At 71.3% G+C, this 113377-nt stretch carries 109 protein-coding genes and 2 pseudogenes (1 of these 111 cut by a window edge); 72 read left to right on the top strand and 39 right to left on the bottom strand.

Annotated elements, in window-relative coordinates:
• The 4 genes from AB0J02_RS21410 to AB0J02_RS21395 all read right to left on the bottom strand — a co-directional run.
• Positions 1–305: the 5' portion of a hypothetical protein gene (locus AB0J02_RS21410; RefSeq protein WP_363195308.1), read on the bottom strand. The gene continues 259 nt to the left of window position 1, outside the view; only the first 305 of its 564 coding nucleotides appear in the window; its start codon is at positions 303–305; its stop codon lies beyond the left edge, outside the window.
• On the bottom strand, positions 305–1294 hold the full coding sequence (locus AB0J02_RS21405) for a DUF6286 domain-containing protein (RefSeq protein ID WP_363195307.1): 990 nt from the start codon (positions 1292–1294) through the stop codon (positions 305–307). The genes AB0J02_RS21410 and AB0J02_RS21405 overlap by 1 nt, the downstream gene beginning before the upstream one ends.
• A complete protein-coding gene (locus AB0J02_RS21400) occupies positions 1291–1482 on the bottom strand; it encodes a hypothetical protein (protein ID WP_363195465.1) in 192 nt (63 codons plus the stop codon). The genes AB0J02_RS21405 and AB0J02_RS21400 overlap by 4 nt, the downstream gene beginning before the upstream one ends.
• A gap of 73 nt (positions 1483–1555) precedes the next feature.
• Positions 1556–2062, bottom strand: a complete 507-nt coding sequence (locus AB0J02_RS21395) for an Asp23/Gls24 family envelope stress response protein (RefSeq protein ID WP_363195306.1) — start codon at positions 2060–2062, stop codon at positions 1556–1558.
• A gap of 256 nt (positions 2063–2318) precedes the next feature.
• Between AB0J02_RS21395 and AB0J02_RS21390 the strand changes: the two genes are divergently transcribed.
• The 4 genes from AB0J02_RS21390 to AB0J02_RS21375 are packed head-to-tail and all read left to right on the top strand — an operon-like array spanning position 2319 to position 4373.
• Positions 2319–2903 carry an RNA polymerase sigma factor gene (locus tag AB0J02_RS21390; protein ID WP_363195305.1) on the top strand — a complete coding sequence of 195 codons (585 nt, stop codon included), beginning with the start codon at positions 2319–2321 and terminating at the stop codon, positions 2901–2903.
• Positions 2900–3526, top strand: coding sequence for an Asp23/Gls24 family envelope stress response protein (locus AB0J02_RS21385; RefSeq protein WP_363195304.1), 627 nt, complete (start codon positions 2900–2902; stop codon positions 3524–3526). The genes AB0J02_RS21390 and AB0J02_RS21385 overlap by 4 nt, the downstream gene beginning before the upstream one ends.
• The gene (locus AB0J02_RS21380; protein WP_363195303.1) at positions 3523–3876 is read left to right on the top strand and encodes a hypothetical protein; all 354 of its coding nucleotides are present in this window, start codon (positions 3523–3525) and stop codon (positions 3874–3876) included. Before AB0J02_RS21385 ends, AB0J02_RS21380 begins: the two co-directional genes overlap by 4 nt.
• Before the next feature lie 35 nt (positions 3877–3911).
• On the top strand, positions 3912–4373 hold the full coding sequence (locus AB0J02_RS21375) for a polyketide cyclase (RefSeq protein WP_363195302.1): 462 nt from the start codon (positions 3912–3914) through the stop codon (positions 4371–4373).
• Positions 4374–4382: 9 nt separating this feature from the next.
• Here the strand turns inward: AB0J02_RS21375 and AB0J02_RS21370 are convergent, their stop codons facing one another.
• The gene (locus AB0J02_RS21370; RefSeq protein ID WP_363195301.1) at positions 4383–5027 is read right to left on the bottom strand and encodes a hypothetical protein; all 645 of its coding nucleotides are present in this window, start codon (positions 5025–5027) and stop codon (positions 4383–4385) included.
• A gap of 148 nt (positions 5028–5175) precedes the next feature.
• Here AB0J02_RS21370 and AB0J02_RS21365 point away from each other — a divergent pair, with 148 nt between their 5' ends.
• From AB0J02_RS21365 to AB0J02_RS21325, 9 genes are all read left to right on the top strand, one after another.
• Positions 5176–5547 carry a hypothetical protein gene (locus AB0J02_RS21365; RefSeq protein ID WP_363195300.1) on the top strand — a complete coding sequence of 124 codons (372 nt, stop codon included), beginning with the start codon at positions 5176–5178 and terminating at the stop codon, positions 5545–5547.
• 11 nt (positions 5548–5558) lie between these two features.
• Complete coding sequence (locus AB0J02_RS21360; protein ID WP_363195299.1) at positions 5559–7142, top strand: peptidoglycan-binding protein; 1584 nt, start codon at positions 5559–5561, stop codon at positions 7140–7142.
• Positions 7143–7155: 13 nt separating this feature from the next.
• Positions 7156–7635: a protease inhibitor I42 family protein gene (locus AB0J02_RS21355; RefSeq protein ID WP_363195298.1), complete on the top strand. Its 480-nt coding sequence runs from the start codon at positions 7156–7158 to the stop codon at positions 7633–7635.
• A 40-nt stretch (positions 7636–7675) separates the two neighbouring features.
• On the top strand, positions 7676–8086 hold the full coding sequence (locus AB0J02_RS21350) for a hypothetical protein (protein WP_363195297.1): 411 nt from the start codon (positions 7676–7678) through the stop codon (positions 8084–8086).
• A gap of 149 nt (positions 8087–8235) precedes the next feature.
• A complete protein-coding gene (gene panD, locus AB0J02_RS21345) occupies positions 8236–8664 on the top strand; it encodes an aspartate 1-decarboxylase (protein ID WP_363195296.1) in 429 nt (142 codons plus the stop codon).
• Positions 8665–8682: 18 nt separating this feature from the next.
• Positions 8683–9036: a GNAT family N-acetyltransferase gene (locus tag AB0J02_RS21340; protein WP_363195295.1), complete on the top strand. Its 354-nt coding sequence runs from the start codon at positions 8683–8685 to the stop codon at positions 9034–9036.
• Between the two features lie 33 nt (positions 9037–9069).
• The gene (locus AB0J02_RS21335; RefSeq protein ID WP_363195294.1) at positions 9070–9720 is read left to right on the top strand and encodes an aspartate/glutamate racemase family protein; all 651 of its coding nucleotides are present in this window, start codon (positions 9070–9072) and stop codon (positions 9718–9720) included.
• Between the two features lie 80 nt (positions 9721–9800).
• Entirely contained in the window at positions 9801–10238 is a 438-nt protein-coding gene (locus AB0J02_RS21330) for a nitroreductase family deazaflavin-dependent oxidoreductase (protein ID WP_363195293.1), read from the top strand.
• Between the two features lie 96 nt (positions 10239–10334).
• Positions 10335–10544, top strand: coding sequence for a hypothetical protein (locus AB0J02_RS21325; RefSeq protein ID WP_363195292.1), 210 nt, complete (start codon positions 10335–10337; stop codon positions 10542–10544).
• A gap of 22 nt (positions 10545–10566) precedes the next feature.
• On the opposite strand, the gene gndA is transcribed toward AB0J02_RS21325, so the two are convergent.
• Entirely contained in the window at positions 10567–12006 is a 1440-nt protein-coding gene (gene gndA / locus AB0J02_RS21320) for an NADP-dependent phosphogluconate dehydrogenase (protein WP_363195291.1), read from the bottom strand.
• A 122-nt stretch (positions 12007–12128) separates the two neighbouring features.
• Here gndA and AB0J02_RS21315 point away from each other — a divergent pair, with 122 nt between their 5' ends.
• Positions 12129–13100, top strand: coding sequence for an acetylxylan esterase (locus AB0J02_RS21315; RefSeq protein WP_363195290.1), 972 nt, complete (start codon positions 12129–12131; stop codon positions 13098–13100).
• A gap of 108 nt (positions 13101–13208) precedes the next feature.
• Positions 13209–14420 carry a transglycosylase family protein gene (locus AB0J02_RS21310; protein WP_363195289.1) on the top strand — a complete coding sequence of 404 codons (1212 nt, stop codon included), beginning with the start codon at positions 13209–13211 and terminating at the stop codon, positions 14418–14420.
• Here the strand turns inward: AB0J02_RS21310 and AB0J02_RS21305 are convergent.
• Entirely contained in the window at positions 14410–15381 is a 972-nt protein-coding gene (locus AB0J02_RS21305; RefSeq protein ID WP_363195288.1) for a DMT family transporter, read from the bottom strand. The genes AB0J02_RS21310 and AB0J02_RS21305 overlap by 11 nt on opposite strands.
• A 283-nt stretch (positions 15382–15664) precedes the next feature.
• Here AB0J02_RS21305 and glgA point away from each other — a divergent pair, with 283 nt between their 5' ends.
• Positions 15665–16822 (top strand): glycogen synthase, encoded by a 1158-nt coding sequence (gene glgA / locus AB0J02_RS21300; protein ID WP_363195455.1) that lies wholly within the window; start codon positions 15665–15667, stop codon positions 16820–16822.
• A gap of 26 nt (positions 16823–16848) precedes the next feature.
• A complete protein-coding gene (gene glgC / locus AB0J02_RS21295) occupies positions 16849–18066 on the top strand; it encodes a glucose-1-phosphate adenylyltransferase (RefSeq protein WP_363195287.1) in 1218 nt (405 codons plus the stop codon).
• 61 nt (positions 18067–18127) lie between these two features.
• Here the strand turns inward: glgC and AB0J02_RS21290 are convergent, their stop codons facing one another.
• The 5 genes from AB0J02_RS21290 to AB0J02_RS21270 all read right to left on the bottom strand — a co-directional run bounded on the left by AB0J02_RS21290 (position 18128) and on the right by AB0J02_RS21270 (position 23940).
• Positions 18128–19150: an ABC transporter permease gene (locus tag AB0J02_RS21290; RefSeq protein WP_363195286.1), complete on the bottom strand. Its 1023-nt coding sequence runs from the start codon at positions 19148–19150 to the stop codon at positions 18128–18130.
• The gene (locus tag AB0J02_RS21285; RefSeq protein ID WP_363195285.1) at positions 19147–20109 is read right to left on the bottom strand and encodes an ABC transporter permease; all 963 of its coding nucleotides are present in this window, start codon (positions 20107–20109) and stop codon (positions 19147–19149) included. The genes AB0J02_RS21290 and AB0J02_RS21285 overlap by 4 nt, the downstream gene beginning before the upstream one ends.
• Positions 20102–21640 (bottom strand): sugar ABC transporter ATP-binding protein, encoded by a 1539-nt coding sequence (locus tag AB0J02_RS21280; RefSeq protein WP_363195284.1) that lies wholly within the window; start codon positions 21638–21640, stop codon positions 20102–20104. Before AB0J02_RS21280 ends, AB0J02_RS21285 begins: the two co-directional genes overlap by 8 nt.
• A gap of 1 nt (position 21641) precedes the next feature.
• Positions 21642–22742, bottom strand: coding sequence for an ABC transporter substrate-binding protein (locus AB0J02_RS21275; RefSeq protein ID WP_363195283.1), 1101 nt, complete (start codon positions 22740–22742; stop codon positions 21642–21644).
• Between the two features lie 184 nt (positions 22743–22926).
• Positions 22927–23940 (bottom strand): LacI family DNA-binding transcriptional regulator, encoded by a 1014-nt coding sequence (locus tag AB0J02_RS21270; protein ID WP_363195282.1) that lies wholly within the window; start codon positions 23938–23940, stop codon positions 22927–22929.
• Positions 23941–24134: 194 nt separating this feature from the next.
• On the opposite strand from AB0J02_RS21270, the gene AB0J02_RS21265 reads away from it, so the two are divergent.
• From AB0J02_RS21265 to AB0J02_RS21245, 5 genes are all read left to right on the top strand, one after another.
• A complete protein-coding gene (locus AB0J02_RS21265) occupies positions 24135–26747 on the top strand; it encodes a PA14 domain-containing protein (RefSeq protein ID WP_363195281.1) in 2613 nt (870 codons plus the stop codon).
• A gap of 100 nt (positions 26748–26847) precedes the next feature.
• Complete coding sequence (locus AB0J02_RS21260) at positions 26848–29250, top strand: RICIN domain-containing protein (RefSeq protein WP_363195280.1); 2403 nt, start codon at positions 26848–26850, stop codon at positions 29248–29250.
• A gap of 107 nt (positions 29251–29357) precedes the next feature.
• Positions 29358–31700 carry a GH92 family glycosyl hydrolase gene (locus AB0J02_RS21255; RefSeq protein WP_363195279.1) on the top strand — a complete coding sequence of 781 codons (2343 nt, stop codon included), beginning with the start codon at positions 29358–29360 and terminating at the stop codon, positions 31698–31700.
• A gap of 156 nt (positions 31701–31856) precedes the next feature.
• Entirely contained in the window at positions 31857–33233 is a 1377-nt protein-coding gene (locus AB0J02_RS21250; RefSeq protein WP_363195278.1) for a wax ester/triacylglycerol synthase family O-acyltransferase, read from the top strand.
• A 105-nt stretch (positions 33234–33338) separates the two neighbouring features.
• Positions 33339–34844 (top strand): SDR family NAD(P)-dependent oxidoreductase, encoded by a 1506-nt coding sequence (locus AB0J02_RS21245; protein ID WP_363195277.1) that lies wholly within the window; start codon positions 33339–33341, stop codon positions 34842–34844.
• Here the strand turns inward: AB0J02_RS21245 and AB0J02_RS21240 are convergent.
• Positions 34823–35544, bottom strand: a pseudogene (locus tag AB0J02_RS21240) (SDR family oxidoreductase). The gene AB0J02_RS21245 and the pseudogene AB0J02_RS21240 overlap by 22 nt on opposite strands.
• A 133-nt stretch (positions 35545–35677) precedes the next feature.
• Positions 35678–36250: an inositol oxygenase family protein gene (locus tag AB0J02_RS21235; RefSeq protein WP_363195276.1), complete on the bottom strand. Its 573-nt coding sequence runs from the start codon at positions 36248–36250 to the stop codon at positions 35678–35680.
• Between the two features lie 256 nt (positions 36251–36506).
• On the opposite strand from AB0J02_RS21235, the gene AB0J02_RS21230 reads away from it, so the two are divergent.
• The 5 genes from AB0J02_RS21230 (at position 36507) to AB0J02_RS21210 (ending at position 42513) form a co-directional block, all read left to right on the top strand.
• A complete protein-coding gene (locus tag AB0J02_RS21230) occupies positions 36507–37286 on the top strand; it encodes a DUF4142 domain-containing protein (RefSeq protein ID WP_363195275.1) in 780 nt (259 codons plus the stop codon).
• Positions 37287–37637: 351 nt separating this feature from the next.
• Complete coding sequence (locus AB0J02_RS21225; RefSeq protein WP_255978286.1) at positions 37638–37811, top strand: hypothetical protein; 174 nt, start codon at positions 37638–37640, stop codon at positions 37809–37811.
• 192 nt (positions 37812–38003) lie between these two features.
• Positions 38004–39893 (top strand): family 20 glycosylhydrolase, encoded by a 1890-nt coding sequence (locus AB0J02_RS21220; protein WP_363195274.1) that lies wholly within the window; start codon positions 38004–38006, stop codon positions 39891–39893.
• Positions 39894–39914: 21 nt separating this feature from the next.
• Positions 39915–41468 (top strand): alpha-L-fucosidase, encoded by a 1554-nt coding sequence (locus tag AB0J02_RS21215; RefSeq protein WP_363195273.1) that lies wholly within the window; start codon positions 39915–39917, stop codon positions 41466–41468.
• Between the two features lie 85 nt (positions 41469–41553).
• Positions 41554–42513 (top strand): formylglycine-generating enzyme family protein, encoded by a 960-nt coding sequence (locus tag AB0J02_RS21210; protein WP_363195272.1) that lies wholly within the window; start codon positions 41554–41556, stop codon positions 42511–42513.
• Between the two features lie 102 nt (positions 42514–42615).
• On the opposite strand, the gene AB0J02_RS21205 is transcribed toward AB0J02_RS21210, so the two are convergent.
• Entirely contained in the window at positions 42616–44265 is a 1650-nt protein-coding gene (locus AB0J02_RS21205; RefSeq protein WP_363195271.1) for an amidohydrolase, read from the bottom strand.
• Positions 44266–44303: 38 nt separating this feature from the next.
• A complete protein-coding gene (locus AB0J02_RS21200) occupies positions 44304–45785 on the bottom strand; it encodes an APC family permease (RefSeq protein ID WP_363195270.1) in 1482 nt (493 codons plus the stop codon).
• Positions 45786–45911: 126 nt separating this feature from the next.
• On the opposite strand from AB0J02_RS21200, the gene AB0J02_RS21195 reads away from it, so the two are divergent.
• Positions 45912–46604, top strand: a complete 693-nt coding sequence (locus AB0J02_RS21195) for a TetR/AcrR family transcriptional regulator (RefSeq protein ID WP_363195269.1) — start codon at positions 45912–45914, stop codon at positions 46602–46604.
• Positions 46605–46835: 231 nt separating this feature from the next.
• On the opposite strand, the gene AB0J02_RS21190 is transcribed toward AB0J02_RS21195, so the two are convergent.
• Positions 46836–47537: a FadR/GntR family transcriptional regulator gene (locus AB0J02_RS21190; protein WP_363195268.1), complete on the bottom strand. Its 702-nt coding sequence runs from the start codon at positions 47535–47537 to the stop codon at positions 46836–46838.
• 300 nt (positions 47538–47837) lie between these two features.
• Here AB0J02_RS21190 and AB0J02_RS21185 point away from each other — a divergent pair, with 300 nt between their 5' ends.
• The 8 genes from AB0J02_RS21185 to AB0J02_RS21150 all read left to right on the top strand — a co-directional run bounded on the left by AB0J02_RS21185 (position 47838) and on the right by AB0J02_RS21150 (position 55858).
• Entirely contained in the window at positions 47838–48869 is a 1032-nt protein-coding gene (locus AB0J02_RS21185; RefSeq protein ID WP_363195454.1) for a sugar ABC transporter substrate-binding protein, read from the top strand.
• Entirely contained in the window at positions 48866–50395 is a 1530-nt protein-coding gene (locus AB0J02_RS21180; protein WP_363195267.1) for a sugar ABC transporter ATP-binding protein, read from the top strand. Before AB0J02_RS21185 ends, AB0J02_RS21180 begins: the two co-directional genes overlap by 4 nt.
• A gap of 25 nt (positions 50396–50420) precedes the next feature.
• Positions 50421–51458, top strand: a complete 1038-nt coding sequence (locus AB0J02_RS21175; protein WP_363195266.1) for an ABC transporter permease — start codon at positions 50421–50423, stop codon at positions 51456–51458.
• A gap of 90 nt (positions 51459–51548) precedes the next feature.
• Complete coding sequence (locus AB0J02_RS21170; protein ID WP_363195265.1) at positions 51549–52904, top strand: L-fuconate dehydratase; 1356 nt, start codon at positions 51549–51551, stop codon at positions 52902–52904.
• Positions 52901–53674, top strand: coding sequence for an SDR family oxidoreductase (locus AB0J02_RS21165; RefSeq protein WP_363195264.1), 774 nt, complete (start codon positions 52901–52903; stop codon positions 53672–53674). Before AB0J02_RS21170 ends, AB0J02_RS21165 begins: the two co-directional genes overlap by 4 nt.
• A 5-nt stretch (positions 53675–53679) precedes the next feature.
• Positions 53680–54681: an aldo/keto reductase gene (locus AB0J02_RS21160; RefSeq protein WP_363195263.1), complete on the top strand. Its 1002-nt coding sequence runs from the start codon at positions 53680–53682 to the stop codon at positions 54679–54681.
• A complete protein-coding gene (locus tag AB0J02_RS21155) occupies positions 54678–54992 on the top strand; it encodes an L-rhamnose mutarotase (RefSeq protein WP_363195262.1) in 315 nt (104 codons plus the stop codon). Before AB0J02_RS21160 ends, AB0J02_RS21155 begins: the two co-directional genes overlap by 4 nt.
• Positions 54989–55858 (top strand): amidohydrolase family protein, encoded by an 870-nt coding sequence (locus AB0J02_RS21150; RefSeq protein WP_363195261.1) that lies wholly within the window; start codon positions 54989–54991, stop codon positions 55856–55858. Before AB0J02_RS21155 ends, AB0J02_RS21150 begins: the two co-directional genes overlap by 4 nt.
• Here the strand turns inward: AB0J02_RS21150 and AB0J02_RS21145 are convergent.
• Positions 55819–56322: pseudogene (locus AB0J02_RS21145) on the bottom strand (lipase maturation factor family protein); the annotation flags it as partial. The gene AB0J02_RS21150 and the pseudogene AB0J02_RS21145 sit on opposite strands and share 40 nt — an antisense overlap.
• A 2-nt stretch (positions 56323–56324) precedes the next feature.
• Between AB0J02_RS21145 and AB0J02_RS21140 the strand changes: the two are divergent.
• From AB0J02_RS21140 to AB0J02_RS21130, 3 genes are read left to right on the top strand one after another with little or no spacing between them, the layout of a single operon-like run.
• The gene (locus AB0J02_RS21140; RefSeq protein ID WP_363195453.1) at positions 56325–56699 is read left to right on the top strand and encodes a LysR family transcriptional regulator substrate-binding protein; all 375 of its coding nucleotides are present in this window, start codon (positions 56325–56327) and stop codon (positions 56697–56699) included.
• Positions 56662–57021, top strand: a complete 360-nt coding sequence (locus AB0J02_RS21135) for a LysR family transcriptional regulator substrate-binding protein (RefSeq protein WP_363195452.1) — start codon at positions 56662–56664, stop codon at positions 57019–57021. Before AB0J02_RS21140 ends, AB0J02_RS21135 begins: the two co-directional genes overlap by 38 nt.
• Before the next feature lie 22 nt (positions 57022–57043).
• A complete protein-coding gene (locus AB0J02_RS21130; protein ID WP_363195260.1) occupies positions 57044–59155 on the top strand; it encodes a SpoIIE family protein phosphatase in 2112 nt (703 codons plus the stop codon).
• A 1-nt stretch (position 59156) separates the two neighbouring features.
• On the opposite strand, the gene AB0J02_RS21125 is transcribed toward AB0J02_RS21130, so the two are convergent.
• The gene (locus AB0J02_RS21125) at positions 59157–59369 is read right to left on the bottom strand and encodes a hypothetical protein (protein WP_363195259.1); all 213 of its coding nucleotides are present in this window, start codon (positions 59367–59369) and stop codon (positions 59157–59159) included.
• 276 nt (positions 59370–59645) lie between these two features.
• On the opposite strand from AB0J02_RS21125, the gene AB0J02_RS21120 reads away from it, so the two are divergent.
• Entirely contained in the window at positions 59646–60554 is a 909-nt protein-coding gene (locus AB0J02_RS21120; RefSeq protein WP_363195258.1) for a PRC and DUF2382 domain-containing protein, read from the top strand.
• An 85-nt stretch (positions 60555–60639) separates the two neighbouring features.
• The gene (locus AB0J02_RS21115; RefSeq protein ID WP_363195257.1) at positions 60640–61527 is read left to right on the top strand and encodes a DNA-formamidopyrimidine glycosylase family protein; all 888 of its coding nucleotides are present in this window, start codon (positions 60640–60642) and stop codon (positions 61525–61527) included.
• A gap of 22 nt (positions 61528–61549) precedes the next feature.
• Here the strand turns inward: AB0J02_RS21115 and AB0J02_RS21110 are convergent, their stop codons facing one another.
• Positions 61550–62218: a zf-HC2 domain-containing protein gene (locus tag AB0J02_RS21110; protein WP_363195256.1), complete on the bottom strand. Its 669-nt coding sequence runs from the start codon at positions 62216–62218 to the stop codon at positions 61550–61552.
• A gap of 79 nt (positions 62219–62297) precedes the next feature.
• Here AB0J02_RS21110 and AB0J02_RS21105 point away from each other — a divergent pair, with 79 nt between their 5' ends.
• From AB0J02_RS21105 to AB0J02_RS21090, 4 genes are read left to right on the top strand one after another with little or no spacing between them, the layout of a single operon-like run.
• Positions 62298–63056: a LytTR family DNA-binding domain-containing protein gene (locus tag AB0J02_RS21105; protein WP_363195255.1), complete on the top strand. Its 759-nt coding sequence runs from the start codon at positions 62298–62300 to the stop codon at positions 63054–63056.
• 46 nt (positions 63057–63102) lie between these two features.
• Entirely contained in the window at positions 63103–63471 is a 369-nt protein-coding gene (locus AB0J02_RS21100; RefSeq protein WP_363195254.1) for a hypothetical protein, read from the top strand.
• Entirely contained in the window at positions 63468–65018 is a 1551-nt protein-coding gene (locus tag AB0J02_RS21095; RefSeq protein ID WP_363195253.1) for a cation acetate symporter, read from the top strand. Before AB0J02_RS21100 ends, AB0J02_RS21095 begins: the two co-directional genes overlap by 4 nt.
• Positions 65015–66220, top strand: a complete 1206-nt coding sequence (locus AB0J02_RS21090) for a histidine kinase (RefSeq protein WP_363195252.1) — start codon at positions 65015–65017, stop codon at positions 66218–66220. Before AB0J02_RS21095 ends, AB0J02_RS21090 begins: the two co-directional genes overlap by 4 nt.
• 36 nt (positions 66221–66256) lie before the next feature.
• Here the strand turns inward: AB0J02_RS21090 and AB0J02_RS21085 are convergent, their stop codons facing one another.
• On the bottom strand, positions 66257–66760 hold the full coding sequence (locus tag AB0J02_RS21085) for a hypothetical protein (RefSeq protein WP_363195251.1): 504 nt from the start codon (positions 66758–66760) through the stop codon (positions 66257–66259).
• Positions 66761–66906: 146 nt separating this feature from the next.
• On the bottom strand, positions 66907–67443 hold the full coding sequence (locus tag AB0J02_RS21080) for a sigma-70 family RNA polymerase sigma factor (RefSeq protein WP_363195250.1): 537 nt from the start codon (positions 67441–67443) through the stop codon (positions 66907–66909).
• Positions 67444–67662: 219 nt separating this feature from the next.
• Between AB0J02_RS21080 and AB0J02_RS21075 the strand changes: the two genes are divergently transcribed.
• Positions 67663–68841: a CapA family protein gene (locus AB0J02_RS21075; RefSeq protein ID WP_363195249.1), complete on the top strand. Its 1179-nt coding sequence runs from the start codon at positions 67663–67665 to the stop codon at positions 68839–68841.
• 25 nt (positions 68842–68866) lie between these two features.
• Positions 68867–69238 (top strand): VOC family protein, encoded by a 372-nt coding sequence (locus AB0J02_RS21070; protein ID WP_363195248.1) that lies wholly within the window; start codon positions 68867–68869, stop codon positions 69236–69238.
• Here AB0J02_RS21070 and AB0J02_RS21065 read toward each other — a convergent pair.
• A complete protein-coding gene (locus AB0J02_RS21065; protein WP_363195247.1) occupies positions 69235–70671 on the bottom strand; it encodes an amino acid permease in 1437 nt (478 codons plus the stop codon). The genes AB0J02_RS21070 and AB0J02_RS21065 overlap by 4 nt on opposite strands.
• Before the next feature lie 91 nt (positions 70672–70762).
• Positions 70763–71224 carry a universal stress protein gene (locus tag AB0J02_RS21060; protein WP_363195246.1) on the bottom strand — a complete coding sequence of 154 codons (462 nt, stop codon included), beginning with the start codon at positions 71222–71224 and terminating at the stop codon, positions 70763–70765.
• Between the two features lie 119 nt (positions 71225–71343).
• Between AB0J02_RS21060 and AB0J02_RS21055 the strand changes: the two genes are divergently transcribed.
• Positions 71344–72207 (top strand): polysaccharide deacetylase family protein, encoded by an 864-nt coding sequence (locus AB0J02_RS21055; RefSeq protein ID WP_363195245.1) that lies wholly within the window; start codon positions 71344–71346, stop codon positions 72205–72207.
• Between the two features lie 39 nt (positions 72208–72246).
• Here the strand turns inward: AB0J02_RS21055 and AB0J02_RS21050 are convergent, their stop codons facing one another.
• Positions 72247–72906 carry a class F sortase gene (locus AB0J02_RS21050; RefSeq protein ID WP_363195244.1) on the bottom strand — a complete coding sequence of 220 codons (660 nt, stop codon included), beginning with the start codon at positions 72904–72906 and terminating at the stop codon, positions 72247–72249.
• A gap of 358 nt (positions 72907–73264) precedes the next feature.
• Here AB0J02_RS21050 and AB0J02_RS21045 point away from each other — a divergent pair, with 358 nt between their 5' ends.
• On the top strand, positions 73265–73759 hold the full coding sequence (locus AB0J02_RS21045; RefSeq protein ID WP_363195243.1) for a hypothetical protein: 495 nt from the start codon (positions 73265–73267) through the stop codon (positions 73757–73759).
• Between the two features lie 135 nt (positions 73760–73894).
• Here AB0J02_RS21045 and AB0J02_RS21040 read toward each other — a convergent pair whose 3' ends face one another.
• The 3 genes from AB0J02_RS21040 to AB0J02_RS21030 form a co-directional block, all read right to left on the bottom strand.
• Positions 73895–74419 (bottom strand): hypothetical protein, encoded by a 525-nt coding sequence (locus AB0J02_RS21040; RefSeq protein ID WP_363195242.1) that lies wholly within the window; start codon positions 74417–74419, stop codon positions 73895–73897.
• Between the two features lie 167 nt (positions 74420–74586).
• Complete coding sequence (locus AB0J02_RS21035) at positions 74587–75348, bottom strand: hypothetical protein (protein WP_363195241.1); 762 nt, start codon at positions 75346–75348, stop codon at positions 74587–74589.
• A gap of 18 nt (positions 75349–75366) precedes the next feature.
• Positions 75367–75933: a hypothetical protein gene (locus AB0J02_RS21030; protein ID WP_363195240.1), complete on the bottom strand. Its 567-nt coding sequence runs from the start codon at positions 75931–75933 to the stop codon at positions 75367–75369.
• A 237-nt stretch (positions 75934–76170) separates the two neighbouring features.
• On the opposite strand from AB0J02_RS21030, the gene AB0J02_RS21025 reads away from it, so the two are divergent.
• From AB0J02_RS21025 to AB0J02_RS21015, 3 genes are all read left to right on the top strand, one after another.
• On the top strand, positions 76171–77115 hold the full coding sequence (locus tag AB0J02_RS21025) for an SCO0930 family lipoprotein (RefSeq protein ID WP_363195239.1): 945 nt from the start codon (positions 76171–76173) through the stop codon (positions 77113–77115).
• Between the two features lie 297 nt (positions 77116–77412).
• On the top strand, positions 77413–78228 hold the full coding sequence (locus AB0J02_RS21020) for an SAM-dependent methyltransferase (protein ID WP_363195238.1): 816 nt from the start codon (positions 77413–77415) through the stop codon (positions 78226–78228).
• Entirely contained in the window at positions 78225–80372 is a 2148-nt protein-coding gene (locus AB0J02_RS21015) for an EAL domain-containing protein (protein ID WP_363195237.1), read from the top strand. The genes AB0J02_RS21020 and AB0J02_RS21015 overlap by 4 nt, the downstream gene beginning before the upstream one ends.
• A 154-nt stretch (positions 80373–80526) precedes the next feature.
• On the opposite strand, the gene AB0J02_RS21010 is transcribed toward AB0J02_RS21015, so the two are convergent.
• Positions 80527–81417 (bottom strand): LysR substrate-binding domain-containing protein, encoded by an 891-nt coding sequence (locus AB0J02_RS21010; protein WP_363195236.1) that lies wholly within the window; start codon positions 81415–81417, stop codon positions 80527–80529.
• Between the two features lie 96 nt (positions 81418–81513).
• On the opposite strand from AB0J02_RS21010, the gene AB0J02_RS21005 reads away from it, so the two are divergent.
• From AB0J02_RS21005 to AB0J02_RS20990, 4 genes are all read left to right on the top strand, one after another.
• Positions 81514–82221, top strand: a complete 708-nt coding sequence (locus AB0J02_RS21005; RefSeq protein WP_363195235.1) for a succinate dehydrogenase — start codon at positions 81514–81516, stop codon at positions 82219–82221.
• A 6-nt stretch (positions 82222–82227) separates the two neighbouring features.
• Positions 82228–84177: a fumarate reductase/succinate dehydrogenase flavoprotein subunit gene (locus AB0J02_RS21000; protein ID WP_363195234.1), complete on the top strand. Its 1950-nt coding sequence runs from the start codon at positions 82228–82230 to the stop codon at positions 84175–84177.
• Positions 84174–84923: a succinate dehydrogenase/fumarate reductase iron-sulfur subunit gene (locus tag AB0J02_RS20995; RefSeq protein WP_363195233.1), complete on the top strand. Its 750-nt coding sequence runs from the start codon at positions 84174–84176 to the stop codon at positions 84921–84923. The genes AB0J02_RS21000 and AB0J02_RS20995 overlap by 4 nt, the downstream gene beginning before the upstream one ends.
• 152 nt (positions 84924–85075) lie before the next feature.
• On the top strand, positions 85076–86596 hold the full coding sequence (locus AB0J02_RS20990; protein WP_363195232.1) for an acyl-CoA synthetase: 1521 nt from the start codon (positions 85076–85078) through the stop codon (positions 86594–86596).
• On the opposite strand, the gene AB0J02_RS20985 is transcribed toward AB0J02_RS20990, so the two are convergent.
• Positions 86573–88942, bottom strand: a complete 2370-nt coding sequence (locus AB0J02_RS20985; protein WP_363195231.1) for an excinuclease ABC subunit UvrA — start codon at positions 88940–88942, stop codon at positions 86573–86575. The genes AB0J02_RS20990 and AB0J02_RS20985 overlap by 24 nt on opposite strands.
• Before the next feature lie 166 nt (positions 88943–89108).
• Positions 89109–90140: an MsnO8 family LLM class oxidoreductase gene (locus AB0J02_RS20980; RefSeq protein ID WP_363195230.1), complete on the bottom strand. Its 1032-nt coding sequence runs from the start codon at positions 90138–90140 to the stop codon at positions 89109–89111.
• A 59-nt stretch (positions 90141–90199) separates the two neighbouring features.
• Between AB0J02_RS20980 and AB0J02_RS20975 the strand changes: the two genes are divergently transcribed.
• Positions 90200–90688 (top strand): hypothetical protein, encoded by a 489-nt coding sequence (locus tag AB0J02_RS20975; RefSeq protein ID WP_363195229.1) that lies wholly within the window; start codon positions 90200–90202, stop codon positions 90686–90688.
• A 21-nt stretch (positions 90689–90709) separates the two neighbouring features.
• Here AB0J02_RS20975 and AB0J02_RS20970 read toward each other — a convergent pair whose 3' ends face one another.
• Positions 90710–90922, bottom strand: a complete 213-nt coding sequence (locus tag AB0J02_RS20970) for a dodecin (protein WP_363195228.1) — start codon at positions 90920–90922, stop codon at positions 90710–90712.
• Between the two features lie 319 nt (positions 90923–91241).
• Here AB0J02_RS20970 and AB0J02_RS20965 point away from each other — a divergent pair, with 319 nt between their 5' ends.
• Positions 91242–92402 carry an extracellular solute-binding protein gene (locus AB0J02_RS20965; protein ID WP_363195227.1) on the top strand — a complete coding sequence of 387 codons (1161 nt, stop codon included), beginning with the start codon at positions 91242–91244 and terminating at the stop codon, positions 92400–92402.
• Between the two features lie 48 nt (positions 92403–92450).
• Here the strand turns inward: AB0J02_RS20965 and egtD are convergent, their stop codons facing one another.
• From egtD to AB0J02_RS20940, 5 genes are all read right to left on the bottom strand, one after another.
• Entirely contained in the window at positions 92451–93419 is a 969-nt protein-coding gene (gene egtD, locus AB0J02_RS20960) for an L-histidine N(alpha)-methyltransferase (protein WP_363195226.1), read from the bottom strand.
• A complete protein-coding gene (gene egtC / locus AB0J02_RS20955) occupies positions 93416–94171 on the bottom strand; it encodes an ergothioneine biosynthesis protein EgtC (protein ID WP_363195225.1) in 756 nt (251 codons plus the stop codon). The genes egtD and egtC overlap by 4 nt, the downstream gene beginning before the upstream one ends.
• Positions 94171–95520 (bottom strand): ergothioneine biosynthesis protein EgtB, encoded by a 1350-nt coding sequence (gene egtB, locus AB0J02_RS20950; protein ID WP_363195224.1) that lies wholly within the window; start codon positions 95518–95520, stop codon positions 94171–94173. The genes egtC and egtB overlap by 1 nt, the downstream gene beginning before the upstream one ends.
• Entirely contained in the window at positions 95517–96803 is a 1287-nt protein-coding gene (egtA, locus tag AB0J02_RS20945) for an ergothioneine biosynthesis glutamate--cysteine ligase EgtA (RefSeq protein WP_363195223.1), read from the bottom strand. Before egtA ends, egtB begins: the two co-directional genes overlap by 4 nt.
• Before the next feature lie 243 nt (positions 96804–97046).
• Positions 97047–97508, bottom strand: coding sequence for a type II toxin-antitoxin system PemK/MazF family toxin (locus tag AB0J02_RS20940; protein ID WP_363195222.1), 462 nt, complete (start codon positions 97506–97508; stop codon positions 97047–97049).
• A 71-nt stretch (positions 97509–97579) separates the two neighbouring features.
• On the opposite strand from AB0J02_RS20940, the gene AB0J02_RS20935 reads away from it, so the two are divergent.
• Positions 97580–98620 carry a glycosyl hydrolase family 18 protein gene (locus AB0J02_RS20935; protein WP_363195221.1) on the top strand — a complete coding sequence of 347 codons (1041 nt, stop codon included), beginning with the start codon at positions 97580–97582 and terminating at the stop codon, positions 98618–98620.
• Positions 98621–98696: 76 nt separating this feature from the next.
• Complete coding sequence (locus AB0J02_RS20930; protein ID WP_363195220.1) at positions 98697–99755, top strand: LacI family DNA-binding transcriptional regulator; 1059 nt, start codon at positions 98697–98699, stop codon at positions 99753–99755.
• Between the two features lie 70 nt (positions 99756–99825).
• Here AB0J02_RS20930 and trxA read toward each other — a convergent pair whose 3' ends face one another.
• Complete coding sequence (trxA, locus tag AB0J02_RS20925) at positions 99826–100221, bottom strand: thioredoxin (protein ID WP_363195219.1); 396 nt, start codon at positions 100219–100221, stop codon at positions 99826–99828.
• A 145-nt stretch (positions 100222–100366) separates the two neighbouring features.
• Between trxA and AB0J02_RS20920 the strand changes: the two genes are divergently transcribed.
• The 8 genes from AB0J02_RS20920 to AB0J02_RS20885 all read left to right on the top strand — a co-directional run bounded on the left by AB0J02_RS20920 (position 100367) and on the right by AB0J02_RS20885 (position 108455).
• A complete protein-coding gene (locus tag AB0J02_RS20920) occupies positions 100367–101791 on the top strand; it encodes an NAD(P)/FAD-dependent oxidoreductase (protein ID WP_363195218.1) in 1425 nt (474 codons plus the stop codon).
• 389 nt (positions 101792–102180) lie between these two features.
• The gene (locus AB0J02_RS20915; protein WP_363195217.1) at positions 102181–103467 is read left to right on the top strand and encodes an NAD(P)/FAD-dependent oxidoreductase; all 1287 of its coding nucleotides are present in this window, start codon (positions 102181–102183) and stop codon (positions 103465–103467) included.
• Positions 103468–103477: 10 nt separating this feature from the next.
• A complete protein-coding gene (locus AB0J02_RS20910; protein ID WP_363195216.1) occupies positions 103478–103984 on the top strand; it encodes a RidA family protein in 507 nt (168 codons plus the stop codon).
• Positions 103981–104655, top strand: a complete 675-nt coding sequence (locus AB0J02_RS20905; RefSeq protein WP_363195215.1) for a DUF1028 domain-containing protein — start codon at positions 103981–103983, stop codon at positions 104653–104655. Before AB0J02_RS20910 ends, AB0J02_RS20905 begins: the two co-directional genes overlap by 4 nt.
• Positions 104655–105818 carry a M20 family metallopeptidase gene (locus AB0J02_RS20900; RefSeq protein WP_363195214.1) on the top strand — a complete coding sequence of 388 codons (1164 nt, stop codon included), beginning with the start codon at positions 104655–104657 and terminating at the stop codon, positions 105816–105818. Before AB0J02_RS20905 ends, AB0J02_RS20900 begins: the two co-directional genes overlap by 1 nt.
• Complete coding sequence (locus AB0J02_RS20895; protein ID WP_363195213.1) at positions 105815–106054, top strand: hypothetical protein; 240 nt, start codon at positions 105815–105817, stop codon at positions 106052–106054. Before AB0J02_RS20900 ends, AB0J02_RS20895 begins: the two co-directional genes overlap by 4 nt.
• Positions 106055–106118: 64 nt before the next feature.
• Positions 106119–107471 carry an MFS transporter gene (locus tag AB0J02_RS20890; protein WP_363195212.1) on the top strand — a complete coding sequence of 451 codons (1353 nt, stop codon included), beginning with the start codon at positions 106119–106121 and terminating at the stop codon, positions 107469–107471.
• 57 nt (positions 107472–107528) lie between these two features.
• Positions 107529–108455: a LysR family transcriptional regulator gene (locus AB0J02_RS20885; protein ID WP_363195211.1), complete on the top strand. Its 927-nt coding sequence runs from the start codon at positions 107529–107531 to the stop codon at positions 108453–108455.
• 106 nt (positions 108456–108561) lie between these two features.
• Here the strand turns inward: AB0J02_RS20885 and AB0J02_RS20880 are convergent, their stop codons facing one another.
• Complete coding sequence (locus AB0J02_RS20880; protein WP_363195210.1) at positions 108562–109227, bottom strand: GntR family transcriptional regulator; 666 nt, start codon at positions 109225–109227, stop codon at positions 108562–108564.
• A gap of 271 nt (positions 109228–109498) precedes the next feature.
• Between AB0J02_RS20880 and AB0J02_RS20875 the strand changes: the two genes are divergently transcribed.
• The 4 genes from AB0J02_RS20875 to AB0J02_RS20860 form a co-directional block, all read left to right on the top strand.
• Positions 109499–110524, top strand: coding sequence for an amidohydrolase family protein (locus AB0J02_RS20875; RefSeq protein WP_363195209.1), 1026 nt, complete (start codon positions 109499–109501; stop codon positions 110522–110524).
• Positions 110525–110619: 95 nt separating this feature from the next.
• Positions 110620–111498, top strand: coding sequence for an amidohydrolase family protein (locus AB0J02_RS20870; RefSeq protein ID WP_363195208.1), 879 nt, complete (start codon positions 110620–110622; stop codon positions 111496–111498).
• Positions 111491–112387, top strand: coding sequence for a hypothetical protein (locus AB0J02_RS20865; RefSeq protein WP_363195207.1), 897 nt, complete (start codon positions 111491–111493; stop codon positions 112385–112387). The genes AB0J02_RS20870 and AB0J02_RS20865 overlap by 8 nt, the downstream gene beginning before the upstream one ends.
• A 57-nt stretch (positions 112388–112444) precedes the next feature.
• Positions 112445–113377, top strand: a 933-nt coding sequence (locus AB0J02_RS20860) for a cation:dicarboxylase symporter family transporter (protein ID WP_363195206.1), incomplete at its 3' end; no start/stop codon positions are given.

Raw genomic sequence — 113377 nt, 5'->3', positions numbered from 1 at the left:
GTTCGCAGGACGCTGCCGGGCACGGGCAGGGGCACGTGTCGGCGGGAACCGCCGCGCAGTTGCCGTGCACAGCAGAAGGCGAGCAGCAGAGTGGCGGCGACGGAGACCGTGGTGACCGTGGGCGTCCACCAGGCCTGGTCGCGGAGTGCGGCGAGTTGTTCCGGGTTCACGAGCGCCGTATGGGGGCCGGGAAGGTGCGGGGCCCCCGGCGCGCGGGAGAGGGACAGCCAGGCACCGGCCACGAGAGACACCAGGCCGGTCAGGGCCAGGGTGCTCCTGTTGAGGATCGTTCGTCCGCGGGGCATCAGTGACTCACTCCTTCAACTTCCGCTCCCTGCACGCCGGGTGCGAGCCGGCGTTGCGCCGCGTCGGCGTTCTGCGGCGGCCCCGGTTCCCAGTCGTCGCCGGGCCGGACCCTGACACGAAGCCGCGGCGTACGACGCAGGCAGCAGTCGTCCAGTGCCCGGCGTGCCGCCTCGGTCACGCACTGGCGCGCCATGTCGCCCTCGCCGAAGGCCAGTTGGGCCCGGACGGTGATGCGTCGACGGCGCACCCGCACGCGGAGCGGGCCGATCCCCTGGACGTCCCGCACCACATCGGTGATCAGGAGCGCGACCGCCCCGCGGTCCATGGCCGCCCGCACGTGTCCGGCGGGCGACGCGAGCGTGAGAAGCCCGCGCCGGCCCGGAGCGAGCGCCAGGACGATCAACAGCAGCCCGAGGACGGCGAGTACGCCGGCGGCGACACCGACAGCCGGATCGTCGGGGCCGTGGTGCGCCAGCCAGTGCAGCGAGTCGGTGCGCCAGAACGCGGCCGGGCGGTGCGTGAGACGCACGCGGATCACATCGAACGCCAAGGAGCCGCACGCCGCCGCGCCCACCAGGGTGAGCAGCGCCGTCGGCAGCCTGCGCTGCGACCACCACCGCAGCGGCACCCGCGCCACGGTGCCCGCCCGGGCCGGGGGAGCGGAGAGCGCTTCAGGCGTCGCGGTGCGGCGCGAAGCCGGCACCAGAGCGGTGACCGCGACGCGTGTCGTGCCGACATCGAGGCCCGTCAACCGGCGCGTACGGCTGGTGACATGCGTCTGGAGGTGGCGGACCGCCTCGGGCAGGGGGCCGGGGTAGGGCAGCGCGACCTCGACCCCGACAACCGCGCGGCGGCCGCGTACGGTCGCCGTGCCCTTCGCGCCCTCGTTCCGGGGCGTCGCCGCGGCCTCGGCGGCCGCCTGTTCGGCGATCTTGCGCACGGCCCTGTCCGACACGACGGTGGTGCCCCGCTGGGCGGCCGTGGTCATCGACGGCTCCGCTCGTAGGCGTCCCGCAGGTCCTGCACGCGGCCCCCGTCGTCGAACCAGCGGCCCGCCGCCCAGCCCACGGCGCCGAGGGCGGCCACGAGCAGGAACGCCCCGAAGCCTCCGAAGTATCCCGCGAAGGCCAACGCCATGCCGGCGATCATTCCGGCGAACGCCCTGCTCACTGCCACGATCTCCCCTCTCGGCCGGCACGATGACGTGCATCGGCCGGCAACCTCCTGGCGTACATGAACAGCGGACCGCTCACTCCACGCGGGAGTCCGTGGACAGCGTCTCGCTGTCGTCCTCGGGCAGCTGGACGTCGTTGATGGTGACGTTCACCTCGACCACGTCCAGGCCGGTGATGCGCTCCACCGCGGAGATCACGTTCTCCCGCACGTCGCGCGCCACATCGGTGATCGGGACGCCGTACTCCACCACCAGGTCGAGATCGATGGCCGTCTGCCGCTCGCCGACCTCGACCTTCACTCCGCGCCCGACGTTCGGACGGCCGCCCGGCACCCGGTCGCGGACGGCGCCGATGGTCCGCGAGAGGCCGCCGCCCATGTCGTACACGCCCGGGATCTCCCGTGCCGCGATGCCGGCCACCTTCACCACCACGACATCGGCGATGGAGGTTCTGCCGCGGTTCGCGGCAGGCTGGCCGGCTCCGGTGACGCCACCGGACACCGCCGTCGTCTGCACCGACTGGCCGGCCCGCCCCGAGGAGACGTCCTTGAAAGGCGTCGCGGTCTGCGTGGTCGTGCTCATGGCGCGTCCTTCTTCCTGTAGCCGCCGAGTTGCTCTCACCCCGATAGACCCGGTCCGAGGACGCCTGTTACGCACCATCTCCGAGAATCTTTCCCCCGATCTCGATCAGGTGACGTTTCGGGCGGCGGCAATCCGTGTCCCCTCCGGCCACGGATGAACACGGAGAAGGCCGTTGCCGGTCTTCCGACGAAGTGCTGCGTAACAACCGCGGCGCGGATGTGTCCAACGGTCAGGACGAGACGAGAGGAGCCGCTCCGTGGCGGGCGCCCGCAGACAGACCGAACCGCCGGACGGCCGGGGCGAAGGCGACGACGCCCTGCTGGCGATCCGGGCCGCGGAAGGCGACGAGGACGCTTTCGCGGCACTGGTGCAAGGCCATGCCCCGGCGCTGATCCGGCTGGCCACGCGTCTGCTCGGGACGCGCTCCGAGGCGGAGGACGCCGTACAGGAAGCGTTCATCAGTGCCTGGCGGCGGCTTCCGGAGTTCCATGGCCGGGCATCGTTCGGGACCTGGACGTACCGCATCGTCACCAACCGCTGCCTGAACATCCTGCGCGCCCGCAAACCCGAGGCATCCCTGGAGGCGGCGGGAGAGGTGCCCGCACCCGAGCACGCGGTCTCCCCGGCCCGGATCACCGAGGCACGCGGTGCGGTCCGCGACCTGCGGGACGCCCTTGAACAACTGTCGGCCGAACAGCGCGCATGCTGGGTGCTGCGTGAACTGGACGGCCGCTCCTACGAGTTCATCGCGGACGCGGTCGGCATCAGCCAGGAAGCCGTCCGCGGCCGCGTCTTCCGCGCACGACGCTGCCTGACACAAGCACTGGGGGCCTGGCGATGACCGCTCACACCGACCCGCCCAACACCCACGCCGATGCCGACGGCGACGAGCAACTGCCCTGCGGGAGACTGCTGTCCGAGGTCTGGGACGCGTGGGAGGCACCGGGCCACGACCCGCATATGGACACGTGCCCCCACTGCCAGGAAGCGGTGCGCGACCTGGACCAGCTTGAGGTCGCGGTGCGCGGCCTGCGGGACGAACCCGCGGAGATCACCGACAGCGACGCTTCGACGCTGACCCGGCGGGTGATGGACGTCGTACGCCTCGAACTGCGCCCCGGACGCCCGCTGCCCCTGGGAGAACCGGACGAGGACCTGTGGATCATGGAGGCGGTCGCCGCCCGGACCCTGCGGGCGGCGGCGGAGACCGTGCCCGGCGTCAGAGCCGGCTCCTGCCGCATCGAACCCATGTGGCGGAGCGGCGCGGCGACCGGTCCGGTGGAGGTCCGCCTGGAGATCCACGCGCCGTCCCACGCCTTCCTTCCCGACGTCGCGGAGGACGTCCGCACGCGGGCACGCGACGTGGCGGACCGCGAACTGGGCCTGGACATCGGTGCGGTGGAAATCAGCATCACCGACCTCGTCGACAGCGCGGCCCACGGCCAGGAAGGTGGCACCCGATGACTCAGCAACCCGCCCGCCCCACGCTCACCGCGGACATCGCCCGGGCCGTGGCGGACCTGCCCGGCGTCGCCTTCCTCAAGCCCGACCTCACCGGCCGGCTGCGCTCCGCGCTCACCCGGCAGGGACCGGGGGCGGACACGGCGCCATCACCGGCCGGGGTCCGGCTGACCAGGCCGGACGGCGACGCGGGTGCCTGGCACCTCGATGTCCGGCTCGTCGCCCTGCGACAGGCCCGCGCGCTGGATGTCGCCCGCGCCGTCCGCAGGGCCGCCGAGGAACACCTTTCGGCGGCATTTCCGGCGCAGGCGGCGGGAGCGCGGGTCACCGTGACCGTCACAGGGCTGGTATGAGACCTGGCTCCCGTGATCGTGCGAGGGTGGCCCATATGACGACCGAGCGATTCGAAGTACAGCGACAGATAGCCGCACCCCCGGAAAAGATCTTCGCGCTGTTGTGCGCCCCCGCCGGACATGTGGCCATCGACAGCTCAGGAATGCTGCAGTCCGCGGAGGGCGAATCTGTGCGCCGGGCCGGCGACGAATTCGTCGTCCACATGGACCGTGAGGCGCTCAACGACTATCCGTTGGGCAAGTACGACGTCACGGTGATCATTACGAAGTTCGAGCAGGACGCGCTTCTCGAATGGACCATCTCCGGGCAGGTGCAGCCTCCCATCCGGCACCTCTACGGTTACCGGCTCACGGCCCATGAGGGCGGCACCCTGGTCACCTCGTACTACGACTGGAGCGAGATCGAGGAGCGATACCGGGACGCGGGAATTTTCCCGGTCATCCCCGAGGCAGGACTGCGCGCTACCCTCGGAATTCTGGCGCGGAACGTGGAATAGGTCTCGCACCTACCTTTGACCGAGGTGCTCGTGGGCCAGTGCCGCAACTCGCTTTGCGAGGTTGGTGAGTTGCGGCTCGCGACGGGCTGCGGCCAGGGCCAGGCGCTCGACGTCACCGGTCCACGCACCGGTTGCCGAATCGGCCTCTCCGATACGGGCGAAACCACGGTCCACGAGCCCAAAGGCATCACCGGTGCGGTGTCTCGCCGCAGCCTTGACGGCGCCGATCGCGTTGGCCAGGGCACTGGCGGGCCGCGACCACTCTCCCTCACGGGCTCGGGCCGCCGGGTTCCCCTTGTCGTAGTCCGCCTCGTCGGCGACGGACCGCGCGCGCACCGACAAGTCCAGTCGCCAGAACAGCGGAACCTCTTCAAAACGGACGAACAGCAGACGGCGGCGGTCGGAATGCAGGAAGTCCGGATCGACGCGTACGTCCGCCACCGGTTGCACCTGACGCAGGAGCTCTCCGACCTGTGCCAGGCACGCGGCGAACCCGGCGTCGGGAACGATCCACTCGACGTCGATGTCGCTGTAGACGTCCGCGCGACCCGCCGCGAGAGAGCCCGACAGCCTCGTCCGGGCACCGGGACAGCCCCGCTCAAGTACCTCCTGCACCCCGGCCGCAAGGCTCGCGCGGTCACCTCGGAACTCCATGGCGGACAGCGTAGAACCGCCTCACGGCGGGTGATGTGGAGGAGGCGTGTACGGCGGACGATGAGTGATCGTCGTATAAACAGTGCGTGTTAGCCTGCCCGCGTTCGCGATCCGACGCACACGATCGCATGCACACGGGGGAGGCACGGTGGGCTCGGACGGCTACCAGGTCAAGGCAGGCATGACCGGGCAGGCCCGGCAGCTCGACGACGCCGGGACGGACATGGACGGCGTCAGCGCGGCCGTCAAGTCCCGCACGAGCTTCTCGTACGACAACGTCGGCGGCAACGACGCCGCGTCGGCGCTGACCGCATTCGTCAAGGCCTGGGAAGCAGAGGCCAAGACACTGGCGTCGGCGTTGCACGAGCTCGGTGGCAAGGTGCAGTTGGCCAAGAAGACCTACCGTGGCACCGACGGCCTGGTGAAGACGCACGTGGGCCGCGTCCCCAGCGGCGGCACGAGCAGCCTCACCGACACATCGACGCAGGGCGAGCGCGCCTCGGCCCTGTCGAGTTACTGAGGAACGGGCCGATGTCGTTCTTCACCTCCCCCCTCGAATCCCCCTCCTTCCGCCTCGAATGGCTGGCCGGGCTCTCCAAGAAGATGCTCGGTGCCGGAAGCAAGAACGAGCTCCTCGACCTGATCGACAATGCCCTCTCGGTGCCGGAACCGGGCGGCGACCAGGCTCTGCTGGAGGACATGGCGCAGCTCTACCGCGGCCAGCTCGATCCGGTCGGCGGCGTCTTCGACCAGGTCGACCGGGTGGGCCGCAAGGGTCTCCCGGAGGTGTGGGTCGGCGACACCAGCGTCCTCGCCTCCGACGTGGTGAACGCCGCCGGACGGTCCGCGACCCAGATGAGCGAGGCGTTCCAGGGGTGCGCGTCGGTGCTGCTGACGCTGGCCGACGCGATCGGCGCGGCACAGCGCAAGGACGAACAGGGCCGCGGACAGCTGCTGGAGCAGAAGAAGACGCTCGGCGGCAAGGACGGCTTCTTCGACGACCTGCACGAGAACGACGAGGAGGAGTGGGACCGCAAGAACGCCGCCCACTTCGGCTCCTACGCGGCCGACCTGATGCACGCCGCCGTCTCCGAGGCACAGGAAGCCACCCGCATCGCCGCCCGTGACCTGAACAAGTGGGCCGCCGAGGCACGGGCCGGAAAGATGGAGACCAGCGAACTCACCGCCGTCGACAAGCTGATGCTCGCCGACACCGGCGTCGCGGGCGCCGACACCGAGCTGAACGAGATCCTCACGGCCGGCGACCTGGAGCGCGCGTCGACGCGGATGGACCGGCTGAGCCTCGACGACGAGATGGCCATGGAGCGGATGCTGGCGACGTCGGACAGCCCGCAGGAGCGGGCCTACTTGATGAAGGCCCTGGCCTCCGGCCACAGCGTCGCCGAGATCGGGGAGTTCCAGGACAAGATCCACGGCAAGGACCCCGCCTGGCTGCGCCGGCACCTCACCCCGGTGGTCACCGCATCGGACAGCATGGACGACGAAGGCCTGGCGCCGGACGGCGCGAACAACAACAAGGACTCCGTCACCTTCGACGGCCAGGCATGGATCCAGGGCGGCGACGGCTCCGAGGGCACCTGCGTGGCCTCGTCCACCGTCACATCCCGCGCCATGGTCGACCCCCTCTACGCGCTCGACCTCACCGGCGGCCCCGACGGACAGCAGGACGACCCCGAGGCCTTCAAGCAGCGCCTGGTGGCCGAACAGCACCGGCTGCACACCCAAGGCGACGGCGGAAAGGACTGGACCGGCATGGGGCCCGAGGGGCAGGAACGGATCAACGACAGCACCGTCGGCGCCGCCACCGGCACTGACTACCAGCGCCAGGACCTGGACAGCGCCGCCGACCGCAGGGCGGCCCTCACCGAAGTGGAGAAGTCGGTGGCGCAGGGGCAGCCGGTGCCGGTCGACGTCTCGGGCAAGGAGGGCGCCCACGCCATGACCATCATCGCCCAGGAGGGTGACATGCTTCAGGTGTACAACCCCTGGGGCACGACCACCTGGGTCAGCGAGGACGACTTCATCAACGGCCACATGGGCAAGGCATCCAGCAGTGATCTCCCCAATGCGTACAGCGTCTATCTTCCGCGGTAGCAGGGGCGGCGCCGTGATCGCGGCGAGCGCGCTCCTCGCTCTCGCCACGGGCTGCGGCTCGGACACCGACGACCCGGCCGGCGGGTCCACGGGCCGCACGACGAGCCACCCGGTGAAGGACACCAGCATCACCGCCGCGCCGGGCGAGCGCTTCACGCTCACCGTCGACCAGAACGCCTCGACCCGCGAGTACTGGTACCTCGTCGACCCCAAGCCCGACAGCTCGGTCCTGGTCAGCCGCGGACACGACGCCGCGTCGGACTCCGGCGGCGAGCAGGCGCCTGGTGCCGGCAGCCGGCTCACCTTCACCTTCGAGGCCAAGGGCGAGGGAACCACCCGGTTCACGCTGCTGCACTGCACCTTCACCACCTGCCAGGGCAACACCTCCGCCCGGCCCCCCGAGACCACCGGACCCTCCGCCACCCCGACCACAGGGGCGTCGGCCCCCGCCCAGGCACCCGAGCGCACCACCTACACCGTCACCGTCGACTGAGCCGCAGCGGACCAGCCGGATGAGACGAGAAGGCCCCGCCATGAACGACACCCCGTACCCGCCGGACCGCACGGACGACGAGCTGGCCCGGCTCGACATCACCGCCCTGCTGCGCCACGGCCTCACCGCCGAGTCCGGCACCCGGCGCACCGCCCTGTCCGGCGACGGCGCCGTGGCCGCCGCCGTCATCCTCGACCGCCTCGGTACCGAGCCGCGCTCGGTCGCCTTCCTCGCCGACACCGTGCGCGCCGGCGGACTCGCCCGCGCCGCGGAACTGCCCGAGCCCCTGCCCCGCCGGGAGGCGGCCGTCTTCGTACGGGAGTGGCTGCGGGCCGGCAGCGAACTCGCCGGCGGGGTCACTGTCGACGACACGGCGGCCACCTGGTTGCACGCCGTCGCGACCATCATCGAACTGAAGCAGCTGACCCGGGCGCGGGACCGGAGCACGTGATCCGCGGAGCCGATCCGCGCCGGTTCCTGCTCGCAGAGTGAACCGGTACTCCCCGGATTCCTTGAGTCCGGAGCGTCCCGCTGTACAGTGAGAAGACGCCCTTGACCTGCAAATACGCAGGCAGGGAGCCGAGATTCGGGAGTGCCCACATGCTGCGCACCATGTTCAAGTCCAAAATTCACCGTGCCACCGTCACCCAGGCCGACCTGCACTACGTCGGCTCGGTCACCATCGACGCGGAGCTGCTCGACGCCGCCGATCTGCTGCCCGGCGAGCTCGTGCACATCGTAGACATCGACAACGGGGCCCGTCTGGAGACCTATGTCATCGAGGGCGAGCGCGGCTCCGGTGTCATCGGGATCAACGGGGCGGCCGCCCACCTCGTGCACCCGGGCGACCTCGTGATCATCATCAGTTACGCTCAGGTCGACGACGCCGAGGCGCGGTCCCTGCGGCCCAAGGTCGTGCACGTGGACCGGGACAACGCGATCGTGGCGCTCGGCGCGGACCCCTCCGAGCCCGCCCCGGGCAGCGACGCGAAGCGGAGCCCCCAGGCCGTGCCCGCCGTGCCCGCCTGAACACCCCGGGAGAGCCCCATGAGCGACATCGAGATCCACGACGACCGCGACCGGGGCCTCCTGGAAGCCCGCGCCGGCGGCGCCCGCGGCGAGGTCGTCGGTCGCATCCAGTACTTCGTGCTCGACGAACCGCGGCGCGCCCTCGTGGCGGTGCACACCGTCGTGGAGCCCGCCCACGAGGGCAAGGGCATCGCGGGCTCGCTCGCGCGCGAGCTGTACGCGATGGCCGCCCGCGAGACGGTCGCCGTCGCACCCTTGTGCTCGTTCGTCGTCACGTGGGCCGAGCGGCATCCCGGCGAGGCTCCCGCCGCACCCGCCGAACTGCTCGCCGCCGCTGAGGCAGCGCTCGCCGCCGACCCGGAGAAGTGGTGACCCGCCCTCCTCGCCATCAGTAGGGTGCCGGACATGATTCTCACGCTCCTGCACACCTCACCAGCGCATATCCCCGTCTTCGACGCACTGCGGGACGCCGGTCACCCGGAGCTCACCCTGCGCCACGTCGTGCGCGAGGACCTGTTGGTGCGGGCCGGGGAGACGGGCCCGGACTCCGTCGCCGAGGACGTGCGAGAACTCCTGGTGGCGGCGGAGCGGGACGGCGCCGACACCGTGCTGTGCACCTGCTCCAGCATCGGCGGCGTCGCGGAGGAGCTGGCGCCCGCCCTCGGCGTCCCGGTGCTCCGCGTGGACCGGCCGATGGCGGCGCTCGCCGTCGCCGCGGGGGACCGGATCGCCGTCGTCGCCACGGTGCACAGCACCTTCGCGCCGACCGTCGCCCTCGTCGAGGAGGAAGGCGCACGGGCCGGGCGGGCCGTGGACGTACGCACCGTGTTCGTCGACGGGGCCTGGGAGCGGTTCCTCGCCGGTGACCGGGACGGCTACCTCGACCGGATCGCCGCCGCCGTCGACTCCGTCGCCGACGCCGACGCGATCGTCCTCGCGCAGGCTTCCATGACCGACGCCGCCGGCCGCGCCCGCACCGCGCTCCCCGTGCTGTCCAGCCCGCGCCCCGGACTCGACGCCGCGGCCACGGAATGCGCGGCCGCCAAAAAGGCTTAGGTTGAGCAGAGTTGGCGCGCAACGCCGAGTGCATGACAGCACCGGCCCACCGCATCGAGCACCGAGTCAGAGGAGCCGACATGACCGACAGCGACATCGCCGTCAGCCCCGCCGGATGGGTGGCGAAACAGGCCCGTGTCTACGAGGAGTCCGGCGGCACCAAGGGCACCACCCTGCAGGGCGCTCCGTGCCTGCTGCTCGACTACGAGGGCCGTAAGTCGGGGCAGTGGCGGCGCACCGTCCTGATCTACGGCCGGGACGGCGACGACTACCTGATCGTGGCCTCCTACGGCGGTGCCGACGATCACCCGCTGTGGTACCTGAACCTGCAGGCCAACCCCGACGTACGGCTGCGTGTCGGCACCGAGCGGTTCACCGCGCGTGCCGAGACGCTGTCGCCCGAGGACAAGGCCCGGGTCTGGGACTCCCTGGTCGAGCTGTTCCCGCCCTACGCGGACTACCAGAAGAAGACCAGCCGGGACATTCCCGTGGTGCGTCTGAGCCGCACGGACGGCTGACGGGACGTCGCCGTACGCGTGAGCTCGGCGAGCGTGGGCACGCGACACGGGAGACAGTGGACACGACCTCCCCTCCGAACCCATGGAGGCAGTGCGATGACCCAGCCTTTCCCCGAGCCCGCCCCGCCGAGCCCGGTCCCGGGCCCCGGGCCGGACGTCCCGGAGCCGGCCCCGGTGCCGGCTCCGGACCCCTTCCCGAAGCCCGGCCCGCCCCCGGCGCCGCAGCCTCCGCCGGCCCCGGCGCCGCCGGGCCCGCTGCCGGACCCCGACCCGACGCCGCCGGAGCCCGAGCCGTCACCTGTGTGACGCAGCCGGGAGGCGGTGCCTCCTAGGCGTCGGTCTCGGAGCGGTCGCCGCCCCACAGCGTGTGGAACGAGCCCTCCCGGTCGACCCTGCGGTACGTGTGCGCGCCGAAGTAGTCCCGCTGGCCCTGCGTGAGCGCGGCCGGCAGGCGTTCGGCGCGCAGCGCGTCGTAGTACGCCAGCGCGGCGGCGAAGCCCGGCGTGGGCACGCCCTGCGTGGTCGCGGCGACCAGGACGGCACGCCAGTCGTCCTGCGCCGCCGCGATCTCGTCCGCGAAGCTCTTGTCCGAAAGGAGCGAGACCAGGCCGGGCTCTGCCTCGTACGCCGCGGTGATCCGGTCGAGGAACGCCGCCCGGATGATGCAGCCGCCGCGCCAGATGCGGGCCACCGCGCCCGAGTCGATGTTCCAGTCGTACTGCTCGCTGCCCGCGGCGATCTCGTGGAAGCCCTGGGTGTACGACACGATCTTCGAGGCGTAGAGGGCCTGCTCGACCTTGTCGGCGAAGGCCGAGGCTTCCGACTCGCTCAGCGGCGTGGCCGTCGGGCCCGCCAACTCCTTGGACGCGGCGCGCAGTCCGGCGTGCCCGGACAGCGAGCGGGCGAACACCGCTTCCGCGATGCCGGACACCGGCACGCCCAGGTCGAGCGCGATCTGCACTGTCCAGCGGCCGGTGCCCTTCTGCTCGGCCTGGTCCTCGACGACGTCCACGAACGGCTTGCCGGTGGCGGCGTCCACGTGGGAGAGGACCTCCGCCGTGATCTCGATCAGGTACGAGTCGAGGCGGCCCGTGTTCCACGTGCGGAAGATGTCCGCGATCCGCGCGGGGGAGTACCCGGCGACCTCGCGCAGCAACTGGTAGGCCTCGCCGATGAGTTGCATGTCGGCGTACTCGATGCCGTTGTGCACCATCTTGACGAAGTGGCCCGCGCCGTCCGGGCCTACGTGCGTCACGCACGGGGCGCCGTCCTTCGCCTTCGCGGAGATCTTCTCCAGCATCGGGCCGAGCGATTCGTACGACTCGACGCTGCCGCCGGGCATGATGCTCGGCCCGTGCAGCGCGCCCTCCTCGCCGCCGGAGACACCGGTGCCGACGAAGTGGATGCCCTGCTCGCGCAGCTCCTTCTCGCGGCGGCGGGTGTCGGCGAAGTGCGCGTTGCCGCCGTCGACGATCATGTCTCCGGGCTCCAGGAGGGGCGCGAACTCCTTGATCACGGCGTCTGTCGGCTCGCCCGCCTTCACCATGACGACGAGGCGCCGCGGCCGTTCGAGGGCGGCCACGAACTCCTCGGCCGACTCGACCGGGACGAAGATGCCCTCCTCGCCGAACTCCTCCACCAACTGGTGCGTCCGGGACGCGGTGCGGTTGTGGAGGGCGACCGTGTATCCGTTCCGTGCGAAGTTGCGGGCGAGGTTGCGCCCCATGACAGCGAGCCCGGTGACACCGATCTGGGCTGAAGTGCTCATGCCTGTCGCTCCTGGATTGGGAAAATGAAAGATCTTGTGCGGTTGTCGTGCGGCGGGGCGTAGCGTGGGCCTCCGCCCCCCACCCACCCTCTCGTGAACTCTCTACGATGCTGGAGCCGTGCGTGCCTCATTTCGACCTGCCGCTCGACGAACTGCGTGCATACAAGCCTGCCTTGACGGCCCTCGACGACTTCGACGCCTTCTGGGAGAAGACCCTGGCCGAGGCCAGGGACCACGACCTCGACGCGCGGTTCCAGCCGGTCGACGTCCCGCTCACCGCGGTCGACGTATTCGACGTTACGTACGCGGGCTTCGGCGGGCATCCCGTGAAGGGCTGGCTGATCCTTCCCGCGGGCACCACGGAGCCGATACCGGCCGTCGTCGAGTACATCGGCTACGGGGGCGGCCGGGGCCTGCCGCACACCCACCTCAGATGGGCCGCCGCCGGGTTCGCGCACTTCGTGATGGACACCAGGGGCCAGGGCAGCGGCGGCTCCGTGGGGGACACCCCGGACCCGGTCGGCAGCGGACCGGCGAGCCCCGGATTCATGACGCGGGGTATCCAGGATCCGCACGACTACTACTACCGGCGCGTCTACACCGACGCCGTGCGCGCCGTCGACGCGGCGCGCTCGCACCCGCTGATCGACGCCTCGCGCATCGCCGTGACCGGCGGCAGCCAGGGCGGCGGCATCACGATCGCCGTGGCCGGCCTCGTACCGGACCTGAAGGCGGCCGCGTCCGACGTGCCGTTCCTGTGCCACTTCGGCCGCGCGGCGACGCTCACGGAGCGTCACCCCTACCGGGAGATCGCCCTCTACCTCAAGGCGCACATCGGTGAGGACGAGCGCGTCTTCCGGACGCTTTCGTACTTCGACGGCATGAATTTCGCGGCCCGCGCGACCGCGCCCGGCCTGTTCTCCGCGGCCCTGGAGGACCTGACCTGCCCGCCGTCCACGGTATTCGCGGCGCACAACCACTGGGCAGGCACGGAGCGCTCCATGGAGGTGTACGCCTTCAATGACCACGAGGGCGGCGGCCCCTTCCAGCAAGCCGTACAACTGCGGTGGATTCCCGGCCACTTGAGGGGCTGAAAGCAGCCAGGGGGGCTGTCGGCACTCTTGTCACGAGTGTGGAGGAGCGGCTAATTTGCCGCTCCTACATGTGCCTGTACTGATTTCAGGTTTCAAGAGGGAGTTCCCATGGCGTTACGCGGCCGGCACCGCCGGTACCAGCCGAGCCGGGTCAACCGGGCGTCGCTGACCGTGACCGTCGGCGGCGCCGGCATGGCGATCCCGCTGATCGGCGCGGGTACCGCGCAGGCCGCGGACGTGCAGACGTGGAACAAGGTCGCCGCGTGCGAGTCCAGCAACAACTGGAGCATCAACACGGGCAACGGCTTCTACGGCGGCCTGCAGTTCACCCGCTCCACCTGGGCCGCTTACGGCGGCACGGCATACGCCTCGCGCGCCGACCTGGCCACCAAGGACCAGCAGATCGCGGTCGCCGAGAAGGTCCTGAAGGGGCAGGGGCCGGGCGCCTGGCCGGTGTGCTCGCAGCGCGCGAGCCTGTCCCGTACCCCGGAGCACACACCCCGGAGCACACCCGAGCGCCCCTCCGTCCGCACGGTCAAGGACGTGAAGCCCGAGGTGACCCCGCAGTCGACCGCGGGCCACGCCGAGATGTACACCGTGATCGGCGGCGACACGCTCTCCGGCATCGCGGAGACCCGCAAGGTGCCCGGCGGCTGGGAACACCTGTACTCGGCCAACCGCAAGACCGTCGGCGCCGACCCCGATCTGATCGTTCCGGGCCAGCGGCTCTCGATGCCCGGCGCGGACGCGAAGAAGACCGAACCCAAGAAGGCCCACAAGGCCCAGCCGCCCCAGAAGACTCAGCAGTCCCAGAAGGCCGAGCCCAAGAAGACCCAGCCGAAGAAGGCCGAGACCAAGAAGGCCGAGACCAAGAAGGCCGAGACCAAGACGGCCGCGGCGACGAAAACCGCCTCGCGCGGCGCGGTGGCCCCGGTGAGCGCCTCGATCGGCACGCCGTACCACGCGGCGGGCGCCTCCTGGTCGAAGGGCTACCACACCGGCGTGGACTTCGCGGTGCCCACCGGCACCACCGTCAAGGCCGTCGCCGCGGGCCAGGTCGTCTCGGCCGGCTGGGGCGGCTCGTACGGCTACGAGGTGGTGATCCGCCACGCGGACGGCCACTACAGCCAGTACGGGCACCTGTCGGCGCTCTCGGTGAAGAGCGGGCAGCGCGTGGTGGAGGGCCAGCGCATCGCCCGCTCCGGGTCCACCGGCAACAGCACGGGCCCGCATCTGCACTTCGAGGTGCGGACCGGGCCCGGCTTCGGCAGCGACATCGACCCGCTCGCGTATCTGCGGGCCCACGGCGTCAGGATCTGACGTTCCCCCCGACCGCTGAGCCGTCGGACGGCGGCTGCTGCCGGTTCTGCCCGGTCCGGTTCGGCATGGTGTCGAGCCCGGCCGGGCTGTCCGGCACGGTCGGGGTGTGCTGCGCGACCACCTGGGCGCCGCGGTCCCGGCCGATGCGCTCGGTGGTCAGCAGGATCAGGCCGCCCGCTGCCACCACGCCGCAGCCGAGCGCCAGGACCGTGCCGATCGTGCCGTGCCGGAACGACTCGCCGAACAGCGTGAGGCCGACGGCCGCCGCCACCACCGGGTTCACCACGGTCGCGGTCGCCAGCGGTGCCGCCAGACCCGCGCCCCGGTAGGAGGCCTGCGACAGCAGCATGCCCGTCGTGGCCAGGGCCGCGATCGCCAGCAGGGTGGTCAGCTGCTCGAAGGGATGGCCCGACCAGTCGACGGCCACCGACTTCGTGAACACCGAGGCCATGCCGAACGCGCTGCCCGCCGCTATCGCGAGCAGTACCGCGCGCACCACGGGGTGCCGGTGCGCGGCCCGGGCCGACATCATCAGGACCAGCACGCCACCGGCCGTGGTCAGCCCGACCAGCAGGCGCTCCGCCCCGTCCAGGGAGTCCTCGGAGGCCGAGCCGGTCAGCGCCAGCAGGCCCGCGAGCCCGACCGTCGCCATGATCGCCCCGCGCCAGGCGGTGGCCCCGGCCCGGCGGCGTACGAGCAGGGCCGCCATCGGCAGCGCCAGCACGATCGTCAGGGCGCCCAGCGGCTGCACCAGGCTCAGCGGACCGTACGCCAGAGCGACGACGTGCAGCAGCGCGCCCAGACCGTTCAGACACCCGGCACCCCACCAGGCAGGCCTGCGCAGCGGCGCGTACGCCGACTCCGGCGACGTCTGCGCCACCCGCTCCTGCACGATCGCCCCGCCCGCGTAGGCGATCGCCGAGACCAGGGAGAGCAGCACGGCCAGCGCAAGGGCACTCATCTGGCGCCCCCTGCGGTGCGGTGCGGCGCACGGTCGGTTTTCATACCTCCACGATCTCTCGCGCACGCGCTCCTGTCGTCCGACCTGAGCAGTCATTGGGTCCTACTGCCGATGGAGTACGCCACGTCCTGAGTCATCCCCAGGACGGGTGGCAACGGGGAGTGGAGGGGCACTTACGGTACGCACCCTTCCGCGCGGGGCGTCCATGGGTGAGCATGAGTGCGGTGCGAGCACGACCGACCTGAGCGAGTGGGGACGAGCGAACGGGGGGCCGCGCGTGCGCGTGGGACTGCTCAGCAGGGAATACCCGCCGGACGTCTACGGCGGCGCCGGAGTCCATGTCGAGTTCCTGGCAAGGGAGTTGCGCCCGCTCGTCGACCTCGACGTCCACACCTGGGGCGAGGGGACGGCCGACGGAGTGCGCCGCCACCGCGCCTGGCCGGCGCTCGACGGCGCGAACGACGCGCTGCGCACCCTCTCCGTGGACCTGTCCATGGCCGCTGCCCTCGACGGCCGCGACCTCGTCCACTCCCACACCTGGTACACCAACCTGGCAGGCCACCTGGCGGCCCTCCAGCTCGGCATCCCGCACGTGCTGACCGCGCACTCCCTGGAGCCGCTGCGCCCCTGGAAGGCCGAGCAGCTCGGCGGCGGTTACGCGCTGTCGTCCTGGGCGGAACGCACCGCGATCGAGGCGGCGCACGGAGTGATCGCGGTGTCGCGTGCGATGCGCGACGACATCCTCGCCTGCTATCCGGCGCTGGACCCCAAGTGCGTCCACGTCGTGCACAACGGCATCGACGTGTCGCTGTACCGCGCCGACCCCGGCACGGACGTGCTCACCCGCTTCGGCATCGACCCGCGGCGCCCGTACGTCGTCTTCGTCGGCCGCATCACGCGTCAGAAGGGTGTGCCCCATCTGCTGCGCGCGGCCCGCGAGCTCGCCAAGGACGTACAACTGGTGCTCTGCGCCGGGGCGCCGGACACGCCGGAGATCGGGCGCGAATTCCGGGAGCTGGTCACGGAGTTGAAGGAGACCCGCGACGCAGTGTGCTGGATCCCCTCCATGCTGCCGCGCGCCGAGGTCGTCCAACTCCTCACGCACGCGACCGTGTTCGTGTGCCCGTCGGTGTACGAGCCGCTCGGCATCGTCAACCTGGAGGCGATGGCCTGCGGCACCGCGGTCGTCGCGTCCCGGGTCGGCGGCATCCCCGAAGTGGTGACGGACGGCGAGAGCGGAGTGCTCGTGCCGTACGCGGAGGCGGACCCGGCGGCGTTCGAGGCGGGCCTCGCGCGCGCCCTGAACGAGGTGGTCGGCGACCCCGACGCGGCGCGCCGGATGGGGGAGGCCGGACGGGAGCGGGCGGCGGCGGAGTTCGGCTGGGCGGCGGTGGCCCGGCGCACGGTCGATCTGTACGAGGAGATCCTCAACGGCGCCTGAGGCGCCGATATCTGGAGGGGGCGGGCATGCGTGGTGGGCCTTCGGTGCTCGGGATCGTACTGGCGGGAGGAGAGGGGAAGCGGCTGATGCCGCTGACCGCGGACCGGGCGAAGCCCGCGGTGACGTTCGGCGGCACGTACCGCCTCGTCGACTTCGCCCTGTCGAACCTGGTGAACGGCGACATCCTGCGCATCTGCGTGCTGACGCAGTACAAGTCGCACTCGCTGGACCGGCACGTCACCACGACGTGGCGGATGTCGAGCCTGCTCGGCAACTACGTCACACCCGTCCCGGCCCAGCAGCGCCTCGGCCCGCGCTGGTACTCGGGGAGCGCCGACGCGATCCTGCAGTCCCTCAACCTCGTCCACGACGAACAGCCCGACTTCATCGCGGTGTTCGGCGCCGACCACGTGTACCGGATGGACCCACGGCAGATGCTCGCCCAGCACATCGAGTCCGGTGCGGGAGTCACCGTCGCGGGCATCCGGGTGCCGCGCGCGCAGGCCCCGTCCTTCGGCATCATCACGCCGGCCCGCGACAGCACCCGCGTCGAGGCGTTCCTGGAGAAGCCGAAGGACCCGCCGCCGCTGCCGGGCACCGCGAACCAGGTGTTCGCCTCGATGGGCAACTACCTCTTCACCACGAAGACCCTCGTCGACGCGCTGCTGCAGGACGCGGAGGACGACGACTCGGTGCACGACATGGGCGGTTCGATCCTGCCGATGCTCACCGAGCGCGGTGTCGCCCAGGTCTACGACTTCGACGCGAACCACGTCCCCGGCGAGACCGTCAGGGACCACGGCTACTGGCGCGACGTCGGCACCCTCGACACGTACTACGAGGCCCACATGGACCTCATCTCGGACGAGCCGATGTTCAACCTGGACAACCGGCGCTGGCCGATCTACACCCACTCCGGGCAGCTGCCGCCGGCCAAGTTCTGCGCGGCCGGCATCGCGAGCGAGTCGATCGTCAGCCCCGGCTGCGTCATCCACGGCCAGGTCACCGGCTCCGTCCTCTCGCCGGGAGTGACGGTCGCCGACGGCGCGGTCGTCCAGAGCTCGGTCCTGCACGACAACGTGCGGATCGGCAGGGGAGCGGTGGTGCGCGGCGCCGTCCTCGACAAGAACGTGGAGGTCCCGGCCGGGGCGACGATCGGCGTCAACCCGGTCCGGGACGCGGAGCTCTACACGGTGTCGAAGGGCGGCGTGATCGCCCTCGGCAAGGGCCAGGCGGTGCGCTGACCCGGGCGTGGCCGGCCGGTCTCCCGCCGTCCGCGCGCAGGCCCGCACCCGGACCTCGACCTCACAACACCCGGCGTCGCCGCCCCAGCCACGTCTGCGCGATCACCACGACCGCCAGGAACGCCCCGCTGACCACCTGCTGGTACGCGGAGTCCAGCGAGCCGATCTGGTTGATCACGTTCTGGATCACCTTCAGGAGGAGCACGCCCACCAGCGAACCGCTGATGAACCCGAAGCCGCCCGACAGCAGGGTGCCGCCGATGACGACCGCCGAGATCGCCTCCAGCTCCATGCCGGAGCCGAGGATCGTCACGCCCGACACCAGCCAGGCCGCGTTCAGCGCGCCGGCCAGGCCCGCGCAGAGCCCGGACAGCGTGTAGACGCCGATCTTCGTGCGGGCCACCGGCGCGCCCATCAGGGCCGCCGCGTCCTCGTTGCCGCCGACCGCGTACACGTACTGTCCGAACCGGGTGCGGCGCAGCACGAGCGCGCCGAGCACGAACAGCGCCAGGGTGATCCACACCGGGACCCCGATGCCGAACAGCTTCTCCTGGCCGAGCGACGCGAAGAAGGTGGACTTGTCGACGAGGTACGTCGTGGACCCCTCGTCGGTGACCGCGAGGAGGATGCCGCGCGCGCCGAGCATCGCGGCCAGCGTGACGATGAACGGGGCGAGCCGCGACCGGGCGATCAGCAGCCCGTTGACCAGGCCGATCAGCCCGCACACCGCCAGCGGCAGCAGCAGCGCCACCACCGTCCCGTACTGGGAGCCCCAGGCCGCCAGCACACCGCCGAGCGCGAACAGCGAACCGACCGACAGGTCGATGCCGCCCGTCACGATCACGAACGTCATGCCGAGCGCCACGATCGCGAGGAACGCGGACGACAGCGCCATGTTCTCCAGGTTGTCGCCGGTCAGGAACGTGTCGAAGGAGAGTGACGCGACGATCACCGCGATCACCAACGTGACCAGCGCGCCGTGCTGTTGGGCCAGCGCGCTCAGCCGCTCCGCGCGCGTCGCACCGAGCGGCTCCTCGTGAGCTGCCTCGGCCGGCTGTGCCGCTTCGACATCGGTCATCGTCATCGCTTCCCCCGTTCCCTGGCCGCGTAGACGGCGAGCACGATCACCACGGCCTGGGCGATCTGCGTCCACGACGGCGGCAGGTCGTGCTTGATGAGCGTGGCCGTCAGCAGCTGGATGAGGACCGCGCCGGCGACGGTGCCGCCGATGCGCACCCGGCCGCCGGTGAGCGGGGTGCCGCCGACCACGACAGCGGTGATCGCGGAGAGTTCCATCAGATTGCCGAGCGAGGTCGGGTCGCTCGCGGTCAGACGGGCGGTCGCCAGCACACCGGCCGTCGCGGCCAGCACCCCCGACACGACGTAGACGAGGATCAGGACCCGGCGCACCGGGAGCCCCGCGAGCTTCGCCGCCGGGCGGCTGTCGCCGATCGCGAGGAGCTGGCGGCCGAACGTGGTGCGCCGCACCACGAACGCGACGAGCAGCGCGAGGGCCGCCGCGATCAGCACCAGATACGGGATGCCGAGCACGTCCCCGGTGCCGAGCGAGCGCAGGCCCGGGTCGCGGACGTCCTTGAGCTGCGGCAGCAGGACGAGCGCGATGCCGCGGCCCGCGACCATCAACGCCAGGGTGGCGACGATGGGTTGGACACCGATGAACGCGATCAGCGCGCCGTTCGCGACGCCGACCAGGGCCCCGCCGATGAGCGCGGCGACCAGCGCGATCCACACCCCGTACCCGAGGTAGAGGGAGATCAGCGAGGTGGCGAGCGCCATCACCGAGCCGACCGACAGGTCGACGCCCTCGGTGCCGATCGCCAGGGCCATGCCGAGCGCCACGATGAGGACCGGCGCGACCTGTACGGCCTGGGTGCGGAAGTTCTCGGCCGAAAGGAAGTGCGGGGTGAAGGCGATGTTCGCCAGCAGCAGGACGGCGACGCCGATATAGACGCCGTACTCCTGCAGCAGGCGCAGCAGCCGGTCGCGGTCGACGCCGGCCCTGCCCAGAGAGAGGTCAGTCAACGGACGGCCCTCCAGCGGGTGTTGCGGCGATGGCACGCATCAGTCGGTCCTCCGTGACCGCGTCACCGGTGAGCTCCGCGACCACGGCGCCGTCCTTGAGGACGACGACCCGGTCCGAGCCCTCGATCAGCTCCTCCATGTCCGAGGAGATCAGCAGTACGCCGAGTCCGTCGTCCGCCAGCTCGTCGATGAGCTTCTGGACCTCGGCCTTGGCCCCGACGTCGATGCCGCGGGTCGGCTCGTCGAGCAGCAGCACCTTCGGGTTCATCGCGAGCCAGCGCGCGAGCAGCACCTTCTGCTGGTTGCCGCCGGACAGCTCGCCGACCTTCTGGTGCGGGCCCGCGGACTTGATGCGCAACCGCTGTACGAAGGTGTCGACGATGCGATCGATCCGCGCCTCGTCGACCAGACCGAAGCGGGACAGGCTCGGCAGCGCGGCGAGCGCGATGTTCTCGCGCACCGACAGCCCCGGCACGATCCCCTCCGCCTTGCGGTCCTCCGGCAGCAGGCTGATGCCGGCGCGGATCGCGGCGGGCGTCGAGCCCGTACGCACCGCGGTGCCCGCCACCGTGACCCGGCCGCTGTCCGTGGCCAGCGCGCCCGCGATCGCCTTCGCGGTCTCGCTGCGTCCCGACCCGAGGAGCCCGCCGAGACCGACGACCTCCCCGGGCCGCACGTCGATCGACACACCGTGCAACTGGTGGCGGACCGTCAACTCCTGTGCTTGCAGGATGGGTTCGGTCCCCGCGTCGTGCTCGCCGGAGAACTTGGTGAGGCCCTCGTCCTGTACGTCGCCGATGTCGCGGCCCAGCATGAGCGAGACCAGGCGCAGCCGGTCCAGGTCGGCCAGCTCGCCGGTGTGCACGACCTTGCCGTCGCGTAGCACGGTGACCGCGTCGCACACCTCGTACAGCTCGTCGAGGCGGTGGCTGACGTAGACGACGGCGATGCCGCGCTCGCGCAGCATGCGGATCACCCCGAAGAGCGTCTGCACCTCACGCGGTTCGAGCGACGACGTCGGCTCGTCCATGATGACGACCTTCGCGTCGACCGAGACCGCGCGGGCCAGGGCCACCATCTGCTGTGCGCCGATGCCGAGTTCGCGCAGCGGACGCTGCACGTCCACGCGCACGCCCAGCTCGCGCAGGGCCGCGTCCGCCTCCCGGTGCATCCGCCGGAAGTCGATCAGGCCGAGCCTGCCCCGCGGCTCGCGGCCCATGAACAGGTTGCGGGCCACGCTCATCAGGGGGACGAGATTGACCTCCTGATAGATGGTGGAGATTCCCGCGTGCTGTGCCTCAAGTGGTGTGGAGAAGTGGACCTGTTGGCCGTCGTAGGTGAGCGTGCCGCCTTCGGTCTCGGTGGCGGGGTCGGGCTGGTACACGCCGGTGAGGACCTTGATGAGCGTGGACTTGCCCGCCCCGTTCTCCCCGATGAGGGCGTGCACCTCCCCGGCGCGCGCGGTGAAGTCGACACCGTCGAGGGCGCGCACGCCGGGGAATGTCTTGCTGAGATTCTTGGCCGACAACATGTCAGAACGCCTTGTCCAGATCCGTCTTGGCGTTGTCCTCGGTGTACGCGCTGTCCTTGATGACGATGTCCTGGCCGACCTTGTCGCCCTTGGTGAAGGAGTCCAGGGTCTGGAAGGCGAGGGGACCGAAGCGCGGGTTGGACTCGATGACGCCGGAGATCCAGCCGTCGACGATGCCCTGCACCGCGTTGCGCGTACCGTCGACCGTGACGATCTTGACGGCGCCGGCCTTCTTGCCCGCGCTCTTGAGCGCGTTCACGGCGCCCAGACCCATCTCGTCGTTCTCGGCGTAGATACCGGTGATGTCGGGCTTGGACTGGATGAGCTGCTCGGTGACCTGCTGGCCCTTCTCGCGGGCGAACTCGCCGGTCTGCTTGAAGACGACCTTCAGGCCCGGCGCCTTCTCCTTGAGCCGCTCCTCGAAGCCCTTGGTGCGCTCGGTGGTCACGTTGTTGCCCGCGGCGCCGAGCAGGATGCCGATCGTGCCCTTGCCGCCGGTCGTCTCGATCATCTGGTCCGCGGCGCGCTTGCCCTGCTCGACGAAGTCCGAGCCGATGAACGACACGTAGTCCTTGCAGGCCGTCGCGTTGATCTTGCGGTCGACGGTGACGATCGGTATGTGCTTGGCGCTCGCCGCGCGCAGCACGGGCTCCCAGCCATCCGAGTTGAGCGGCGCGATGACCAGCAGGTCGGCGCCCTTGGCGATGAGGTCCTGGACGTCGCTGATCTGCTTGGAGAACTGCGACTGGGCGTTGGCGGTGAGCAGCTTGATGCCACGCTTCTCCGCTTCGGCCTTGAGGGAAGCCGTCTCCGCGATGCGGAACGGGTTGGCCTCCTTCTCGGACTGCGAGAACCCGACGGTGGCGCCCTTCAGGTCGAGCTTCTTGCCGCCGTACGCGGAGATGTCACAGGTCTCGCCGGTACCGGGAGAGGCCACCTCCTGCCCGGCGTTCTCGTTCTGCGCGCTGGAACTCGCCTTGTCGGAACTGGAGTTGTCGTCCTCGGACTTGGCGCATCCGGTGGCGAGCGCGAGGCTCGCGACGAGGCCGGCCGCGAGCAGGGCCTGGGAGGAGGAACGGCGAAAACGTGCGGTCTGCGTCATGTGGTGGTCCCCAAAACGGCACGGCCCGGCGCGTGAACGCGCTGAACGGGGTGGATGTGTTCGACCGGTCGAAACGGCGGTACAGGGGAGGTTTTTACATCGTTGGAAGGAGGCTGTAAAGGCTTTGCGCACCGACTCGTGCTCGCGCACGGAGTCCGGAGAGCCCGGTGAACCGCCCGAACGGTCAGCGGCGGCCGAGGGTGCTCTCCCGCTCGATCAGCCGGTAGGCGGCGGTCAGTTCACGTCCCGAACGATGCTCCGGATGGTCCAGGCGGCGCAGCAGGGATTCCACCGCGAGCCGGGCGATGGCCTGTTTGTCCGGGGACATCGTGGTCAGCGTGACCGCCCCGAACCGCCCCTCCGCGATGTCGTCGAAGCCGACCACCGCCACGTCCCACGGAACCCGCAGGCCCCGCTCGTGCAGCACCCGCATCGCACCGATCGCGACCAGGTCGTTGTACGCGAACACGGCGTCGGGCCGCACCCCCGAGTCCAGCATCCGCGCCATCGCCTCGGCGCCGTCCCCCCGGTCCCAGCCGCCGGTCGCCCCCACCTGCGTGTCCGGCGCCGGCAGACCCGCTTCGAGCAACTCCGCGCGCCAGCCCGCCAGTCGCAGATGCGCGGGCTGATTGGCCGAATCCGTACGCTCGCCCAGATACGCGATCCGGGTGCGGCCCCGCCCGAGCAGATGGCGCACGGCGGTGCGGGCCGCGGAGACGTTGTCGATGGCGATGTGGTCGTAGGGCAGGTCGTACTCGCGCTCGCCGAGCAGCACCAACGGCACGTCGTCGTCCCGGCCGCGCAGATCCTCGGCCTCCAGCTCCAGCGGGCTGAGGATCAGGCCGTCGATCACCCGGGCCCGGAAACCCTGGCTGACCAGGACCTCCTGCTCGCGCTCGCCCCGGGTGTGGTCGAGCAGCACCGTGACGTCGTGCTCGGCGGCCGCGTCGATCACGGCGCCCGCGAGCTCCGCGAAGTACGGGTTGCCGAGTTCCGGGACGGCGAGCGCGATGATCCCCGTACGCCCTTTGCGCAAGTTGCGTGCGGTCAGGTTCGGGCGGTAGCCGAGCTCGTCGATGGCCAGCTGGACGCGGGCCCGCATCGCCGGGGTGACGTGCTGATAGTTGTTCACCACGTTCGACACGGTCTTGATCGAGACGCCCGCGCGCTCCGCGACATCCTTGAGGCTCACCCGCACGGAATCTCCTTCGGCTCGGCGCACCCGCTCGTCGGGTGCGCTTGTCATGCCCCTGGACAGCGCGCCGGAATGCGTGCTGTCATGCCAACTGCCGTTCCTTCCAACGTTGTACAGACGAGTTGTACCGACTAGAGCGGCGAGCCGCCACCCTTCCTCGACGTGTTCCACCGGACGCGTCCAGCACTGGAGGATCCGTGCGCACCAGAACCCTCAGACGATATGGCCGACATCTGGCCCCGCTGCTCACCGCGGCACTCGGCTTCACCGCACTCACCGTGGCGCCCACCGCCACGGCCGCGGACGAGCCGGTCGTGCCGCATGGGCTCAAGGGCGAGTACTACACCCAATCCGCCCCGGGGGCCTTTGACTTCGACAAGTTGAAGGCCACCGGATTCGACCCCCAGATCGACTTCGGCAGCCTGGACTCCCGGCTCCAGTCGGCCACCGGCAGCGGCGACGACGCGAACGTGCGCTGGACCGGAAAGCTGGTGCCGGAGAAGACCGGCCTGACAACGTTTTCCATCACCGGTGACAACGGCTTCCGCCTCTGGGTCGACGACAAGCTGGTGATCGACCACTGGGTCGACGACTGGGACAAGGAACAGACCTCCCAGGGCGTCCAGTTGACAGCCGGCCAGGCGGTCAACTTCAAGGTCGAGTACTTCGAGCACTACGGCGGGTCCAACCTGCACGTGCGCTGGACCGAACCGGGCGAGAAGAAGGAAGCGATCCCCTCCTCGGCCTTCCGGGTCCCCGACGACTGGGCGTACGACGGTGCCATCGGCACCACCGTGCTCGGTGACGGCCGCACCCTCAAGCTTGACTTCGCGCAGAAGCTCGGCGCCGTGTCGGGCGACGTCAACGACCACCTGACCGCCGTGATCGGCGGCGCCAAGTGGCCGCTCAAGAGCGTCAAGGCCGACCCGAAGGACCCGCGGGCGCTGCTCGTGAACCTGACGGAGCCCGTCGTCGGGAACAAGGACGGCGACGCCCCGGGCCTCGCCGACGTGAACTACGACGGCAAGGGCGGTCTGGCCGGCGGCGACGGAACGGCCGTCGGCTCGTTCTGGTCCAGCGGCCCGAACAGGTCGACGTACCAGCTGTCCACCAAGTGGGGCGACGACGTCACGCCCAAGAACGCCCACCGTGAGTACCCGCGGCCCCAGCTGACCCGCTCGGACTGGCAGAACCTGAACGGCAGTTGGGAGTTCGCCGCCGCCAAGGACGGCGACGCGGTGCCGGTCGGCAAGAAGCTCGGCGAGAAGATCCTCGTGCCCTACCCGGTCGAGTCGCAGCTCTCCGGGATCGAGCGGCACGAGGACCGCATGTGGTACCGCCGCACCTTCACGGTCCCCAAGGACTGGAAGGTCGGTAAGGGCCAGCGCCTCCAGCTGAACTTCGGCGCCGTCGACTGGCAGTCCGAGGTCTACGTAAACGGCAAGAAGGTCGCGGACCACAAGGGCGGCTACGACAAGTTCAGCGCCGACATCACCGACGCGCTCAAGCCGGGCCGCACCCAGGAGCTGATCGTCGGCGTCTACGACCCGACGGACGCCGCGAACGGCGAGAACCCGCCGATGGGCAAGCAGCGCCTCGACCCCAGCGGCATCTGGTACACCCCGTCGTCCGGCATCTGGCAGACGGTGTGGATGGAGCCGGTCGCCACGGACCACGTCGGTGACCTGAAGCTCACGCCGAACGTCAAGGACGGCAAGCTCGCCGTCGAGACCACGGGCGTGCGCGCCGGAGTCCCGGTCACGGCCACGGCGTACGCGGGCAAGCGCAAGGTCGGCACCGTCAGCGGTGTCTCCGGCAAGCCGCTCTCGCTGAAGATCAGCAAGCCGCACCTGTGGACCCCGGACGACCCGTTCCTCTACGACCTCAAGGTGAACGTCGGCAAGGACCGCGTCGGCAGCTACTTCGGGATGCGCTCCATCGCCGTCGAGCAGGTGAACGGCACCCCGCGCACCGTCCTCAACGGCAAGCCCACCTTCATGATGGCCACGCTCGACCAGGGCTTCTGGCCGGACGGCCTGCACACCGCGCCCAGCGACGAGGCGCTCGCGTACGACCTGAAGATGCACAAGCAGATGGGCTTCAACTCCGTCCGCAAGCACATCAAGGTCGAACCCGACCGCTGGTTCTACTGGGCCGACAAGCTGGGCCTGCTCGTGTGGCAGGACATGCCCGCCATGACGGCCGGCGTCAACCCGTCCACCGCCGCCCGCGCCGAGTTCGAGCGCGAGATGAAGATCATGATCGACCAGCACTACAACCACCCGTCGGTCATCATGTGGGTCACCCTCAACGAGGGCTGGGGCCAGTACGACGAGGCACGCCTCGCCGACCAGGCCAAGTCCTGGGACCCGACCCGTCTGATCAACTCGATGTCCGGCATCAACCTGGGCCGTGACGGCGGCACCGGCGACATCCTCGACGAACACGGCTATCCGAGCCCGGCCCTGCCACCGAACCCCGACGGGAAACGGGCTCTGGTCGCGGGCGAGTACGGCGGCCTCGGCCTCGCGGTGCCTGGGCACGCGTGGTCGGTCCAGCAGTCCTACGTCGACGTGGACCCGGCGACGTACACGGACGACTACCTCACCAAGCTGGACGAGGTGCACAAGCTCGCCTGCAAGGGCGGCAACGGCGCCGTCTACACGCAGATCTCCGACGTGGAGGGTGAGCTGAACGGTCTGATCACCTACGACCGCAGGGTGGTCAAGCCGGACGTCAAGCGCGTGCACGACGCCCAGCAGTCGCTGATCAAGGACGCCTCCCAGGCGACCGTGGCCAACTGCGCCTGATCCGCATCTCCCCAGGGGTGGGCCCGACACCGGGCCCACCCCTTTCCTCTCACAGCTCCAACCACCACAGCTCCAACCACGCACGTGAAGGAGCAAGTTGATGACCGTGACACGACGTGGCGTGCTCCAGACCGGCACCGTGGCCGCCGCCGCGCTGCTCGGCGGGGCGCCCGGCATCGCGAGCGCCGGCCCGGCCGCCCGGGCCGGCGTCGCCCCCGACGCCTTCACCCGTCTCCCCGTCGGCAGCATCACCGCCCGCGGCTGGCTCGCCGGACAGCTCAGGCTGCAGCTCGCGGGGCTCTGCGGCCGCTACGAGGAGAAGTCCCACTTCCTGAACATGGACACCAGCGGCTGGGTCCGTCCGGAACTGGGCGGCTGGGAGGAACTCCCCTACTGGCTACGGGGATTCGTGCCGCTCGCGATCGCCACACGGGACACCGACGCGCTGGCCACCGGCAAGCGCTGGATCGACGCGATCCTCGCCACGCAGGAGGCGGACGGCTTCTTCGGGCCGCGCGCCCTGCGCACCTCCCTGAACGGCGGCCCCGACTTCTGGCCGTTCCTGCCGCTCCTCATGGCCCTGCGCACGTACGAGGAGTACACGCACGACGCCCGCATCGTGCCGTTCCTCACCCGCTTCCTGACCTTCATGGAGGCCCAGAGCAAGGGCGCCTTCGACACCAGCTGGGTCTCCGTGCGCTGGGGCGACGGCATCGACACCGCGCGCTGGCTGTACGAGCGCACCGGCGACACCTTCCTCGCGAGCCTCGTCGACAAGATGCACCACTACGGCGCCGACTGGACCGGCGCGCTGCCCAGCCCGCACAACGTGAACATCGCCCAGGGCTTCCGCGAGCCCGCCCAGTACGCCCAGTGGGCGGCAGGCGGCGCCGACGACCTGGTGCGGGCCACCTATCGCACGTACGACCAAGTCATCGGCGCCTATGGGCAGTTCCCCGGTGGCGGTATCGCCGGCGACGAGAACTGCCGGCCCGGCTTCGGCGACCCGCGTCAGGGCTTCGAGACCTGCGGAATCGTCGAGTTCATGGCCAGCCACGAACTGCTCACCCGCATCACCGGCGACCCCGTGTGGGCCGACCGCTGCGAGGACCTGGCCTTCAACATGCTGCCCGCCTCCCTCGACCCGCAGGGCAGGGGCATCCACTACATCACCAGCGCCAACGGCGTGGACCTCGACAACTCCCGCAAGAAAGACGGGCAGTTCCAGAACGGGTTCGCCATGCAGTCCTTCCAGCCGGGCGTCGACCAGTACCGCTGCTGCCCGCACAACTACGGCATGGGCTGGCCCTACTTCACCGAGGAACTGTGGCTGGCCACCCCGGACGGGGGACTCGCCGCCGCGCTGTACGCCGCGTGCGAGGTGCGGGCCGAGGCCGGCGCCGACGCCGTGCCCGTGACCGTACGGGAAGAGACGGACTACCCGTTCGACGAGACGATCACGCTGACCGTGCGCGTGGACCGGCCCGTCGACTTCCCGCTGCGGCTGCGGGTTCCCGGCTGGTGCGCGAAGCCGCGCCTCGCCGTCAACGGCCTTACTGAGCAGGCGAATCCGGGCCCGTCGTTCGCCGAGATCCGCCGCACCTGGCGGGACGGCGACACCGTCACCCTGCGCCTGCCCCAGCGCACCGCCCTGCGCACCTGGAGCGGCAACCACGACAGTGTCAGCGTCGACCACGGGCCGCTCACCTACTCCCTGAAGATCGCCGAGAAGTACGTGCGCACCGGGGGCGACGACACCTTCCCCGAGTACGACGTGCACGCCGCCTCCAGCTGGAACTACGGTCTGGTGCCCGGCGGTTCACCCACGCTGCGACGCCGGCCCGGGCCGTTGCCCGACAACCCGTTCACCCTCGACGGCACGCCCGTCACACTCGCGGCGCGGGTCCGCCGCCTCCCCGAGTGGATCGCGGACGAGGAACACGTCGTGGCGCCGCTGCAGCCCGGCCCGGCGCGGAGCCGTGCGGGGGTCGAGACGGTCACGCTGGTGCCCATGGGCGCGGCGCGCCTGCGGATCACGTCGTTCCCCACGGCGGCCCCCGACGGCCACCCCTGGACGCCGGAGGCCGCGTACCGGCGCATCGAGAACAAGCACAGCGGCAAGGTCCTCGCCGTCGACTCGATGTCCACCGACAACGACGCGCGGGTCGTGCAGTTCGACAACTCGGGCACCGGCGACCACGCCTGGCAACTGCTCGACGCGGGCGACGGCAGAGTGCGTATCCGCAATGGTCAGAGCGGTAAATACCTCGCGGTGGAGGGTAGTTCAACGGCAGACAGTGCTCGCGTCGTCCAGTACGAGGACGGCGGGCGGGCCGATCTGCTGTGGACCCGTGTCGACCGGGGCGACGGCTGGTTCCTGCTGCGCAACGAGCACAGCGGCAAGGTGCTCGGCGTGGACGGGATGTCCACGGCGAACAGTGCCCAAGTGGTGCAGTTCACCGACAACGGGACGGAGGATCACCTGTGGCGTCTGACATCTTGACGGGCCTGTGGGACGCACGAAGAATGATCGCGCTTACTGACAACGTTGTCGAAAGGCGCACGATGACCAGGCGCACGACCGCAAGGCGCACGACGAGAAGGCTGACGATGGGAAGACGCACCCGCCGCACGCTGGGCGTGCTGGGAGCCGCCGTTCTGCTCGGCACGGGACTCGCGGCGCCGATGGCGCAGGCCGCGTCCTCCGCGTCGGGGCGGCTGACCGATCTGGTCAACCCGTTCATCGGCACCGAGAACGAGGGCAACACCTACCCCGGGGCCGCCGTCCCGTTCGGCATGGTGCAGTTCTCGCCGGACACCGGCCACAACACCGGCTACGACTACTCCGAGAACCACATCCGCGGCTTCTCCACCGTCCATATCTCCGGTGTCGGCTGCGGCCTCGGCGGCGACCTGCCGGTGCTGCCCACGACCGGCGACATCACCAGTACCGACAACGCGAAGTACGCCGCCGAGTTCAGCCACGACGACGAGACGGCGTCGCCCGGCTACTACAAGGTCGGTCTGAAGACGGGCATCGACGCCGAGCTGAGCGCCACCAAGCGCACCGGCGTCCAGCGCTACACCTTCCCGGCCACCGACAAGGCCAACGTCCTGATCAACGCGGGCCAGTCCCTGCACAAGTCGCTGCACACCGAGGTCGAGATCCTCGACAGCCGCACGGTGCGCACCGCCATCACGGGCAGTGGCTTCTGCCAGGACACCAAGCCGTACACGGTCTACACGACCACGAGGTTCGACCGCCCCTTCACCACCTCCGGCACCTGGAAGGGCGACACCGTCACCGCGGGCTCGAAGTCCTCGGACGCGGACGCCGAACGCAACGGCGCCTACGTGCGGTTCGACACGAGCAAGGACCGCACTGTCGAGGCGACCACCGCCATCTCCTACGTCGACGCCAAGGGCGCCGACCTCAACCTCCGCGCGGAGGGCGGCCGTTCCTTCGACAAGGTCCACCGCGCCGCGACGGCCGCGTGGGAGGACCGGCTCGACGACGTGCGCGCCCAGGGCGGCAGCGACACCGTGCGCCGCACCTTCTACTCCTCGCTGTACCGCTCGTTCCTCGCGCCGAACATCGGCAGCGACGTCGACGGCCGGTACACGGGCTGGGACCAGAAGACCCACCACGCGCAGGGGTACACGTACTACCAGAACTGGTCCCTGTGGGACACCTACCGCACCCAGGCACAGCTCCTGTCGCTGCTCGCGCCGCGCGAGTCGCGGGACATGGCGCTGTCGGTCATCCAGATCGACAAGGACAGCGGCTGGCTGCCCAAGTGGGGCTACGGCACGGTCGAGACCAACATCATGACCGGCGACCCCGTCACCCCCTTCCTCACCAACGCCTACCAGCAGGGTCTGTTGAAGGGACCCGGCGAGGCCGAGGACGCGTACCGCGCGCTGAAGAAGAACGCCGACGGCGTGCCGCCGGCCGACTCCGCGCCGGTGGGCCGCGAGGCCAACAAGGAGTACCTCGCCGACGGGTTCGCGCCGTACATCAAGGACCGGGCGCACGTGAAGCCCGGTGACTCGGACTACGACCACGGGGCCTCGGCCACCCTGGAGTACGCCCTCTCCGACGCCATGCTCGGCCAGATGGCCAAGGACCTCGGGCACAAGGCCGACGCGAAGCGGTACGCCGAGCGGGCGCAGAACTACCGGAAGATCTTCGACCCTTCGACCGGGTTCTTCCGTGCGCGTGACGCTTCCGGTGCCTTCACAGGCCCCGCCGACCCCGCGCAGAGCGAAGGGTTCCACGAGGGCACGTCGTGGCAGTACCAGTGGCTCGTGCCGCAGGACCTGTCCGGCATGGTCTCCCTGATCGGCGGCACGGACGCGGCCAACAAGCGCCTCGACTCGTTCTTCGCCTACGACCAGCTGGTCGCCGACCCCGCGAAGACCGCCCGCGAGGTGTGGGTCAACGGGCCGTACGACTACTACAACGCGGACAAGTACAACCCGCAGAACGAGCCCGACCTGATCGCGCCGTACACGTACCTGTCGACCGGGCAGCCGTGGAAGTCGACTGACGTGGTGCACGCCGCGCTGACGCTGTTCACCGACGCCCCGACGGGCATGACCGGCAACGACGACCTGGGCACCATGTCCGCCTGGAACGTCCTGTCGTCCATCGGCATCTTCCCGGTGCAGCCCGGTACCGACACGTGGGGCCTGTCGACGCCCGTCTTCGAGCGGGTCGACCTCACTCTGGACCGCCGCTACTACCCGCACGGGAAGCTGACCGTGAAGGCGCCCGGGACGTCCGACTCCGCGCGGTACATCCAGTCGGCCAGGGCGGACGGTGCCGCGTACGGCAAGACGTATCTGACCACCGAGGATCTGCGCGGCCTGCGGAACCTCAGCTACAAGGTGGGCAGCGAGCCCTCGCGGTGGGGGACCGGGGCGGACGCGGCGCCGCCCGTGCTGAAGTGATGTAACGAACAGGTCGCCTGAGTCACCTGAGACCCGCCTCTACCACAGAGGCGGGTCTTCATCAGTTGTTAACGGAGCGTGCCGAGATCGTACTTGACCGTAATCGACCGGGGGCGATTGACTGCCTGTTCCCCGTCATCGACGCGAGAGCACTCCATGAACTCCAAGAGCTCGGACCTGCTCGCACCACTCGACCTCGCATTCTGGAACATCGAGACCGCCGAACACCCGATGCACCTGGGCGCGTTGGGAGTCTTCGAAGCCGATGGCCCCGGCGCCGCCCAGCACGCGTACGAGCTGCTGGCCGCGCGCGCCGCCGGGGTGCCGGGACTGCGCATGCGGATAGCCGGGGTGCTGGTGCCGGTCGGCGGCGCCGCCCGGGTGCCCGTCACCGAGTTCGACCCGCTCGACCACGTACGGCTCGCGGACCCCGTGGAGGCGGGTGCTGATTTCCACGCCGCCGCCGGCGCGCTCATGGAGCGGCCGCTGGACCGGACGCGGCCGCCGTGGGAGGCGCATGTGCTGCCCGCGGCGGACGGCACGTCGTTCGCGGTGCTCTTCAAGTTCCACCACGCCCTCGCCGACGGACTGCACGCGCTGAGGCTGGCCGTCGCCGTCATGGACCCCACGGACCTGCCGGCCCCGCGCGCTCCGAAGGAGGAGCCCGCGCCCCCTCGCGGCCTGCGGATCCCGTTCACGGGGCTGCGGGAGATCACGCTCGGCGACCTCGACCCGCGGCGCTACCCCGACCACGCGCGCTCCCTGGTGAGAAGCGCCACACAGGCCACCGCGATCGGCGCCTCCGTGGCCCGCGCCGCCTGGGGCGTGCGCACCTCGCCCGCGCTGACCTCCGAGGCCGGCGGCGGCCGGCGCACCGCGGGCGTCGTGCTCGACCTTGACGATGTGCACCGGATCCGCAAGAGCGCGGGCGGCACCGTCAACGACGTGCTCATCGCGGTCGTCGCCGGGGCCGTGCGGCGCTGGCTCGACGAGCGGGGCGACGGCAGCGACGGCGTCGAGCCGCGCGCCCTGATCCCCGTCTCGCGGCGCCGCCCGCGCACCGCCCACCCGCAGGGCAACCGGCTCTCCGGGTACCTCGTGCGGCTGCCCGTCGCCGAGGCCGACCCCGTGGAGCGGCTGCGCGTCGTGCGGGCCGCCATGGACCGGCGCAAGGACCGCGGCCCGAACCGGGGGGCGGGCGCCGTCGCGCTGCTCGCCGACCACGTGCCGGCGCTCGGCCACCGGCTCGGCGGCTCCCTCGTCGGACAGAACGCGCGGCTGCTCTTCGATCTCCTGGTCACCAGCGTGCCGCTGCCCAGCCTCGGCCTGCGGCTCGGCGGCTGCCCGCTCACCGCCGTCTTCCCGCTCGCCCCGCTCGCCAAGGGGCAGTCCCTCGCCGTGGCCGTCTCCACCTATCGCGGGCGCGTGCACTTCGGCCTGGTGGCCGACGCGGAGGCCGTCCCGGACCTCGACGTACTGGCCCGCGCCGTGGTCGAGGAGCTGGGCTCGCTGAGCGCCGCCTGCGCACCCTGATCCGGCACGGGTTTGGAGACTGGGGCCGCCGCTCCGTAAAATTCCGGTTTCGAAAGCTCGCGCGGTTCGCGCGCGACGCGGCAGACCTCAGGAACGGCAGCGGCGATGACGGTGACAGACGACAACCAGGCCCCGGAGGCCCCCGACCTCTCCGGGGTGCTCCATGGGCCGGGCATCGACCCGGACCGGCTCGCCGTCTGCCTCAGCGTGCTGGACGAGCTCGACAAGCTCGACGTGGACCACCCCGACGCGATCGCGGTCCGGCGTGCCACCGCCGGCATCTACCGGACCGTGAAGCAGCGCCGCCGCCAGGAGCGCCGCGCCGCCAAGACCGCCCACGACAAGGCCGTCACCGAGGCGACCGCGACCGGGTCCGCGCAGCGCATCGACGACGAGACCGAAGGCCTGCTGCCCTCGTCGGGGACCGAGGAGGGCCGGGTCGCGGGGATACTCCAGCGCCCGCGCTCCTGCTACACCTGCAAGGCCCGGTACGTGGAGGTCGACTACTTCTACCACCAGCTCTGTCCCGACTGCGCCCGCGTGAACCGGTCCAAGCGCGAGGCCCGCGCCGACCTCACGGGCAAGCGCGCCCTGCTCACCGGCGGCCGCGCCAAGATCGGCATGTACATCGCGCTGCGGCTGCTGCGGGACGGCGCGCACACGACCATCACGACGCGTTTCCCCAAGGACGCCATCCGGCGTTTCAAGGCGATGGACGACTCGGCGCAGTGGCTGGACCGCCTGGAGGTCGTCGGCATCGACCTGCGCGATCCGGCCCAGGCCGTCGCGCTCGCCGAGCAGGTCGCCGCGCAGGGTCCGCTCGACATCCTCATCAACAACGCGACGCAGACCGTGCGCCGGCTGCCCTCCGCCTACGCGGCCCTGGTCGACGGCGAGGGCGCGCCGCTGCCCGCCGGCGAGCTGCCCGCCCACTCCGTCATCGGCGCCTTCAACTCCGGCGCGGTCGACGGCATCGCCGCGCTGCCCATCGGCACCAGCGGCCTCGACGCGCAGAAGGTCGCCGACCTCGCGCTCGTCGCGGGCAACGCCAGCGTCGCCCGGCACCTGGACGGCACCGCCATCGACGCGGGCGGCCTCGTCCCGGATGTCGTCGACTCCAACACCTGGGTGCAGACCATCGAGCAGATCTCCCCTGTGGAGCTCCTCGAAACCCAGCTGTGCAACTACACCTCGCCGTTCATCCTGATCAGCGCCCTGCGCTCGGCGATGGCCGACGCGGCGAAGAAGGCGGCGAGCGGCCGTTCCTACGTCGTCAACGTCTCGGCGATGGAGGGCGTCTTCGGCCGCGGCTACAAGGGCGCGGGCCACCCGAACACGAACGCCGCCAAGGCCGCGATGAACATGGTCACGCGGACCAGCGCCCAGGAGATGTTCCAGGCCGACGGCATCCTCATGACCTCGGTCGACACCGGCTGGATCACCGACGAGCGCCCGCACTACGACAAGCTGCGCCTCGCCGAGGAGGGCTTCCACGCCCCGCTCGACCTGATCGACGGCGCCGCCCGCGTCTACGACCCGGTCGTGCGCGGCGAGTCCGGCGACGACGTGTACGGCGTCTTCCTGAAGGACTACGAACCCGGCAAGTGGTAGCGGAGCCGGTTGCGCACGGCGTGCGCGTCGCCTGTGGGTGAGGCGGCGCGCACCCGCGTGCCGCCGTCCACCAGCAGGCCCGCGCCGGTGATCCACGACGCCTCGTCGGACCCCAGCCGGCGTACCGCCACGGATTCCTCCGCCCGCTCCCATACGAATCGCGCCATTTCGGTGCGGGCCAGCCCGGGGAGTCCAGGTTGACCCGCGCCAACGGGCCCGTCTGGCCCGCCAGTTGGAGCCGTCAGGTGCAGCAGGGCCGCCTTGCTCGTGCCGTACGTCCCCACGTTCGGGCCCACATGGGCGGCGCCCTCCGTGCAGACGCTGACGGCGGCGCCGCCGTGCTCGCTCCTCCACGCCCGCCACGCGCACCGCACCAGACGCGGCGGCGCCTCGACGTTCATCGTGAAGGCGGTGCGCCAAGCCCGCGGGTCGGCGTCCATGAACGGCCCATGGGGCTGGTTCGTCGCGGCGTTGTTCACGACGATGTCGACCCGGCCGTACGCGGCCGTCGTCCGCTCCGTCACGTCCGCAGCGCCGCGACCGTCTCCCGCACGCCCCCGGCGTCCCGGGCCGTCACACACAACACGGCCCCGGAGCGGGCGAGTTCCTCGGCGATCGCCCGGCCGATGCCGCGTGAGGCACCGGTCACGACGGCGGCTCTGCCGGCGAGGGCCCGAGGAGTTGAGGGGCCTGACTCCATGCGCGTACGGTCTCACGGCCCGACCTGGTGTGACGGTGCGTCAACCATGAGCTGTTCGCAGGGGGTTGGTGTGCCCGGCGTGCGCGCCCGAGGTGGAATCCAGGTGGCGTGGACGTACGCGCGATAGCCGAAGTCAGCTGCTGTACGCGGCAGTCGGGCGGCTGCCCGCCGCCACCAGTTCGAGCACCGGTCGCCAGTCGTCCAGAACCCCGGCGTCCAGGCCCACCACCTTGCCCGCGTCGTCCGCCTGCCGCAGCGCCACGGCGTCCTCGGCCAGCGGGTCGGCCTCGAACGCGGCGACCTCGTGCGGCGTCATCGGGCCGCCCTGCGCGCCGAGCGTCAGCGCGCTCTGCGCCGACAGGCCCCGGCCGGGCTCGACCGCGGTGAGGTAGCGCTTGGCCGGGACGTGCAAGCGCACGAGGCGCGCCACCCGTTCGCCGAGCAGCCCGCGCACCGCGTCCGCCGCCCGGTCCGCGTGACCGGCGTCGTCCCCCGGGCACAGCAGATGCCCGAGATCGTGCACCAGCCCCGCGACCTGCAATTCCTTGTCGCTGGGGCGGCCCCGCCGCAGCAGTGCCGCGGTCTGCAGCGCGTGGTCGTGCAGGTCGACGGGGTCGCCGCTGCGGTCGGGGGCGTCCCACGCACCCCGGCAGGCGTGCAGTGCCGCCATCAGCTCCTCGACGGTGCGCAGCTCGACGCGTTCCATGGACGACTCCTCCCGAAGCTCCTGCGCTGCCTGTCCGGAAGGAGACCATGGGAACGGGACCACCATCTGACGGACCGGTCAACGGGACGTTAACGCTCATTCCCCGGCAACAGGCGGCAGGGGCGCGTACGCACCGTGACCGAGCGGCGCGATCCGCGCGAGGAACTGAACACGACGGCCGTCCCGCCCGTATCTTCCCGTACCACCAAGTAGCTCGCCGCACCGGCGAGTTGACGTAGGTCACCGGGAGGACCGCTTGCGTCGCGTCAACGGCACCACCCTCATCCTCGCCGCCCTGATCGCCACCCTCGGTGCCCTGGCGTTCCCGATCTGGTCCTACGCCGACCGCTCGGGAACCGGTCAGGCCGACCTGAACGCGGGCACCGTGGCCACCCAGTGGGGCCCGCTGTCGGCGACGGACCGGGACTTCCTCGTCAAGGTCAGGCTCGCCGGGCTGTGGGAGATACCGGCCGGCCAGCAGGCCATGGAGCGCGCCCCGACCCAGGCGATCAGGAACGCGGGGGACCACCTCGTCGTCGGGCACACCGACCTCGACCAGCGGGTGCGCTCGGTGGCCGCGAAGCTCGGGGTGGAGCTACCGAACCAGCCGAATCCGCAGCAGCAGGGCTGGTTGAACGAGATGTCCGCGGCGAGCGGCAAGGACTACGAGGACAAGTTCGCCAATCTGCTGCGGGATTCGCACGGCAAGGTGTTCGCGCTCATCGCCCAGGTCCGGCACACCACCCGTAATTCACTTGTACGAGAGCTGGCCACCGACGCCAATCAGACGGTCCTCGACCACATCACCATGCTGGAGAACACCGGTGACGTGGACTTCGACGGCATCGCGAACGAGGCGGCGGGCAGCGCGAGCGTCAGTCCGTCGGGGCCGCCTCCGCCGAACGGCCAGGTCCCGCCCGCTCCCGCCCCTGCTCAGCCCACGGGTTCGCCGGACGCCACGTCCCGGCCCTCGGCGGAGCCGACCGACGACCCGGGCCGCACGGTCAACACGGACCGGCCCGCGCCGGCCTCGTGAGGGGAACTGACGGAGCACGCCCCGAGACCGGAAATCGGGTCGCGTCCCGCCGGGTCCGCGTGGCTGAATGAACACCTGGCGACCTCCCGAGGGCGTACGGGTTTCAGCCCCATCGAGCGGGACCGCGCTCATTTGGTTACTCTGTAGCCGGACGGTTACCGCAAGTGGGTCCCACCCGTACCCATGGTGCCGTCCGGGGAGAGGTCGCATCACGGCCGATCCCACCAGCGACAACCGGCGCCACCGCGCCCGAACTGGCCCTCTACTCAAGCCCGATCGGGCGTCCGGTGCCCCGCGAGACGCTGGGCCGGTCACGCCGGAGCGGGTTACCCGACACACAAGGAGTGCGCGGTGACACCAGAGAAGACGAATCGCGAACAGCGCCCGAAGGAACGTACGGAGCGGGCCGGCCGGAGGCCGGAGAAGCTCGGCAGCCTCGATGTCTGGGCCCGGTCGGCCCCGATCCGCCTCGCCGGGTACGAGGACGATCTCGCCGAACCGCACATCCTGCCCAGCGTCGACTGAGCTTCCCGGTCCCGACCCGGACCGTTCGCCCGCATCCCTCCACGGTGAGGGGTGCGGGCACACGTGTGTCCGGGCCCGGACAGCAGACCCCGGACGGGCCCTGCTGTCATCGGATCTGTCCCGGCGGATGTCCAAGCATCCGCCGGGTTTATCCATGGACTGTTTCCGTCCGCTCATGAATCATCGGATGTCATGTTGACCGAGTTCCGTACGAAACTGCCCACCGGGCGGCGCAGATCACGCCTCGTCGGTGCCGCGCTCGCCCTGCTGCTGACCGCCGCCCCGGTCTCCGCCGCCCACGCGGACACCCCGGCCGCCGCCACGCCCCGTACCGTCCCGGCCCTCACCGACTGGCAGGCCGGTCAGGGGAGTTACACCTTCACCAGCCGCTCCCGGCTGGTCGCCCACGACACCGCGTCCCGCCGCGTCGCCCACACCCTCGCCGACGACCTGCGCGCCGCGGGCAAGGGGACTGTGCCCGTCACGGGCGGCCCCTCCCGCACAGGCGACATCGTTGTCGATGTGGACGCCCACGAGACGAGGCAACTGGGTTCCGAAGGCTATGAGTTGAGGGCCGGAAAACGCCTGGAGATCACCGGCGCCGCCCGGACCGGCGCCTTCTACGGGACCCGTACTCTCCTGCAACTCCTCGCCCGGAGCAGCGAGATACCCGCGGGCAGGACCGTGGACGTGCCGCAGTACAAGGAGCGCGGAGTCGGCGTCTGCGCCTGCTACGTGCACATCTCCACCGACTGGCTGGAGAACCTCGTCCGCGACATGGCGTACCACAAGCTCAACCAGCTGCTCCTCGAGATCAAGGTGAAGAGCGACGCCCACCCCGAGGCCAACTCCTGGGGCTACTACACCAAGAGCGAGATCAGGCGACTCGTCGCCCTGGGCGAGAAGTACCACGTCACGATCGTCCCGGAGATCAACTCGCCGGGGCACATGGACCCCTGGATCCAGGACAGGCCCGACCTCCAGCTCGTCGACACCGACGGCAACGCCCAGCCGTCGCGCCTCGACATCACCAAGCCCGAGGCCTTCGACTACTACAAGAGCCTCATCGACGAGTACGGCGAGGTGTTCCCCGCTCAGTGGTGGCACATGGGCGCCGACGAGTACATGCTCGGCTCCGACTTCGCCAAGTACCCGCAGGTCCTCGCCTACGCGCGGGCCAAGTTCGGGGCGAACGCCACCCCGCAGGACGCCTTCATCGACTTCGTGAACCGCGTCGAGGCGTACGCCGCGAGCAAGGGCAAGCGGCTGCGCATCTGGAACGACGGGCTGACCGGCGCGAACACCGTGCCCGTCAAGCCCGGTACCACCGTCGAGCACTGGCTGAACGTGAACGTCAAGCCCAGCCAACTCATCGCGCAGGGCTACCCGGTGATGAACGCCGCCTACTCGCTCTACGTCATCCGCGGCGGCTTCCACTCCGACACCGCGAAGCTGTACGACGAGCAGTGGGACCCGCGCAGCTTCGAGGGCGAGAAGCTCGCCTCCCGTGACGGCATCACCGGCGCCAAGATCAGCCTCTGGCCCGACAACGGGCGCGGCGAGACCGAGAACGAGGTCGCCACGGCCGCCTTCATGCCGCTCAACCACATCGCCCAGGCCACCTGGGGCACGCCCCACCCGGACGCCACGTACGCCGCGTTCACCGCCCGCGCCGACGCCGTCGGCCACGCCCCCGGCGTGCGGGACCTGACGCGCGTGCCGCTCGCCGACGGCACGTACACGCTCGCCGACGGCGGCCACCGCACCGCCCCGGCCCAGGTACGGCTCACCCGCACCGCCGACGGCTACGCCACGCTCACGAACGCGGCCGGCGCCTGCCTGGAGACGCGCAGCGGAAAGCTCACCCTCAACGTGCCGCTGGAGCCGGGCTCCGCCGTCACCTGGGAGACGTGCGACGCGAAGAACACCCTCCAGCGCTGGCAGCTCACGCACGACAAGGGCGGCCACCGGATCACCAACGCCATCACCCGCATGACGCTGGACGCCACCTCCGACGGCCGGCTCGTGCAGTACCCGCCGGACCAGCGGACCTCCACCACCTGGACTCTGAACCCCGCCTGAGCGGAAGGGACTTACCCGCACATGCCCCTGACCCGACGCACCTTCCTGGCCGCGGCGACGGCCACCGCGGCCGTCGCCGCCACCGGCCTGCCCGCCGCCGCGGCACCGGCCGCCCCCGCGGAGCCGTACTTCCGCATCCCCGTCAGCCCCGACGACAGCGCCGCCCGGCTCATCGCCAAGGCCGCCCACGTCCGCCCGACGAAGCGCCAACTCGCCTGGCAGGGCCTGGAGAAGACCGCCTTCCTGCACTTCGGCGTCAACACCTTCACCGGCCTCGAATGGGGCACCGGCGATGAGGACCCGAACGTCTTCCAGCCCACCGGGCTCGACACCGACCAGTGGGCGCGCGCCCTGCGCGACGGCGGCTTCAAGCTCGCCATCCTCACCGCCAAGCACCACGACGGCTTCGTCCTCTACCAGTCCCGCTACACCAAGCACGGTGTGGTGAGCAGCAGTTGGCGCGGCGGCGAGGGCGACGTGCTGCGCTCCTTCGCCGACTCGATGCGCAAGTACGGCATCAAGGTCGGCGTCTACATCTCGCCCGCCGACGAGAACCAGTACCTCGACGGCGTCTACGCCAACGGCAGCGCCCGCACCGCCCGCACGATCCCCACCCTCGTCGACGGCGACGACCGCGCGGGCCGTGACCTGACCGCGTACGACCTGGACGCCACCGACTACGGCGCCCACATGCTCAACCAGCTCTACGAAGTCCTCACCGAGTACGGGCCGGTCGACGAGGTGTGGTTCGACGGCGCCCAGGGCCGCATCCCGCCGGACAAGGTCGAGACGTACGACTGGGACAGCTGGTACTCCCTCGTCCGCGCCCTCGCCCCGAACGCGTCGATCGCCGTGTCCGGGCCCGACGTCCGCTGGGTCGGCAACGAGGACGGCATGGCGCGCGAGAACGAGTGGAGCGTCATCGCCGTCAAGGACAGCGGCAACGGCAAGTACGACCGTGTCCTGGCCTACGACTCCGCCGACGAGGGCAGCCGGGACGCCCTCCTCAAGGCGCAGCCGGACGCGGCCGCGCTGCAGTGGTGGCCGGCCGAGTGCGATGTGTCGATCCGGCCGGGCTGGTTCTACCACGCCGACGAACAGCCCAAGTCCGTCGAGCAGTTGACGGATATCTGGTACCGGTCGGTGGGCCGGGGCGCCGTCCTCCTGCTCAATATCCCGCCGGACACGGACGGCCTGCTGCCCGCCGCCGATGTCGCCCGGCTCAAGGAGTTCCGCGAGCGCACCGACCGCGAACTGCCCGAGGATCTGACCCGCGGCGCCCGCGTCAGGGAGGACCGCGCGGGCACCCGCACCGTCGACCTCGGCCGGCCCACGACGGTCGACCGGATCAGGATCGCCGAGGACATCCGGCACGGCCAGCAGGTCGAGCACTTCGTGGTCGAGGCCCTCGTCGACGGCGCGTGGACCACGGCCGCCGAACTCGGCACCATCGGCGCGGCCCGCATCCTCGCACTGCCGGCCCCGGTCACGGCCCGGCGCTGGCGGCTGCGGATCACCCGATCCAGGTCGACCGTCCACATCAAGGAGTTCGGTCTGTACAAGTCACAGGTCTGAGCAGCCGGGCGGGGTCGGCCGCGACCCCGCCCGTCGCCCCGTGCGAAGATCGGCCCGGACCGGACCGCCCGGGGAGGAGACCCACATGAGCGCGCAGGAGCCGACCGTATCCGCGTGCTGCGCCGCGCCCCGCGGCGCGGCCCCGTCCGAGCCGGGGCCGGTGGTTCTCCCGCCCAGGCCGCGTCGCCGCCGCGGGCCGTCGGGCAAGGGCATGGTCACGCTGCACGGCGGCCCGTTCCTGATGGGCAACGAGGACGAGCAGGCCAACCCCGGTGACGGTGAGGGGCCGGTCCGGGAGGTCACCGTCTCCGCGTTCCGGATCGACGAACACGCGGTCACCAACGCCCAGTTCGCCACCTTTGTGAAGGAAACGGGATATGTGACCGCAGCGGAGCGGTTCGGCTGGTCGTACGTCTTCGCCGGCTTCCTCGCCCCCGAGCGGGTGCGGGCGACCCGGGCCCCGGCCGGCACCCCCTGGTGGCGCGGCGTCGAAGGCACGACCTGGCGGGCGCCCGAGGGCCCCGGCTCCGGCATCGGGGACCGCGCCCGGCACCCCGTCGTCCACGTCAGCTGGGACGACGCGAGCGCGTACGCGGCCTGGGCGGGCAAGCGGCTGCCGACCGAGGCCGAGTGGGAGTACGCCGCCCGCGGCGGCCTCGACCGGGCCCGCTACCCGTGGGGCGACGAGCTGACGCCGCGCGGGCACTGGCGCTGCAACATCTGGCAGGGCGAGTTCCCGGTGGTCAACACGGGCGAGGACGGCCACGTCGGCACCGCCCCCGTCGACGCGTACCGGCCCAACGCCTACGGCCTCCACAACGTCGTCGGGAACGTGTGGGAGTGGGTCGCCGACCGCTTCACGGCGACGCACGCGGCCACGCCGACCACTGATCCGCGGGGCCCGGCGGAGGGCGAGAACCGGGTGATGCGGGGCGGTTCGTACATGTGCCACGACTCGTACTGCAACCGCTACCGGGTCGCGGCCCGCACCTCCAACACCCCGGACTCCAGCAGCGGCAACTGCGGCTTCCGGTGCGCACTCTGATCCTCTTGATCACCCCCCGATCAAGCACCCCAATGAAGCCCCTCCGGCGATTGGGGAGCGGGGTCCGGGGCGGGGCCCCGTGAGCCTCGCGAGCGCGCCGGATCAGTCCCCGAACACGCGCTGACCGCCCACAAAGGTCTGCTCCACCTTCGTCTCCCCGATCTCCTCGGCCGCCCCCGCGAACGGATCCCGGTCCAGCACGACCAGATCGGCAAGAAACCCCGCGGTGATCGTCCCGGTCTCCGCGTCGAGCCCGTTCACATACGCGCTGCCCGCCGTGTACGCCGTCAGCGCGTCGAGGAGCCCGATCCGCTCGCCGGGCAGGAACACCGGCGTCCCGGCGGGCGCGTCCGGGGCCACCCGGTTCACCGCCACATGGATGCCCTGCAGAGGATCGGGGCTGCTCACCGGCCAGTCGCTGCCGGCCGCCAGCGTCGCGCCCGAGCGCAGCAGCGCCCCGAACGGATACTGCAGCGCCGCCCGCTCCTCGCCGAGGAAGGGGATGGTCAGCTCGTCCATCTGCGGCTCGTGCGCCGCCCACAGCGGCTGGATGTTCGCGCTCGCGCCGAGCGCCCGGAACCGGCCGATGTCGTCCGGGTGCACGACCTGCAGATGCGCGAGGTGCGGCCGCGTGTCGGACCGGCCGTTGGCCTGCCGCGCCGCCTCCACCGCGTCGAGGGCCTCGCGCACGGCCCGGTCGCCGAGCGCGTGGAAGTGCACCTGGAAGCCGTGCGCGTCGAGCGCGGTCACGTACGTCTTCAGGTCCTGCGGCTCCACGAAACTGATCCCGCTGTTGTCCGTCCGGCAGCCGCACCCGTCGAGGTAGGGGCCGAGCAGCGCCGCCGTGCCGTTCTCCGCGACCCCGTCCTGCATGATCTTCACCGTCGTCGAGCGCAGCCTGCCGCGGGTGCCCGTTGTCCGCCGCGCGAGAAGCTCCTCGATCTGCTCGGTGCCGCGCGCCCGGTCCCACCACAGCGCGCCCACCACCCGTGCGGTCAGCCGCCCGTCGTCCGCGCACGCGAGATACGCGTCCGTGGGGTCGGTCAGATTGGCGTGCGAGCCGAGCAGCGCGTCCTGCCAGGCGGTGATGCCGAGGGAGTGCAGCAGTTCCTGGGCGCGCAGCAGCCCGGTGATCCGCTCCTCCCGGGTCGTCGCCGGCAGCAGCCTGCCGACCAGGTTCGCGGCGCCTTCCTGGAGCATGCCGGTGGGGCAACCCGCGGCGTCCCGCTCGATGCGGCCGTCGGCCGGGTCGGAGGTGCGGGCGTCTATCCCCGCTCGTCGCAGGGCGGGGGAGTTGACCCAGGCGCCGTGGTGATCGCGGTTGACGAGATACACCGGCCGGTCCGGTACGAGCGCGTCGAGTTCGGCGGCGACGGGCAGCCCGCCGGGGAACGCCTCCATCGACCAGCCGCCACCGGTGATCCACTCCAGCTCCGGATTCCGCCGGGCGTACGCGTCGATGAGTTCGCGGTAGGCGGCGAGCGTCGTCGCCCCGCTGAGATCGCACTGGCCCAGCTCCAGGCCGCCGCCGACCGGATGGGCGTGCGCGTCCTGGAACCCGGGGATCAGCAACTTGCCCGCCAGGTCGACGACTTCGGTCCGGGGGCCGATCAGCTCGCGCACCTCGTCGTGGCCGACGGCGACGATCCGTTCGCCGCGGACGGCGACGGTGGTGGCCCGGGACCGGGCGGGGGAGCCGGTGTGGACGGGGCCGTTGGTGAGGACCAGGTCGGCGGGGGCGGTATCGGACATGTGGGGCGACTCCTCGCGTAGGCAGGGGCGTTACGGACTTACGGGACTTCGAGTGCGGTCGGTGGGACAGAGCCGGCGTCGGTGCCGCGCCGGGTCGTGAAGTAGGGGGAGCGGCGGCGGTACTTGGCGACGGCCGCCATCGCGAGCCCCGAGGCGACGGTGGCCGCGGGTACGGACAGCATGAACCAGCCGTTGTCCGGGCTGAGTTCGAAGTGGTCGCTCATCGTGGCGTAGTCCCGGCCGAGGTAGACGCCGACGCCGAGCAGGGCCACCGCGCTCAGCCCGGGCGCGACCACCGAGCGCAGCGCCTGCGCGGGTGAGGTGCGCAGGGCCGAGCGGAACCGGACGGCGCAGGCGAGCGCGGTGAGGCCGTAGTACAGGGCCACGGTCAGGCCGATCGAGTTCACGGCCGCGAGGATCATCTCGTTCAGCTTCGGGATGGCGAGGGCAAGGAGCGCGACCAGCGCCGCGACGGCCATGACGAGCACCGTGCCGAGGGCGGGGGAGCCGTAGCGCGGGCTGATCCGCGTCCATACGCGGCCCATCGTGCGGTCGCGTCCCATCGCGTACAGGCCGCGCGCGGTCGGGATGACGCTGGACTGCAGCGACGCCACGGCCGACAACAGCAGCGCGAGCAGCGGCAGGCTCGCGACCGGCTCGTCCGCCAGCTTCGCCCCGAGATACGTGAGCGCTCCCGGGCCCTGCTCGATCAGTTCCGGCAGTGACATCTCGCGCTGGAAGGCCACCGACCCGTACAGGAACAGCGCGAGCATCGTGAACAGGGCGATGAAGCCGCCGCGGCCCACGTCCCGTACGTCCTTCGTCTCCTCGGTGACGCTGAACGCGGCGTCCCAGCCCCAGAAGAAGAACACCGCGAGGACGAGACCCTGGGCGAACGCCGTGCCGTCGTGCACGGCGAACGGGTTCAGCCACGACCACTGGAAACCGTGCGAACCGGTCACCAGGCACCAGCCGCAGAAGCCGAGCAGGACCGCGTACTCGAACACCAGCAGCCACGCCTGCAGCCGGGTCGCCTTGCGGACACCGGTGACCGCGGTGACGGTGACGACGGCGAGGACCAGCAGGCCGACGACCGTGCTCAGCGCCGTCGAGTTCGGATCGAGATCGAGGCCCAACAGCGTATGCAGATGGGCCTTGTTGGCGAACTGCAGGAAGACCGAGCCGGTCACCGCGCTGGTGTACGCCATGAAGATCACGGTGCCGACGAGCGTCACCCAGCCGGTGAGGAAGCCGAGCCACGGGCCGAGCGACGAGGCGACCCAGACATAGCCGCTGCCCATGTTCGGCTCGGAGCGGTTGAGCCGCGCGTACGCCGTCGCGATGCCGAGGATCGGGAGGAACGCGACGAGCAGCACGGCCGGCGACTGCAGGCCCACCGTCGCGGCCAGCGCCCCCATCCCGATGCCGATGCTCGTGGTGGCCGCGGTGCTGGACGCGGCGATGGCGACGCCGTCGACGACACCGAGGGAACGGCGCAGACCTGGAGATTCGCTTCTCATGGGCAGGCTCCTGGGACCGTGAGGCGGGAGGTGTGGCGAGGAGGCTGCGATCAAATCGGCCTTGTCAGTGTTGCGTCAATGGTGTTGACATAAGGGTGGGGCGGGCCGGCGAAGGGGAGCGAGCAGATGACCGAGGGGCGAGTCCCGGCGGAGCGGCGGCGCCGCAAGCCGACCAGGTCGGGCGTGGTGCTGTCCGAGGAGGTGATCGTCGACTGCGCGCTGCGCCTGGTCGGCCAGCACGGGCCGGACGCGCTGAGCGTACGGCGGCTCGGCGCGGCGCTCGGCTGCGATCCCAGCGCCCTGTACCGGTACTTCCACAACACAGACGACCTGCTGCTCGCCATCGCCGACCGGATCATCGGCGAGGCGCAGGCGGGCTTCGACCCGGACGGCATGCCCTGGGCGGAGGGGCTGCGCGAGATGGCGCTGCGCATCCACGGCTGTTACCGGGCGCATCCGAGGGTGGCGGCGATGGCCGCGTACCGGGTGACACGGCGCCTCAACGAGTTCCGGGCCGTGGATACGGGGATCGGGCTGTTGCGCCGGGCGGGGTTCGATGACGCGTCCGCGGTGCGGTATTACGCGGCCTTCGTGGACACCGTGCTGGGGCATGCCGCGCTGGACGCGGCGCACTTGGCTCTGCCGGTTGAGCGGAGGGGGGCGGACGACTTGGCCTGGGGCGGGGTGTACGCGGGGCTGCCGGACGCGGAGTATCCCCAACTGGCTTCGGTTCGGCCGCACTTGCCCTTGATGAGCGGGAGTTCGTTCGAGACGGCGCTGGAGTTGCTGCTGGCGGCGTTGGTGGCCGCGGCGCCGTAGCTCCGCCGGGTGGGTGGGATTCCGCGGGCCGGTGGGGGCTGGTCGCGCAGTTCCCCGCGCCCCTGCGATGCGCACCGCGTGCGCCATCTCAGGAGGCGCGTGTGACGCGCCCTCATGGGGCTGCGGCGAAGCCGCACGCCCCAAAGGCGCGGGGGACTGCGTGACCAGCCACGACGGTGCGGCGGCCGGGACGCGACCGGAACCCCTACGGCGCGTGGCCGGGGCCTGGGCTCAGTCCAGCTGGGACCGGAGCCATTCCTCCACCTCGCCGACATGCGCCGCGGCAGCGGCCCGCGCCGCCTCCGGGTCGTGGGCCACCAACGCCCGGTGGATACGGGCGTGTTCGCGACGGGTCCGCTCGAACGCCCCCTCCTCCTGGTAGCCGCGCCACACCCGCGCCCGGAACGTCCGCGAGGACAACCCCTCCAGGATCGCCGCCATCGTGTCGTTGCCCGCGGCGGCCACGATCGCCCGGTGGAAGGCGAGGTCGTGGGAGAGGATCTCCTCCGGGTCGTCGGTGGCCTCCATCGCCGCCAAGTGCTCTTCCACCTCGGCGAGTTGCGGCCGGGTGATCCGCGCGGCGGCCAGCGCCGTCGCCGTCGACTCCAGGATGCGGCGGACTTCGAGAAGCTCCACCAGGCGTGGCCCGCGCGACAGGTCCGCGACGACCCCGAAGGTCTCCAGGAGGTCCCCGGCCTCCAGTTGCGTGACGTAGATGCCGGAGCCGTGCCGCGCCTCCAGGACCCCGAGCACGGTCAGGGCGCGGATGGCCTCCCGCATAGAACTGCGGGAGATGCCCAGCTGGACCGCCAGATCCCGCTCCGTGGGCAGGCGCTGGCCCGGCTCCAGGCTGCCGCCGCCGATCATCGCCTTGATCTGCTCGATCGCCCGAGCCGTGACGGTGCCCTTCTGGGGGGCGGTCTGCTCCACCATGACGTCCTCCCGAGTGCGGGTACCGCTCCTTGATGCGGAGATGCGGCGCAGTCTAACCAGCAAAGTGGTCCGACCACTACCGAGGTGGTCGGACCTTTCCGGGGTCTCAGACCCGTAAAACCCGAGAAAACTTGGCTCCAAGGGTGTTGTCGAAGCGAAGTGGTCTGATAAATATCTCGGCGCGGCCAGGTACCAGGACGGCGGGACCCGACCGCGAGCCCATGACGTCCGGAGCCGAGGAGCGGTCCGATGAATGGCACCACGAAGCGCCCGACGAGTTCGAGAGCGGGAGCGCTGCGCATGGCGGCCCTCCTGGGCTGCGCCGCCCTCGCGCTCACCGCGTGCGGCAGCACCAAGGACGACACCGCCGGATCGGCCGGCGGGGGAGGCGGCGACGGCAAGGGCAAGGTCGGCGTCATCCTGCCCCTGCTGACCTCGCCGTTCTGGCAGTCGTACAACGACTACGTGCCGAAGATGGCGAAGTCCGAGGGGGTGGACGCGATGAAGACGGTCAACTCCAACAGCGACCCCTCGCAGCAGATCACCGACATCAACAACCAGCTCAACCAGGGCGTGAAGGGCCTCGTCGTGGCGCCGCTGGACAGCGCCGCCATCGCCGCCGGGCTCGACCAGGCCGAGCGCAAGGGCGTTCCCGTGGTCGCCGTGGACGTCGCGCCCGAGAAGGGCAAGGTCGCCATGGTGGTGCGGGCCAACAACGTCGCGTACGGCGAGAAGGCCTGCGAGTACCTCGGCCAGCAGGTCAAGACCGGCAAGGTCGTGCAGATCATGGGCGACCTGGCGTCGGTCAACGGGCGGGAGCGCTCGAAGGCGTTCCGCGACTGCGTCAAGACCAAGTACCCGAAGCTGAAGGTGCTGGAGATCCCCGCCAAGTGGGAGTCGGACACCGCCGCCTCGAAGCTGGACACGCTGCTCAACGCCAACCCCGACCTCAAGGGCATCTACATGCAGGCGGGCGGTGTCTACCTCGCGCCGACCCTGCAGACCCTCAAGTCCAAGGGCATGCTGAAGACGGCGGGCAAGGCGGGGCACATCGCGATCGTCTCCAACGACGGCATCCCGCAGGAGTTCGACGCGATCCGCAAGGGCCAGATCGACGCGACCGTCTCCCAGCCCGCCGACGCGTACGCCAAGTACGGCATGTACTACATCAAGGCGGCCATGCAGGGGAAGACGTTCGAGCCGGGCCCGACCGACCACGACTCGGAGATCGTCAAGCTGCCCAGCGGCACCCTCGAGGACCAGCTGCCCGCACCGCTGGTCACCAAGGACAACGTCGACGACCCCAAGCTCTGGGGAAACACGGTCAAATGACGTACACCACAGACCAGTTGGCGCCGCCGTTGGTGGAAGCCGACGGCATCGCCAAGCGGTACGGGCCCACGGTCGCCCTCGCCGACGGCCGGCTGACCGTGCGCGCGGGCGAGTCCCACGCGCTGGTCGGCCGCAACGGCGCGGGCAAGTCCACCCTCGTCACCGTCCTCACCGGGCTCCAGGCACCGGACGCGGGCACGCTGCTCTTCGACGGCGAACCCGCGCCGCCGCTCGGCGACCGGGAGGCCTGGCGCTCCAAGGTGGCCTGCGTCTACCAGAAGCCCACGGTCGTACCGGAGTTGACGGTCGCCGAGAACCTGTTCATCAACCGGCAGCCCGGAGCCCGCCGCGGCTTCTTCAGCTGGAAGAAGCTGCACGCCGAAGCGGCCGGGCTGCTCGACACCTGGGACATCCGCGTCGACCCCGAAGCGCGCACCGCCGACCTCAAGGTCGAGGACCGTCAAATGGTCGAGATCGCCCGGGCGTTGAGCGGCGGAGCCCGCTTCATCGTCCTCGACGAGCCGACGGCGCAGCTCGACAACCGGGAGATCGAGCGCCTCTTCGCCCGCATGCGGGCGCTGCAGGACTCCGGCGTCACGTTCCTCTTCATCTCGCACCACCTCCAGGAGGTGTACGAGGTCTGCCAGACGGTCACCGTGCTGCGCGACGCCCGCTGGATCACCACGGCGCCCGTCGCCGAACTGCCGCGCCCCGCGCTGGTCGAGGCGATGGCCGGCGAGGTGATCGCCGAGCAGGCGGCGGCCGCGGCCGAGGCGGTCGTCGAACAGGACGGGGTGGACGCCCCGGTGGTCCTGGCCGTACAGGCCCTGACCTCGGACACCTACCAGGACGTCGACCTGACGGTGCGCCGCGGCGAGGTCGTCGGCCTCGCCGGGTCCAGCGGCAGCGGCAAGATCGCTCTCGCCGAATCACTGGCCGGCCTCCACACGCCGATCTCCGGCACGGCTCAACTGGACGGAAAGCAGCTGCCGTTCGGCGACGTGTCGGCGGCGCTCGCGGCGGGCGTGGGCTGCGTGCCGCGCGACCGCCACGACCAGGGTCTCGTCACCGGCATGTCCATCGGAGACAACGCCACCATGACGGTGCTCGGCCGCCTCGGCCGCTACGGTTTCGTCGGCACGGACCGCAAGCGGTCCTTCGCCCGCGACCTCATCGACCGCCTCGACATCCACGCCGAGGGCCCCGAACAGCCGGTCTCCGACCTCTCCGGAGGCAACGCGCAGAAGGTCGTGATGGCCCGCGCCCTCGCCTCGGAACCGCACCTCCTCGTCCTCATCAACCCCACGGCCGGCGTCGACGTGAAGTCCAAGGAATCGCTGCTGCGCCGCGTCGACAACGCCCGGGACGACGGCACCGCGGTCCTCGTCGTCTCCGACGAACTCGACGACCTGCGCCGCTGCGACCGCGTCCTGGTCCTCTTCCACGGCCGGGTCGTCGCGGAACACGCGGCGGGCTGGAGCGACCACGACCTCATCGCGTCCATAGAGGGCGTCGACCGTGACTGACCTTCATCATCCGCAAGGAGCCCCCATGGCTGACACCCAGGCCCCGTCGGCCCCGGCCACCAAGACACCCCCGCACACCCGAGGACCCGGCACCGCCAAGACGGTTCTGCTGCGCCGCGCACGCGAACTAGCCCTCGTACCAGCCCTGTTGCTGCTCCTCATCCTCGGCGCCATCGTCAACGACTCCTTCCTCACCGAGCGCAACCTGATCTCCATCCTCGGCGCGTCCGCCGCCCTCGCGATGGTCGTCCTGGCCGAGTCCCTCGTGCTGATCACCGGCAAGTTCGACCTCTCCCTCGAATCGGTCGTCGGCATCGCCCCGGCCGTGGGCGCCCTGCTGGTGCTGCCGGTCGCCCAGTCGGGCTGGGGCGCCGAGTTCCCGGCCGTGCTCGCGATCCTCGCGATCCTCGTCGTCGGCGGCCTCATCGGCGCCTTCAACGGAATCCTGGTCGTGAAGTTCAAGCTCAACGCCTTCATCGTCACGCTGGCGATGCTGATCGTGCTGCGCGGCCTGCTCGTCGGCGCCACCAAGGGCAAGACCCTGTTCGGCATGCCCGACTCGTTCTTCTCGCTGGCCACGACCACGTTCCTGCGCATCCCCATGTCGGTGTGGCTCGCCGCCGTCGCGTTCGGCGTCGCCGGGCTGATCCTCAAGTACCACCGCGTGGGCCGCGCCCTGTACGCGATCGGCGGCAACGCGGACGCCGCCCGCGCCGCCGGCATCCGCGTCGAGCGCGTGATGCTCGGCGTCTTCATCGTGGCGGGCGTCCTCGCCTCGGTCGGCGGCATCATGCAGACGGGCTACGTCGGCGCCATCAGCGCCAACCAGGGCAACAACATGATCTTCACGGTGTTCGCCGCGGCGGTCATCGGCGGCATCAGCCTCGACGGCGGCAAGGGCACCATGTTCGGCGCGCTGACCGGTGTGCTGCTCCTCGGCGTCGTACAGAACCTCCTCACCCTCGCCCAGGTGCCGTCCTTCTGGATCCAGGCCATCTACGGCGGCATCATCCTGCTCGCCCTGATGATCGCCCGCGTCACCACCGGCCGCGCCCAGGACTGAGAGCCCGTGGCGTATCCCCGGCCGGGGATACGCCACAGGCTCCGACGCCACCACCCCGGCCGCCAAGGCCCCCTGCCCGAAAGGCATCCCGTGCCCGCAACCAGCCCGCGCGTCACCGCGGTCGACACCTATGACATCCGGTTCCCGACCTCCCGGGAACTGGACGGCTCCGACGCCATGAACCCCGACCCCGACTACTCGGCCGCGTACGTCGTCCTGCGCACGGACGCCGCCGACGGGCACGAGGGGCACGGCTTCACGTTCACCATCGGCCGCGGCAACGACGTACAGGTCGCCGCGATCCGGTCGCTGCGCCACCACGTCGTCGGCCGGTCCCTCGACGAGCTGTGCGCCGACCCGGGCAGCCTCAACCGCGACCTGGTCGGCGACAGTCAACTCCGTTGGCTGGGACCCGAGAAGGGCGTGATGCACATGGCGATCGGCGCCGTCGTCAACGCGGCGTGGGACCTCGCCGCCAAGCGGGCCGCCAAGCCCCTGTGGCAACTGCTCGCCGACGCGGAACCCGAATGGCTCGTACGGCAGATCGACTTCCGGTACATCGCGGACGCGCTCACCCCCGACGAAGCCCTGGAACTCCTGCGGTCGGGGCGCGAGGGCGCCGCGGAGCGCACCGCCCGCCTCAAGGAACGCGGCTACCCGGGCTACACCACCTCGCCCGGCTGGCTCGGCTACTCCGACGAGAAGCTCACCCGGCTCGCCCGGCAGGCCGTCGCCGACGGCTTCACCCAGATCAAGCTGAAGGTCGGCGCGGACCTGGCCGACGACATCCGTCGCTGCCGCACCGCCCGCGAGGTCATCGGGCCGGACATCCGGATGGCCATCGACGCCAACCAGCGCTGGAACGTCGACGAGGCGGTCCGATGGACGCGCGCTCTCACCGAGTTCGACCCGTACTGGGTCGAGGAACCCACCAGCCCCGACGACATCCTCGGCCACGCCGCGATCCGCAAGGCGGTCGGGCCCGTCAAGGTCGCCACCGGCGAGCACGTCCAGAACCGCATCGTGTTCAAGCAACTGCTGCAGGCCGGCGCCATCGACATCCTGCAGATCGACGCGGCCCGCGTCGGCGGCGTCAACGAGAACCTCGCGATCCTGCTGCTCGCCGCCAAGTTCGGCGTCCCCGTCTGCCCGCACGCGGGCGGCGTGGGCCTGTGCGAGCTCGTCCAGCACCTGTCGATGTTCGACTACGTCGCGCTGACCGGCACCACCGACGACCGCGTCATCGAGTACGTCGACCATCTGCACGACCACTTCCTCGACCCGGTCGTCATGCACGAGGGTCACTACACGGCCCCGGCCGCACCCGGCTTCTCCGCCACCATGCGACCGGAGTCGATCGCCGAGTTCACCTACCCCGACGGGGAGTTCTGGGCGAAGGACCTGGCCGAGCACGAACCGACCCGCACGAACGGAGCCGCAGCATGACCGACACCGCCAGCCTCCAGGACTTCGCCGGACTCAAGGCCCTCGTCACCGGCGGCGCCTCCGGCATCGGCCGCGCCACCGCCGACCTGCTCACCGCGCGCGGCGCCGCCGTCGCCGTCCTCGACCGTGACATCACCGCCGTGGAGAAGCCGCTGCGGGGATACGCCGCCGACGTCACCGACGACGAGACCGTGCGGGCCGCCGTGGCCGCCGCCGTCGCCGACCTCGGCGGCCTCGACATCGTGGTCAACAACGCGGGCATCGGCGCCCAGGGCACCGTCGCCGACAACGACGACGCCGAATGGCACCGCGTCCTCGACGTCAACGTCATCGGCATGGTCCGTGTCGCCCGCGCGGCCCTTCCCGCTTTGCGGGAGTCGGAGCACGCGGCGATCGTCAACACCTGCTCCATCGCGGCCACCGCCGGGCTGCCGCAGCGTGCGCTGTATTCCGCGTCGAAGGGCGCCGTGTACTCCCTCACGCTCGCCATGGCCGCCGACCACCTCCGCGAGGGCGTCCGCGTCAACTGCGTCAACCCCGGCACCGCGGACACCCCGTGGGTCGGCCGGCTCCTCGACAAGGCCGACGACCCGGCCGCCGAACGCGCCGCCCTCGAAGCCCGCCAGCCCACCGGCCGCCTCGTCTCCGCCGACGAGGTCGCGGGCGCCGTCGCCTACCTGGCGAGCCCGCTGTCCGGCGCGACCACCGGCACGTCCCTCGCGGTCGACGGCGGCATGCAGGGCCTGCGCCTGCGGCCCGCGGGACGGTGACGCCGATGCGGACCCGCACCCTGGGCCGGGGTGGTGTCGAAGTACCGGTCACCGAGCTCGGCTTCGGCGCCGCGGGCATCGGCAACCTGTTCACGCCGGTCCGCGACGACGAGGCGTACGCCGCCGTCGACGCCGCCTGGGACGCGGGCGTCCGGTACTTCGACACGGCCCCGCACTACGGCATCGGGCTGTCCGAGCGGCGCCTCGGCGAGTACCTGCGCACCCGCCCCTCGACCTCGTACACCCTGTCGACGAAGGCCGGCCGCATCCTGGAGCCGTACGACGGCGGGGGTGACGACCTGGCCCACGGCTTCGCGGTGCCCGCCTCGCACCGCCGCGTCTGGGACTTCAGCGCGGCCGGGGTGCGCCGCTCCATCGAGGACAGCCTCGGCCGGCTCGGCGTCGACAAGATCGACGTCGTCTACCTGCACGACCCCGACGACCACGCCGAGCAGGCCTTCGGCGAGGCCTACCCGGAGCTGGAGCGGCTGCGCGGCGAGGGGCTCGTGGACGCCATCGGCGCGGGCATGAACCAGGCGCGGATGCTGACCCGGTTCGTCCGCGACACCGATGTCGACGTGGTCCTGTGTGCCGGCCGCTACAGCCTGCTCGACCAGCGGGCCCTGCCCGGCCTGCTGCCCGCGGCGGCCGCGCGGGACGTCTCCGTCGTCATCGGCGGCGTCTTCAACTCCGGGCTGCTCGCCGACCCGAAACAGGGCGGCACCTTCGACTACGCCCTCGCCCCGGCCGAGGTCGTCTCCCGGGCCCTGAAGTTCAAGGAGCTGGCCGAGCGGCACGGCACCACCCTGCGCGCCGCCGCGCTCGCCTTCCCCTTCGGCCACCCGGCCGTCACCGGCGTCCTCGTCGGCACCCGTTCGGCGGCCGAAGTCATCGACACCGCCGAGCAGTTCGCCGCCCCCGTGCCCGCCGAGTTCTGGGCCGAGGCCCGCGCACGGAACCTGCTCGCAGCCGACGTCCCCACCCCTGAGCAGAAGGAGAGCGCGTGAGAGTCGCCCTGCACACCAAGGTCCGCGCCGACCGCGTCGAGGAGTACGAGGCGGCCCACCGCGAGGTCCCCGCCGAGCTGGTCGCCGCGATCCGCGCGGCCGGGGCCACGCACTGGACGATCTGGCGCAGCGGCACGGACCTCTTCCACCTCCTGGAGTGCGCGGACTACTCCCGGATGCTCGCGGAGCTGGAGAAACTCCCGGTGAACATCGCCTGGCAGGCCCGCATGGACGAACTCCTCGCCGTCGCGCACGACTACTCGGCCGACGGAGCGGGGGCGGGCCTGCCCGTCGTCTGGGAGTTGCCATGACGGCCGCCGCCGGAATCATCGACGCCCACCACCACGTCTGGGACCTCTCCGTCCGCGACCAGGACTGGATCACCGGTCCCGAACTGGCGCCGATCCGCCGGGACTTCACCCTCGACGATCTCGCCCCGGACGCGCGGGCGGCGGGTGTCGGGGCCACTGTTCTCGTGCAGACCGTGACCGTCGCCGAGGAGACCCCCGAGTTCCTCGCCCTCGCCGAACGCAGTGACCTCGTCGCGGCCGTCGTCGGCTGGACCGACCTGACCCGTCCCGACGTGGCCGACACGCTCGCCGCCCTGCGCCAACTCCCGGGCGGTCGGCACCTGGTGGGCATTCGGCACCAGGTGCAGGGGGAGCCCGACCCCGAGTGGCTGCTCCGCCCCGACGTCAGCCGGGGCCTGACCGCGGTCGCCGCGGCCGGGCTCGTCTACGACCTCGTCGTCCTCCCGCACCAGCTGCCCGCCGGCGTCAAGGCGGCCGCCGGCCACCCCGAACTCACCTTCGTCCTCGACCACGTGGGCAAGCCGCCGGTCGCGTCCGGCGAACTGGAACCCTGGAGCTCCCACGTGCGGGCGCTCGCGGAGCTGCCCAACACCCTCTGCAAACTCTCCGGCCTGGTCACCGAGGCCGACCGGGCGACCTGGACCGTCGACGCGCTGCGGCCCTACGCGGACACGGTCCTGGACGCGTTCGGTCCGGGGCGCGTGATGTTCGGCTCGGACTGGCCCGTGTGCACGCTCGCGGCCTCGTACGGGCAAGTCGTCGACACAGCGAGGGAGTTGCTGGGCGGCCCCGACGAGGAGGTGTTCGCCGGGACCGCCCGGCGCGTCTACCTCAGCCGGGTCGGTGCCGGGAACTCCCGGACGTAGGTCCGCTCCCACCACGCCCCGGTCGCCCGCAGCTCGCGCCACGTCGTGTACCGGTAGCGGTACACACGGGCCCGGATGTGGGCGGGCGGCGCGTCGGGGAAGGGACAGTGGCGCAGCGGCCGCAGCGTGTCCCGGTCCCCTTCGAGGAGCCGCTCGATGAGCCCGTCGCACCACGGACGGGCGTAGGCGGGCGACAGCGCGGCGAACCACGTCATCCAGTCGAGCCGCAGATGGTACGGCGCGAACGGGCGGGGCAATCGTCGCGGATCGCCCGGCTTGCCCTTGAACGCATAGGCCCGCCAGTCGGATTCGGGTCCGGGCGCCGTGTCCGCCGTGCCCTCGATGACGATCTCCTGCCTGACCCGGCCGACCGTGCCGAACGCTCCGTACGTGTTGACGAGGTGCAGCGGATCGTACGACCGGTTCATGGACTGGCGCCGGGACCGCAGGTTCCGCGCGGGCCGCCCTGGCGGCGACGGCCGACCTGCGTGCCACCGTCGACGCATACTCGGGGCCGCAGCGCGGCCACGTCACCCTGGGCCTGGTCACCGGCGCCGCCGCCGAGGCATTCGACATCGCCGGACTGCTCGCCGGCTTTCACGCGGCCCATCCGCACGTCGAGGTCTCCGTCACCGAATCCACCAGCGAACAGATGCTGACCGCGCTGCACCGCGGAGCCCTGGACATCGCCGCCGTCGGCGTCGCCGACACCGTCGCGCCGCCGGGCCTGACGTACGAGATCCTCATCGACGACGCGCTGGTGGCGGTCGTGCCGCCCGACGACCCGCTAGCCGAGCACCCCCCTGCGTGCCCTTCGCCGCGCCGGCCGACCGCCGTCTGATCAGCCTGCCGCGCGGCACCGGTGTGCGCGCCGTCCTGGAGCCCGCTGCGCCGAGGCCGGGTTCAAGCCTCGCGTCGCCTTCGAGGCGGGCACCCCGCTGCCGCTCGCCCGGTTCGCGGCGCGGGGCCTCGGCGTGGCGGTACTGCCCGAGCTCACCGAGGCCCAGGCCGCCGCCACCGGCGTACGCGCGCTGCCGCTGACGGACCCCGGGGCCCGTGCCCGCGTGGCCCTTGCCCGGTGCGCCGCCGGCCCGTCGAGCCCCGCCGCACGGGCCCTGCTGGAGCGGCTCCGGGCGGCTCTCGTCCCGAATGCGGCCCCCTGAAGCTGCGCCTAGCGTTGGCCCCATGGACGCGGGCAGCGGGGGAGGTGAACCCGGCGATTCCCCCGGAGGGGAGGGCCCGGACGGCTCCCCGCGCGGATTTCTGGAGGCGTACGGGCGCGGCCTGCGCATGGGCGGCTTCGACTGGGACCTCGACTCCGGCCTCATGCACATGGACGCCAACGCCCACGACGTCTTCGACATCCTGCCCGAGGAGTACGACGGCCGCCCCGAGACCCTCGGACTGCGCGTCCCGCCCGGCGAGGGCGGTCGCCTCGACGCCCTCGTCTCGCAGGCGCTCAAGAGCGGCGAGGAGAACTACGGCGCGTACTTCCGCATCCGCACCCGCGACGGAGAACTGCGCTGGACCCACACCCGCGGCTACATCCGCCGCGACGGGACCGGCCGCCCGCGCCGCATCGTCGGCATCGTGCGCGACGCCACCGACGAGCTCAACGACGCCACCGTGCAGCACGAGCGCGCGGCCCGCGAGGCGATCCGGCGCCGTGAGACCAGCGTCGTACAGAGCACCACCGCCGCCCTCGCGCACGCCCGTACGGTCAACGAGGTCATCGACGTACTGCGCGAGACACACGGCGTGGAGCATCTGGGCGCGACCAGTTTCGTCATGGGCCTGGTCCGCGCCGGCCGGATCCACCTGGTCGCCGAAGGCCCCTCCGGCAGCTTCGTGCCCGGCACACACATCACCCGCGTCGACGACCCGTACCCGATGGGCGAGGTGGTGAGCACCCTCAAACCCCGCTTCATCGAGTCGCCCGAGGAGTTCGCCGCGTCCTACCCGGTCCTGTGGCCGCACATCACGCACCTCGGCATCCGCTCGGCCGCCTACCTGCCGCTCATCGCCCAGGCCCGGCCCATCGGCGCCGTCGGCCTGCTCTACCACGACCGCAAGGGCTTCACTCAGTCCGAGCGCAACGTCCTCGTGGCCCTCGGCAGCAGCATCGCGCAGAGCCTGCAGCGCGCCATGTTCTACGAGCAGGAGAAGGACCTCGCCCAGGGTCTGCAACAGGCGATGCTGCCGCGCACCATCCCGGCCGTGCCGGGCGCCGACATCGCCGTGCGCTACCGCGCCGCGTCCGGCCAGTCCATGGGACGCGACATCGGCGGCGACTGGTACGACGTGATCCCGCTGCCCGGCGGCCGCGTCGGCGCGGTGATCGGCGACGTCCAGGGGCACGACACGCACGCCGCCGCCGTCATGGGCCAACTGCGCATCGTGCTGCGCGCGTACGCCGCCGAGGGCCACACCCCCGCCACCGTCATGGCCCGCGCCTCCGTCTTCCTCCACGAACTCGACACCGAACGCTTCGCGACCTGCCTGTACGCGGAGGCGGACCTGTCGACCGGCGTCGTGCAGATCGTGCGCGCCGGACACCTGGACCCGCTGCTGCGCCTCACCGACGGCACCTGCCGCAGGCTGCCCGTCGACGGCGGTCTGCCGCTCGGCCTGTCCGCCGAGTTCGGGCGGCTCGAATACCCGGTGACCACCGCCGAACTCGACCCGGGCCAGACGCTGTTGCTGTGCACGGACGGCCTCGTCGAGCAGCCCGGCGCCGACCTCGACGACGGCCTGCACGCCCTGACCGAGCTGATCGGCGCGAGCCCCGCCGACCTCGACCAACTCGCCGACCGGCTGTGCGCGTCCGTCGACGTGCGCGGCGGCGAGGACGATGTGGCGCTGTTGCTCCTGCGCCGCCGGGGCGCCGGTGCCCCGCAGAGCGGCGGGCGCCTCACCGAGCACGTGCCGCCCGGCGATCCGGAGGCGCTGCGTGCCGCCCGGCACATGATCCGGGCGGCCGTCCGCGCCTGGGGCGCCCGCGAACGCGCCGACGAGATCGAACTCGTCGCCGACGAGATGATCACCAACGCCCTGATGCACACCGACGGCCCGGCCATCGTCACGCTGCGCGTGCTGACCGGCTCCGACCGACGGCTCAGGGTCGACGTGGAGGACTCCTCCAGCGCGCTGCCGCGCCGCCGGGAGGCCGGCGAGTCCGGTGTCTCGGGGCGCGGCCTGCTGCTCGTCGACCGGCTCGCCGACGTGTGGGGCGTGGAGGCGCGCGGCGGCGGCAAGTGCGTGTGGTGCGAGTTCGTGGTCCCCGCCCGCAGGCAGTGACTCAGCCGGCCGGCGCGGGCCATTCGCGGAGCGGCCACTCCCGGCCCTCGTCCCACTCGGTCAGGAGCAGGCGCGCGTCCGCGTTCGCCTCGTGCTCCTTCTGCATGCCGTCGAACTTCCAGTCGGCCGTGTCGGGGTCGTCCCACCAGCCGTCGAGGACGTGCCTGCCGTCGATGGTGAGGCTGAGGTGGTATCTGCCGGGCGGTTCGGTCACGTGGAACAGGATCTCCCGGCGAGGCGGCGCACGAGGCGCCGGGGGCGAGTGGTAGACGGCAACCATTCACCCGTACGGCCCATGCCGCGTCAACGCCCCCAGGACGGTCACACCGGCTCTGCCGCACGGGGAGCGCGGCTCTTCGCCCTTTTTCCGGCTACAGGCAGTGAGGCTCTTTGTTGCATGGAGTCGCGTCAGGCCGCGCGATGGGTACGTGGCACATGGTCGAAGCGGCGACCCTCGTTCGCCCCCATGTTCCGGAGGGAGTGATCACGCATGACGCAGGGCGAAACCTTCAACACCCCCGATGCCCTCGTGGGACTCACGGCGTATGACCGCACCGGAGAGAAGATCGGCAGCGTTGAGCGGGTCTACCTCGACGACACGACGGGTCGTGCCGACTGGGTGACGGTGAAGACAGGCCTCTTCGGCATGAAGGAGAGCTTCGTGCCGCTGGCCGGCGCCAGCCGCGAGGACGACACGCTGAAGGTGGCGTACACCAAGGAGGCGGTCAAGGACGCGCCCCGCGTCGATGCCGACCAGCACCTCGACCAGGCCGAGAAGCAGGAGCTCTACGCGCACTACGGCATGACCGGGCCGTCCGCGGCTCCCGGTGGCAACGCCGGGCGCGAGGGCACGGCCGGTACGCGTGGCACCGCCGCCACCGGTACGGCCGCCGCTGCGGGCATGGGCATGGGCGGCGACGCCCAGCACGGGCGGCACGCCGCCGCTGCCGGGTCGCGCGAGCCCGCCATGCGTTCCGGTGCCGGAACCGACGGCAAGGCCGACGAGATGATCCGCTCCGAGGAGCGCCTGCGCGTCGGGACCGAGGAGCAGGAGGTCGGCCAGGCCCACCTGCGCAAGGTCGTCGAGACGGAGAACGTCACGACCTCCGTCCCGCTCTCGCACGAGGAGGTCCGCGTGGTGCGCGAGCCGATCCGTGAGGGCGACAGGACCACGCGCGCCAACATCGGCGAGGCGGAGGCCGAAGTGACGCTCCACGCGGAGAGGGCGGTGGTCCGCAAGGAGACCGTCCCGGTGGAGCGGGTCCGTCTGGAGACCGAGAAGGTCACCGAGACCGACGAGGTGACCGACACGGTCCGCAAGGAGAAGATCGAGTTCGACACCCCCGAGGCCGACCGGAAGCGCATGCCCGGTGACGGCAAGAACGGGCCGCGCCACTAGCCCTGTTCCCGGACGGATCGGCGGGCCCGGCTGCACCCGGGCCCGCCGATCTGTGTCACGGCCGCTTCGATGGCACCCTGGACGTATGCCGGAACTGCCCGAGGTCGAAGCGCTGAAGGACTTCCTCACCGAGCACCTGGTGGGGCACGACATCGTCCGCGTCCTGCCGGTCGCGATCAGTGTCCTGAAGACCTACGACCCGCCGCTCACCGCCCTGGAGGGCCGCACGGTGACGTCCGTGGCGCGGCACGGCAAGTTCCTCGACATCGGCACGGGCGACATCGGCGGGGACGACACGGGCGGCGGCCCGCATCTCGTCACCCACCTGGCCCGCGCGGGCTGGCTGCACTGGAAGGACCGGCTTCCCGACGGCCCGCCGAAGCCCGGCAAGGGACCGCTCGCGCTGCGGGTCGCGCTGGAGACCGGCGCGGGCTTCGACCTCACGGAGGCCGGCACGACGAAGAAGCTGGCCGTGTACGTGGTCCAGGACCCCCAGGACGTACCGGGCGTCGCCCGCCTCGGCCCCGACCCGCTCGCCGACGGCTTCGACGAGGCGGCGTTCGCGAAGCTCCTCGACGGGGAGCGGCGCCGGATCAAGGGAGCACTGCGCGACCAGTCGCTGATCGCGGGTATCGGCAACGCCTACAGCGACGAGATCCTGCACGTCGCCCGGATGTCCCCGTTCAAGTTGGCGGCGACGCTGACACCCGACGACATCCACACGCTCCACGAGGCGCTGCGCGCCACACTCACGGACGCCGTGGAGCGCTCGCGCGGGGTCGCCGCCGGGCGGCTGAAGGCGGAGAAGAAGAGCGGCCTGCGCGTCCACGGGCGGACCGGTGAGGCCTGCCCGGTGTGCGGCGACACGATCCGCGAGGTCAGCTTCAGCGACAGCTCGCTGCAGTACTGCCCGACGTGCCAGACGGGCGGCAAGCCGCTCGCGGACCGGCGGATGTCACGGCTGCTGAAATAGCCGCCACGCCACAGGGCCCGGGTCACCGAGCGCCGCTCGACACAGGCAGGGCCAGCAGCCGTTCGCCGCCTGCCGCCCGTACCTCGAACCGCCGGATCTCGCCGGGCCGGTCGGCGGCCCCGCCCTGCACCTCGGCCCGGTCGCCGCGCACCGCCCAGCTCGCCACCGTCTGCTCACTGCCGTCCCGGCCCACCGCGACCAGCTCGCACACCCGGGGCCCGCCCGCATCGCGGACGTCGAGGCCCACTTGCGTACCCCACCCGCGTTCGGCCGCGGAGAGCGTCGCGGCCACCCCGGTCACCGGATCACGGCCGCGCAGCGTGAGCGCCGCCGGGTGGCCGCCGCCCCCGCCCGCTGCGGACAGCACGGCGCCCTGCCCGGCCGCGCCGAGCAGCAGCACCGCCGCGACGGCCGTGCCCCACCGCCGCAGCCGGGCCGCGCGGTGCAGCGCCGCCAGCCGGTCGACGGCACGCTCCACCAGAGTCGGCGCGGGCCGCGCGAACAGTTCGACGCACCGCGGCGTCACTCGCGCGTACACCCCCAACGCGCCCGCCGCGGGGACGAGTTCGCTCAATCGCGCCGCACACGCCGCGCACACCAGGAGATGGTCCTCGAAGCGCGACCGCTCCGCCGCGTCCAGGACACCCAGCGCGTAGGCGCCGGCGTCGCGATGCCGTTCCAGGGACCTCATGCGTTCCTCCCGCTCTCGCCCACCGGTACGCACCCGGCGCCCGATTCACTCAAGCGACCAGCCGATTACACTCCGCCGCATGCTGCGCGTACTGGCCGTCGACGACGAGGAACCCGCCCTCGCCGAACTCCTCTACCTCCTGCGCGCGGACCCCCGCGTCCGCAGCGCGGAGGGCGCGACCGACGCCACCGACGCCCTGCGCCGCATCGGCCGCGCCCTGGAGGACGGCCCCGGCGGCCCCAACGGTGACAGCGCGATCGACGTGCTCTTCCTCGACATCCAGATGGCGGGCCTGACCGGGCTCGACGTGGCCCGCCTGCTCGGCGGCTTCGCGCGCCCGCCGCTGGTCGTCTTCGTCACCGCCCACGAGGACTTCGCCGTGCAGGCCTTCGACCTCAAGGCCGTCGACTACCTGCTCAAGCCGGTCCGCCGCGAACGGCTCGCCGAGGCCGTCCGCCGCGTCGCCGAACGTGCGGCCAGCGCCCCGCCGCCGGCCACCGTCGCCGACCGCATACCCGTCGAACTCGGCGGTGTGACCCGGCTCGTGGCCGTCTCCGACATCACGTACGCGGAGGCGCAGGGCGACTACGCCAGGCTGCACACGGCGGACGGCGCCGGCCACCTGGTCCGCATCCCGCTGACCACCCTGGAGGAACGCTGGCAGCCGCTCGGCTTCGTCCGCGTCCACCGCAGCCACCTGGTCTCCCTGCACCGCATCGACGAACTCCGGCTCGACGGCGGCGGGATGACCGTCCGCGTCGGCGCCGCCGAGATCGCGGTGAGCCGCCGGCACGCCAGCCGCGTACGGGAGCTGCTGATGCGCCGGGCCGGCGGCTGACCGGTCCCCCTTCCTCTGACGGCTCGCGCCTGCCTACACTCCGCCCGTGTCCGAACCACGGCGGCAGGTGGTGACCGGCGAGCCGCGCACCGTGCACGGCGCGCCCGGTCTGCCCGGCCTGCGCACCCAGGGCGAGATCGACGAACAGACGCCGCTCGGCGCCGCCTACGTCCGCTCGCTCATGCGCAGCCAACTCCGCGCCGCGGCGGCCGCGTTCGCGGTCCTCGCGCTGCCCGTCGCCGTCCTGCCGCTGTTCTTCGGCGCCCTGCGCAACACAGCCGTCGAATGGCTCGTCCTCGGCGTCGGCTGCTACCCGTTCCTCGTCCTCGTCGCGTGGTGGTACGTGCGGCGCGCCGAGCGCAACGAACGCGACTTCGCCGACCTGGTCCGCGGCCGCGACAGCGGAGCACCGTGAACGAGGCGTACGCGATCCCCGCGGTGGCCGTCGTCGTCCTCGCCACCGTCCTCATCGGCGGGTTCGGCCTGCGCATCTCCCGTACGACCTCCGACTTCTACGTCGCTTCGCGCACGGTCGGGCCCCGGCTCAACGCGGCGGCGATCAGCGGCGAGTACCTGTCGGCCGCGTCCTTCCTCGGCATCGCGGGGCTGGTCCTCGTCCACGGCCCCGACATGCTCTGGTACCCGGTGGGCTACACCGCGGGCTACCTCGTCCTGCTGGTCTTCGTCGCGGCCCCACTGCGCCGCTCGGGCGCGTACACACTGCCCGACTTCGCCGAGGGCCGCCTGGAGTCCCGTCAGGTCCGCCGCGTGGTCAGCCTGTTCGTCGTCGGTGCGGGCTGGCTGTACCTGGTGCCCCAACTCCAGGGCGCGGGCCTGACGTTGCAGATCCTCACCGGGGCGCCGCGCTGGTTCGGCGGGGCGCTGGTCGCCGCGGTGGTGCTGCTCGCGGTGGCGGCGGGCGGCATGCGCTCCATCACCTTCGTGCAGGCCTTCCAGTACTGGCTGAAGCTGACGGCCCTCCTGGTCCCCGCGTTCTTCCTGCTGATGGCGTGGCGGGGGAGCGGCGGCCCGCCGGGCGACGTGCCGCCGGGCGACCTGCCCTCCGTGGGCGCCGGCGCGGGCCGGCCGCTGGCCACCAGCCGCGCCGACCACCCGCTCTACGCCACGTACGGTCTGATCGTCGCGACGTTCCTCGGCACGATGGGCCTGCCGCACGTCGTCGTCCGCTTCTACACGAGCCCGAACGGCCGCACGGCCCGCCGCACGACGGTGGTGGTCCTGGCCCTGATCGGCGCGTTCTACCTCCTGCCGCCGCTCTACGGCTGGCTGGGGCGCCTGTACGCCCCCGGGCTCGCCGCCACCCACGACGCCGACGCCACGGTCCTGCTGCTGCCCGGTCTCGTCGTGCACGGGGTGGCGGGCGATCTCCTCGGCGCCCTGGTGGCGGGCGGCGCGTTCGCGGCGTTCCTGTCGACGGCGTCCGGACTGACCATGGCGGTGGCCGGGGTGGTCAGCCAGGACGTCCTCGCGGCCCGCGGCGTACGCCACTTCCGGCTCGGCGTCGCCCTCGCGATGGCGGTGCCCCTGGCCGGCGCGCTCCTGGTGGACGGCGTCCCGGTGGCGGACGCGGTCGGCATGGCCTTCGCGGTCTCGGCGTCCTCCTTCTGCCCGCTCCTCATCCTGGGCATCTGGTGGCGCCGCCTCACCCCGCCCGGCGCCCTGGCCGGGCTCCTCCTCGGCGGCGGCTCCGCGTTCGTCGCGGTCACGGCGACGGTGGCCGGGGTGGCCACCGACGGCTGGCTGCACACGCTGCTCGCCTGGCCGGCGGTCTGGTCGGTCCCGGTCGGCTTCCTGGCCATGATCCTGGTCTCCCTGGCGACCCCGGACGCGATCCCCGCCCACACGACGGCCACGATGACCCGCCTCCACCTACCGGAAGCCCTGTGGCCGGGCCCCCGCCGGGAGCCGGCCCGCCCCGCGGGCAGAGGCGACCACGAATGAGCGGCACCGTCACGGCGACCCTCCTCGCCCTCTGCCCCGTCCTCCTCGCGGCCGGCTTCCTCGTCGGCCGCCGTACGGCCCACCCGGCGGGCCGCAGCGACGTGGGCACACCGGTGGAACGCGCCACCTTCGAGACCCTGCACACCGCCTCGCTCGCCGCCCCGGCCCTGCGTGCGGGCCTCACCGAGGACACGGCCCGCAAGTCCGCCCGCCGTCTGCGCACCCTGCTCGGCACGGACGCCCTGGCCCTGACCAACCGCTCGTCGGTCCTCGCCTGGGACGGCACGTCCGAGCAGCAGCACGCCGAGTACGTCATGGACCGGCTCGTCCCCGTCCTGGCCGGCGGCCGCTCCGCCGCGTTCGACTGCGGCTGCGCGGCCGCCTCCCCGGACGGGGACTGCCCGCTGCGCTGGGCGGTGGCGGCCCCGGTGGTCGCCGACGGCCGCGTCCTGGGCGCGGTGGTCGCCTACGCGCCCCGCGAGTCCGCGGTCCTGGCGCGGGCCACCGACGAGGTGGCCCGCTGGGTCTCGGTCCAGCTCGAACTCGCCGAACTCGACCGCTCCCGCACGCGCCTCATCGAGGCCGAGATCAAGGCGCTGCGGGCGCAGATATCGCCCCACTTCATCTTCAACTCCCTCGCGGCGATCGCCTCGTTCGTCCGCACGGACCCCGAACGGGCCCGCGAACTCCTGCTGGAATTCGCCGATTTCACCCGCTACTCGTTCCGGCGGCACGGTGAGTTCACCACCCTCGCCGACGAACTCCACTCCATCGACCAGTACTTGGCCCTGGTCCGCGCCCGCTTCGGCGACCGCCTCTCCGTCACCCTGCAGATCGCCCCGGAGGTCCTTCCGGTGACGCTCCCGTTCCTGTGCCTGCAGCCCCTCGTCGAGAACGCGGTCAAGCACGGACTGGAGGGCGCGGTGACCCGCAGCCGCGTCACGATCCGGGCGACGGACGCGGGCGCCGAGGCCGAGGTGGTCATCGAGGACGACGGGGTGGGCATGGACCCGGAGGAACTCCGGGCGATCCTGCGCGGCGAGGGCGGCGCCTCGCACGGTATCGGCCTCTCGAACGTCGACGAACGCCTGCGGCAGGTCTTCGGCGACGCTTATGGCCTGGTGATCGAGACGGGGATCGGTGCGGGAATGAAGATCACCATCCGTATCCCCAAGTACCGGGCGGGCGTGTACGCGCCCTGAACGGCGCCCGGGGCGGGCCGCCCCGACGTGCCGCTCTCAGAACAGATGAATGGCCAAATGACCCAGGGGGAGGCCCAGTTGCCACGCCGGGGTCCACACCTGCGGTCCGTTCTCCTCGTCCGGAACCGGCACGGCGTCCAGATCCGGCGCGAGTAACTCGGTCTCCTCCAGCCACCTCCACGCGACGACGGCGAGCTCCAGGTCGGGCGGGCGGCGCCCCTCGACGCGCGACCGCTCCTCCCGCTCCGTGAAGCGCGCCCGGACCCATGCCTGCCACGGCTGGTCGTACGCCGTCAGCGACGACCACATGTCCAGTTGCGACACCACCCGGATGCCGGACAGCTCGTCGTCCACGTCGGAGAGGAAAATGGTCAGGGCGAGCGCGTCGCGCCCGGCCCGGAACTCGAAAGAGGTGGGGGGCATCAGATCCCCGGTACGCAGCAGCTCGTCCGCGATGTACTCGGCGTACAACCACGCCATGGGAACGACGAGTTCACCGCCCTCGGCGCCCGAGGCACCGCCCTGGCTCTCGTGCAACATCCTTTCCTGCCTTCCTCCGGTCCGTGCGCTTCGCGGCCCCCGGACCCCCACCCGCCCAACTCGCCGGGGAGGACAGCGTGTTACTCAACCGAGAAACCACCACGCTGAGCAAGGCGCTTTGCCGATGCTTGACCTGACCCACAGTTTCATCGCAGGTCAGGCGCGTAGCCCGGAAGTACCCTCCGTAACGCCCGCAACGCGTAGTACGCACGGGACTTCACCGTACCCGCGGGAATGCCGAGTGCTCCTGCGGCTTCCGCAACACTCGCGCCCTTGAAGTAGACCTCGAGGAGCACGGCCCGGTGTTCCGGGCTGAGCGTCGCCACCGCTTCGCGCACGTCGAGCGCGGCCGTGGACCGCTCGGCGTGGTCGGCGCACACCCGCGCGTTCTCCAGCACCGCGTCGCCCACTTCGGCGGGCCGGGCGAGCCGCGCGCGCCGGGCGTCGATGGCGAGGCGCCGGCCGACCGTGAACAGCCAGGGGCGCAACGACTCGTAGGGGGAGTCGAGCGCTTCCGGATGCTGCCAGGCCCGTACATACGTCTCCTGGACCAGGTCCTCCGCACGCTGCCGGTCCCCGTCGCACAGGCGCAGCAGGTACGAGAACAGCGGCCCGCCGTGCTCCCGCTGGACCTGGGCGAGGTCCTCCTCCGGTGTCGTGGGTCTCGTCAGAGCCGTCGTCATGCGCGTATGGCAACGCAGGCCGTCGCGCCCGCCCAGGGGACGCGCGCCGCTCTGCGGCAGGCGGTCGATGCTCTCGACGAGCGGTGCGGTGAGCGGGCCGAGTGGAGCAACGGGCCGACGCCCATTCAGGGGCCGGACCGGCATGGGTCCTTGACCACCCCTTGCGCTCACACCTTCATACGTAAGGTGAAAGTCATCTCAAAAGGTAATACGCGCCGGATGTGGCGCCGGACAGCGGCGGTGGCTCTCGTGGCCGCCACGATCGGCCTCGGCGCCGGGTGTTCCGCCCCCGCCGACGAACCCGCCCGCTCGCCGGGTTCCCCGTCCGTGACCGGGACGACCGGCGGCCGTCCCGGTCCTCCCGCGGCCCGCGGCTTCACCCTCGTCGCGTCCGGCGACGTCCTGCCGCACACCTCGATCATCAACAGGGCCCACGCGGACGCGGGCGGCAACGGCTACGACTTCCGTCCGATGCTCGCCGGCGCCGGACCGGTCGTCGCCGCGGCGGATCTGGCGATCTGCCACATGGAGACGGTGTACGGCGCGCAGGGCGACTACAGCGGCTACCCGGCGTTCAAGTCCCCGCCGCAGATCGCCGCGGGGCTGAAGGCCACCGGTTACGACTCCTGCTCCACGGCCTCGAACCACTCCCTCGACGACGGCGCCGCGGGCATCGCCCGCACTCTGGGCGCCCTCGACCGCGCCGGGGTGAAGCACGCGGGCTCGGGGCGCACCGCCGCCGAGGGACGCGGCCCTGCCTGGCTCCGCGCGAACGGCGCCAAGGTCGCCCAACTCGCCTACACCTACGACACGAACGGCTACCCGCTGCCCGAGGGCCGCCCCTGGGCCGTGAACCTGATGGAGCGTCAGCGCATCGTCGCCGACGCCCGCGCCGCCCGGAAGGCCGGCGCCGACGTGGTCGTCGTCTCGCTGCACTGGGGCACCGAGTGGCAGGACGAGCCGAACGCCCAGCAGCTCGGCCTCGGCAAGGAGCTCACCGCCTCCCGCACGCACGGCCGCCCCGACATCGACCTGATCCTCGGCACCCACGCGCACGTCCCGCAGGCGTACGAGAAGGTCAACGGCACCTGGATCATCTACGGCATGGGCGATCAGATCGCCGGCGAGATGTTCAACTACGACGGCGCCCAGGACGCCCGCGGCAACATGGGCACGATCGGCCGCTTCACGTTCGCCCCGCCCGCGCGCGCGGGCCAACGCTGGCAGGTGAAGAAGGCCGAGTTCGTCCCCGCGTGGTTCGACCTCGGCTCCGACCGCGTGGTGAACCTGAACCGCGCCATCGACCGGGGCGCCGACCTGCACGGCATCCGGGACCGGATCCGCCAGGTCGTCCTCAGCCGTGGCGCCGCCAAGGACGGCCTGGCCATGGGGAGTTAGCCGCTTCCCGGGCACACTGGCCGCCATGCCTCTTTCGCTGCACCACATCGTGATCGACGCCCACGACCTCCCCGCCCTGGCCCGGTTCTGGGCCGAGGTGCTGGACTGGCGGATCCTCTCCGAGCGGGAGCGGGAGGTCGTGATCGGACCGGACGAGACCGCGCCGGTCGGCATCTGTTTCATGCCGGTGACCGACCGCAAGGCCGTCAAGAACCGCCTGCACCTCGATCTGACGTCCGCCGCGGCGGACCGGGAGGGCGAGATCGAGCGGATCCTCGCACTCGGCGCCCGCCGGGCGGACGTCGGACAGAGCGGCGACGAGTCGTGGACCGTGCTGGCCGACCCGGAGGGCAACGAGTTCTGCGTGGTCCGCCCGAAGACGACCCTCATCGGTTAGGGCCTGGTCGTGCGCGCCAGCTCGGACTTCCTGTACGAGTACCCGAAGTAGACGCCGAGCCCGATCACGAACCACACGGCGAACCGCACCCACGTCTGCCACTGCAGGAACGTGATCAGCCAGATCGAGAAGACGACACCCAGCGCGGGCACGAAGGGCATCCCCGGCGTGCGGAACGTGCGCGGCAGCTCCGGCTGCCGGTACCGCAGCACGATCACCGCGACACACACCACGACGAACGCCAACAGGATCCCGATATTGGTCAGTTCGGCCGCCTCGCCGATCGGCAGGAAGCCGGCGATGGCGGCCGACGCGGCCCCCACGATCCACGTCACACGGGTCGGCACGTGCCGCGTCGGGTGGGTCTTCGCGAACCACTTCGGCAGCAGACCGTCACGTGACATGGAGAACCACACACGCGTGACGCCCAGCATGAACGTGAACATGACGGTCATGATGCCGATGATGGCACCCACCGCGATCACATCGGCGAGCCCGCTCAGACCGGCCGCCTTGAACGCGGTCGAGAACCCGCTCTCGGGGTCGATGTCCTTGTAGTCCTGCATACCGGTCAGGACCAGGCACGCGAGCACGTACAGCACCATGGAGATGCCCAGCGAGTAGAGGATCGCCTTCGGCATGTGGCGCTGCGCGTCCTTCGACTCCTCGGCCGCCGTCGACATGGCGTCGTAGCCGAACACCGCGAAGAAGACGGTCGCCGCGCCCGTGAACGCGCCGCTCACCCCGAACGGGAAGAACGGCGTGTAATGGCCCGTGTTGATGTGGAAGAAGCCCACACCGATGACGAGCAGCACCACAAGTACCTTGAGGACGACGACGATCGTCTCGAATCGGGCCGCGTTCTTGATGCCGAGGGTCAGCAGGTACGCGATGAGCAGGCACAGCACGGCGGCGAACAGGTCGACCTTGTGGCCGCTGCCGGTGCCCGGTGCCCCCAGCATCCACTTCGGCAGGTCCAGGCCCATCTCGCCGAGCAGGAAACTGAAGTACCCCGAGATGCCGATCGCCACGACCGCGACGATCGCCGTGTACTCCAGGAGCAGGTCCCAGCCGATGAACCAGCCGGCGAGTTCACCGAGGACCGCGTAGCCGTACGTGTACGCCGACCCGGCCTTCGGGATGAGCCCGGCGAACTCGGCGTAGGAGAGGGCGGCCGCCGCGCTCGCGATGCCCGCGATGAGGAAGGAGATCAGGACCGCGGGACCGGCCGTACCGTTGGCGACCGTCCCCGCGAGCGTGAAGATGCCCGCGCCGATGATGCCGCCGACGCCGATCGCGGTGAGCTGCCAGAGACCCAGCGAGCGGGTGAGCTGCGGCCCGCCGCCCGCCCCGCTCTCGGTGTCGTCGATCTGTTCGATGGGTTTGCGGCGCAGTACGCCCTGTCCCGCGCGTGGGCGTCGGGGAACGGCCATGAGCTCACCTCTTCGCAGACGTGACGGCTGACGGCCGATCATGATGCACCCGTGGCGGCGGCGACGGAAGACGCCGCGCCCGGCGGGACGGCTACGGCACGACCGTGACCGGCCAGCGCCCCGCCTTCACCAGACGGACGGCGACGGAGCCGACGATGCGGTGCCCGGCCTGCTCGGAGGCGCCGACCACGACGGCGTCGGCCTTGAGGTCGTCGGCGGCGGTGACAAGGCCGTTGAACGGGTCGCCGCGGAAGGTGTGGAACTCCCAGCGCACGTCGTATATGTCCTTCACCCGCTCCGTGGCCTCCCGGATCTCCGCGATGAGGCCCTCGGCGATCTCGTCGGTCGTCTCCGCCACGGGGACGCCGAGCGCGGCACCGGCCGCCATCACGGGCTGCACGTAGACGACGGCGAGCAGCGCGTGCTGCCGTCTGGCCAGGCCCCCGGCGTACGCCGCCGCGCGGAACGACGAGTCGGAGCCGTCGACCCCCACCACGATCACCTTGGGGCCGTCGGTGCCGCGTTCGAACTGGTGTGGCTGCTGATCGTTCACGGGCAGAGGTTAGCGGAAACCCCCAGGTGAGGGCAGGGGCGCCGCTGAACGGGTGCTTTCGCGCGTCCCTTCCGGTGGTCGTGCGCGCGGCGGCGCCGACGCCGTGTGACGCATAAAGCATGAAAAAGGATCAGTACGTTTCGGGACGCAGGACAGTGCTGCGGGGCTTCACCGCCGTGGGGTTGGCCGCCCTCACCGGCTGCGCCGCCACCGGTCGCGCGAGTACCCCGCGAAGCGCCCCGTCGAGCGCGGGCGCGAGTGCCGCGCCCGCCGCGGGGCCGCCCGCCGCCCGCGCGCTCGGACCCTCCGCGTACCGGCTCCGGCCGATCGCCGGACACGCGCCGCAGCGCGCCGCCCCCGACAAGCTGAAGGCCCGTCACAAACCGATCCTGCGGATGGACTTCGAGCACGGCGAGCGTGCCATGGTGCTCACCTTCGACGACGGGCCCGACCCCCGCTACACCCCGCACATCCTGCGCACCCTGCGCAAGCACGACGTACGCGCGATGTTCTTCGTCTGCGGGGAGATGGCCGTCGACAACAAGGACCTGCTGCGCGAGATGGCCGACGACGGCCACCTCATCGGCAACCACACCTGGAGCCACCCGCAGCTGAACCGGATGACCCGGTCCAGGATGCGCCCCGAGATCGAGCGCACCTGCGAGGTCGTCCACGACGCGACCGGGGAACCGCCCGCCTGGTTCCGGGCCCCCTACGGAGCGTGGAACCGCGCCGTGTTCCGGCTCGGCGCGGACCTCGGCATGGAACCCTTCGCCTGGACCGTCGACTCCCTCGACTGGACCACCCCCGGCACCCGCGCCGTCGTCTCCCGGGTGCTGGGCGGCGCGGCGCCCGGTGTGATCGTCCTCAACCACGACGCCGGCGGCAACCGTGCGCAGAGCGTCGCGGCCCTGCGCACCTACCTGCCCCGGCTGCTCGACGACGGCTACCGCATCACCGTCCCGCGCCGCCGCGGCCTCTGACAGCACCCCGCACGGACTCCTGCCCGCCCGGCCGCGCGCTCAGCGCACGGACACCAGGCGGGCGAAGACCACCACGTTCCCCGTGTAGCCGTTCCCCCTGGAGAAGCCGCCGCCGCAGGTGATGACCCGCAACTCCGGTGCGCCGGTGGAGCTGTAGACCTTCTGGCCGGGGAAGCTCGACTTCTCGAAGACCTGGATCCCGTAGACCTGGAAGACGGCCGTCCTGCCGTCCTTGCGCAGGATCTCGACGTGATTGCCCTTCTTCAGGGAGCCCAGGCCGTAGAAGACCGCCGGCCCCTGCAGGTTGTCGACGTGTCCGACGACGACGGCCGTGCCCTTCTCGCCGGGCGAGACCGCCCCCGTGAACCAGCCCGCCAGATTCGGGTTCTCGGGCGGTGGCGCGTCCACCCAGCCCTCCGCGTCCAGGCCGACCTGCGTGACCGGTGCGTCCACCTGGATCGCCGGCACCCGCACCCGCTCCGCCGGCGAGAACGGCAGCGGCTCCGGCGCCTTTGTCGTGGCCCGGGCGGGCATGCGGCCGTCCGCCGCGGCGGCCGAGGCGGGTTGCGGCGGGCCGATGTCGAATTCCCCCGAGCCATTGCGGATCAACGCGAGACCGGTCAGCAGCACCAGCGCCAGCACACCCCACGGCGCACGCTTTCTCGGCTGCTCCTCGTCTGCGAGCCTTGCGTCGGACATTCGCTCATCCCCTCTGGCCGCGGCGGCGGGACCGCGACCGTTGCGCGTACGAAGACGCTAAGTCGGGCGGGGGCGGCCAGCGACGGGGCGAGGGCGAACGGGTGGCGGCACGCGGGATCGTCCGGGGGCCGTCCAGAGGGCCGGTGCGCCATCCGAGTCGCCGGCCCCAGGATATTTCTGACACTCCGTGACCTGCGGCAACATCGGCTCGTACGGAATTCCCCCGGTGTGTCGGCTCACCAGGACGGCGGTTTCCGAAATGCGGCTGTGCGCACGGCATCTGAGGGTTCGTCTGGGAGGCGTTCTCGCCGAAGATCCCGGGGCCGTTCCCCGGGGACGCCTTTCGCGGAGGAGTTCCATGCGTACCACCCGTGCCCTGGCGGTGTCCGCCGTCGCGGTCGCCGCCGTCGGCTTCGCGGCCCCTGCCGCGTCGGCCCTGGCGGACCCGTCCAACATCACGGCCGTGCCGGACGTCGTCCCGCGCGGCGGCATGCTCACCATCACGGTCGACGGGAGCAAGTGCGCGTCGGGCGGCACGGCGACGTCGGACGCCTTCGGCTCGGCCGGCTTCACCCCGGTCCCCGGCGGTGGCACCACGGCGAGCGCGGACGCCACCGTCCACGAGGACGCCCGGCCCGGCGCGCACGACGTCTCCGTGAACTGCGACGGGGCGACGCTGACCAGGCCGGCCGCCTTCACCGTCATCCACGGCGGGGTGCGCGGCGGTCTCGGTGGCGCGAGCCAGACCGGCGCGACCCCCACCGACATGGCGATCGGCGGGGCGCTCGTGGCCTCCGCGCTGATCGGCGGCGGCGTCTTCTGGCTGCGGCGCCGCTCGGAGAGCAGGGCGTAACGGCGGGGCGGACACGCGGGTCCCGACCCCCCTTCGCGGGACCCGCGCACGTGAACGGGCCGGTGCACCGAAGACAGCTCGCATGGTCTTCGAGGCACCGGCCCGTTCGAAGGTCCGTCGGGTGTCGCCGGTACGTCAGCTGTTGTCGTCGGCCGTACGGCGCCGCACGAGGTAGTACGCGGTACCGAGCGCGCCCGTGATCAGGGCCGCGCCGAACCCGATCTCCTTGAGGTCGAAGCCGGCGATGCTGCCGCCGATGCCGGCCTTGACACCGTGGTCGGCGGGCGGGGGATGGGGCACGTCCGGATGTACGGGTCTGCCGCCCGCGATCGTCAGGTCGACGCTGCGGGTGGAGCCGCTCTTGCCCTTGCAGGTGAACGTCACGGAGTAGAGGGCGCCCTGCTTGGCGTCCCAGTCGACGGCGACGCTCTGTGAAGCGCTGCCTTTGCCGAGGGTGACGGTGTCGAAGATCCCGGAGGACACCGTGGTCTTCTTCGCGCAGCCGCTCGCGTTCAGCCGCACCTGCCCGCCCGCGGCGATCGTCGTGGGCTCGACGCTCACCTGGAACGATTCGGAGTCCTCCGCCGCGGCCGACGGTGCGGTGAGAGCGAGTGCGGTGAGGGAGAGCACGGCGGCGGAAGCGGCGCGTATCGCGTGCATGAGGGTTCCTCCGGGTCCACGAGGCGCAGCTGCGGACCGGTTCCGCTCGCTTGGGACAAGCACCTCGCTGCCCGAAACGCTAGGTAATGCCCCGTATGGGCGCGATCCCTGTCGGGCGAACGGGGCACGCGCTTGAGCCGGTCAGGGGATAGCGCGGCCCGATCGCTTCAGTGGGCTCCGGGGAAGAGCATCAGGAACGGTTCGGCGGTGGCCGCGACGCCGCGGCTGTAGGGGGCGTCGAAGTCCCAGATGAGGAAGAGCAGGAAGGCGATCAGGGAGGAGAAGAGGCCGGCCAGGATCAGTTCGCGTCGTGTGCGCCGGATCTGCAGCGCGAAGATCATGCCGATGGTGACCAGGCCGCCGACGATCAGGCCGAACCAGACGACGCCCGGCATCGTGGCGCCGGTGGAGTCCGCGCGGGCGTTGCGCGCGTCGTCCGCCGCCGTCACCTGGTCCAGCAGCGGCTGGTAGGCCTGGGCCTGGAAATCGTTTTTCGGCTCGAAATCGGTGACGTCGTGGCGGACCTTGTCGAGCAGGCGCGTGCCCTTGTCCGTCAGTTCGCCCTTGGTTCGCATCGCGTGCCACTCCGTGGTCACGACATGGCTGACATAGGCGTCGACATCCGCCCGGATCCTGTCCCGGTCCCCGGCGGGATAGACGCGGACGCGCTCGTGGACCTCGTGCAGCGCCTGGGCCTCGTTGCGTACGTGGTCCTGGGCGGCGCTGCGGGCCTCCCAGGCGCCCGCGATGGCCAGACCGAGGACGATCGCGTAGACCACCCCGATCATCATCGTCATGTACTCGATGACGTCCGGTGTCTCGGACGGGTCGTCGTCGTCGCCGATTCTCCGTTGCTGCAGGACCTGGACGATGAGCACGACCGCACAGACGGCGACCATTGCGAGGGCGAGAACAAGCCATTCCGACATCGGAACCTCCACACAGGTTCAGCGGGGGCGCAGTGCGGCGACCGCGAGTACCGCGGGCGCGGTGATGAGCAGGGTGAGCGTGACCAGGGACGGTCCACCGCGCGGCGGAGCCCTGTGCACCGCGGGACGGTAGACGGGAAAGTGCACCGGCTTGGGGGAGAGCTTCGGGGGCTTCGGGGGCTTCGGCGGTTCGGAGTGCGTCGGGGTCGGAGTCGGGGTCGGGTCCGGAGCCGGGGCCGGGGCTGGCGGAGGGGGCGGAGGAGGTGAGGGTGCGGGCGGTGGCGGTGGCGGCGGAGGAGGTGGGGGTGGCGGGGGTGGCGGGGGTGGCGCGGGTTTCGGTGGTGGCGGTGCGGGGTCGGGCTTCTTCGGCGGGGGCGTGCTCGGCCCCGCGCTGCAGCTGACGCCGGAGCCGGAGACCGCCACGGCGCCGCCGGTCGCGCCGCCGTCGACCGAGGCGTACGCGCAGCTGTCGAACGGGGCGAGGGGCGCCGCGGCCGCCATGGGCGCGCCGCACAGCCACGCGGCGGCCACCGCCGCGAGGACTCGGGTGACCAGGGCGGACCTGGCCCGCATGGTTCGGTGCACGACGGAGATCATGAGTGGCGGAACACGGCGGCACGCCGTTGTCGGACCGGAATAACCCGAAGGTGGGTATCGGGAGCACTCGGGGTTTGCGACCCGCCGTGTAACTCGTCCGGGCGGGTACCCGGGGCAATAAATTTTCGAACGCGTTGAACGCACCCGCCGTTCCCGCCCGTACCTAGGGCCATGTGCGGGCCCAGTCGGGTCTCACAACACCCCAGTAACTTGCGGGAGTTGACGATGAAGACCTCCTGGCGGAGCGCCTCGATCGTAGCGACAGCTGCGGCCCTGCTGGCGCTGACGACGGCGTGCGGTCAGGACGCCGGCACGTCCGCGAACGGCCAGAACGTAGGCAATGCCGACCCTGCGCAGGGCGGTTACGGATCCGACGGCTACGGCTCGTCCGGGCAGGACGAGTCGGAGGCCGCGCCCAAGGCCAAGGCCGCGGGACAACTGGCCGTGTGGGACAGCAAGAAGCTCGGCAAGGTCGTCACGGACAGCGCCGGGTTCACGTTGTACCGCTTCGACAAGGACACGGCGCAGCCGCCCAAGGCGAACTGTGACGCGGCCTGCCTGAAGACCTGGCCCGCGGTCCCGGCGAACGGCGCCAAGGCCGCGCCCGGCGTCGACGCGTCCTTGATCGGCGAGGTGGCCGCGGCCGACGGCACCAAGCAACTGACCATCGACGGCTGGCCGATGTACCGCTACGCCATGGACGCGAGCCCCGGTGACGCCAAGGGGCAGGGCGTGGGCGGCACGTGGTACGCGGCGGCCCCCGACGGCAAGAAGGCGAGCCCGGCCGCCGCTGCCGAGCCCGCCGACCTCAAGGGGCTGTCCACGCGCAAGGACCCGAAGCTCGGCGAGATCGTCGTCGACAAGAAGGGCATGACCGTCTATCGCTTCCTGAAGGATTCGGCCTGGCCCATCAAGTCGAACTGTGTCGGCGCCTGCGCGCAGAAGTGGCCCGCGGTCGCCCCGGTCGCCAAGAACGACACCAAGAACATTCCGCTGAAGGGATACATGACCTTCGGCCGGCCCGACGGCACGAAGCAGCAGACCCTGAACTGCTGGCCGGTCTATACGTTCTCCGGCGACAAAAAGGCCGGCGACACCAACGGGCAGGGCGTGGGCGGCACTTGGTACGCGGCCGCGCCCGACGGAAAGCCGGTGGGCGCCCCCGAGTAACAACCGTGGCGACCGCGGTGCGTCGCGGGCGCCGCTCACAGTAGAGTCGTTGAAGGATTGGGCGAATGGCCGGTCCGTTCCCCGTATGACCGAGTGATGGTCATGCGTCGGGAACGGACCGGTTCTTTTCGGTTGGGAAAGAGATGATTTCGGCGTGGTTTCGGATCCTGGCCAATTGGCACGTGCCGCAGGTAGTGACCGAGAACGGACGGTCAATTTCCGTTTTGACTCGCTCCTTTGGCGGCTGATCAGTAGCCTCTGCTCGAACACCGGCTCGCCTACGCCTTGGAGAGATTGATGGAGCGTCCTGCCTGGGCCCCGCAGGGCATCGATATCTCGGTGCCCAGTGTGTCCCGGATCTACGACTATTACCTGGGCGGTTCGCACAACTTCGAGGTCGACCGGGAAGCCGCCCGCAAGGCCATGGAGTTCCTGCCGGGCCTGCCCAAGATCATGCAGGCGAACCGGGCGTTCATGCGGCGGGCCGTGCGCTACGCCGTCGACGCCGGAGTGACCCAGTTCCTCGACATCGGCTCGGGCATCCCGACGTTCGGCAACGTCCACGAGGTGGCGCAGCAGGCGAGCCCCGGCGCCCGTGTGGCCTACGTCGACCACGACCCGGTCGCCGTCGCGCACAGCCGGGCCGTCCTCGAAGGCAACCCGGACACCGCGGTCGTCACGGCCGACCTGCGCAAACCGCGCGAGATCCTGCGCAGCCCCGAGATCAGTGAACTCCTGGATCTGGAGCGGCCGGTGGCGCTTCTCCTCGTCGCCGTGCTGCACTTCATCGAGGACGCCGACGACCCCTATGGGGCGGTCGCCGAACTCAGTGCGGCGCTCGCGCCGGGCAGCCTGCTGATCGTGACGCATGCCTCCTACGAGGGCATGCCGATATCGACGGAGCAGGCCGGCGGCGCGGTCGACGTCTACCGGAACGATGTACGCAATCCGCTGGTCATGCGGGACCGCGAGGAGGTCGGACGGTTCTTCCAGGGGTACGAGGTGGTCGAGCCGGGCATCGTGCAGATGCCGGTGTGGCGGCCGCAGACCGCGCCCGAGGACGAGGACCCGTTCACTTTCGCGGGCTATGTGGGAGTGGGGCGCAAGGCGTGAGCGAAGAGCCGGGCGGACCGGAGGACAGACTGCGCAGGTTCGCCACGATATGGAGCCGGGCGATCTTCCCGGTGACGGCGACATCCCTGACCCGGCCCGAGTTCGAGGAAGAGCTCGTGCCACTCGCCCGCAGGCTGCGCGACGCGCTGGCCGCGCGGGCCCTGGACGCCACGCAGGGGCAGGCCGTCGGGGCCGCTCTGATCAGCGTCCACTGCACCGACCCGGAGGCGCTGAGCCGCACCCTCGACGTCGTCGACGCGTACCTCGTCCTGTACTGCGGCGAGGAGGCGCGCACGGCGGAGCGCGAGGACGATCTGCGGGCCCGCTGCGCCCGCATCCAGCACACCGTCGCCGCCGGCTTCGCGGCCGCGCTGCGGGAACGTACGCTCGCCGAGCAGGAGGCCATCTCGCTGGCCGCGCTGAACGCCCGCAGCGCCGTGGCCGAGGCCCTGCACGCGAGCGAGGCCCGGTTCCGCGCGGTGTTCCACGGTGCCGCGATCGGCATCAGCATCGCCTCCCTCGACGGCACGGTCCTCGAGGTCAACGACGCGCTGGTGCGGATGTTCGGCGGCGCCGAGGGAATGCTGCGCGGACGCAACGTCGCGGAGTGGACCCACCCCGACGACGCCCCGCAGGTATGGCACCTCTACCACGAGCTGGTGCGCGGCGAGCGCGAGCACTACCGCGTGGAGAAGGCGTTCTACCGGCCCGACGGCACCGCCCTGTGGACGAACCTGACGGTGTCGCTGCTGCGCGACGCCGACGGCGTACCGCAGTACCAGCTGGCGCTGATGGAGGACACCACCGAGCGCCGGCTGCTCAACCTCCGGCTCCGGTACGAGGCCACGCACGACGCGCTCACCGGGCTGCCGAACCGCACCCTGTTCTTCGAGCGCCTGGAGAAGGTGCTCGGCGCGGGCGAGGGGATGCGGTTCGGGCTCTGCTACCTCGACCTCGACGGCTTCAAGACCATCAACGACAGCCTCGGCCACGCCGTCGGCGACCGGCTCCTCGTCGAGGTCGCCGACCGCCTCCAGGCCTGCGTGACGGCGCGGGGCGAGATGGTCGCCCGGCTCGGTGGCGACGAGTTCGTGGCCCTGACCACCGGCCGGGACACCGAGGCCGAGGTCGACGAACTCGCCGGACGCATCATGGGAGCGCTTGCCACGCCGATCCGGATCGACGGCCGCGAACTCACCGTGCGCGGCTCCATCGGCATCGTCGAAGGCCCGGTCGGCGACCGCAGCCCCGCGGAGGTGCTGCGCAGCGCCGACATCACGATGTACCGGGCCAAGTCCGCGGGCGGCAACCGCTACGAGCTGGCCGACCCCGAGGCCGACGCCCGCGCCATCACCCGGCACGGGCTGACGACGGCGCTGCCGGCCGCCCTGGACCGCGGCGAGTTCTTCATCGAGTACCAGCCGCTCGTCCACCTCGGCGACGCCAGCGTGCGCGGCGCCGAGGCACTGGTGCGCTGGCGGCACCCGCAGCACGGCGTCCTGGGACCCGACCGTTTCATCCCGCTCGCCGAGCACACCGGTCTCATCGTGCCGCTGGGCCGCTGGGTCCTGGAGGAATCGGTACGGCAGGCCCGCGTCTGGCAGGACCGCCACGAGGAGGCGGGCCCGCTGCGCATCAACGTGAACCTGTCGCCCATGCAGCTCACCCACCCCGGCCTGGTCTCCGACACGGTCGACATCCTGGAGCGGTTCGGTCTCCCGCCGGGCTCGCTGTGCCTGGAGGTGACGGAGTCGGCGCTGATCGGCGCCGACGACGACCTGCTGAAGCCGCTCCGGCGCCTCTCCGAGATGGGCGTCGACATAGCGCTGGACGACTTCGGCACCGGGTACTCGAACCTCGCGAACCTGCGCCGCCTGCCGGTGAACGTGCTGAAGCTGGACCGTTCCTTCACGCAGGGCATGCAGCAGTACCCCGCCGACCCGGTCGATCTGAAGATCGTCGAGGGCATCGTGTCGCTGGCTCACAGCCTCAACCTGGCGGTCACGGTCGAGGGCGTGGAGACGGGCGCGCAGGCCGAGCAGTTGCGGGAGCTGGGCTGTGACACGGCGCAGGGCTGGTACTACGCGCGTCCCGGGCCGCCGGATCGGTTGCATGAATTGGTCCTGGCCGACGCGACGGGTTGAGGGCGGATCGCGCAGTTCCCCGCGCCCCTGAAGGCGCACTGTGTGCGCCCTTTCATGGGGCTGCGGCGAAGCCGCATGCCACAGGGGCGCGGGGAACTGCGCGACCAGCCACGACGAAACGCGCACCCGGCGGCGGACCGGTCACCCCGAGCTGTCACCCGTCCCGCTCCACCAGCATCCGCTGAAGCTCCCGAGCGGCCCGAGGCGGAGCCACATCGCTGCGGTGGGCCAGCGCGATCGTCCGGTGCAGCCCCGGCCGGGCCAGCGGCGTGACGTGCAGATCGGCCCCGGCCCGCAGCGCGACCATGTGCGGCACCACGGCCACCCCGAGCCCCGCCCGGACGAAGCCGAGGACCGCGTCCATCTCGCCGCCCTCCACCGCGAAATCCGGCTCGAACCCCTCCGCCCGGCACGCGGCGACGGTGAGTTCCCGCAGGTCGTAGCCGTGCCGGAACATCACGAGGCGCTCGCCCTCCAGGTCGGAGATCCGGACCGGCGTCCGCCCGCGGCCCGGCCGGCGCGCGTTCGGTGAGGAGACGACCACCAGCTCCTCCCGCAACAGCTCCACCGTCGTGAGGGCGGGCGCCGGCGCCGGCAGGGGGAGTACGACGAGCGCCAGATCCACCGCGCCGCGTGCGAGTTCGCGTACGAGATCGTGCGAGCCGCCCTCCTCGATGAGCAGCTGGATGCCGGGATAGCGGTCGTGGAAGGCGCGCAGCACGTCCGGCAGCAGGCCCGTGCAGAGCGACGGCGTCGCCCCGAGGCGCACCCGCCCGCGCCTGAGCTGCGCCAGCTCCTGCACCTCGTGCCGCGCCGTGTCCGCGTCGGCGAGGATCCGCCGGGCCAGCGGCAGCAGCGCCTCGCCCGCGTCGGTGAGCGTGATGTTGCCGCGGGCCCGGCCGAACAGGTCCGCCCCCAGCTCCCGCTCGAGCGCCCGGATCTGCTGGGACAGCGACGGCTGGGCGACATGCACCAGTTCGGCGGCGCGGGTGAAGTGCCGGGTCTCCGCGACCGCGACGAAGTACTGGAGCTGTTGGAACTGCATAACGCCACGATAGTTCCCCGCATAGGCGATGCCTATGGAAATGAGCCGGACCATGTCTTGGACCGATCGGGTCCTTCGGCCCTACCGTCTTGACCCATGGCACTGGCAACGCGGACGGACCGACGACCGTCCATGACGCGCACGATCTGGGACAGCTCCGTCGGCAAGAAGACGGTGATGGCTGTCAGCGGCATCGTGATGCTGCTGTACCTGGTCGCGCACATGATCGGGAACCTCAAGATCTTCTTCGGGCCCGCCGAGATCAACCACTACGCCCACTGGCTGCGCACCATGGGCGAGCCGGTGCTCCACTACGAGTGGGCCCTGTGGCTCGTGCGCATCGTGCTCGTCGTCGCCGTCGTGGCCCACGCGACGTCCGCGTACCAGCTCAGCCGCCGCGACCTCAAGGCGCGCCCCGACAAGTACGTGCACAAGAAGCCGGGCGCGAGCTATGCCACCCGCACCATGCGCTGGGGCGGCATCATCCTCGCCCTCTTCATCGTCTGGCACATCCTCGACCTGACCACGGGCACCGTGCACCCGGGCGGCTACGAGCACCTGCACCCGTACCAGAACATCATCGACACGTTCTCGACCTGGTACAGCAACGTCATCTACATCGTGGCGATGCTCGCCCTCGGCCTGCACATCCAGCACGGGTTCTGGAGCGCCGCGCAGACCCTCGGGGTCGGCAGCCGGACCCGTGACCGCGTCCTGAAGACCGTCGGCAACGTTCTCGCCGTACTGCTCACGCTCGGTTTCATCGCCGTGCCCGTGGGCGTGATGACCGGATTGGTGAGCTGAATCATCATGACTTCGTATGCGGAGTACGCGACCGGGGAGCCGGTCGTCGACACCAAGGCGCCGGCCGGGCCCGTCAGCGAGCGCTGGGACACGCGCCGCTTCGAGGCGAAGCTGGTCAACCCCGCCAACCGCCGCAAGCACACCGTGATCGTGGTCGGGACGGGGCTGGCCGGCGGCAGCGCCGGGGCCACGCTCGCCGAACAGGGCTACCACGTCGTCCAGTTCTGCTACCAGGACTCGCCGCGCCGCGCCCACTCGATCGCCGCGCAGGGCGGCATCAACGCCGCGAAGAACTACCGCAACGACGGCGACTCGGTGCACCGCCTCTTCTACGACACGGTCAAGGGCGGCGACTTCCGCGCCCGTGAGTCGAACGTGCACCGGCTCGCGCAGATCTCCGTGGAGATCATCGACCAGTGCGTCGCGCAAGGTGTCCCGTTCGCGCGTGAGTACGGAGGCCTCCTCGACACCCGCTCGTTCGGCGGTGTCCAGGTGTCGCGGACGTTCTACGCCCGCGGCCAGACAGGACAGCAGCTGCTGCTCGGCGCCTACCAGGCACTCAGCCGGCAGGTCGCCGCGGGCAACATCGAGCTGCACCCGCGTACCGAGATGCTCGACCTCGTCATCGTCGACGGCAAGGCGCGCGGCATCGTCGCCCGGGACCTGGTCACCGGGAGGATCGACACGTACTTCGCGGACGCCGTCGTCCTCGCCTCCGGCGGCTACGGCAACGTCTTCTACCTGTCGACCAACGCCATGAACAGCAACGCCACGGCGGTCTGGCGCGCCCACCGGCGCGGCGCCTACTTCGCCAACCCCTGCTTCACGCAGATCCACCCCACCTGCATCCCGCGCACCGGCGACCACCAGTCGAAGCTGACGCTGATGAGTGAGTCGCTGCGCAACGACGGGCGCATCTGGGTGCCGAAGGCCAAGGGCGACTCCCGTCCTGCGAACGAGATCCCCGAGGACGAGCGCGACTACTACCTGGAGCGCATCTACCCGGCGTTCGGCAACCTCGTGCCCCGCGACATCGCCTCGCGCGCCGCGAAGAACGTGTGCGACGAGGGCAGGGGAGTGGGCCCCGGCGGGCAAGGCGTCTACCTCGACTTCGCGGACGCGATCGCGCGCATGGGCCGCAAGGCGGTCGAGGCCAAGTACGGCAACCTCTTCGACATGTACCAGCGGATCACCGACGAGGATCCGTACAAGGCGCCCATGCGGATCTACCCGGCCGTGCACTACACGATGGGCGGCCTGTGGGTCGACTACGACCTGCAGACCACCATCCCCGGCCTGTTCGCGATCGGCGAGGCCAACTTCTCCGACCACGGCGCCAACCGGCTCGGCGCCTCCGCCCTGATGCAGGGTCTCGCGGACGGCTACTTCGTCCTCCCCGCCACCATCAACGACTACCTGGCGAAGCACCCGCACACCGACGAGGTGAACGCGGAGCACCCGGCGACCGTCGAGGTCGTGCGCGAGACCGAGGACCGGCTCGCGAAGCTGCTCGCCGTCGACGGGGACCGCACCCCGGACTCCTTCCACCGTGAACTCGGCGAGCTGATGTGGGAGTTCTGCGGCATGGCCCGCACCGAGGAGGGCCTGCGCAAGGCGCTCGACCGGATCCCGCAGATCCGTGAGGAGTTCTGGCGGCGCATCAAGGTCCCCGGCACCGGCGAGGAGTTCAACCAGTCCCTGGAGAAGGCGAACCGCGTCGTCGACTACATCGAGCTCGCCGAGCTGATGTGCCTCGACGCGCTGCACCGCGCCGAGTCCTGCGGCGGTCACTTCCGCGAGGAGTCGCAGACCCCCGACGGCGAGGCCGCCCGCGTCGACGAGGAGTTCTCCTACGCGGCGGCCTGGGAGTTCACCGCGACCGGCGAAGCGCCGACCCTGCACAAGGAAGACCTCGTCTTCGAGTACGTCCACCCCACTCAGCGGAGCTACGCATGAAGCTCACCCTGCGCGTCTGGCGCCAGAAGAACGCCGACGCCGAAGGCGCCATGTCCACGTACGAGGTGGACGGGATCTCGCAGGACATGTCGTTCCTGGAGATGCTCGACACCCTCAACGAGGAACTCATCGTCCAAGGCGACGACCCCGTCGCCTTCGACCACGACTGCCGCGAGGGCATCTGCGGCGCGTGCTCGCTCGTCATCAACGGTGACGCGCACGGCCCGGAGCGCACCACCACGTGCCAGCTCCACATGCGGTCCTTCAAGGACGGCGACACGATCGACATCGAGCCGTGGCGCGCCTCCGCGTTCCCCGTCATCAAGGACCTGGTCGTCGACCGCACGGCCTTCGACCGGATCATCCAGTCCGGCGGCTACATCACGGCTCCGACCGGCGCGGCCCCGGAGGCGCACTCCACCCCCGTCCCCAAGGCGGACGCGGAGTTCGCCTTCGAGAACGCCGAGTGCATCGGCTGCGGTGCGTGCGTGGCCGCCTGCCCGAACGGCGCGGCCATGCTGTTCACCTCCGCCAAGGTCAACCACCTGAACGTGCTGCCCCAGGGCGCGCCCGAGCGCGAGACCCGCGTCCTGGACATGGTGGCGCAGATGGACGAGGAGGGCTTCGGCGGCTGCACGCTCACCGGCGAATGCGCGACGGCCTGCCCCAAGGGCATCCCGCTGTTCTCCATCACCAGCATGAACAAGGAGTGGCTGCGCGCCAACCGCAAGGTCAGCCGCGCCTGAGCCATCGATGACGTCCCGCGAGCAGCGCGGGGTGGGCGGGACCGGGAGTGGTGCTCAAGCCCGGTCCCGTCATCGCGTCCGCAACGCGGGTCACCACTGAGTCGCCGCACGTCCCTGACGCACCGTCACCTTCCTGGCGTACCGTCGTCCCCATGTACCCGGGAGCGTACGACCGAGCCAGGCCGGCCGTCGTCACGGCCGACGGCAACACCACCCTGAGCTATGGGGCGTTGGAGGACAACTCGCTGCGCCTCGCCGACCACCTGCGGGCCGTGGGGCTGCGCAGGGGCGACCACCTGGCCCTGCTGTCCGACAACGATCCGCGCGTCATGGAGGTGTACTGGGCGGCTCTGCGCTCGGGCCTCTACCTCACCGCCGTCAACCACCATCTGACCGCCGAGGAAGCCGCCTACATCGTGCGGGACTGCGGGGCGGCCGCCCTGATCGTCGCCGATGGCCCCCTCGGTGAACTCGGGGACCGGGTAGCGGAGTTGGTGCCCGAGGTAACGCACCGCCTCAACTTCGACGACGGGACGTACGAGGCGGCGCTGGCCGCCGCGTCGGCCGAACCGCCCGCGACGCAGCCACGCGGCACCGACATGCTCTACTCGTCCGGCACGACGGGCCGCCCCAAGGGCATCGAACCCGCGCTGCCCGACGGGGACATCCGCACCGACCCCTCCGTCTACCAGCTGCTCTTCCAGCCCATGTACGGCTTCGACGAGGACACCGTCTATCTGTGCCCGGCCCCGCTGTACCACGCGGCGCCGCTGCGGTTCTGCGGCACGGTCATCGCGACGGGCGGCACGGTCGTCCTCATGAACTCCTTCGACGCGCAAGGGGCGTTGGCGGCGATCGAGCGCCACCGGGTCACGCACAGCCAGTGGGTGCCGACGATGTTCGTGCGCATGCTCAAGCTCCCTGACGCCGTGCGCGCCAGATACGACACCTCGTCGATGAAGGTCGCCGTCCACGCGGCCGCGCCCTGTCCGGTCGAGGTGAAGCGACGGATGATGGAGTGGTGGGGGCCGGTGCTGCACGAGTACTACGCGGCGACCGAGGGGAACGGGATCACCTTCATCGGGCCCGAGGAGTGGCTGCGCAAGCCCGGCTCCGTGGGCCGCGCCGGAATCCTCGGCGAGCTGCGCATCTGTGACGAGGCGGGCAAGGTGCTGCCGCCGGGGAAGACGGGCGTCGTCTACTTCGAGCGCGACGAGCTGCCGTTCCGCTACCACCACGACGAGAGCCGCACGCGCGAGGCACAGCACCCCGAGCACCCCCACTGGACCACCACGGGCGACATCGGCCATGCCGACGAGGACGGCTATCTTTTTCTCACCGACCGCAAGGCCTTCATGATCATCTCTGGCGGTGTCAACATCTACCCGCAGGAGGTGGAGGACTGCCTGGTGCTGCATCCCGCCGTCGCCGACGTCGCGGTCATCGGCGTGCCGGACGAGGAGATGGGCGAGTCCGTGCGCGCGGTGGTGCAGACCGCCGCAGGATGCATCCCCGGGCGGGAGTTGGAGCGCGACCTGATCGCGTACGTACGCGACCGGATGGCGCACTACAAGGTGCCGCGGGAGGTCGAGTTCGTGGCCGCGCTGCCACGGACGCCGACGGGCAAGCTGGCCAAGGGGAAGCTGCGGTCACCGGCCCAGGGCCCGCGCTAGGTAGGGCGCCGTGCGGCTGCCGTCGGCGGCCGCGACGTCCCGTGGCGCTCCCGCGGCGACGACGTGCCCGCCCTCGTCACCGCCGCCGGGCCCCATGTCGAGGACCCAGTCGGCGCCGGCGACCACCGCCATGTCGTGCTCGACGACGACCACAGAGTTGCCCGCGTCGACCAGGCCGTGCAGCTGGCGCAGCAGTACCTCCACGTCGGCCGGGTGCAGTCCGGTGGTCGGCTCGTCGAGGAGGTACAGGGTGTGGCCGCGGCGCACGCGCTGCAACTCGCTTGCCAGCTTGATGCGTTGCGCCTCGCCGCCGGACAGTTCGGTGGCGGGCTGGCCGAGGCGGAGATAGCCGAGCCCCACGTCGAGGAGGGTGCGCAGGCTGCGGAGCACGGACCCGGCCGCGTCGTCGTCGGCGAAGAACCCGGCCGCGGACTCCACGGTCAGGTCGAGCACCTCGGCGATGTTCCGCCCCCGGTATGTCACCTGAAGCGTCTGCGGGTTGTAGCGTGCGCCCGCGCAGTCCGGGCACGGCGCGTACGTGCTCGGCAGGAAGAGGAGTTCGACGCTGACGAAGCCCTCGCCCTGACAGGTCTCGCAGCGCCCGCCCGCGACGTTGAAGGAGAAGCGGCCCACGCCGTACCCCCGGGCCTTCGCCTCGTCCGTGGCCGCGAAGACTTTCCGTACGACGTCGAACAGGCCTGTATACGTGGCCAGGTTGGAGCGCGGCGTCCGCCCGATCGGCTTCTGGTCGACGACCACGAGCCGCCCGACGCCCGCAAGGTCCTCCGTGATCTCGCCGATCAGTGTCGACTTGCCGGACCCGGAAACCCCGGTGACGGCGGTGAACGCGCCCGACGGGAGCTCCACCGTCACGTCCCGCAGGTTGTGCCGCGTCACCGGGCCGACCTTCAACCAGCCAGTGGGTTCCCGTACTTGACGTTCGCTCGGCGGCGCGTCGTCGAACAGGAAGCGGGCCGTCGCCGAGCCCTCCACCCCGCGCAGGTCCGCCACCGGGCCGCTGTGCAGTACCCGCCCGCCGTGCTCCCCGGCCAGCGGGCCGACGTCGACCAGCCAGTCCGCGTGCCGCATCACGTCCAGCTGGTGCTCGACGACGAACACCGAGTTGCCGGCCGCCTTGAGACGGTCGAGAACGGTCAGGAGCGACTCCGTGTCGGCCGGGTGCAGTCCCGCGGACGGCTCGTCGAGTACGTACACGACGCCGAAGAGGCCCGACCTCAACTGCGTGGCCAGGCGAAGCCGTTGCAGTTCGCCCGCGGACAGCGTCGGTGTCGCCCGGTCCAGGCTCAGGTACCCGAGACCGAGCTCGGTGACCGTGGCGATCCGGGCCCCCAGGTCGTCCGTGAGCACCCGCGCCGTCTCGGAGGCGTCGTCGTGAGCCGTGAGGAGTCCGGCCAGCTCCGCGAGGGGGAGCCGCGCCAGCTCGGCGATCGTCCGCCCCGCGAACGTCACCGCGAGCGCCTCGATCCGCAGCCGGGCGCCCCCGCACACCGCACACGGCTCGCTCCGCAGGAACTTCTCCGCCTTCGCGCGCAGCGTCTGGCTCTTGGAGTCCGCGAACGTCTTCAGCACGTACCGGTTCGCGCTCATGTACGTGCCCTGGTAAGGGCGTTGAATGCGACCCGCGTCCCGCACCGGGTGCACGGTGACCACCGGCTGCTCGTCCGTGAACAGGATCCAGTCGCGGTCCGCCTGCTCCAACTCCCGCCAGGGACGGTCCACTTCATAGCCGAGCGCGTCGAGGACGTCCCGCAGGTTCTTGCCCTGCCACGCACCCGGCCATGCGGCGATCGCGCCCTCGCGGATCGAGAGCGACGGGTCGGGAACGAGGAGCGCATCGGTGGTGCGGTGCACACGCCCGAGGCCGTGGCAGGCCGGGCACGCACCGGCCGCCGTGTTCGGCGAGAAGGCGTCCGAGTCGAGCCGCTCCGCCCCCGGCGGGTAGCTGCCGGCGCGTGAGAACAGCATCCGCAGCGAGTTGGACAGCGTGGTGACCGTGCCGACCGACGAACGGGACGTCGGCGCCGAACGGCTCTGCTGCAGCGACACCGCCGGCGGCAGCCCCGTGATCGCGCCGACCTTCGGGGCGCCGACCTGGTGGATGAGGCGGCGCGCGTACGGCGCGACCGACTCGAAGTAGCGGCGCTGCGCCTCCGCGTAGATCGTGCCGAACGCGAGCGACGACTTGCCCGACCCCGACACTCCCGTGAACACCGCGATGACGTCCCGCGGCACGTCCACGTCGACGCCCCTGAGGTTGTGCTCACGGGCAGCGTGGACCCGGACGAAGCCGTCGTGGCGGGGATCCGGCGAGGACGGGTGGTACATGGGCGCGGCTCCAGGTGGTGCGGCGGTCGCGTTCCGGACGCGGGCGGGGCGGGGCGGGGCGGGGCAGGGCAGAGGCAGGGACAGGGGCAAATCGCCCGATTCTAGGCCGCCGTGCGGAGCGGTCGTGCGACGGCACCGGGCCCCGAGCGGGTCGCCGCCTCGCGCGTCAGGCCCGGCCCGCTGTCTGGACCGGGCTGAGCCGGGCGATCCTGGCCAGCCTCCGGTACGACTCCAGCAGCCCCTCACGGTCGTACGTACTGGTCGTGACCAGCACTTCCTGCGCGCCGCTCTCCTTGATGACGGTCTCCAGCTCGTCCGCGACCTGCTGCTCCGTACCCACGATGTGTCCGCGCAGGCCGGACTCGTACAGCTCGCGCTCCTTCGCGGTCATCTCCACGGCCGCGACCCGCTCGGCGGGCGGCAGCGGCGGGAAGGTGCCGTGCGTGCGGGAGTACGCCATCGACCAGGCCTCGGGCACGAGCAGCCGACGGGCCTCCGGCTCGCTGCCGGCCACGGCGACCGTCCCGGAGATCACGACGTACGGCTCCCCGGCCCAGGCCGACGGCCGGAACTCGGCGCGGTAGCGCTCGATGCCGCGCAGCATCTTCTCCCGGCCGCGGAAGTCGCCGATCACCATGGGCAGGCCCGCGCGGGCGGCGATCGACGCGCCCTCGCCCATCGCCAGTACGTACGGCGGCACGGTCAGGCCCTCGCTCGGGCGGGCGTGGGCGCGGGTCGACGACGTGCCGGTGAAGAAGGCGAGCAGCTCGTCCAGCTGCCCGGCGAAGTCCGCCGCGTCGGCGGCGTCCTTGTCGCGGCCGAGTGCAGCGCGGACCCCGTCCGTGAAACCGACGGACCGGCCGATCCCCATGTCGATCCGCCCCGGGAACAGGGATTCCAGGACCCCGAACTGCTCGGCCACGACGAGCGGCTGATGGTTGGGCAGCATGACGCCGCCGGTGCCGACGCGGATCGTGCGGGTCGCCGCCGCGACGGCCGCCGCGAGGACGGTCGGGGCGGAGCCCGCGACGCCGGGCACGCCGTGGTGCTCGGAGACCCAGAGCCCCCGGTAGCCGAGGCGCTCCAGGTCCTGGGCGAGCGAGACGGTGTCGCGCAGCGCCTCCGGGGCGGTGTGGCCCTCGCGGGTGCGGGAGCGGTCCAGGACGGAGAAGCGGGTCGTTTCGATCACGGTGGTCACGTTCGTCTCAACACAGTGGCTCCGCAGGGATTCCCGGATGCGCCCCATAGGGTGCCGTCATGACCCTGGACGCGAGGCCGCTGGCCGTATTCGATCTGGACGGCACGCTCGCCGACACCGCCCACCGGCAGCGGTTCCTGGAGCGCAGGCCGCGGGACTGGGACGGCTTCTTCGCGGCGGCCCCGCACGATCCGCCGCTCGCGCGGGGTGTGGCGCTGGCGCTGGACAGCGCGCGCGAGTGCGAGGTCGTGTACCTGACCGGGCGGCCGGAGCGCTGCCGCGCCGACACCGAGGCATGGCTCGCCGCGCAGGGCCTGCCGGCCGGCGTGCTGAACATGCGGCGCAACGACGACCGCCGGCCCGCCCGGCGCACGAAGCTGGACGTGCTGCGCCGGCTGGCGCGCGGCCGCACGGTACGCATGCTCGTCGACGACGACGAGCTGGTCTGCGACGAGGCGGAGCACGCCGGGTTCACCGTCGTACGGGCCCGCTGGGCGAGCACGTCCGCGGCGCTGAAGGACGCCCAGGAACGCGAAGGCCGCACCTGAGGAGGTGGCGGCCGGACGGAGTCAGTCCTCCTCCAGGCGGAAGCCCACCTTGAGGCCCACCTGGTAGTGCTCGACGTCCCCGTCGACGACCTGGCCGCGGACCTGCGTGACCTCGAACCAGTCGAGGTTGCGCACGGTCTGTGAGGCGCGCGCGATCCCGTTGCGGATCGCCTGGTCGACGCCCTCGTGGGAGGTGCCGACGATCTCGGTGACGCGATATGTGTGGTTCGACATGGTTCCACCGTGCCCCAGGCGACCGTGGAGCGCGAGGGGACGGAGGTGCTCGTGTTCGAGTCGTTCGACTTACTTTCCGGTAACTCTTGACCCCCGGATTGGTACATACCAAAATCCAGCCACATACCCGTACGAGCCGAGCGCTCTTCCCCCACGTCGGGCGATCCTCCCTGTCCGCAGGCAGAAAGCGACCCTCGTGAGATCCCGCCGTGCCGTACTGTCCCTCGGTTCCCTCGTTGTCGTCTCCGGCGCGCTGACCAGCGCGTGCGGTGTCCTTCCAGGCGGCGAACCGGATCGGCGCACCGTCACCGTGTGGCTGATGCGCAACAGTGCGTCGGACGCGTTCATCAAGCGCTTCACCAAGGAGTTCGAGGCCGAGCACACCGACCTGCGCCTGGACATACGCATCCAGGAGTGGACCGGGATCGGCGAGAAGGTCACCAAGGCGCTGAAGCGCGGCCGGGCCGACGACAGCACCCCCGATGTGATCGAGGTCGGCAACACGCAGGTCCCGCAGTACGTCGACGCGGGCGGCCTGGTCGACCTGTCCCTGGAGTCCGCGCGCGACCTCGGCATGCAGGACTGGCTGCCCGGCCTCGCCGAGCCCGGCGTCGACAAGTCCCGGCAGTACGGCGTCCCTTGGTACGCGGCCAACCGCGTCGTCATCTACAACAAGGACCTCTTCGCGCAGGCCGGCGTCAAGAAGACGCCCAGGACGCGCGACGAATGGCTCGACGCGACGACCCGCCTCGACACCGGCGGCAGGCAGGGCATCTACCTCGCCGGGCAGGACTGGTACACGCTGTCCGGGTTCATCTGGGACGAGGGCGGTGAGCTGGCCCACGAGTCGGAGGGCACCTGGACCGGCGCCCTGGACAGCGCGGCCGCGCTGCGTGCCATGGACTTCTATCAGCAGTTGCAGGCGCTGGGCGGCGGCCCGAAGGACGCCGACGAGGAACATCCCTCGCAAGCCGACGAGTTCGCGAAGGGCGACATCGCCCAGATCATCTCGGTGCCCGGCGCGGCCCAGCAGATCGTCCGCAAGAACCCTTCCCTGAAGGGGAAGCTGGGGTACTTCCCGGTCCCCGGCAAGACGGCCGCGCGGGCGGGCGCCGTCTTCACCGGCGGCTCGGACCTCGTCGTCGCGGGCAACACCGAGGACCGGCCGGGCGCGGTCGCCGTGGTGAAGGCCCTGGCCGGGAAGAAGTGGAACACCGAGCTGGCCAGGACCATGAACTACGTCCCCAACAAGACGACCCTGGCCGACGCGGTGGCCGACGAGCCCGGCGTCGCCGCCATGGCCGTCGGCGCGGCCCACGGCAAGGCGACCCCCGCCTCCCCGCTCTGGGCGGGCGTGGAGGCCGCCGACAACCCCATCAAGGCCTACATGTCCCGGGTCCTGTCCGGCGGTGACCCGGCCACCGAGGCGAAGAAGGCGTCCCGGGAGATCACCCGCCGCCTGGACGAGAGCGGCGAGTGACCTTCGCGTACCGGCGCCGGTGAGGGAGCGCCCCTCACCGGGCGCGGCTCAGGCGGCCGGTACGGAACTCAGCGACAGCGTGAACCGTCCCTCCGAGTCCGGCCACCATCGCACCAACTCCAGTCCTGCGGCCGCGAGTTCGGCCTGCACCCCCTCGCGTCGGAACTTGGCCGACACCTCCGTGCGCAGCGTCTCGCCCGCCGCGAAGTTCACCGCGAGGTCCAGCGCCGGAACCTTCACGGTCTGCGCCACCGTGGAGCGCAGCCGCATCTCGATCCACTCCCGCTCCGGGTCCCACACGGCCACGTGGTCGAACGCCCCGAGGTCGAAGTCGGCGTCGAGTTCGCGGTTCACCACGGTCAGCACGTTCTTGTTGAACGCCGCGGTGACGCCCGCCCTGTCGTCGTACGCGGCGACCAGCGTCGCCTCGTCCTTGACCAGGTCGGTGCCGAGCAGGAAGAAGTCGCCGGGGGAGAGCAGACCCCGTACAGACGTCAAGAACTCCGCCCGCTCCTCGGGCAGCAGATTGCCGATCGTGCCGCCGAGGAACGCCACCAGGCGCGGCCCGGGCGTCGTGGGAAGTACGAGCGCGCGGGTGAAGTCGGCGACCAGGGCGTGGATGTCCAGCGCGGGGTGCTCGGCGAGGAGGAGCTTCGCGGCGCCCCGCAGCGCGCTCTCGCTCACGTCCACGGGGATGTAGGTGGTCAGCTCCGGGAAGGCGTCCAGTAGGTGGCGGGTCTTGTCGGAGGAGCCCGAGCCCAGCTCGACCAGGGTCCGCGCCCCCGTCGCCGCCGCGATCTCCGTCGCGCGCGCCACGAGGATCTCCCGTTCGGCGCGCGTCGGGTAGTACTCCGGCAAGGTGGTGATCTCGTCGAACAGGTCGCTGCCGTGCGCGTCGTAGAACCACTTGGGCGGCAGCGTCTTGGGCGAACCGGTCAGGCCGTGCAGGACGTCGGCGCGCAGAGCGGCACCGGTGGCGTCCTCGGGAAGGGTGCGGGTCATGGCGTACGGGCTCACGCGGACGGCTCCTTGAGGGGGGTCAGCAGGACGTCGGTGCGGCTCGCCGCGAGCAGCGTGCGGTCGGGCACCTCGATCCAGTGCGGATCGTCGTCGTACGGCTCGGAGGCGACGACGGTGCGGCGGCCGGGCTCGGAGAGATACCAGAGGGTGTCGCCCCAGGCGGTCGCGGTGATCGTCTCGCCGTTGGTGAGGAGGAGGTTGAGCCGGGCTTCCGGCGCGGCCTCGGCGACCTCGACGACGGTGTCGGCCAGCGCCTGCGACTCGTCGTCGCCCGCGCGCAGCCGGTGCAGCACCAGCGCCCACAGGAACGCCGCGTCGCAGCGGGCCTCCATCGACAGCAGGTCGACCGCGGGCAGTGTGGGTACCAGCGGAGCCAGCGAGTGCGGCCAGCCGGGCACCGCGCCGTTGTGGCTGAACAGCCACGGCCCGGACGTGTACGGCGCCGCCGCGGCCTCCCCGTCGGCGCCACCGAGCGTGGCGTCCCGGACGGCCGCGAGCAGCGCACCCGAGCGGACCACGCGGGCCAGGTCCGCGTAACTCTGGTCGCCCCAGATCGGTCCCGCGCGCCGGAACCGGGCGGGCGCCGGGTCGCCGTCCGCGTACCAGCCCACGCCGAAACCGTCGGCGTTGACCGTGCCGTGCCGCTGTCTGCGCGGCTCCCACGACTGGCGGAACAGACTGTGCGGCGGCGCGTCCAGCACCTCGCCGAGCGGCACCGGCGGCCCGAGGTAGGCCAGGTGCCGGCACATCAGGAGGCCTCTTGCGGCCGGGCGTCGCGCGCCGTGCGGAAACCCGCGAAGATCTGCCGACGGATCGGCAGGTCCCAGTTGCGGAACGTGCCCCGGCAGGCCACCGGGTCCACCGCGAACGAACCGCCGCGCAGCACCTTGTGCTCGGGGCCGAAGAACACCTCCGAGTACTCGCGGTAGGGGTAGGCGACGAAGCCGGGGTAGGGCAGGAAGTCGCTCGCCGTCCACTCCCACACGTCGCCGATCAACTGCCGTACTCCCAGCGGGGATTCGCCGAGCGGATAGCTCCCGGCGGCGGCCGGGCGCAGGTGGCGCTGGCCCAGGTTCGCGCGCTCCGGCGTCGGGTCGGTATCGCCCCACGGGTAGCGCAGGGAGCGGCCCGACTCCGGGTCGAAGCGGGCGGCCTTCTCCCACTCCACCTCTGTCGGCAGGCGCCGCCCGGCCCAGCGGGCGTAGGCGTCGGCCTCGTACCAGCTCACGTGCAGCACCGGCTCGTCGGGCGGGACCACCTCCGTGACCCCGAAGCGCCTGCGCAGCCACTGGCCCGCCTCCCGCCGCCAGAACCGCGGTGCCTCGAAGCCGCCGTCGCGGACCATGGCCCAGCCCGCGGGCTCCCACCAGCGGGTCTCGCGGTAGCCGCCGTCGGCAATGAACTCCATGTACGCGGAGTTCGTCACGGGCGTCGTGTCGATGTGGAAGGGCGGCACGAGCCGGGTGTGCGCGGGGCGCTCGTTGTCCAGCGCCCACGGCTCGGCCGTCGTGCCCATCGTGAACGGGCCGCCGGGGACGAGGACTTCGGACGGCCCGTCGAAGGGCTGCGCCGGCCGCTCGGGGTCGGGCGCGGTCAAGGCCGCCGCACCCGACCTGAGCTGATGCGTGATCAGCATCGTCTCGTCGTGCTGCTGTTCATGCTGGGCGATCATGCCGAAGGCGAATCCGGAGCGGGTCAACCGGTCCGCGCCGTCCGCCTCGAACGACGCCGCGTCCAGGATGTCGAGCGCCCGGCCGCGCACCTCGGCGGCGTACCCGCGGGCCTCCTGCGGTGCGAGCAGCGGCAGTTGCGGGCGCTCGGCGCGCGGATGCTCGAACGCGTCGTACAGCGGGTCGATCTCGGGCCGCATCGCCTCACGGCCCGCGACCGCCCGCAGCAGCCACTGCTCCTCCTGGTTGCCGATGTGCGCCAGGTCCCACACCAGTGGCGACATCAACGGCGAGTGCTGCGCGGTCAGTTCGGGTCCTTCCACGCAGCTGGTCAGGAGAGTGGTGCGACGGCGCGCGGCCAGAAGGGCGTCCGTCGCGCGACGGCGCAGCGCCTCCGGGTCCGTGGTGACGTTCTCCTCAATGGTCATGAGCGGACGGTCCTCCCCTGTGCGGGTTCGGGAAGCAGGTCGAGCACGTCGTCGGCGGGGCAGCGACCGCGTACGACATGGCGGGCGGTGAACTCCGCGACCGCCTTCAGCACGCCGGCCCCCGCGCCCATCCTGGGCAGCGCGTCCAGGGCCGTCGTGAACAGGGCCGTCGCGGCCTCGCGCAGCTCGGGGTCGGCGAGGCCGATCCGGGCCGCGTCCCGCCACAGCGGATTGTGCGGAGCGGGCAGCGGACCGGCCCGCTCCGCGAGGGGCTTGACAGCCCGGTACGCGGTCTCGGCGGCCTGCGGATCGTCGAACAGGGCGGTCGTCACGGCGAGCGGCACGATCCACCCGTCGTCGCCCGGCTGCGCGTCGATCATGCGCAGTTCGAGATGGCCGCGCGGCCGCACCGGCGGGAACAGCGTGGTCTGGTGGTATTCGAGGTCGGAGCGGGTCGGCGGCCGCGGCCCGCCGCCGCGCACCCACTCGCGGAACGAGAGGGCCTCGGGTACGTGCCACGGACCGCTGTCCGTGCGCACGCACATCACCGGCGCGTCCAGGACATGCCGCGTCCAGGCCGCGCGCGGTTCACCGTCGAGTGGCGGCGCTCCCGAACGGCCCACGGCGATGCGCTCCCACAACAGCTGCCGGGTGGAAGCCCAGCCGGTCGAACGGCCCGACAGCATGGGCGAGTTGGCGAAGGCCGCGACCAGGACGGGGCCGAGCAGATGGGCGAGCCGCCAGCGTCTGCCGTGGCCCAGCGGACCCGGCTCCTCGTATCCGGCGTCCAGGCACACCTGCACGGAGGCGGAGGAACACATCATGGACCGCCCGGCGGGGCCCGCGCGGTCGAGGGACGCCTCCAGGGCGTCGTAGCGGGGTTGGTGGAGGACGCGGCGCGGTGGCCGCCACGGATCGGTGCCGTGGCCGGACAGGACGAGTCCGTGGCCGCGGAGCGCGGCGCGGACGGCGGTCAGATCGGCCTGCATGACCGAGACGCATTCCATCAGCGAGGCGGCAGGGAGCGAGCTGAGCTCCAGCTGTCCGCCGGGTTCCACGGTGAGCGCCGAGCTCAGAGGCAGGGCGCGCAGTGCGACGTAGGCCGCGTCGAGTCGTTCGGGTGGTACCGGAAGCCGCGGGCGCCGCGGCTCGTGGACGATCCACTCCAGCTCCACACCCACGGTGCGGGGCGGGCCGGTCTTGAAGCAGATGCCCTGTACCAGGGCCTCCACCTCGGCCTCGGTGACCGGGTCACCGTGAGCCGTACAGTCTCCCTCGCTCATGCCGAAGCCTCCTGGTCCTCGTGCATCCCATGGTCCCCGGTAAGGACCACGCCGTCGATTCGGCCCGGGACAGGCCGTTTCGGGCAACGCTCGAACCACCCAAGACGTTCCCGCCGATTCGCACAAGAGTGCCCGGCGCTTCCTGAGCGGGTCGGAAAACTGTTGCCCCGGCCGTCACCGATCACTCACGATCCGTTCACGCGAGTGGCGGGGAAGCAGAGGTCCGGATCGCCTCGCGAGGCGTCACTGCCAGCCGTGGCGCTCCCGCAGCCGCAGCACCACCAGGTTGAAGCGGCCCCGGTCCAGGGCGCACGCCTCGCGGCGCATCCCGCGCTCGTGCACGCGCAGCACCCGGTCCACGTCCACCCACGAGTCACGGCCGCTCCTGTCCCACGGCCCCGCACCGATCGCCACCCACTCGCGGTCGTTCGCGTGCCGCTTGCTGGACAGCTGCACGGCGAGCAGCGTGCCCGTGGCCTCGCGCGCGACGACGAGCACCGGCCGGTCCTTGCCGCGCCCGTCGTTCTCCTCGAAAGGCACCCACGTCCAGACGATCTCGCCCGGGTCCGGGTCGCCGTCGTGCTCGGGCGCGTACTCGGTGCGCACCCGCCCCACCTGACGCGGCTCGGCCTCCACCGTGGCCGTCGCACCGCTGCGGCCGGGGTGGTCGTACGCGTGGTCATCCGTATCCGTAAAGGCAGTCACGCGGGTCACGTTAGAGCCTGGACGGCGCAATCCGCGCGGCGGGTGCGCCGGACGACCGACAGGCTCGGGACATGGCACGACGAATACACCGAAGAGCCCTGTCCGTCCTCGCCGTACTGCTCACCCTGAGCGCCGCGGCCCCCGTCCGCTCCGCGCCGCCGCCCCCGCGCACGGTCTCGGCCTGGCTGCCCTACTGGGGCCAGGAAGCCGCCTACCGCGACGCCCTCGCGCACGCCGCGCAACTCCGCACCATCAGCCCCTTCTGGTACGAGACGAAGTCCGCGACCAGCGTCGTCGGTCACCCCGGGGCCGGTGAGCAGCGCATCATCAAGGGCCTGCACGACAAGGGCATCCAGGTCGTCCCGACCGTCATGGAACAGATGAAGCCCGGCGCCCTGGCCGCCGTCCTGACCAGCCCCACCCGGCGCGCGGCGCACGTCAAGGCCCTGCTCGCGGTCGTCAACAGCCGTGCCTACGACGGAATCGACCTCGACTACGAGACGATCGCACCGACCCCGGAGGCCAAGTACCCGGCCGTACGCGCCGGTTACGCCGTCTTCGTCACCGACCTGTGCGCGCGACTGCACGCCCTGCGCAAGCAGTGCTTCGTCACCGTCACCCCCAAGACCCGTACCACAGGCCGGATTTGGGACTACCGCACGCTTGGCGCCGCCGCCGACCGGATGCGCATCATGGCGTACAACATGCACCACGCCCAAGGGGAACCGGGTCCGCTGTCGACACCGCAGTGGTACGACGAGATCCTGGCCCGCGCGACCGCCGAAGTCCCGCGCGCCAAACTGGAGATGGGCCTGCCGGCGTACGGCTGGGACTGGGCGGTCGGCAGCAAGGGCCGCGCGAAGCACCTGACCTCCAAAGAGGCGGACACATTGCGCCGCAAGGTCAGGGCGCCCTATGCCCTGGACCCGGGCTCGCGCACCCCGCACTTCACGTACAAGGACGGTGGGACACGCCGCACCGTCTGGTACCAGGACGCCCGCGGCACCGCCGCCCACCTGCCCGTTCTGCGCAAGTACGGGGTGCCGCACACCGTTCTGTGGGCGCTCGGTTTCGAACAGCCCGAGCTGTGGCGGACGCTGGCGGCCGGATAGACCACCGGCGGCCGGCCCCGGCGTGGCCTGCCCGGCGCGGGCCCGCCGGGGCCCGTCTGGAAAGATGCCGGGGGTCATGGTGCAGATACCGAAGCAGCAAACCGCCAAGCCGTCCGGATCTCCCGAGCTCGCACCGCCCGAGGCCGCCAAACCCGCCCGGGGCGCCGTGCCGACGAGCGCCGACGTCGCGCGCCTGGCCGGGGTCTCGCGGGCCACGGTCAGCTACGTCCTGAACAACACCAGCGCCGTCCGGATCAGCGAGCCCACCCGGCGCCGCGTCCACGAGGCCGCGAAGGAACTCGGCTACGTCCCGCACGCGGCCGCCCGCAGCCTGCGCGCCGGCCACACCCGCATCGTCCTGATGCCGACCCCCGAAGTGCCCGTCGGCCCGCTCTACAGCGGCTTCCTCAACGAGTTGCAGTGGGCGCTCAGCCGCCTCGACTACACCGTCGTGCAGTACGGCAGCGTCGGCCTCGGTGGTGACGAGGCGGCCCGCGCCTGGGCCGAGCTGCGCCCGGTCGCCGTCCTGGCCCCGGCCGGCATGGGGCCCGACGGCGTCGGCATCCTCCAGCGGTCCGGCGCCAAGGCCGTCATCACGCTGGGCCCCGACCCCGTGACGGGCGCGCACGCCCTGCTCATGGACCACCGCGAGGTCGGCCACGCCGCGGGCGAACACCTCCGCGCCCGCGGACATGGCCGGATCGGCGTGGTCATGCCCCGCCAGGAGGGCCTCGACACGTTCGCGCTGCCCCGCCTCGCGGGCGTACAGGAATCCGGGGCGGAGGTGGTCCGGCTGCCCCTCTCCTACGACGAGGAGGACGCGGCCCGCGCCGCAGGACAGATCCGCGAGCTGGGCCTGACCGCCGTGTTCGCGTACAACGACGAGTACGCGATGCTGCTGATGCGCGCACTCCAGGACACGGGCACCGACGTCCCCGGCGAGGTCGCCGTCATCGGCGCCGACGACCTGATGCTGGGCCGTCTGCTGCGCCCCCGCCTCAGCACGGTCAGGATCGACCTGCCCTCCGGCGAGGAGCTCGCCGGACTCGTCGACCGGCTGGTGCGCGACCCCGCGCCGGAACCCGAGATCCGGGACCTGATGGGCGCGAGCGTGGTGCCCCGCGAATCGACCTGAGCACCTGCACCCAAAAACGCGGTGAGGCGGTCGCCGAGCGGCGACCGCCTCACCGCGCCACTGTCGGACCTCAGCCCTCTTCGGGCTGCTGCGCGGCCTGAGCCTGCTGCTCGGCGACCGACTTGCGGACCTCGTCCATGTCGAGCTTGCGGGCCTGCCCGATCACGTCGTCCAGGGCCTCCTGCGGCAGCGCGCCCGGCTGCGCGAACACGGCCACCTGGTCACGGACGATCATCAGGGTCGGAATCGACTGGATGCCGAACGCGGCGGCCAGCTCGGGCTGCGCCTCGGTGTCGACCTTGCCGAACACCAGATCCGGATTGGCGTCGGCCGACTTCTCGTACACGGGGGCGAACTGCTTGCAGGGCCCGCACCAGGACGCCCAGAAGTCGATCAGCACGAACTCGTTCTCCGTGACCATCTGATCGAAGTTTTCCTTGGTCAGCTCCACGGTGGTGCTGCTCATGGTGTTTTCCCTCTTCCTGCTTCCTGGGTTTCGGGGGCGAAGCCGTAGGGGGCAAAGCCGCTGTCCACAACGATCCGCAGAACGGACGTATTCCGCGCACGTACCCATGTGGCTCACCGGCACACCTACGACCACACTGGGGCCTATGACGGAACCTATTGAGTACGACGTTGTAGTGGTGGGAGCGGGACCGGTCGGCGAGAACCTCGCGGACCGGGTACGGGCCGGCGGACTGAGCGCCGCGGTCGTGGAGAGCGAACTCGTCGGCGGCGAGTGCTCGTACTGGGCGTGCATGCCCAGCAAGGCGCTGCTGCGCCCGGTGATCGCCCGCGCGGACGCCCGCCGCGTGCCCGGCCTGCGCCAGGCCGTGCAGGGACCGCTCGACGCCGCCGCCGTCCTCGCCCACCGGGACTACTACACCTCCCACTGGAAGGACGACGGCCAGGTCGGCTGGATCGAGTCCATCGGCGCCGACCTCTACCGCGGCCACGGCCGCCTCGCCGGGCCGCGCCGCGTCACGGTCACCGCCGACGACGGCACGGTCACCACGCTCACCGCCCGGCACGCGGTCGCCGTCTGCACCGGCACCCGCGCCGCCCTGCCCGATCTGCCGGGCCTCGCCGACGCCAAGCCCTGGACCAGCCGGGAGGCCACCAGCTCCGACCACGTGCCCGGCCGCCTCGTCGTGGTCGGCGGGGGAGTCGTGGCCACCGAGATGGCCACCGCCTGGCAGGCGCTCGGCTCCCAGGTCACCGTGCTCGTACGCGGCGACGGCCTGCTCAACCGGATGGAGCCGTTCGCCGGGGAGCTCGTCGCGGACGCGCTGCGCGAGGCGGGCGCGGACGTGCGTACGGGCGTGTCGGTGAAGGCCGTCGAGCGCCAGGGCTCCACCGTCACGGTCACCCTCGGCGACGGCTCGACCCTGGAGGCCGACGAGATCCTCTTCGCGACCGGCCGCGCACCGCGCACCGAGGACATCGGCCTGGACACGGTGGGCCACAAGCCCGGATCGTGGCTGACCGTCGACGACACCCTGCGCGTCGAGGACAGCGACTGGCTCTACGCGGTCGGCGACGCCAACCACCGCGCCCTCCTCACCCACCAGGGCAAGTACCAGGCCCGCGTCGCGGGCGCCGCGATCACCGCGCGGGCCGCCGGCGTCCCGCTCCTGGAGACCGACCCGTGGGGCGCCCACGCGGCCACCGCCGACCACGCCGCCGTCCCCCAGGTCGTCTTCACCGACCCGGAGGCGGCGAGCGCGGGCCTGACCCTGGCCGAGGCGGAATCGGCGGGCCTGCGGGTACGCGCCGTCGACTACGACATGGCGAACGTGGCCGGAGCGGGTCTCTACGCCGACGGCTACACCGGCCGCGCCCGCATGATCGTCGACCTCGACCGCGAAATCCTCCTCGGCGTCACGTTCGTCGGCCCCGGCGTCGGCGAACTCATCCACTCGGCGACGATCGCGATCGCCGGCGAGGTCCCGATCTCCCGGCTCTGGCACGCGGTGCCGGCGTACCCCACCGTGAGTGAGGTGTGGCTGCGGCTGCTGGAGACGTACAGGGGCTGAGGAACCGCCTCAAGTTCGACGGGGTCCGTCGCCTGTCCCAGCTGTCGGCAGCCACTTCGTCGCCGCAGCGGGGCGACGGACCCCATCACGTGCCCCGAGCCCGGCGATCCGCTTGACGTAAATGACGTAAATGACGTGCTGAGGGCGGTAGTTGACGTCCGTTCTCCGCCGCCCGCCCGGGCCGAGTGTGAACCCCTCGGCCCGGGCCGGCCGCCACCTGGACAGGTCGTTGTCGCCCGGGAACAGCCACGCCGTTTCGCATCGGAAAATCAGATCGCCTTCAGCGGAAACATCTGTTGGACAGAATCCATGCCGCGTTCAAGGATGGCTCGCACGGCAGCACAGTCAACGCGACACCGGGATGGACTGCCGCCTGAGTGGAGGATGAAGTGCCGAGCGAAGAAACCGAAGTCGTCGTCGTCGGAGCCGGCCAGGCGGGCGTGGCGGCCAGTGAGCACCTGGGGGCCCACGGCGTACCGCACATCGTGCTGGAGCGGCACCGCATAGCCGAGCGGTGGCGCTCGGAGCGATGGGACTCCTTGGTCGCCAACGGGCCCGCGTGGCACGACCGTTTTCCCGGCCTGGAGTTCACCGACGTCGACCCGGACGGCTTCGCTTCGAAGGAGCAGGTCGCGGAGTACTTCGCCGCGTACGCCGAGAAGATCGGTGCGCCGGTCCGCTGCGGCGTCGAGGTGACCGAGGTGCGCCGGCACACCGGCCGGCCGGGTTTCCGGGTGGAGACGTCGCAGGGCTCGATCGACGCGCGTTATGTCGTGGTGGCGACCGGGGCGTTCCAGCGGCCCGTGTTCCCGCCCGTCGTTCCGGACGGCGCCGTCCCCGTGCAGATCCACTCCAGCGGATACCGCAACCCGGAACAGCTGCCCGAAGGTTCGGTCCTGGTGGTCGGGGCCGGCTCCTCGGGGGTGCAGATAGCCGACGAGCTGCGCCGGTCCGGTCGCGAGGTCTTCCTCTCCGTCGGTCCGCACGACCGCCCTCCGCGCGAGTACCGCGGGCGTGACTTCTGCTGGTGGCTCGGTGTGCTCGGCCTCTGGGACGCGGAGACGCCTCCCCAGGGCGCCGAACACGTCACCATCGCGGTCAGCGGCGCGCGCGGCGGTCACACCGTGGACTTCCGTGCCCTGGCCGCCGACGGCATCGAACTGCTCGGGATGACCGCGTCCTGCGACGACGGCGTCCTGCGCTTCGCGCCCGACCTCGCCACGAACATCGCGCTCGGCGACGAGAAGTACCTCGGACTGCTGCGGGCGGCCGACGAGTACGTCGAGCGCAACGGTCTCGACCTCCCCGAGGAGCCGCGGGCCCACGTCCTCGGCCCGGACCCGGAGTGCGTGACCGACCCCCGGCTGGAACTGGACCTGGCCGAGGCCGGTATCACCTCGATCGTCTGGGCGACGGGCTACGCCACCGACTACGGCTGGCTCGACGTCGACGCCTTCGACGAGAAGGGCCGCCCGGAGCAGCGCCGCGGAGTCTCCTCCGAGCCCGGCGTCTACTTCCTGGGCCTGCCCTGGCTGTCCCGCCGCGGATCCAGCTTCATCTGGGGTGTCTGGCACGACGCCCGGTACGTCGCCGACCACATCGCGACCCGGCGGGGCTACCACGCGTACGAGACCACCGGCCGTCCCGGCGCCGCGTCGGCCGCCCCCACCGCCTGAGGAGCAGACGATGACCTCCACGCACCAGAATCCCCGGCCCGAGGCCCCGATCATCGCCGGTGGGCACACCCGGATCCGCCCGTTCAACACCCGTGACACCTATCCCGAGCAGAACCTCGACAACGACCTCTGCCAGGCCGTCGTCGCCGGCAACACGGTGTACGTCCGGGGCCAGATCGGCCAGGACCTCGACACCAGTGAGTCCGTGGGCATCGGCGACGTCGAGGCGCAGGCCGAGTGGGCCATGGCGAACATCAAGATGCTGCTCGAAGAGGCGGGCGGCCGCATCGAACACCTGGTCAAACTCACGATCTATCTGGTCGACCCGCGCTACCGCGAGGCGGTGTACCGCACGGTGGGCCGCTGGACCAAGGGCGTCCACCCGATCTCCACCGGCATCGTGGTGTCCGCGCTGGCCCGGCCGGAGTGGCTGTGCGAGATCGACGCGATCGCCGTACTTCCCGAGAACGCCGTACTTCCCGAGAACGCCGTACTTGACGAGGGGGAGCAGGCATGACGTTCTCTCTGGTGGTCCGGGACGGCGAGCGGTTCGGCATCGCGGCGAGCTCGTCGAGTCCGGCGGTCGCCGCCCGGGTCGTCCATCTGCGGCCCGGCGTCGGCGCGGCGACGTCGCAGAACATCACCGACCCCATGCTCGGCACCAGTTTGCTGGATGGCCTGGCGGACCACGGTGACGCCGAGCGCGCCCTGGCCGACGTCACCGGCGCCGCAGCGAACAAGAAGACCATCGACTACCGGCAGTTGACCGTCCTGGGCCGGTCGGGGCCGGGGTTCGCCTTCAGCGGTCCGCGCACTCTGGGCACCTTCGCCTCGGCCACCGCGGACGGTGCGGTCGCGGCCGGCAACATGCTGTCCGGCGGGCACCTTCCCGGCGTCCTCCTCGACGCGTACGCCGCCGCCACGGGGGAGTTGGAGGAACGGCTGCTCACCGCCATGAAGGCCGCCGTCGCGGCCGGCGGCGAGGAGGGGCCGGTGTACTCCGCCGGGATGGCGGTCGTCGCGGATGTCGGCTGGCGGGTCACCGACCTGCGGGTGGACTGGGCCGAGGACCCCCTGGACCGGCTCGGTGACCTGCTCGACATCTGGCTGCCGCAACGGGACGACTACGTGCGGCGCGGACTCGACCCCGCCACCTCTCCCTCGTACGGCGTTCCGGGAGACCTGTGATGGGGACGAGGCATGTGACGGGGACGATGAAGGAGGCGGCACGGCACGCGGTCGACCGGCACGCCGAGGAACTCATCGGCCTCTCCGAGCGGCTGCACGCCGATCCGGAGACCGCCTGGGAGGAACACCGGGCCGCCGCCGCCGTACCGGAACTCCTCGACCGCGCCGGATTCGACGTCACCTCGTCCTACCTCGGCCTGGACACCGCGTTCCACGCCCGGTTCGGCAGCGGGCCGGTCCGGATCGCGCTGTGCGCCGAGTACGACGCGCTGCCCGGACTGGGACACGCGTGCGGGCACAACCTCATCGCGGCAAGCTCCGTCGGCGCCGCGCTCGGCCTGGCCGCCGTCGCCGACGAAGCCGGATTCACCGTGGAGGTCTACGGCACCCCGGCCGAGGAGGGCGGCGGCGGCAAGATCGAGATGCTCGACCGGGGCGCCTTCACCGGCGTGGATCTCGCGATGATGGTGCACCCGGCGCCGGTCGACGTCGCCGAGGCCCGCCCGTTCGCGGTCAGCCACTCCAAGGTCGCCTACACCGGCAAGTCCGCGCACGCCGCCGCCTACCCGGAGGCCGGGATCAACGCGGCCGACGCCTTCACCGTGGCCCAGGTCGCCATCGGGCTGCTGCGCCAGCAACTGCCGTCATCGGCACGCGTGCACGGTGTGGTGACACACGCCGGAGACGCCCCGAACGCCATCCCGGAACGGACGAGCGGACGCTGGTACGTCCGGGCCGAGACGCTCGCCGAACTGGCCGAGCTCGAACCGCGCGTCCTGCGGGCCTTCGAGGCGGGCGCCCTCGCCACCGGCTGCGACCTGGAGATCGAACCGGAGAGCAAGCCCTACGCGGAGTTCCGCACGGACGAGACCGCCCTCGGGCACTACCGGGCCAACGCCCTCGCCCTGGGCCGGGAGTTCGCGCCGCCCGGCCAGGCGGCGCGCATGAACCGCGCCTCCACCGACATGGGCAACGTCTCGCAGGTCGTACCGGCGATCCACCCGTACATCGGCATCGGCTCCCTGCCCGCCACCAACCACCAGCACGAGTTCGCCGCCCACTGCGTGGGCGGGACCGCCGAGCGGGCCCTGCTCGACGGCGCGGTCGCGCTGGCCTGGACGGGCGTGGACCGGAGCGCGCGGGCCGGAAGGGGTGCGGCATGACGGGGACCGGCTTCCCGATCGCCGCGGACCCGGGGCAGACGATCGCCACCTGCACCGGCCCGGTGGCCGCGCTCGGCCCCGCTCTCGGCCACAAGACCGCCTGCGCCCGCGCGCTGGAGGCGCACCGCACCGGCAGACCCGCGCTCGACCTGATCCGCGAGCGCGAGCTGCTGACCGAGGCGGAACTCCGCGAACTGACCAGCCCCACCTCCCTGACAGGCCCGCCCTCACCCTGACGACTCGACGTCGGCGGCAGCCGCACAGCTCCGGCTTCGGAACCTTTCCCCCTAGGAGGCGCGTATGCCCACGCGTGAAAGCAGTGCCACGGCGACCGAGGCCGAGCCGGCCACCGACGCGGCCGCACTGCGCAGGAGCGTCGCCGCGGGAGCCGTAGGCGTGTTCGTGCACTGGTTCGACTGGGCTGCCTACGCCTATCTCGCCGGCACCGTCGCGACCGTGTTCTTCCCCTCCGACGACAAGACGACCGGACTGCTCGCCGTGTTCGGCGTGTTCGCCGTCTCGTTCGGCATCCGGCCCATCGGCGCCCTGGTCTTCGGGCCGCTCGGCGACCGGATCGGCCGCAAGCGCACCCTGTCACTGGTCATCTTCATGATGTCGGGCGCGACCCTGACCATAGGTCTGCTACCCGGCTACGACTCGATAGGCATCGCCGCCCCGGTGCTCCTGGTGGTGCTGCGCCTGATCCAGGGATTCGCCGCGGGCGGCGAGTTCGGCAGCGCGGCCAGCTTCCTCGCCGAGAGCGCGCCACGGCGCCGGCGCGGATTCGGCGTGAGCTGGCTGGAGGTCGGCTCCCTGCTCGGCTTCCTCGCCGGCTCGTTCGTCTTCCTCCTCCTGTCCTCCGCGCTCGACGACAGCCAACTCACCGCCTGGGGCTGGCGCGTCCCCTTCCTGATCGCCGCGCCCCTCGGTGTCATCGGCTTCATCATCCGCAGCAAGATCGAGGACACCCCGGAGTACCGGGCGCTCGAAGCCAACGACACCGTTCCGAGCAGCCCCGCCCGGGAACTGCTCCGCTCCCACAAGCGGGAACTGCTCCAGGCGGCGGGCCTGATGGCCGCCATGCACGTCCCCTTCTACGCGGTGCTGACCTACCTCGTCACCTACGAGACCGATCACCTGGGCCACTCGGCCGACAACGCGGCCCTGCTGTCCACCGTCATCTCGCTGATGGGCCTCGCGCTCGTGCCGCTGTTCGGCGCGCTCTCCGACCGGGTGGGACGCAAGCCGGTGTTCATCGGGGCGACGGCGGCCCTGCTCGTCCTGTCCACCCCGGCTTTCCTCCTGATGCGGACCGGGCTCGTGGGCACGTGGATCGCCGGCCTGGTGCTCGGCGTGATCCTGGCGGCGATCCTCGGCACCTATGCGGTGTGGTCGGCGGAGATCTTCCCCACCCGCACACGCCAGAGCGGTCTTTCCGTCGCGTACAACATCACCGCTGCGCTGTTCGCCGGGACCGTGCCCTCTCTGATGACCGTGCTCATCTCCGCGACGGGCAGCACACTGGTGCCGGGCCCGTACCTGATGGTGTTCGCCGTGGGCGGCCTGGTCGCCGCCCTGACCCTGAAGGAGACCGCCGGTACCACGCTGCTGCGCCCGGAGGACGTCTCCGATACGCCCGCCGAGCGGGTGTAGGCGTCGCCCCCGCATAGGGTCGGTGCCGACACGGTTCACCGGGTGCAAGGGTCTCGCATGACGTCACCGCTGGGTTTCACCCTCGTTCAGCTGCGCTACTTCCTTGTGGCCGCCGAGCGCGGCTCCATGACAGAGGCGTCGGCCGAGCTGCACATCGCCCAGTCCGCCGTGTCCGCCGCCGTCTACAACCTGGAGCAGGACCTGCAGGTCCAGCTCTTCATCCGGCGACGGGGCCGGGGCCTGACCCTGACACCCGCCGGGGAGCGCCTCCAGCAGCAGGCGCGAGACCTGTTGGCGCGTGCCCGCGAGGTACAGCGGGAGGCCCGGGGCGACGGAGAGATTCTGTCCGGGCCCGTGGCCGTCGGCTGCTTCGTGACCCTGGCCCCGTACTACCTGCCGCCGTTGTTCAGCGAGTGCACCCGGCGCCACCCCGGCATAGAGATCGACGTGGTGGAGGCGGAGACGGACCAGCTCGTCCAGGCCCTGGCAGCGGGACGCATCGACTTCGCCCTCACCTACGGCCTCGGTCTGTCGTCCGAGCCGGAACTGCACAGCGAGACGATCGCCCGCGCCCCGGCCTACGTCATCGTCTCGGCCGACCACCCACTGGCAGGGCAGGGCAGTGTGGAACTGGCCGAGCTGTCCGCCGAGCCCCTGGTCCTGCTCGACCTCCCGCACAGCCGCGACTACTTCCACGCGCTGGTGGCCGCCACCGGCACCGCACCCGACGTCCGGTACCGCACCCGCAGCTACGAGACCGTGCGCTCGCTGGTGGCACGAGGACTCGGGTACTCCGTACTCAACCAGCGGCCGGCGACCAGTCAGACCTACGGCGGGGGAGAGGTCGCGGAGCTACGGCTGCGGGACGGTGGACCCCCACTCGAAGTCAAGATCGTCTCCATGGGCGGTGTGGCGCAGAGCGCCCGCGCCCGAGCGGTGACGAACCTGCTGCGGGAGATCGCCGCCCGGCCCGGAGAGGTCTGAGCCGACGATGTGCGGGGTCAGCCACGGAACAGCGGCGCCGCGCACGTCGCTGTTCCGTGGCGTGCGCTCCGCCTTCGAGTGCGCCCGCCTCACCGCCCCGTCGCGGTCAGGCCGGCGGCAGCCGTTCGGTCATGCGCAACTGGTCGATCACGCTGGCCAGTTGCGCCTCGGCGGCCGCGTCGGCGGCGTCGGCGTCGCCCGCGGTGACGGCGTCGATGATGGCGAGGAGCTGCGGCAGTGACTCCTGCGGGCGCCCGGAGCGGAGTGCGAGGCGGAACTGGAAGCGCACCATCTGCACGTTGAGTCGCTCGAGCTGGCGTTTGGCGATCACCTGGCCGCTGAATTCGATGACGAGGTCGTGCAGCTTGCGGTTGAGCGCGGAGTAGGTGTGGAAGTCCTCCTCGGCCACCGCCGCACGTAGCCGCACGCCGATCCCGGTCAGCTCGGCGCGCTGCGCCTCGTTCGCGTGCTCGGCCGCCTTGCGTGCGCACACGCGCTCCAGCGCGGAGCGGCACTCGGTGATCTGGATGGCCTCCTCGACCGAGACCACCCTGATGCTGGCGCCGCGGTTGGGCACCAACTCCACCAGGTCGTCGGAGGCCAGGTCGAACAGGGCTTCGCGCACCGAGCTGCGGGTCACCCCCAACTGGTCGGCCAGGTCCTGCACCACGAGCCGCTGCCCCGGCAACAGGTCGCCGGCCCACAGGGCCTGGCGGATGTGCGTGCTCACGTGAAGCCGCGCGGCAGCCCCTTTGATCTGCGTGCTGGTCACCTGCTGCTGGTCCCTCTCTCGCGGATCCGTCCGTCGAGATCCCGTCCGCAGATCGCCGACACGGTCACCGACTCTATCATCAGCGATATTTTCGGCAAAACTTTTGCAAGTGTGCGGAGCCCGGGTTGCGGCGCCGCCGCCGCACCTTCGGAAAGATTGCTGAAAATATTGTCAGCAAAATGATTGACCATGGCGCCGACGCCCGATTAGCGTCCCGCTTCGTGCGCACTCCGAGCGTTTTGGATGCGACAGCCGAGCGAAGGAGCCCGCGTTGATCATCGATTGCCACGGCCACTACACGACCGCGCCCACCGCGCTGGGCGAGTGGCGCGAGCGCCAGATTCAGGCCCTGACCGGCGGCGGCGAGGTGCCGCGGCCCGCGGATCTGCGGATCGGCGACGACGAGATCCGGGAGACCATCGAGGCCAACCAGCTGCGCCTGATGGACGAGCGCGGCATCGACCTGACGGTCTTCTCCCCGCGTGCTTCGTTCATGGCACATCACATCGGCGACTCCGCCGTCTCGGCGGCCTGGGCCCGGGTCTGCAACGACCTGTGCGCCCGCGTCGGCGAGCTGTTCCCCGAGCGGTTCGCCCCCGCTGCCATGCTGCCGCAGTCACCCGGCGCCGACCCCGCGGCCTGCATCCCCGAGCTGACCCGCGCGGTCGAGGAGCTCGGCGCCGTCGCGGTCAACCTCAACCCCGACCCCTCCGGCGGCCACTGGACCGCGCCGCCGCTGACCGACCGCTCCTGGTATCCGCTCTACGAGAAGATCGTCGAACTCGACGTGCCGGTGATGGTGCACGTGAGCACCAGCGAGAACCCCGCCTTCCACACCACTGGTGCGCACTATCTCAACGCGGACACCACCACCGTCATGCAGCTGATCCAGGGTGACCTGTTCGCCGACTTCCCCACCCTGCGGCTGGTCGTCCCGCACGGTGGCGGCGCGGTGCCCTACCACTGGGGACGCTTCCGCGGCCTGGCGCAGGCACTCGGCAAGCCGGAGCTGACCGAGCACCTGCTGAACAACGTCTTCTTCGACACCTGCGTCTACCACCAGCCCGGCATCGACCTGCTGCTCGAGGTGATGCCCCACGGCAACGTGCTCTTCGCCTCGGAGATGATCGGTGCCGTGCGCGGCATCGACCCGGACACCGGCCACCACTTCGACGACACCCGCCGCTACGTCGAGCAGGCAGGCCTCTCTCCCGCGGACCTCGCAGCGATCGAGGAGGGCAACGCCCGCACCGTCTACCCCCGGCTCGACGCACGCCTGCGCAAGGCCGGCCTCTGACCGCCGGTGCGCCCGGCCCGGACACCCACCGGATGCGTGCCGACCCGCAGATCCACGGCCCGCACCACATTGACTGAAAAGGACATGACGCTTTCATGCTGGTGATCGACAACCACACCCACGTCATCTCGACGGACACCGAGCTCTATCCGGCCGCTCCGATCGGCGGCCGCCGATCGGAGTGGTCGCAGGCCCGCCCGGTGGACATCGACGGGCTCGTCCGGGCACTGGACGACGCCGGGATCGCCAGGGCGGTCGTGGTGCAGGCCTCGACGGTGTACGGCCACGACAATCGCTACGTCGTCGAGGCGGTGCGGGCCCACCCCGACCGGTTCACCGGCGTGTACTCGATCGACGCGCTGGCGCCGGACGCCGTCGAGCGCATCCAGCACTGGCAGGCCGAGGGCCTCTCCGGGTTCCGGCTGTTCACCACCGGTACCACGATGCCCGGCCAGGCGGACTGGCTGGGCCACGAGGATTCCCATCCCGCCTGGGCCTACGCGGAGGAGCAGGACATACCGGTCTGCCTGCAGATGACGATCCAGGGGCTGCCCGCGCTCCGAGGACTGCTGGAACGGTTCCCCGGAGTGCGGGTGCTGCTGGACCACTGTGCCCGCCCCGACCTGTCGGACGGTCGGCCCTACCGGCACGCCGCGGACCTGTTCGACATGGCGGCCTACCCAGGCGTGCACCTCAAGCTCACCCACCGGGCGCTGGCCGCGGCGGGGCAAGGAGCGTCCGACACCGCCGAGTTCCTGGCGGACCTGGTCGCGGCCTACGGCGCGGACCGGATCGCGTGGGGGTCCAACTTCCCCGCGGCGGAAGGCACCCCGGCCGACCTCCTGGCGCAGGCACGCGAGGCGGCTTCGGGACTGCCGGAGGCCGACCAGGAACTGATCTTCGGCGGAACGACCGCCGCGTTCTACACCCCCGTCCACACCCCCGCCGCACCTACGGGAGGCCCCCGTGACTGAACTCCCCGTGCTCCGCACCGTCCTGGGCGACTACCCGCACACGGCCCCGCTGAAGAACGGCGACGTCGACAGTGGGCGGGTGCGCCTCGACTTCCTTCCCGTCTCGCCCATCCACCGGGCGTTCGCGCCGATGGTCCGCGAAGAGGCCTACGACCTCTGCGAGCTGGCGATCGTCACCGCGCTGCAGGCCATCGCGTACGGCCGCCCCGTGGTGCTGCTGCCCGCCGTGGTGGCCGCCCGTTTCCAGCGGGGCTGTCTCATCGCCCACGCCTCACGCCCCGTGCGCCCCGAGGACCTCAAGGGCAAACGCGTCGGCGTGCGGTCCTTCACCCAGACCACCGGAATGTGGGTGCGCGCCCATCTCGCCGAGGACTACGGCCTGGCGGCGCGGGACATCCACTGGACCACCCGCGATGCCGCGCACGTCGCCGAGTACACCGACCCGGCGTTCGTCACCCACGACCCGCACACCGCGAGCCTCCCCGAACTGCTGCGCGAGGGACACATCGACGCTGCGATTCTCGGCAACGACCTGCCCCAGGGCGACGAGTTCGTCCCCGTCGTCCCCGACGCCGCCGCCCGCGACGAACAGTGGTGGGAGCGGCACGGCTTCATGCCGATCAACCACATGGTCGCCGTGGCCGCCTCGACGTGCCGCGAGAACCCCTCCGCCGTCCGTGAGGCCTACGCGCTGCTGCGGCGCGCGGACGCCTCGGTGACACGCCCCGACGGCATGCCCCACCCCACCGTCTTCGGGTTCGAGCGACTGCGGGAGCCCCTCGAATCGGTGATCGACGCCTGCCTCGCCCAGGAGCTGCTGCCCCGGCGGCTCAGCGTGGAAGAGGTTTTCGGCCCGGCCGGGGAGGTGCTCGGAAGCGAGGCTGACTGACCCGCACGGCCCTCGACCCCCCTGTCGGCACCGGACATTCAACGGAGAAACCGGACGATGAGCGATACCACTTCCACAAGTGCACCCGCCGAGGCGGGCCCTTCGGCGCAGGACCCGAAAAAGCGCCCGCCGTTCTACCGGGACCTGGCCTTCCAAGTGCTCGCCGGAGTCGCGCTCGGCGTGCTCGTGGGCGCGCTGGTGCCCTCGGTCGGACAGCATGTCCAGTTCCTCGGCGACATCTTCATCCACCTGATCCAGATGGTCGTCGGCCTGATCATCTTCTGTACGGTCACGCACGGCATCGCCAGCGTGCGTGATCTGGGCAAGGTCGGCCGCATCGCGATCCGGTCCCTGGTGTACTTCGAGGTCATCACCACGATCGCGCTCGTGATCGGTCTCGTCGTGGTCAATGTCCTCAAGCCGGGTTCCGGCATGCACATCGACCCGTCGTCCCTGCACGCCGGCTCCTCGGCCACCGCGCCGGCGAAGTCCGAGGGCTTCGACGACTTCCTCGTCGGTCTGGTGCCGACCTCCGCGGTACAGGCCTTCGCCGAGAGCAGCATCCTCCAGATCCTGGTCTTCTCCGTGCTGTTCGCCTGCGGCCTGGCCTCCGTGGGGGACAAGGCGAAGCCGGTACTCGACATCGTGTCGACGGTGCAGCAGGCCCTCTTCTGGATCATCCGCAAGGTGATGCGCATCGCCCCGCTGGCGGCGTTCGGCGCCATCGGCTACACGGTGTCCGAGTACGGACTGGGAACGCTGCTCTCACTCGGCCGGCTGGTGGCGGTGTTCTATCTGATCGTGGTGCTGTTCTTCGTGCTGGTCCTGTGGCCGGTCTCGCGGTACGCGGGGGTGAGCCTGCTGAAACTGCTGCGCTACTTCCGCGCGGAACTGGTGCTGGTGCTCGGCACCAGCTCGTCGGAGAGCGTGTTCCCCCAGCTGACGGCCAAGCTGAAGAACCTCGGTGTGGACGAACCCGTGGTCGGCCTC

The sequence above is a fragment of the Streptomyces sp. NPDC050264 genome, from assembly GCF_040655895.1.
In the GTDB taxonomy this organism is placed as follows: Bacteria; Actinomycetota; Actinomycetes; order Streptomycetales; family Streptomycetaceae; genus Streptomyces.
This window is presented reverse-complemented; position numbering and strand designations above follow the sequence as displayed.

Coding starts and splice junctions, on each gene's coding strand:
- AB0J02_RS21405 (WP_363195307.1), bottom strand. CDS start 1,294: ATGACCACGGCCGCCCAGCGGGGCACCACCGTCGTGTCGGACAGGGCC.
- AB0J02_RS21395 (WP_363195306.1), bottom strand. CDS start 2,062: ATGAGCACGACCACGCAGACCGCGACGCCTTTCAAGGACGTCTCCTCG.
- AB0J02_RS21385 (WP_363195304.1), top strand. CDS start 2,900: ATGACCGCTCACACCGACCCGCCCAACACCCACGCCGATGCCGACGGC.
- AB0J02_RS21380 (WP_363195303.1), top strand. CDS start 3,523: ATGACTCAGCAACCCGCCCGCCCCACGCTCACCGCGGACATCGCCCGG.
- AB0J02_RS21375 (WP_363195302.1), top strand. CDS start 3,912: ATGACGACCGAGCGATTCGAAGTACAGCGACAGATAGCCGCACCCCCG.
- AB0J02_RS21370 (WP_363195301.1), bottom strand. CDS start 5,027: ATGGAGTTCCGAGGTGACCGCGCGAGCCTTGCGGCCGGGGTGCAGGAG.
- AB0J02_RS21360 (WP_363195299.1), top strand. CDS start 5,559: ATGTCGTTCTTCACCTCCCCCCTCGAATCCCCCTCCTTCCGCCTCGAA.
- AB0J02_RS21350 (WP_363195297.1), top strand. CDS start 7,676: ATGAACGACACCCCGTACCCGCCGGACCGCACGGACGACGAGCTGGCC.
- panD (WP_363195296.1), top strand. CDS start 8,236: ATGCTGCGCACCATGTTCAAGTCCAAAATTCACCGTGCCACCGTCACC.
- AB0J02_RS21340 (WP_363195295.1), top strand. CDS start 8,683: ATGAGCGACATCGAGATCCACGACGACCGCGACCGGGGCCTCCTGGAA.
- AB0J02_RS21335 (WP_363195294.1), top strand. CDS start 9,070: ATGATTCTCACGCTCCTGCACACCTCACCAGCGCATATCCCCGTCTTC.
- AB0J02_RS21330 (WP_363195293.1), top strand. CDS start 9,801: ATGACCGACAGCGACATCGCCGTCAGCCCCGCCGGATGGGTGGCGAAA.
- AB0J02_RS21325 (WP_363195292.1), top strand. CDS start 10,335: ATGACCCAGCCTTTCCCCGAGCCCGCCCCGCCGAGCCCGGTCCCGGGC.
- gndA (WP_363195291.1), bottom strand. CDS start 12,006: ATGAGCACTTCAGCCCAGATCGGTGTCACCGGGCTCGCTGTCATGGGG.
- AB0J02_RS21310 (WP_363195289.1), top strand. CDS start 13,209: ATGGCGTTACGCGGCCGGCACCGCCGGTACCAGCCGAGCCGGGTCAAC.
- AB0J02_RS21305 (WP_363195288.1), bottom strand. CDS start 15,381: ATGAGTGCCCTTGCGCTGGCCGTGCTGCTCTCCCTGGTCTCGGCGATC.
- glgC (WP_363195287.1), top strand. CDS start 16,849: ATGCGTGGTGGGCCTTCGGTGCTCGGGATCGTACTGGCGGGAGGAGAG.
- AB0J02_RS21290 (WP_363195286.1), bottom strand. CDS start 19,150: ATGACGATGACCGATGTCGAAGCGGCACAGCCGGCCGAGGCAGCTCAC.
- AB0J02_RS21280 (WP_363195284.1), bottom strand. CDS start 21,640: ATGTTGTCGGCCAAGAATCTCAGCAAGACATTCCCCGGCGTGCGCGCC.
- AB0J02_RS21275 (WP_363195283.1), bottom strand. CDS start 22,742: ATGACGCAGACCGCACGTTTTCGCCGTTCCTCCTCCCAGGCCCTGCTC.
- AB0J02_RS21260 (WP_363195280.1), top strand. CDS start 26,848: ATGACCGTGACACGACGTGGCGTGCTCCAGACCGGCACCGTGGCCGCC.
- AB0J02_RS21255 (WP_363195279.1), top strand. CDS start 29,358: ATGGGAAGACGCACCCGCCGCACGCTGGGCGTGCTGGGAGCCGCCGTT.
- AB0J02_RS21250 (WP_363195278.1), top strand. CDS start 31,857: ATGAACTCCAAGAGCTCGGACCTGCTCGCACCACTCGACCTCGCATTC.
- AB0J02_RS21245 (WP_363195277.1), top strand. CDS start 33,339: ATGACGGTGACAGACGACAACCAGGCCCCGGAGGCCCCCGACCTCTCC.
- AB0J02_RS21235 (WP_363195276.1), bottom strand. CDS start 36,250: ATGGAACGCGTCGAGCTGCGCACCGTCGAGGAGCTGATGGCGGCACTG.
- AB0J02_RS21220 (WP_363195274.1), top strand. CDS start 38,004: ATGTTGACCGAGTTCCGTACGAAACTGCCCACCGGGCGGCGCAGATCA.
- AB0J02_RS21215 (WP_363195273.1), top strand. CDS start 39,915: ATGCCCCTGACCCGACGCACCTTCCTGGCCGCGGCGACGGCCACCGCG.
- AB0J02_RS21210 (WP_363195272.1), top strand. CDS start 41,554: ATGAGCGCGCAGGAGCCGACCGTATCCGCGTGCTGCGCCGCGCCCCGC.
- AB0J02_RS21205 (WP_363195271.1), bottom strand. CDS start 44,265: ATGTCCGATACCGCCCCCGCCGACCTGGTCCTCACCAACGGCCCCGTC.
- AB0J02_RS21200 (WP_363195270.1), bottom strand. CDS start 45,785: ATGAGAAGCGAATCTCCAGGTCTGCGCCGTTCCCTCGGTGTCGTCGAC.
- AB0J02_RS21195 (WP_363195269.1), top strand. CDS start 45,912: ATGACCGAGGGGCGAGTCCCGGCGGAGCGGCGGCGCCGCAAGCCGACC.
- AB0J02_RS21190 (WP_363195268.1), bottom strand. CDS start 47,537: ATGGTGGAGCAGACCGCCCCCCAGAAGGGCACCGTCACGGCTCGGGCG.
- AB0J02_RS21185 (WP_363195454.1), top strand. CDS start 47,838: ATGGCGGCCCTCCTGGGCTGCGCCGCCCTCGCGCTCACCGCGTGCGGC.
- AB0J02_RS21180 (WP_363195267.1), top strand. CDS start 48,866: ATGACGTACACCACAGACCAGTTGGCGCCGCCGTTGGTGGAAGCCGAC.
- AB0J02_RS21175 (WP_363195266.1), top strand. CDS start 50,421: ATGGCTGACACCCAGGCCCCGTCGGCCCCGGCCACCAAGACACCCCCG.
- AB0J02_RS21165 (WP_363195264.1), top strand. CDS start 52,901: ATGACCGACACCGCCAGCCTCCAGGACTTCGCCGGACTCAAGGCCCTC.
- AB0J02_RS21160 (WP_363195263.1), top strand. CDS start 53,680: ATGCGGACCCGCACCCTGGGCCGGGGTGGTGTCGAAGTACCGGTCACC.
- AB0J02_RS21150 (WP_363195261.1), top strand. CDS start 54,989: ATGACGGCCGCCGCCGGAATCATCGACGCCCACCACCACGTCTGGGAC.
- AB0J02_RS21130 (WP_363195260.1), top strand. CDS start 57,044: ATGGACGCGGGCAGCGGGGGAGGTGAACCCGGCGATTCCCCCGGAGGG.
- AB0J02_RS21120 (WP_363195258.1), top strand. CDS start 59,646: ATGACGCAGGGCGAAACCTTCAACACCCCCGATGCCCTCGTGGGACTC.
- AB0J02_RS21115 (WP_363195257.1), top strand. CDS start 60,640: ATGCCGGAACTGCCCGAGGTCGAAGCGCTGAAGGACTTCCTCACCGAG.
- AB0J02_RS21110 (WP_363195256.1), bottom strand. CDS start 62,218: ATGAGGTCCCTGGAACGGCATCGCGACGCCGGCGCCTACGCGCTGGGT.
- AB0J02_RS21105 (WP_363195255.1), top strand. CDS start 62,298: ATGCTGCGCGTACTGGCCGTCGACGACGAGGAACCCGCCCTCGCCGAA.
- AB0J02_RS21090 (WP_363195252.1), top strand. CDS start 65,015: ATGAGCGGCACCGTCACGGCGACCCTCCTCGCCCTCTGCCCCGTCCTC.
- AB0J02_RS21085 (WP_363195251.1), bottom strand. CDS start 66,760: ATGTTGCACGAGAGCCAGGGCGGTGCCTCGGGCGCCGAGGGCGGTGAA.
- AB0J02_RS21080 (WP_363195250.1), bottom strand. CDS start 67,443: ATGACGACGGCTCTGACGAGACCCACGACACCGGAGGAGGACCTCGCC.
- AB0J02_RS21075 (WP_363195249.1), top strand. CDS start 67,663: ATGTGGCGCCGGACAGCGGCGGTGGCTCTCGTGGCCGCCACGATCGGC.
- AB0J02_RS21070 (WP_363195248.1), top strand. CDS start 68,867: ATGCCTCTTTCGCTGCACCACATCGTGATCGACGCCCACGACCTCCCC.
- AB0J02_RS21065 (WP_363195247.1), bottom strand. CDS start 70,671: ATGGCCGTTCCCCGACGCCCACGCGCGGGACAGGGCGTACTGCGCCGC.
- AB0J02_RS21055 (WP_363195245.1), top strand. CDS start 71,344: ATGAAAAAGGATCAGTACGTTTCGGGACGCAGGACAGTGCTGCGGGGC.
- AB0J02_RS21050 (WP_363195244.1), bottom strand. CDS start 72,906: ATGTCCGACGCAAGGCTCGCAGACGAGGAGCAGCCGAGAAAGCGTGCG.
- AB0J02_RS21045 (WP_363195243.1), top strand. CDS start 73,265: ATGCGTACCACCCGTGCCCTGGCGGTGTCCGCCGTCGCGGTCGCCGCC.
- AB0J02_RS21040 (WP_363195242.1), bottom strand. CDS start 74,419: ATGCACGCGATACGCGCCGCTTCCGCCGCCGTGCTCTCCCTCACCGCA.
- AB0J02_RS21035 (WP_363195241.1), bottom strand. CDS start 75,348: ATGTCGGAATGGCTTGTTCTCGCCCTCGCAATGGTCGCCGTCTGTGCG.
- AB0J02_RS21025 (WP_363195239.1), top strand. CDS start 76,171: ATGAAGACCTCCTGGCGGAGCGCCTCGATCGTAGCGACAGCTGCGGCC.
- AB0J02_RS21020 (WP_363195238.1), top strand. CDS start 77,413: ATGGAGCGTCCTGCCTGGGCCCCGCAGGGCATCGATATCTCGGTGCCC.
- AB0J02_RS21010 (WP_363195236.1), bottom strand. CDS start 81,417: ATGCAGTTCCAACAGCTCCAGTACTTCGTCGCGGTCGCGGAGACCCGG.
- AB0J02_RS21005 (WP_363195235.1), top strand. CDS start 81,514: ATGGCACTGGCAACGCGGACGGACCGACGACCGTCCATGACGCGCACG.
- AB0J02_RS21000 (WP_363195234.1), top strand. CDS start 82,228: ATGACTTCGTATGCGGAGTACGCGACCGGGGAGCCGGTCGTCGACACC.
- AB0J02_RS20995 (WP_363195233.1), top strand. CDS start 84,174: ATGAAGCTCACCCTGCGCGTCTGGCGCCAGAAGAACGCCGACGCCGAA.
- AB0J02_RS20990 (WP_363195232.1), top strand. CDS start 85,076: ATGTACCCGGGAGCGTACGACCGAGCCAGGCCGGCCGTCGTCACGGCC.
- AB0J02_RS20985 (WP_363195231.1), bottom strand. CDS start 88,942: ATGTACCACCCGTCCTCGCCGGATCCCCGCCACGACGGCTTCGTCCGG.
- AB0J02_RS20975 (WP_363195229.1), top strand. CDS start 90,200: ATGACCCTGGACGCGAGGCCGCTGGCCGTATTCGATCTGGACGGCACG.
- AB0J02_RS20970 (WP_363195228.1), bottom strand. CDS start 90,922: ATGTCGAACCACACATATCGCGTCACCGAGATCGTCGGCACCTCCCAC.
- AB0J02_RS20965 (WP_363195227.1), top strand. CDS start 91,242: ATGCGCAACAGTGCGTCGGACGCGTTCATCAAGCGCTTCACCAAGGAG.
- egtC (WP_363195225.1), bottom strand. CDS start 94,171: ATGTGCCGGCACCTGGCCTACCTCGGGCCGCCGGTGCCGCTCGGCGAG.
- egtB (WP_363195224.1), bottom strand. CDS start 95,520: ATGACCATTGAGGAGAACGTCACCACGGACCCGGAGGCGCTGCGCCGT.
- egtA (WP_363195223.1), bottom strand. CDS start 96,803: ATGAGCGAGGGAGACTGTACGGCTCACGGTGACCCGGTCACCGAGGCC.
- AB0J02_RS20935 (WP_363195221.1), top strand. CDS start 97,580: ATGGCACGACGAATACACCGAAGAGCCCTGTCCGTCCTCGCCGTACTG.
- AB0J02_RS20930 (WP_363195220.1), top strand. CDS start 98,697: ATGGTGCAGATACCGAAGCAGCAAACCGCCAAGCCGTCCGGATCTCCC.
- trxA (WP_363195219.1), bottom strand. CDS start 100,221: ATGAGCAGCACCACCGTGGAGCTGACCAAGGAAAACTTCGATCAGATG.
- AB0J02_RS20920 (WP_363195218.1), top strand. CDS start 100,367: ATGACGGAACCTATTGAGTACGACGTTGTAGTGGTGGGAGCGGGACCG.
- AB0J02_RS20910 (WP_363195216.1), top strand. CDS start 103,478: ATGACCTCCACGCACCAGAATCCCCGGCCCGAGGCCCCGATCATCGCC.
- AB0J02_RS20905 (WP_363195215.1), top strand. CDS start 103,981: ATGACGTTCTCTCTGGTGGTCCGGGACGGCGAGCGGTTCGGCATCGCG.
- AB0J02_RS20900 (WP_363195214.1), top strand. CDS start 104,655: ATGGGGACGAGGCATGTGACGGGGACGATGAAGGAGGCGGCACGGCAC.
- AB0J02_RS20895 (WP_363195213.1), top strand. CDS start 105,815: ATGACGGGGACCGGCTTCCCGATCGCCGCGGACCCGGGGCAGACGATC.
- AB0J02_RS20890 (WP_363195212.1), top strand. CDS start 106,119: ATGCCCACGCGTGAAAGCAGTGCCACGGCGACCGAGGCCGAGCCGGCC.
- AB0J02_RS20885 (WP_363195211.1), top strand. CDS start 107,529: ATGACGTCACCGCTGGGTTTCACCCTCGTTCAGCTGCGCTACTTCCTT.
- AB0J02_RS20870 (WP_363195208.1), top strand. CDS start 110,620: ATGCTGGTGATCGACAACCACACCCACGTCATCTCGACGGACACCGAG.